Here is a 112603-nt window from a genome sequence, read left to right on the forward strand (position 1 = left end):
CGGATGTTCGCCGCGACCTGCTCCAGCGGTTGCTCCTTCGGCTTGTTGTGTTCCTTGACCCGCAGCACCACCACGGTGTCCGGATCCAGCTCGATGGCGCCACTGTTGGCCGCTTCTTCCAGCACCTCGGCGCTGAACGCGGTCTGCACGATCTGGCGGTTGGCAGCGATGCCGTCGCCCCCCGAACGTCCGAACGGCTGGCTGGTCTGGACCTTCAGGCCCATTTCCTGCGCCGGCTGGCTCAGGTCGGCGGCTTCGTAGGCGGAGCTTTCCAGGTCCTTGGTAGCCTCGACGAAGCGCTGCTCGACCATCTGTTTCTTCAGTTCGTCCTCGAGCTTCGGCTTGAGGCTTTCCAGGCTCGGTACTTCCGGCGCCTGCACGCCCAGCAGCTTGATCAGGTGGTAGCCGTACGGAGTCTTCACCGGGGCGGATACCTCACCTTGCTTCAGCGCATACAGCGCCTCCTCGAACGCGGGGTCGTACACGCCGCGACCGGCGTAGCCCAGGTCGCCGCCGGTGGCGGCCGAGCCGATATCCTGGGAGAACTCCTTGGCCAGCGCGGCGAAATCCTCGCCCTTGGCCAGGCGAGCCTTGATCTCGTCGATCTTCGCCTTGGCCTGCTCGTCGCCGACCTTGTCGTTCACCTCGATCAGGATGTGTGCGGCATCGCGCTGCTCGGAAAGGTTGGCGATTTCCTTCTGGTACAGCGCCTCGAGGTCTTCCTGCTTCACCTTGACCTGGTCGAAGAAGGAGGACTTCTTCAGCTCCACGTATTCGACGACCACCTGCTCGGGAGTCATGAACTCGCTCTTGTGGCCTTCGTAGAAGGCCTTCACCTCGTCGTCGCTCACGCTGCTCTTGGAGGCGTCGGCCTTGATCGCCAGGGTGGCGAAGTCGCGGGTCTGCTTCTCGAGGCGAGCGAAGGACTGCAATTCGTTGTCGGTGACGAAACCGGTGCCCGCCAGGCCGGCGCGAAGCTGGCCGATGAGCATTTCCTGGCCGAGCATCTGGCGGAACTGCATGCGGCTGTAGTTCATCTGGCGGATGACCTGGTCGAAGCGATCCGCGTTGAACTTGCCGTCGACCTGGAACTCGGGAGTTTGCAGGATCAACTGGTCCAGCGCCTGGTCGGAGAAGGCGAACTTGTCGTCCTTGGCGGCCTGGAGCAGCAGGGTACGCTCGATCAGCCCCTTCAGGGCCGCTTCCTTGAGCAGCTTGTCATCCAGCATGGATGGATCGAAATCCTTGCCCAGGCGTTGCAGCAGCTGGCGACGCTGCATGTCCACGGCCTGTTGGACTTCATTGAGACTGATATCATCGCCGTTGACCTTGGCGGCCACGTTGGAGTGGTCGGTGGCCCGGATGATCGCGTCGAAGCCGGTCAGCGACAGGAGAACGATGATCACGCCAATGATGGTCTTGGCGATCCAGCCCTGGGAATTATCCCTGATGTTCTGCAGCATGCAGCCCCCAAAAACTGCCACGACCAGCCGTCTTGGGCGGCGCGGCGTGGGTAAGAGATGCGGATATAAGAAAGGCGCATCCGAGGATGCGCCTTCTCGTAACTGGCGGAGCGGACGGGACTCGAACCCGCGACCCCCGGCGTGACAGGCCGGTATTCTAACCGACTGAACTACCGCTCCGCAGCCAGGCCAGCCTTGGCCGACCTGGGTAGATCGAGTCCAAAAAGACGCTTAGTTGACAGCATCCTTCAGGGCTTTACCGGCTTTGAAGCCCGGGATCTTGGCAGCGGCGATCTTGATCGGCTTGCCAGTTTGCGGGTTGCGACCGGTGCGAGCAGCGCGCTCTTTGACAGCGAAGGTGCCGAAACCAACCAGCACGACGGAGTCACCAGCCTTCAGGGCGCCAGTGACGGACTCGATCACTGCGTCCAGTGCGCGACCGGCAACAGCTTTCGGGATATCAGCAGATGCGGCAATTGCATCGATCAGTTCCGACTTGTTCACTCTAAGTCCCCTTATTTCTGTTGAGTATGTTTCTATGTGTTAGGTGTAAGGAAATTCTGCGCTGGTAGGCCAACTGACTCAGCAAGTGCCGCTTTATAACAAGGGCCCAAAAACAGTGTCAAGAATACCTACCGACTAATGCGTGCTAATTCGCTCCTTGGAATCAGGCTCGCGTTTTTCATCCTTTGCAACCATCTCCGGAGCCGCATCGGGCAAGGGCTCCGGGGCGTATTGCAGCGCAATTTGCAGGACTTCGTCAATCCATTTAACCGGTTTAATAACCAGATCACTCTTAATATTGTCCGGAATTTCCTTCAGGTCGCGAACATTTTCCTCGGGAATGATCACCGTCTTGATCCCGCCGCGGTGCGCCGCCAAAAGTTTTTCTTTCAGCCCGCCGATCGCCAGCACCTGCCCACGCAGGGTGATCTCCCCGGTCATTGCCACGTCGGCGCGCACCGGGATCTGCGTGATCGCCGAAACCAGCGCCGTGCACATGCCGATGCCTGCGCTCGGGCCATCCTTCGGCGTAGCGCCTTCCGGAACGTGGATATGGATGTCGCGCTTCTCGTGGAAGTCCGCCGCGATTCCTAGGCTCTGGGCGCGGCTGCGCACCACGGTCAACGCCGCGGTGATCGATTCCGCCATCACGTCGCCCAGCGATCCGGTCTTGGTCAACTGGCCCTTGCCGGGTACCACGGCCGCCTCGATGGTAAGCAGCTCGCCGCCGACCTGGGTCCAAGCCAGCCCGGTCACCTGGCCGATCTGGTCCTGCTGTTCGGCGAGGCCATAACGGAACTTGCGCACGCCGAGGTAGTTCTCCAGCGTCTCGCTGGACACCACCGCCTGGATACGCTTGAGCTTGGCATGCTCCTTCACCGCCTTGCGGCAGACCTTGGCGATCTGCCGCTCGAGGCTGCGCACCCCGGCTTCGCGGGTGTAGTAGCGAATGATGTCGCGCAGGGCGCCTTCCTCGAAGGTCAGCTCGCCCTTCTTCAGGCCGTTGGCCTGGACCTGCTTCGGAATCAGGTACTTGGCGGCGATATTGACCTTCTCGTCCTCGGTGTAGCCCGGCAGGCGGATGACTTCCATCCGATCCAGCAGGGGCGCCGGGATGTTCATCGAGTTCGCGGTGCAGAGGAACATCACGTCGGACAGGTCGTAGTCGACTTCCAGGTAGTGATCGTTGAAGTTGTGGTTCTGCTCCGGGTCGAGCACCTCGAGCAGCGCCGAGGCGGGATCCCCGCGCATGTCGCTGCCCATCTTGTCGATTTCGTCGAGGAGGAACAGCGGGTTGCGCACGCCGACCTTGGTCATCTTCTGGATCAGGCGGCCCGGCATGGAGCCGATATAGGTACGACGGTGACCGCGGATCTCGGCCTCGTCACGCACGCCGCCGAGCGCCATGCGCACGAACTTGCGATTGGTGGCGCGGGCGATGGATTCGGCCAGGGAGGTCTTGCCCACGCCGGGCGGTCCCACCAGGCAAAGGACCGGGCCCTTGAGCTTCTTCACCCGCTTTTGCACGGCGAGATACTCGAGAATGCGCTCCTTGACCTCTTCCAGGCCATAATGGTCGGCATCGAGGATGTCTTCCGCCTTGGCGAGATCATGGCGCACCTTGCTCTCGGCCTTCCACGGCACGTTCAGCAGCCAGTCTATGTAGGAACGCACCACGGTGGCTTCCGCCGACATCGGCGACATCTGCTTGAGCTTGTTCAGCTCGGCAGTGGCCTTGGTGTGCGCCTCCTTGGTCAGGCCGGCGGCGTCGATGCGCTTCTTCAGCTCCTCGACTTCGTTGTGCCCTTCGTCGATATCGCCGAGTTCCTTCTGAATGGCCTTCATCTGCTCATTCAGGTAGTACTCGCGCTGGCTGCGCTCCATCTGCTTCTTGACCCGGCCGCGGATACGCTTTTCCACCTGCAGCAGGTCGATCTCGGCATCCAGCAGCGCCAGGACATGCTCAACCCGCGACGACAGGTCGGTGATCTCTAGGATGTCCTGCTTCTGCTCGATCTTCAGCGCCATGTGCGCGGCCATGGTATCGACCAGCCTGCTCGGCTCGTCGATGCTGTTCAGCGAAGAAAGCACCTCGGCGGGGACTTTCTTGCCCAACTGGACGTATTGCTCGAACTGGCTCAGCAGGCTGCGAGTGAAGACCTCGGCCTCGCGCTCGCCGACATTGGCGTCATCGATGGCCTGGACCGCGGCACGAATGTGCCCTTCCTCCTCGATGAAGCGCTCGACCTGGCCGCGCTGCTCGCCTTCGACCAGCACCTTGACGGTGCCATCCGGCAGCTTGAGCAACTGCAGCACGGTAGCGACCGTACCCATGCGGTACAGGCCATCTTCGCCCGGATCATCGTCCGCGGGGTTTTTCTGCGCCAGCAGGAGGATTTGCTTGTCGCCGGTCATCGCTGCCTCCAGGGCCTCGATGGACTTTTCCCGACCGACGAACAACGGGATGACCATGTGCGGGTACACCACCACGTCACGTAGCGGCAGCAAGGGCAATTCGACGAGTGTTTTCATAATGTCGGCTCTACAGCGGCACTTGGCCACGAAACAGATAGGAAGACCTTTCAGCCTAAGATGGGGTTAGGCCCGGGAAAAAACAAGCGTGCCAGTCGGAAAAGAAAAGGGGCCCGAAGGCCCCTGCTCTTTCATGCCTCAGGCGCAGCCTTGGCTGGCTTTTCGCTGTTCTCGTAGATCATCAGGGGTTGCGACGAGCCATCGATGACACTCTCATCGATGACCACCTTGCTGACATCCTGCTGGGAGGGAATCTCGTACATGGTATCGAGAAGGATACCTTCGAGAATTGAACGCAAGCCACGTGCACCGGTCTTGCGTTCGAGGGCCTTGCGGGCAACCGCCTTGAGTGCGTCCGGACGGAATTCGAGATCGACGCCTTCCATTTCGAACAGCTTGGCGTACTGCTTGGTGAGAGCGTTCTTCGGCTCGGTCAGGATCTGCATGAGCGCAGCCTCGTCGAGCTCATCAAGAGTCGCGATCACCGGCAAACGCCCTACAAACTCGGGAATAAGACCGAACTTGACGAGATCTTCCGGTTCGACTTCCTTGAACGCCTCGCCGACCTTCTTGCCCATCTCCTGACTGCGCACTTCGGCATTGAAACCGATGCCGCCGCGCGCGGAACGGTTCTGGATGACCCGCTCCAGACCGGCGAAAGCGCCGCCGCAGATGAACAGGATGTTGCGCGTATCGACCTGCAGGAACTCCTGCTGCGGATGCTTGCGACCGCCCTGCGGCGGTACCGAGGCAACGGTACCCTCGATGAGCTTCAGCAGGGCCTGCTGCACACCCTCGCCGGAGACGTCGCGAGTGATGGAGGGGTTGTCCGATTTCCGGGAAATCTTGTCGATCTCGTCGATGTAGACGATGCCCATCTGGGCCTTCTCCACATCGTAATCGCACTTCTGCAAGAGTTTCTGGATGATGTTCTCGACATCCTCGCCCACGTAGCCCGCTTCCGTCAGCGTGGTCGCATCGGCGATGGTGAACGGCACGTTCAGTAGACGTGCGAGGGTCTCGGCCAGCAGGGTCTTGCCCGAGCCGGTTGGGCCGATCATCAGAATGTTGCTCTTGCCGAGCTCGATATCGTCCTTCTTGTCACGCTGGTTGAGGCGCTTGTAGTGGTTGTATACCGCTACCGCCAGAACCTTCTTGGCCCGCTCCTGCCCGATCACGTACTGATCGAGGATGGTGCGGATCTCTTTCGGCGCCGGAAGTTTGTGCCCACTACTTTCCGCCTGCGCTTCCTGCACCTCCTCGCGGATGATGTCATTGCACAGGTCGACACACTCGTCGCAGATAAAGACCGAGGGGCCGGCAATCAACTTGCGCACTTCGTGCTGGCTCTTGCCGCAGAAGGAGCAATACAGCAGCTTGCCGTTGTCCTCGCCGTTGCGGGTATCAGTCATTCGATCGATCCAATGGGTAGCTTCAAACACAAGATGAAGGCAATTGTGGGCATTTTCAAGCCCACGAGGCGGCCGAATGTCTCGACCGCCAGTATTGCGGAGCCTTAGACGGCCAGGTCGCGCTGGGTCATGACCTTGTCGATCAGGCCATACTTGACGGCTTCGTCACCGCTCATAAAGCGGTCACGATCGGTATCGCGGGCAATGACGTCCAGGGGCTGGCCGGTGTGGTGCGCCAGGATCTGGTTCAGACGCTCCTTGATGAAGAGGATTTCCTTGGCATGGATCTCGATATCCGAGGCCTGGCCCTGGAAACCGCCCAGCGGCTGGTGGATCATCATCCGCGAATGCGGCAGGCAGTAGCGCTTGCCGGCGGCACCGCCCGCAAGCAGCAGGGCACCCATGCTGCACGCCTGGCCGATACAGGTGGTCGAGACGTTGGGCTTGATGAACTGCATGGTGTCGTAGATGGACATCCCGGCAGTCACCGAACCACCCGGCGAGTTGATGTAGAGATGAATGTCCTTCTCGGGATTTTCAGCCTCCAGGAACAGCAACTGGGCAACCACCAGGTTGGCCATGTAGTCCTCGACCTGGCCGACCAGGAAGATGATCCGCTCCTTCAGCAGGCGCGAATAGATGTCGTAGGCGCGCTCGCCGCGGGCGGACTGCTCCACCACCATGGGCACCAGGCCACCGGCGGCCTGGATATCGGGAACGTGCGGAATAAAAGAGTTGCGAGACATGTCTTGCGATCACTCCCTAACAGATAGTGAAGCCTCAAAGACGCACAAGCCAGCACTAAGGCTGGCTTGTGGGATTCGAACGAGAGGAACGAATCAGGCCGCTTGCGGAGCTTCGGCCGGCTTGACCGCTTCTTCGTAGGATACCTGCTTATCGGTCACAGTGGCCTTTTGCAGGACAGTATCTACGACTTGTTCTTCCAGTACAACAGAACGGACTTCGTTCAGCTGGGGCTCGTTCTTGAAGTACCAGGCGACGACCTGCTCGGGCTCCTGGTAGGCCGAGGCCATTTCCTCGATCATTTTGCGAACGCGACCTTCGTCGGCCTTCAGCTCGTGCTGCTTGACCACTTCGGCGACGATCAGGCCCAGCACCACACGGCGCTTGGCCTGCTCTTCGAACAGCTCGGCCGGCAGTTGGTCAGGCTTGATGTTGCCGCCGAACTGCTGGACGGCCTGCACGCGCAGACGGTTCACTTCGTTGCCGATCAGGGCCTTGGGCACTTCGATCGGGTTGGCCTGCAGCAGACCTTCCATGACCTGGTTCTTGACCTTGGACTTGATCGCCTGGCGCAGCTCGCGCTCCATGTTCTTCTGCACTTCGGCGCGGAAGCCATCGAGACCGGTTTCCTTCACGCCGAACAGAGCGAAGAACTCTTCGTTCAGTTCCGGCAGCTTGGGCTCGGCTACGCTATTGACGGTAACGGTGAACTCGGCAGCCTTGTTGGCCAGGTCCAGGTTCTGGTAGTCCTCGGGGAAGGTCAGGTTGAGCACACGCTCTTCACCGGCCTTCGCCCCCACCAGCCCTTCTTCGAAGCCGGCGATCATGCGACCGGAGCCCAGTACCAGCAGGGTGCCCTTGGCGGAACCGCCGGCGAAGGCTTCGCCGTCGATCTTGCCGACGAAGTCGATGTTCAACTGGTCATCGTTCTGGGCGGCACGCTCGACCACTTCGAAACGGGTGTTCTGCTTGCGCAGGACATCGAGCATGTTGTCGACATCAGCATCGGAAACTTCGGCCTGCAGGCGCTCGACCTTGATGTCTTCCAGGCCGGAAACGGTAAATTCCGGGAAGACTTCGAAGGTTGCGATGTATTCCAGGTCCTTGCCTTTCTCGAAGGACTTGGGCTCTACCGACGGCGAACCGGCCGGATTCAGCTTCTGCTCGACCACGGCTTCGTAGAAGGTTTCCTGGATCAGATCGCCCATGGCTTCCTGGCGCGCGGAAGCTTCGTAGCGCTGACGAATGACACTCATCGGCACCTTGCCGGGGCGGAAACCTGGAATCTTGGCACGACGGGCGGTCTGCTGCAGACGCTTGTTGACTTCGGTCTCGATACGCTCGGCAGGCACACCAACGGTCATGCGGCGCTCAAGAGCGGAAGTGCTTTCAACAGAAACTTGCATGGATATTCCTCGTTGCACAGACGTAAGCCGGTCCTTCCGGCTCCCAGAATCAAGGGCATGCATTCTAGTAGAGGGAAAAGCAGAAGTCACCCCGCCAGGGTGCAGGCGGATCCCCGGGGTGTTTCCGGCCGCTTCCGCCGATCGCAGCCCGATCTCGAACGAGTCGCTGGAGCTTCGCCGGAAGCGGGCGCATATAATGCCAGCCGATTCCGCTCCGACCGATGAAACCCTATGGACTGCCCTACCCTCAGCAAGGTATTGCTCGTCGAAGACGACCAGAAGCTCGCCCGCCTGATCGCCAGTTTCCTTTCCCAGCATGGTTTCGAAGTGCGCCAGGTGCATCGCGGTGATGCCGCGTTCGCCGCCTTCCTCGACTTCAAACCGCAAGTGGTGGTTCTCGACCTCATGCTCCCCGGACAGAATGGTCTGCAGGTGTGCCGGGAGATCCGCCGGGTCGCGAACCTGCCGATCCTCATACTCACCGCCCAGGAGGACGATCTCGATCACATCCTCGGCCTGGAGTCCGGCGCCGACGACTACGTGATCAAGCCGATCGAGCCACCGGTGCTGCTCGCCCGCCTGCGCGCCCTGATGCGCCGGCACGCGCCCCTTCCCGCCTCCCCGGAAAGCCTGACATTCGGCAAGCTGAACATCGACCGACGGCGGCGCGAAGCGGAACTCGAAGGCCTCGGCATCGAACTGACCACGATGGAGTTCGAGCTGCTCTGGCTGCTGGCCAGCCAGGCAGGGGAAATACTCTCCCGCGACGAGATCCTCAACCAGATCCGCGGCATCGGCTTCGACGGCCTGAACCGCAGCGTCGACGTCTGCATCAGCAAGCTGCGCAATAAACTGAAGGACAATCCGCGCGAGCCGGTCCGGATCAAGACCGTCTGGGGCAAGGGCTACCTGTTCAACCCGCTGGGCTGGGAGCTCTGAATGCTGCGCCTGTTCCTGCGCCTCTACCTGCTACTGGCCCTGGGGTTCGCCGCCGCGATCTTCGTGGTCGACCATGTCATCGACGCGTTCTACGACAGCATCGTCGAGAACTATCACCGCGACGCCGTTCGCGGCCAGGCCTATTCGCTGGTGGAAAAGCTGGCCCCGCTGGACCAGGCCGGACGCCAGCGACAGCTCGAAGACTGGCGTCCCCACTACGGGCTCGAGCTGAGCCTGACGGATGCCAGGCAGGCGAAGCTGACGCAGGAAGAGCAGGCCCTCCTCGACAAGAACCTGCTGGTGGTACGCGAGGACTTCACGGAATTCATCAGCCGCATCGACGCGGGCCCGCAGCTGCTCGACATCAAACTGCCGCCGGAACCCTCGCTGACCCCACTATTCACCGTGCTGGCCTACATCCTGCTCGGCGTGCTGGTCGGCATCGCCCTGCTGGTATGGGTCCGCCCGCACTGGCGCGACCTCGAGACCCTGCGCCTGGCCGCGCAACGCTTCGGCGACGGCGACCTGTCATCGCGCACGCGCATTTTCCGACGCTCCGACATCCGCACCCTGGCCCAGCACTTCAACCAGATGGCCGACCGCATCGAAAGCCTGATCAGCAACCAGCGTGAACTGACCAACGCGGTATCCCACGAATTGCGCACGCCGATCTCCCGCCTGTCCTTCGAACTCGAGCAATTGAACAAGCAGGTCGACGCCGAAGTACGCCACGACCTGATAGAGGACATGCGCGCCGATCTCGGCGAACTGGAGGAAATGGTCTCCGAACTGCTGACCTACGCCCGCCTGGAGCACGGCAACGTCGGGAGCCACCGGGAAATCGTCGACGCCGCGAGCTGGCTGGATAGCGTCGTCGCCGACGTCGCCCTGGAAGCCGAAGCCGCCGGAGTCACCTGCGAGATCAGCGCCTGCCAGGTCGAACAGATCCGCATCGAGCCTCGCTTCATGGCGCGCGCAGTGATCAACCTGCTGCGCAACGCCATTCGCCACGCACACTCGCGCGTCGAAATCGCCCTCCTCGATCAAGGCGACAGCTGTCAGATACGGGTCAACGACGACGGCCCCGGGATACCGGCGGACGCCCGGCAGAAGATCTTCGAACCCTTTTCGCGCCTGGACGACAGCCGCGATCGCAGCACCGACGGCTTCGGCCTGGGCCTGGCGATCGTCCGCCGGGTCGCGCAATGGCACGGCGGCTATGCGGAAGCGCTGGAAACGCCGCAGGGAGGCGCCTCCTTCCGCCTGACCTGGGAGCGACCCCGTTGACAGCGGAGGCTTAACAGTCTTTCACAGATTGCTGACAAAGCCGTAAGGACTGCCAGCCAGGCCCGCCCTAGCATGGGACACCTCGCCTTTCCGCCAGGTGTTCCATGTTTCGTGCAATGCATCTTTCCCTTCTCGGCTGCCTGCTCGGCACCAGCGGCTGCCACGGACTGCCGCCCGCCCCGCCAGCGCCGAGCGCCGCCGTGGGCAACTACGGCGAGGTCATCGACTATCTGCAACGCCACATCCGCCGGGAAATGGAAAGGCAGGACGTGCCCGGCCTGGCCCTGGCATTGGTCGACGACCAGCAACTGGTCTGGGCCCGCGGTTTCGGCTATGCCGACCGACAGCACAGGATCAACGCCAGCGAGCACACCGCATTCCACGCCGGCGACCTGTCCAAGCTACTGATCGCCAGCGCGACCCTGCAACTGGCCGAACGCGGCCAACTCTCTCTCGACGCCCCGCTCCAGGACACCTTGCGCGAGTTCTACGTACGCTCACGCTTCCATGCCGACCAGAGCAAGGCGGATCGCGCGATCACTTTCCGCCGGCTGCTCAGCCACCAGTCCGGCCTTCCTGGCGAACACCTGCCGCCCCTGTTCGGCGAACGCCCGAGCTCACTCGGCCAACTGCCGGCGAAAGTATCCGGCGTCTGGCTGAGCAATCCGCCGGGAACCCAGGTCGCCTATTCCAACCTTGGCTACGAGCTGGTCGGCGCGGCTATCGAGCGCAACACCGGAAAGCACTTCGAGCAGCACATGCGGGAGCACCTGCTGGACCCTTTGCAGATGACTCGCTCCAGCTTCGCCAGGAACGCCCTGCCCCAGGCGCAACGCGCCCAAGGCTACAGCGGCGGCGGTCGCCCCAGCTCCGCCGCCGCCAGCGACCTCCCGGTCAACGACCTGTGGAGCAGCCCGGTCGACCTCAGCCGCTTCGTCCGCATGCTGTTCGCCAACGGGCGCCACAAGGAGCGCCAGCTTCTCCGGAAACACTCCGTCGAGGAGATGTTCCGCCAGCAGAACGCCGGCAATGCCCTGGACTTCGACTGCCAGGTGGGCCTGGCCTGGTTCCTCAGCCCGTGCGGCTCCGCGCCGCTGGAAGGGGGCATCCGTCACTATGAGTACGCCAGCGCCACCCCAGGATTCAGCGCCCACCTGGTTCTGCTGCCGGAACAGCGCCTCGCCGCCATTGTCATGAGCAACGCCGATGACAGCGGTTCGCTCACCGCCTCCCTGGCCCGGCAAGCGGCGTCGCTCATGCTGCAGGTCAGGCAGGGCGCTCGTCGCCCCGCCGTACAGCCCACCCCCGCGCGCGCCCCCGCACTGAAGGTGCCGAGCTCGGAGGACCGGCGACAGCTATACGGTCGCTACGCAACCCGCCAAGGCCAGGTTCGCCTGTACGAGCGCCGGGGTCGCCTGTACGCAGATTTCGGCGAACAACGCGTGGAACTGTTGCGCGACACCTCGGGCTGGCTGCAGATGAGAAAAAGACTGCTGGGATTCTGGCCCGTCGGCGTGGACAGCGCCGGACAGTTGCAACTGGACGTGGTCAGCTACGGCCAACGCCGAATCCTGGTGTCCCGCCGCCACGGCCAGGCCGCCTACCTCGGCGAGCGCATCGAGCCGACACCCCTGCCCCAGGCCTGGACCGAAGCCGTCGGCACCTACCGCGTCGCCAGCACGAGCCGGCACAGCTACCTGAACGGCCTGAGCATCAGGATCGAAGACGGCTTCCTGCTGGTGCGCGGGCAAGCCGGAGGAACCCGCTCCGGCGAGTTCATCCTGCAACCCATCGACAGCGCACACGCCGTCCTGGCCGGCAGCGGCCAGGGCCTGGGAGACACCTTCAGTCGCGACTTCGACGGTCTGAACGCGCTCGGCTACCGCTTCGCCCAGCAAGACACCAAGGCACGTCCCTGGCTGCAACGGAAGGAGTCCCCATGAGAAACCCCTCCCTGTGCCTCGCCGGCACGCTCGCCAGCCTCTGCTCCGCCGCTGTCTCCGAAGAGTGGCATGACAGCATCGGCCCGAGCGCCCTGGTGGAATACCGTTTCTGAAACACACCGAGAGAGAATACGAACATGTTCACCGCCTTCGCCTTCCGCGGCCGCCAACCTTATACCGTTCGCCGGAACACAGCCCAGGGCGCGACCTTGCGCCCGAAACTGGCGAACCGGCCGGATGCGCCGGTTTCAGCCGGGAAGTCCTGAACTGCGGAGCGTCTACGGCCTCATTGGCAACGGATCACGCCGCTGGCGATTTCGTCGTCGATGGAGCGCAGCGCATCGGCATCCTGGTGCATCTGCTCGATCACCTCGAGCAGGCGCTGCGCCAGCTTCGGATCGTTCGCCCGCTCGACGGCGCGCATGACCTCGACCGCAGCCGATTCATGATTGTTCGCCATCTGCTTGAGAGCCTTGCGCAAGCGCTGCTCGGTCCATTTCATCGACATGTCGCTTCACCCAGACTGCATATACGGACCCGCCAGGAACGACAGGCTCGCTTAAGAGCGCCGGACCCGGAACAAGTTCAACCTGCCGTCGCCCCATGAGGGCGGGTTGGGTGCCGGAAAGGCAAGCGGAGAAGAGATCGTGAAGCGCAAACGAAAACGCCAGGCACAAGGCCTGGCGCTTCGAAATATGGGGTGGACGATGGGAATCGAACCCACGACACCAGGAGCCACAATCCTGTGCTCTACCAACTGAGCTACGCCCACCATATCGTGAATCGTGCCGGACGTTCCGGCTTCAACCGCAGCGGCCGGACAAGCCGAGCCTGAAGGTGGTGCGGACGGAGAGACTCGAACTCTCACGCCTTGCGGCGCTGGAACCTAAATCCAGTGTGTCTACCAATTCCACCACGTCCGCGGGACACTGCTTGGAAATGAAAACGCCAGGCCCCGGGCCTGGCGCTTCGGAATATGGGGTGGACGATGGGAATCGAACCCACGACACCAGGAGCCACAATCCTGTGCTCTACCAACTGAGCTACGCCCACCATATTACGACTTGCGGTAAAACATCGCCTGCTTCTTGCCGATTCGCCGAATGGCGCACCCGGCAGGACTCGAACCTGCGACCATCCGCTTAGAAGGCGGATGCTCTATCCAGCTGAGCTACGGGCGCTTTATTCATCTGCATTCAATGCTGAGCGCAAACTTTAAGCTCTGGCAATCACAAAGTCAGCAACCGACTTGCTTTACCTCTTACCCTGCGTCCGGCTGTGCTCGGCAAGCGGGGCGCATGTTATACAGGGGGCGAAAGGCCGTCAACGGGTTTTTTAAAAAAATTCAGCTATATAAAGGAGTTACGGCAAATCCGCGGGTCGCCTCCTTTGCCCCGGGCGGCGTCCATGCGAAAATGCGCGTCCTTTTTCCACCCGATTCGATGGTTACCCTTCCGACATGACCGCACAACTGATCGACGGCAAAGCGATCGCCGCCAACCTTCGCCAGCAGATAGCCCAACGCGTGACCGAGCGCCGCCAGCAAGGCCTGCGCGTTCCCGGCCTGGCGGTGATCCTGGTCGGCACCGATCCGGCCTCTCAGGTCTATGTGGCGCACAAGCGCAAGGACTGCGAGGAAGTCGGCTTTCTCTCCCAGGCCTACGATCTTCCCGCCGAAACCAGCCAGGACGACCTGCTGGCCCTGATCGACCGCCTGAACGACGATCCCGCCATCGACGGCATCCTGGTCCAGCTACCCCTGCCCGCCCACCTGGACGCCTCCCTGCTGCTGGAGCGCATCCACCCGGACAAGGACGTGGACGGTTTCCATCCCTACAACATCGGCCGCCTGGCCCAGCGCATGCCCCTCCTGCGCCCCTGCACCCCGAAAGGCATCATGACCCTGCTCGCCAGCACCGGCGCCGACCTGTACGGCATGGATGCGGTCGTGGTCGGCGCCTCGAACATCGTCGGCCGCCCCATGGCTCTGGAGTTGCTGCTGGGTGGCTGCACCGTCACCGTGACCCACCGCTTCACCCGCGACCTGGCCGACCATGTGTCGCGTGCCGACCTGGTGGTGGTCGCTGCCGGCAAGCCGGGACTGGTCAAGGGCGAGTGGATCAAGGAAGGCGCCATCGTCATCGACGTCGGCATCAACCGCCAGGCCGACGGCCGCCTGGTCGGCGACGTGGAATACGAAGTGGCAGCGCAACGCGCCAGCTGGATCACCCCGGTGCCGGGCGGCGTCGGGCCGATGACCCGCGCCTGCCTGCTGGAAAATACCCTGCACGCCGCCGAACACCTGCACGACTGAGGTCGCCGGTAATGAAAAGCCCCGCGTTCGCGGGGCTTTTCATTTATCGCTGCGGGTTCAGTCGGCCAGGCGCCAGGTAGTGCCGCCCTTGCCATCCTCCAGCACGACGCCCATGGCGGTGAGCCGATCGCGAATCCGGTCGGACTCCGCCCAGTTCTTCGCCGCCCGCGCCTCCAGGCGCGCCTGGATCAGCGCCTCGACCTCGGCCGCATCGACCTTGCCCTCGGCGCCCGCCTGCAGGAAGGCTTCCGGCTCCAGTTGCAGCACCCCCAGCAGGCCAGCCAACTGCTTCAGGCGCGCGGCCAGCGCGGCCGCCGCCGACAGGTCGCTTTCGCGCAGACGATTGACCTCCCGCGCCAGCTCGAACAGCACCGCGCAGGCACCCGCGGTATTGAAGTCGTCGTCCATCGCCGCGGCGAAGCGCTCGACATACTCCGCCGCTTCCGCCGGCGCCGCCTCGGGCAGCCCCTTGAGCGCGTTGTAGAAACGGTCCAGGGCCGCCTTGGCCTCGCGCAGGTTCTCCTCCGAGTAGTTGATCGGACTGCGGTAATGGCTGGCGATCAGCAGGTAACGCACCACTTCGGGGTGATATTTCTCCAGCACTTCGCGGATGGTGAAGAAATTGCCCAGCGACTTGGACATCTTCTCGCCGTTGATGGTGATCATCCCGCAGTGCAGCCAGGACTTGGCGTAGGGCTTGCCGGTCGCGGCCTCGCTCTGGGCGATCTCGTTCTCGTGATGAGGGAACTCCAGGTCGTTGCCACCGCCATGGATGTCGAAGGAATCGCCCAGGCAGCAGGTGGACATCACCGAGCATTCGATGTGCCAGCCCGGGCGCCCCTCGCCCCAGGGCGACGACCAGCTCGGTTCGCCAGGCTTGGCGCCCTTCCAGAGCACGAAATCGAGCGGATCCTCCTTCGCTTCGCCCGGCTCGATCCGCGCACCGATGCGCAGGTCCTCGACCCGCCGCCGCGACAACTTGCCGTAGCCAGCGAACTTGCCGACCCGGTAGTACACGTCACCGTTGCCCGGCGCGTAGGCATAGCCCTTGTCGATCAGGATCTGGATCATCGCGTGCATGCCGGCGATGTGATCGGTGGCGCGTGGCTCCTGGTCCGGCTTGAGGATGTTCAGCCGGGCCTCGTCCTCGTGCATCGCCGCGATCATGCGCTCGGTCAGCACATCGAACGGCTCGCCGTTCTCGTTGGCGCGATTGATGATCTTGTCATCGATATCGGTGATGTTGCGCACGTACGTCAGGTCGTAGCCACGGTGGCGCAACCAGCGGGTGATCACGTCGAACGCCACCATGCTGCGGCCGTGGCCCAGATGGCAGTAGTCGTACACGGTCATGCCACACACGTACATGCGCACCTGGTTGCCGACCAGCGGCGTGAAGACTTCTTTGGTCTTGCTCAGCGTGTTGTAGATCTGCAGCACGGTCTTTCCTCAGCCCTGTCCCCAGGAGTCACGCAGGGTGACGGTACGGTTGAACACCGGCTTGCCCGGCCTGGAGTCCTTCAGGTCGGCGACGAAATAGCCTTCGCGCTCGAACTGGAAGCGATCCTCCGGGTTCGCCTGGCCCAGCGACGGCTCGGCGCGACAGCCGGCCAGTACCTGCAGGGAGTCGGCGTTGATGTTGTCGAGGAAGCTGCCGCCCTCTTCCGCCTTCTCCGGATTGGCCGAGCGGAACAGCCGATCGTACAGGCGCACTTCGCACTCGACGCTGCCCTCGGCCGGCACCCAGTGGATCACGCCCTTGACCTTGCGGCCTTCCGGGTTCTTGCCCAGGGTGTCCGGATCGTAGCTGCAGCGCAGTTCGACGATATTGCCGTCGGCATCCTTGATCGCTTCGTCGGCACGGATCACGTAGCTGCCGCGCAGACGCACCTCGCCACCGGGGATCAGGCGCTTGTAGCCGGCCGGCGGGACTTCCTCGAAGTCACCGGCATCGATGAACAGCTCGCGACCGAACGGCAGTACGCGCACTCCCATGTCTTCCTTCGGATGACGCGGCAACTCGAGGTTCTCCACCTGCCCTTCGGGGTAGTTGGTGATCACCACCTTGAGCGGTTTCAGCACGCACATGGCACGCGGCGCGGTGGCGTCCAGGTGGTCGCGGATGCTGAACTCGAGCATGCCGATGTCGACCACGCCGCTGGCGCGGTTCACCCCGATCATCTCGCAGAAGTTGCGGATCGACTCCGGGGTATAGCCGCGGCGGCGATAGCCGGACAGGGTCGACATCCGCGGATCGTCCCAGCCGCTGACATGGCCTTCGTCGACCAGTTGCTTGAGCTTGCGCTTGCTGGTCACGGTGTAGTTCAGGTTGAGCCGGGAGAATTCGTACTGGCGCGGTTGCGCAGGTACCGGCAGGTTGGCCAGGAACCACTCGTAGAGCGGACGATGGTCTTCGAATTCCAGGGTGCAGATCGAATGGGTGATGCCCTCGATGGCGTCCGACTGACCGTGGGTGAAGTCGTAGCTCGGGTAGATGCACCACTTGTCGCCGGTCTGGTGGTGATGCGCATGGCGGATGCGGTACAGGATCGGATCGCGCAGGTTCATGTTCGGCGAACCCATGTCGATCTTCGCCCGCAGCGAACGGGCGCCGTCGGGGAACTCACCGGCCTTCATGCGGGCGAACAGGTCGAGGTTCTCCTCCACCGAACGGTCACGGTAAGGGCTGTTGCGGCCCGGCTCGGTGAGGGTGCCGCGGTATTCGCGCATTTCCTCGGGACCGAGGTCGCAGACGAACGCCTTGCCGGCCTTGATCAGCTCGATGGCCCAGGCATGCAACTGGTCGAAATAGTTGGAGGCATAGCAGACCTCGCCGGACCACTGGAAGCCCAGCCACTTGATGTCGGCCTCGATGGCATCGATGTACTCCTGGTCTTCCTTGGCCGGGTTGGTGTCATCGAAGCGCAGATGGCAATCGCCAGCGAATTCCTGGGCCAGGCCGAAGTTCAGGCAGATCGACTTGGCGTGGCCGATGTGCAGGTAACCGTTGGGCTCCGGGGGGAAACGGGTGACGATCTTCGCGTGCTTGCCGGCATCCAGGTCGGCTTGAACGATCTGGCGCAGGAAGTTCGGGGCGGCGGTGGTCTCTGGCTTGCTCATGGGATCCTTGGTCATGCTCTCGCCCGACCAGGGTAGGCCGGGCAAATCAAAGCGCTTATCATAGCCGAAGCTGTCAACCCCCTGACAGGCCTTCGATTTTCACGACAAAGCGGATTACCCACATGATCAAGCTGCATACCAACCATGGCGTCATCACCCTGAAGCTCGATGAAGAGAAAGCCCCGGAAACCGCGGCGAACTTCAAGGAGTACGTGAAAAGCGGCCACTACGACAACACCGTCTTCCACCGCGTGATCAACAACTTCATGATCCAGGGCGGCGGTTTCGAGCCGGGCATGAAGCAGAAGCCCACTCGCGCACCGATCAAGAACGAAGCCAACAACGGCCTGACCAACAAGGTCGGCAGCATCGCCATGGCTCGTACCATGGACCCGCATTCGGCCAGCGCGCAGTTCTTCATCAACGTCGCCGACAACGATTTCCTCAACCATACCGCCCCCACCACCCAGGGCTGGGGCTATGCCGTCTTCGGCGAAGTGGTCGAGGGCATGGACGTGGTCAACAAGATCAAGGGCGTGGCCACCACCATGCGCAGCGGCCACCAGGACGTGCCGGCCGAGGACGTGATCATCGAGAAGGCCGAAATCGTCGAAGAATGAAGCGATGAGCGTCCTGTTCATCTCGGACCTGCATCTCGAAGCGGAACGCCCGGACATCACCCGGGCGTTTCTGTCTTTCCTCGATGAGCGCGCCCGTCGGGCCGAGGCCCTGTACATCCTCGGCGACTTCTTCGAAGCCTGGATCGGCGACGACGGCATGGACGCCTTCCAGCGCTCCATCGCCCAGTCCCTGCGCCAGGTGGCCGACGGCGGTACGCGCATCTACCTGATGCACGGCAATCGCGACTTCCTCATTGGCAAGGCGTTCTGCCGCGAGGCCGGATGCACGCTGCTGCCCGACCCGAGCGTTATCGACCTGTACGGCGAGCCGGTATTGCTGATGCACGGGGACAGCCTGTGCACCCGAGACGAGGCCTACATGCGCCTGCGCCGCTGGCTGCGCAACCCGCTCACGCTCTGGGTACTGCGCCACCTGCCGCTGGCCACCCGGCACAAGCTGGCACGCAAGCTGCGCAAGGAAAGCCGCGCGCAGACCCGCATGAAAGCCGTCGACATCATCGATGTCACGCCCGAAGAAGTGCCCCGGGTCATGCGCGGGCATGGCGTGCGTACCCTGATCCACGGCCACACTCATCGGCCGGCCGAACACCCGCTGGACATCGACGGCCAGCCCGCCCGGCGCATCGTGCTCGGCGACTGGGACCGCCAGGGCTGGGCCCTGGAGATCGACGCCAACGGCCATCGCCAGGCGCCCTTCCCGCTCTGACCCACCCCAGGCCCGCCATGCGGGCCTTTCAGCGAAGCATTATGCGATTCGCATTTTTTCCGCCGTCCATCTTGACGTCGCGGGCCACCTTTCAGCAGGATCGCGCTCCCCCACCCCGCATCAAGGAATGATCGTGATCATCTCGAAGGGAAACCTGATCAAGTTCGTCGCCGCCCCCCTCGGCGTGCTCGCCCTCGGCTTCGGCCTGTTCAACGGCGTATTCTTCTATAACGAAGCCGGCTTCATGACCCACGTAAGGACCATCTTCGGCGACGAGAAGATCGTCGATGACGTCGGCTACGCGACCAAGTGGTTCGGTCGCGCCACCACCTGGAAGAAGGCCATCAGCGTGCAGTCCGTGCTGGTCATGGACGATAACGACACCAATCCGGACAACGACGGCCTCGGCGCCACCATCGAGGCTTTCCCGATCGTGTTCCTCGGCAACGTCGACGCCAAGGTCGAATCTTCCGCGCGCTTTCGCCTGCCCGGCGGCGAGCCGTTCCTGAAGATGGCCCAGGAATATCGCAACCCGGACAATTTCATCCGCACCGCACTGGTGCCGGCGATCAAGGAAACCCTCCAGGCCACCGCTTCGCTGATGAGCGCCGACGACTACTACGCCGGAGCCCGCAGCGAATTCGCCGCCGAGTTCGAGAACCAGCTCAACGACGGCCTGTACCTGATCAAGCGCAAGGAAGTCCGCGGGCCGCGCGGCGCCATTCCGCACCAGACCGCGATCCTCCAGGCCGGCACCGAGCAGGGAGCGTTCGGCGACAACAACGCCAGCCAGTTCGTCACCGAGAAGGTCACCGATGCCAAGGGCATCCCGGTACGCAAGCAACAGCAGTTCCGCAAGTTCGGCGTCGAGGTGGTGGAAGCGCGGATCACCAACGTCGATCCCAACCCGCAGTACAAGCAGCGCATGGTCAAGGTCCAGCAGGCGCTCGCCGAGCTGGCGGTGGCGCGGCAGAACCGCCTGAAGGAAGAAGAGGAAAAGCTGCTGGTCACCGCCCGCGGCGAGAAGGAAGTCGAGGCCAAGCGCCAGGAAACCCTGCGCGACCAGATCGAACGCACCACCCAGGCGGAAACCGACAAGCAATTGGCGGTGATCAACGCCGAGCGCGAGAAGCAGCGCGCCGAGATCGAGAAGCAGACCGCCGAACTGCTGCGCGACAAGGCCACGGTGACCGCCCAGGCCACCAAGATCACCGCCGACGCCGAGGCTTACGCCCGCGAAGCGGTGATCAAGGCGGACGGCGCGTTGCAGCCGAAGCTCGACGCGCTGATCGCGATCAACAAGGTCTGGGCCGAAGCCGCCGCCCAGGCCCCCGTCCCCAGCGTAATGATGGGTGCCGGCGCCAACGGCGCGGCGAGCCGCCAGGACGAGATCGGCCAGCTGATGGGCGTTCTGGCGACCAAGGCCGCCCGCGACCTGGCCCTCGACCTCAAGGTCAAGGACTGATCCAGGCAGCAAAAAAAGCGCCCCGCGGGGCGCTTTCTTGTTTCCGGCTCAGGCCACCAGGTCCACCGGGAGGCCGCTATGGAAGCGGAATTCGTTGTCCGGACTGCTGATCAGCTCGGCCTCCTTGGCCCGCACCACCTCGATCGTCCGCTCCACGTCGGCCTCGTCGCCGTACTGGTAGGCCAGCTTCAGGTAGTCCTGGAAATGCCGCGACTCGGACTTCAGCAAACCGCCGTAGAATTTCGCCAGCTCCGCGTCCAGGTGCGGCACCAGGGCGGCGAAGCGCTCGCAGGAACGCGCCTCGATGAAGGCGCCGACCACCAGCGTATCGGTCAGCCGCTGCGGCTCCTGCTTGCGCACCAGGTCGCGCAGCGCCGAGGCGTAGCGGGAGGCGCTGACATTGACCACCGGGATACCGCGTTTCTTCAGGATCGCCAGCACCTGCTCGAAGTGGCGCAGCTCCTCGCGCGCCAGGCGGCTCATCTTGTTCACCAGGTCCAGGCGGCCGGAGTACTTGCCGATCAGTTGCATCGCCGTCGCCGCGGCCTTCATCTCGCAGGCCTTGTGGTCCAGCAGCATGACGTCCTGGCGCTCCAGGGCCGCCTCGACCCAGGCGGCGGGAGTGGAACAGGCAAGGAATTGGTCGATCTCGGGCAACATGGTGCAGGTCACTCATTCTGGAAAGGGCCTGCCATGACGCTGGTCGGGGCAGGAAAGGCGGAGCATTATACGGAAGCTGCGGCGGTCGGGCAGGCCGACCCGTTTGATATGCATCAAGAGCAGCGGCTGGATTGCGTCTAGAGTTGTTTCAGCGATAACCACAAGCACTCAGGGAGACGATCATGCAAGCCATTCGCAGCATCCTCGTGGTGATTGAACCGGACCAGCTGGAAGGTCTCGCCCTGAAACGGGCACAACTGATCGCCGGCGTGACCCAGTCGCACCTGCACCTGCTGGTCTGCGAGAAGCGCCGCGACCACAGCGCCGCTCTCAACGACCTGGCCCAGGAGCTGCGCGAGGAAGGCTACAGCGTCTCGACCAACCAGGCCTGGAAGGACTCCCTGCACCAGACCATCATCGCCGAGCAACAGGCCGAAGGCTGCGGGCTGATCATCAAGCAGCACTTTCCCGACAACCCGCTGAAAAAGGCCATCCTCACCCCGGACGACTGGAAGCTGCTGCGCTTCGCGCCCTGTCCGGTACTGATGACCAAGACCGCCCGGCCCTGGACGGGCGGAAAGATCCTCGCCGCGGTCGACGTCGGCAACAACGACGGCGAGCACCGCTCCCTGCACGCCGGGATCATCAGCCATGCCTACGACATCGCCGGCCTGGCCAAGGCCACGCTGCACGTGATCAGCGCCCACCCCTCGCCGATGCTCTCCTCTGCCGACCCGACCTTCCAGCTCAGCGAAACCATCGAGGCCCGCTATCGCGAGGCCTGCCGCACCTTCCAGGCCGAGTACGGTTTCAGCGACGAACAATTGCACATCGAGGAAGGTCCGGCCGACGTGCTGATCCCGCGCACCGCGCAGAAGCTCGACGCGGTGGTCACCGTGATCGGCACCGTGGCGCGCACCGGGTTGTCCGGCGCGCTGATCGGCAATACCGCGGAAGTGGTGCTGGATACCCTGGAAAGCGACGTGCTGGTGTTGAAGCCGGACGACATCATCGCCCACCTGGAGGAGCTGGCCAGCAAGGAGTGACCGCTGGTCGGACGGAAAAGCCGCCCAAGGGCGGCTTTTTTCGCTGGAGACACCGCCTATCTGTCGATCGCCTGCAGGAACGAGGGCGCGATGTAGCGCTGGTAATGCGCTTCCGACAGCAGGAAGAATTCCCGGTCGATGGCATCGCGCAGGTCCGGCAGGCTCCAGTCGCGGAATTCCGGCAACAGTGCCACGCCGTAGGCTTCGATCTGGTTGATCAGCCGGGAACCGCGGGCGATCAACTGGTAGGCCCAGCAATAGGGGGACTGCTCGGGGACGAAACGGATCTGCCGCTGCTCCAGTTGCAGGCGCAGGCGCGCGGCGTCGAAGACTTCCAGCTTGGCGGCCATCACCTGGGCCAGCAACTGCTCAAGGCGACTCCAGACAGCCCGCTTTTCCTCGGCGTCGTAGAGGTTCCAGTTGACCACCTCATGGTGGAAACGCTTGCAGCCACGGCATACCAGGTCGCCGTATACCGTGGAGCAAAGCCCTACGCAGGGGGTTTTGATTCTTTGCGAAGACATGGCCGGGACAACGAAAACAAAGCGGCATCTTAGCCCTTTGTCTAATCAAGTTCACCCCGTGGTTCCTAGGGTTTCCGACTTAACTTTGCGTCGAGTTTCCAGTAACATTGGCCCGCCTTTTTAGGCGCCAATGTCCGTTAGAAGCTGTTTTCAAAGCGTCACGAGCACAGTTTCCGGCAGGTACGCTGGCGACGGCGCCTCCCTCAAGCGTCTCGCCAGCCCCACCCCAGCCCGCCGGCGTAAAACTTTGAAAACAGCTTCTGTCTGGAACCTGCCGATGCCCTCGTAGGTTGGTGGATTACCGTCCACCTGGGCCTGACGAGCGGATCTGCGTCGGTTCCTGGATACGTGTCCCCCGGGACCACTGATGAGGGAAATACTGTGCTTGAAGCCTACCGCAAACACGTAGAAGAGCGTGCCGCCCAGGGTGTCGTGCCCCAACCGCTGAACGCCGAACAGACCGCAGGCCTGGTCGAGCTGCTGAAGAACCCGCCGGCCGGCGAAGAAGAATTCCTCCTTGACCTGATCACCAACCGCGTACCGCCGGGCGTCGACGAAGCCGCCTACGTCAAGGCCGGTTTCCTTTCCGCCATCGTCAAGGGCGAAGCCACCTCCCCCCTTATCGACAAGCAACGTGCCGCCGAGCTGCTGGGCACCATGCAGGGCGGCTACAACATCGCCACCCTGGTCGAGCTGCTGGACGACGCCGAACTGGCCAACACCGCCGCCGAACAGCTGAAGCACACCCTGCTGATGTTCGACGCCTTCCACGACGTCGCCGAGCGCGCCAAGAAGGGCAATGCCGCGGCCAAGTCCGTGCTGCAATCCTGGGCCGATGGCGAGTGGTTCAAGGCCAAGCCGGAAGTCCCGGAAAAGCTGACTCTCACCGTATTCAAGGTCCCCGGCGAAACCAACACCGACGACCTCTCCCCGGCCCCCGACGCCTGGTCGCGCCCGGACATCCCGCTGCACGCCCTGGCCATGCTGAAGATGGCCCGCGACGGCATCGAGCCGGTCCAGCCGGGTTCGGTCGGTCCGCTGAAGCAGATCGAAGCGGTCAAGGCCAAGGGCTTCCCGGTCGCCTACGTCGGCGACGTGGTCGGCACCGGTTCCTCGCGCAAATCCGCCACCAACTCGGTGCTGTGGTTCTTCGGCGACGACATTCCGTTCGTGCCGAACAAGCGTGCCGGCGGCTTCTGCTTCGGCACCAAGATCGCACCGATCTTCTACAACACCATGGAAGATGCCGGCGCCCTGCCGATCGAGTTCGACTGCACCAACCTGGCCATGGGCGACGTCATCGACGTATACCCCTATGAAGGCAAGGTCGTTCGCCACGACAGCGGCGAAGTGGTCACCACCTTCGAGCTGAAGACCCCGGTCCTGCTCGACGAAGTCCGCGCCGGCGGCCGTATCCCGCTGATCGTCGGCCGTGGCCTGACCGAGAAGGCCCGCGCCGAGCTGGGCCTGGGCGCCTCCGACCTGTTCCGCAAGCCGGAAGCACCGGCCGATAGCGGCAAGGGCTTCACCCTGGCGCAGAAAATGGTCGGCCGCGCCTGCGGTCTGCCGGAAGGCCAGGGCGTGCGCCCGGGCACCTACTGCGAACCGAAGATGACCACCGTCGGTTCCCAGGACACCACCGGCCCGATGACCCGCGACGAACTGAAGGACCTCGCCTGCCTCGGCTTCTCCGCCGACCTGGTGATGCAGTCCTTCTGCCACACCGCGGCCTATCCGAAGCCGATCGACGTCAAGACCCACCACACCCTGCCCGACTTCATCATGACCCGTGGCGGCGTGTCGCTGCGTCCGGGCGACGGCATCATCCACAGCTGGCTGAACCGCATGCTGCTGCCCGATACCGTTGGTACCGGCGGCGACTCGCACACCCGCTTCCCGATCGGCATCTCGTTCCCGGCCGGCTCCGGCCTGGTGGCCTTCGCCGCCGCCACCGGCGTGATGCCGCTGGACATGCCGGAGTCGGTGCTGGTGCGCTTCAAGGGCAAGCTGCAACCGGGCATCACCCTGCGTGACCTGGTCCATGCGATCCCTTACTACGCGATCCAGCAGGGCCTGCTGACCGTCGAGAAGAAGGGCAAGAAGAACATCTTCTCCGGCCGCATCCTCGAGATCGAAGGCCTCAACGACCTGACCGTGGAGCAGGCCTTCGAGCTGTCCGACGCCTCGGCCGAGCGTTCCGCCGCCGGCTGCACCATCAAGCTGCCGGAACAGGCGATCGCCGAGTACCTGAAGTCCAACATCACCCTGCTGCGCTGGATGATCGGCGAAGGCTACGGCGACCCGCGCACCCTGGAGCGTCGCGCCCAGGCGATGGAAGCCTGGCTGGCCAAGCCGGAGCTGCTGGAAGCCGACAAGGACGCCGAGTACGCCGCGGTGATCGAGATCGACCTGGCCGACGTCAAGGAGCCGGTGCTCTGCGCGCCGAACGATCCGGACGACGCGCGTCTGCTGTCGAGCGTACAGGGCCGCAAGATCGATGAAGTGTTCATCGGCTCCTGCATGACCAACATCGGTCACTTCCGCGCCGCCGGCAAGCTGCTGGACAAGGTCAAGGGCGGCATCCCGACCCGTCTGTGGCTGGCTCCGCCGACCAAGATGGACGCCCACCAGCTGACCGAGGAAGGCTACTACGGCATCTACGGCAAGGCTGGCGCGCGCATGGAAATGCCGGGCTGCTCGCTGTGCATGGGCAACCAGGCTCGCGTCCAGACCGGTTCCACCGTGGTCTCCACTTCGACCCGTAACTTCCCGAACCGTCTGGGCGATGCCACCGATGTGTTCCTGGCATCGGCCGAGCTGGCGGCGGTCTCCTCGATCCTCGGCAAACTGCCGACCGTGGAGGAGTACATGGCCTACGCGAAGGACATCGACAGCATGGCTGCCGACGTCTACCGCTACCTGAGCTTCGACCAGATCGCCGAGTTCCGCGAAGCGGCTGCGAACGCCAAGATCCCGGTCGTCCAGGCCTGATCCAGCGACGCGTCGAACAAGCCCCGCCCCGTGCGGGGCTTTTTCTTGCCCGGCGAAAACCCCCGCGCCGCCTGGCATAGCGCTTGCTGTGGCAGCTATGGAAAAGCGCGCCGACGACGGCGCCTGCGCACTGGAAAACGGGACGGCCCGCGCCGCCCTCCCGCACTCGAGGTGGTGATGACAGACAGAGCGATACGCAGCCAGGCCTGGGCCGGCGGTTCCGACGCACCGGAAAAGAGCGCCCTGGACATCGGTTTCATGGCGCTGACCGATTCGGCCTCGCTGATCGTGGCCGCCACCCAGGGCTTCGCCCAGCCCTACGGCCTCACGCTCAATCTCAGGCGCCAACCGTCCTGGGCCACCTTGCGCGACAAACTGCTCAGCGGCGAGCTGGATGCCGCGCAGTGCCTGTACGGGCTGGTCTACGGCGTCCAGCTCGGCCTCGGCGGCAGCGCGGCAAGCGAGATGGCGGTGCTCATGGGACTGTGCCAGAACGGCCAGGCGATCAATCTTTCCGAACCGCTGAAGCAGGCTGGCGTGACCAGTGCGGAGGCACTGCTCCGGCATCGGCGCCAGAATGGTGCACGCCTGACCCTGGCGCAGACCTTTCCCACCGGTACCCACGCGCTCTGGCTGAACTACTGGCTGGCGAGCATCGGTCTGCATCCGCTGCACGACGTGCACAGCGTGGTGGTTCCACCGGCGCAGATGGTCGGCCATCTCCAGGCCGGGCGCATCGACGGGTTCTGCGCCGGCGGACCCTGGGGCGCCCTGGCCGTGGACCAGGGCCAGGGCTTCACCATCGCCACCAGCCAGGCGATCTGGCCGGACCACCCGGAAAAGGTCCTCGGCACTACCCGCGCCTTCGTCGACGCCTACCCGAACACCGCCCGCGCGCTGGTCATGGCGGTCCTCGACGCCAGCCGCTTCATCGAACAGAACGCCGAGAACCGCCTGGGCACCGCGCAACTGATCAGCGGCCGCGACTATGTCGACGCTCCGCTCGGCGCGATCCAGCCGCGCTTCTTCGGCCGCTACCAGGACGGCCTCGGCAACGCCTGGCAGGACCCGCATCCGCTGCGTTTCTATGCCGACGGCGAAGTCAACCGGCCCTGGCTCTCGGATGGCATGTGGTTCATGACCCAATTCCGCCGCTGGGGCCTGCTGCGCGAAGACCCGGACTACCTGGGCATCGCCCGCAGGGTCCAGCAGACCGCGCTGTACCGCGATGCCGCGACGGCCCTTGGCCTGTGCCTGGACGGCGCCGACATGCGCCGCTCGACACTGATCGACGGGCGCACCTGGGACGGCAGCGACCCCGCCGGCTACGCCCGCAGCTTCCCGATCCACGCCCTGGCCGAAACCGGCCAGGGCATCGACTTCTGACCCTGGTGCGCCCGCCATGCTGCGTATCCTGCTGATCGACGACACGCCGAAGAAAGTCGGACGCCTCAGGGCCGCCCTGCTCGAGAGCGGTTTCGAAGTGGTGGACGAGTCGGGGCTGACCATCGACCTGCCGGCGCGCGTCGAAGCGCTGCGTCCCGACGTGATCCTGATCGACACGGAGTCTCCCGGCCGCGACGTGATGGAGCAGGTCTGCCTGGTCAGCCGCGACCAGCCGCGCCCGATCGTGATGTTCACCGACGAGCACGATCCGGGAGTGATGCGCCGCGCCATCCAGTCCGGGGTCAGCGCCTACATCGTCGAAGGCATCCAGGCCAGCCGCCTGCAACCGATCCTCGACGTCGCCATGGCGCGCTTCGAGAGCGACCAGGCGCTGCGCGCTCAACTGCAGGCGCGCGAGGCGCAGCTGGCCGAGCGCAAGCGCATCGAGCTGGCCAAGGGCCTGCTGATGAAGATGAAGCATTGCGGCGAGGAGGAGGCCTACACGCTGATGCGACGCCAGGCCATGAGCCGCCAGCAGAAGCTGATCCAGGTCGCCGAGCAGATCATCGCCATGCACGACATGCTCGGCGGCTGAATCCGGCTGGGCAGCTGGCGATCATATCGCCAGCCACCCTGCTGGCCCCCGGCGCAGAGCGGCGCGGCTATGCTCGTGCGCCCGGAACGGCCCTATCCGTTCTGGGAGCTACCCCCTCGCCACCCTCGACTAGCATGACCAGGGAGGCCCGCAGTGGACGCCCAGGGCTAGGAGCCGCAGGCGTCCGCCCGAACCGCACCGCCGACTCAGCGGTCAGGAGATGCTCAGCATGATCGATCTCAGCACCTGGAACCTTACCATTCCCACCGAACCCACCCCGCAGGTGATCACCACCCAGCAACTCAACAACGGCTACCAGAGCCGGTACTTCCAGCAAGGCAACGATGGCGGCCTGGTCTTCTGGGTGCCCATCGACGGCTCGCACACCGAGGACAGCACCTATCCTCGCACCGAACTGCGCGAAACCCAGGCCGACGGCAGCCTCGACAACTGGTACTACTGGCAGGCCGACAACGAACTGCGGGTGACCATGAGCGTCGAGAAGGTCCCCTCGAAGAACAAGGTGATCATCGGCCAGATCCACAGCAAGTCGCCACAGACCGACGACGGCGAACCTCTGGTGAAGCTGCAGTACTACTACAAGCCCGAGGAAGGCCTCGGCCGGGTCGAGGCGCTGGTACGCAACCACCCGGACGATTCCTATAGCCGCAACGTGTCGATCCTCGAGCAGGTACGCCTGGGCGAGCGCTTCAACTACAGCCTGCGCGTCACCTCCAGCGGCGAGTTGGCGGTGCGCGCGCGCAGCCAGGACGGCGAAGAGGACGCTTACTACCAGACCCTCGGCAGCGCCTGGAACGACCAGTTGCTCTATTTCAAGGCCGGCGCCTACGTGAACGACAACGCCGGCGACAGCGGCGAAGGCAGCCGCGTGACCATCTACCACCTGAACACCGCCCATCGCTGAACCGCCGACGGCGCACGGACGCGCCGCCCCAGCCCTGTGCAAGCCCCCGACGCCTGCCACCGCGGCGTGCACGCCCGACGCCATGGTTGTCCCTGCAACCGCTCTACGCCGCGCTTTCGACAACTTGGCAAAGAGCTTGCTACGTCCTGCCTGACGGTAGCCAACGGCGGTTACCCATCCCCGACAAAGACGTCGCGCGGCCTCTCCTTCCCGGCAGAGGCCCGTGGCGTCTTCGTCGTTTCGCCCCAGCGTCGGGGCGGGTGGGTGGTCCGCTGTCGGACGCTCACCTTGTAGCGATGCAACTTCCGCCGGGCGGCCGTTCCGCCCCGATTCCGCTGGATACGAGGTGTTCGATGAACAACAGCTTCTGGAAGGCCGGCCATGCGCCGACCCTGTTCGCGGCGTTTCTCTATTTCGACCTGAGCTTCATGGTCTGGTACGTGCTCGGCCCGCTGGGGGTGCAGATTGCCGGCGACCTGCAACTGAGCACCCAACAGCGCGCGATGATGGTCGCCACGCCGATCCTCGCCGGCGCCGTACTGCGCTTCCTGCTCGGCCTGCTGGCCGATCGCTGGTCGCCGAAGAGCGCCGGCATCCTCGCCCAGGTCATCGTCATCGCCGCCCTGGCGGCCGCCTGGCTGCTGGGCGTGAACAGCTATGCGCAGGCACTGCTGCTGGGGTTGTTCCTCGGCTTCGCCGGGGCATCCTTCGCCGTGGCCCTGCCGCTCGCATCGCAATGGTACCCGCCGCAACACCAGGGCAAGGCCATGGGCATCGCCGGCGCGGGCAACTCCGGCACCGTGCTCGCCGCCCTCTTCGCCCCCGGCCTGGCCGCCGCGTTCGGCTGGAACAATGTGTTCGGCTTCGCCCTGCTGCCGCTCGTCCTGACCCTCCTGGTGTTCGCCATGGTCGCGCGCAACGCCCCGCAGCGGCCGGCGCCCAAGGCCATGGGCGATTACCTGAAAGCCCTCGGCGACCGCGACAGCTGGTGGTTCATGTTCTTCTACAGCGTCACCTTCGGCGGCTTCCTCGGCCTGGCCAGCACCCTGCCCGGCTATTTCCACGACCAGTACGGCCTGAACCCGGTGACCGCCGGCTACTACACCGCCGCCTGCGTCTTCGCCGGCAGCCTGATGCGCCCGCTCGGTGGCGCCCTCGCCGATCGCATCGGCGGCATCCGCAGCCTGCTGATGGTGTACACCCTGGCCGCCATCTGCATCGCCGCGGTCGGTTTCCACTTGCCCAGCGCGATGGCCGCCCTCGGCCTGTTCGTGGTCGCCATGCTCAGTCTCGGTGCCGGTAATGGCGCGGTGTTCCAGTTGGTACCGCAGCGCTTCCACAAGGAAATCGGCGTGATGACCGGGCTGATCGGCATGGCCGGCGGCATCGGCGGCTTCTGCCTGACTGCCGGCCTCGGCGCGATCAAGCAAAGCACCGGCGACTACCAGCTCGGCCTGTGGCTGTTCGCCAGTCTCGGCGTGCTGGCCTGGTTCGGCCTCCACGGGGTGAAGCGGCGCTGGCGCACCACCTGGGGCTCGGCCGCGGTCACCGCCGCGCGGGTCTGAGCGTGGGGTTGCGACTGAGCATTGGCGAAGCCAGCGCCTGCGGGCCTCGCACGGAAAACCAGGACGCGCTGCGGGTGGTCACCCCGGCGCCGGCCCTGGCCGCCAGCAAGGGACACCTGCTGGCCATCGCCGACGGTGTCAGCCAGTGCGCCGATGGCGGCCTGGCGGCGCGCAGCAGCCTGCAAGCGCTGGCCCTGGATTACTATGCGACTCCGGAAACCTGGGCCATCGTGCAGTCCCTGGACCGCCTGCTGCTGGCGCAGAACCGCTGGCTACAGGCCAATGGTGGCGGCCAGCCGCTGCTCACCACCCTCACCGCCCTGGTGCTGCGCGGCACCCGCTACACCCTGGCCCACGTCGGCGATTGCCGGGCCTACCTGTGGCGCGACGGCGAGTTGCTCCGGCAGACCAGCGACCACGTCTGGGAACAGCCGCACATGCAACACGTGCTGACCCGCGCCCTGGGACTGGACCAGCATCTGGTGGTCGACTATCTGGAAGGCGATCTGGAGCCCGGCAGCCAGTGGCTACTGGTCAGCGACGGCGTCTGGGCGACGCTGGGCGACAGCGGCATCCGCAGCATCCTGCGCAACGCCGAAGAGCCGCAGCGCAGCGCCGAGGCCCTGGTTCGCGCCGCCCACCTGGCAGGCAGCCAGGACAACGCCAGCGCCCTGCTGGTGCGCGTGGAAGCCGTGCCCGCAGGCAGCCTCGGCGACGCCCTCGCGCAACTGGGCCACTGGCCACTGCCGCCACCGCTGAAGCCCGACCAGCTCTTCGAAGGCTGGCGGGTCCGGCAGTTGCTCGGCGAATCCCGCCAGTCCCTGCTCTACCGGGTCGAGGATGGCCAGGGCCAACCCTGGCTGCTGAAGACCCTTCCCGCCGCACGTGCCGACGATCCGCTGGCAACCCAGGCCCTGCTGCTCGAGGAATGGTTCCTGCGCCGCGTCCAGGGCCGGCATTTCCCCGAGCTGCACGGATTGGCGCAACGCCAGCATCTGTATTACCTGATGCGCGAGCACCCCGGAGAGACTCTCGCCGAGCGCTTGCGCAACCATGGCCCGCTGTCGCTGCCGGAGTGGCTGGGGCTGGCCAACCAGCTGCTGCGCGGGCTTGGCCAGTTGCATCGACGCAACCTGCTGCACCGCGACCTCAAGCCGGAAAATCTCCACCTCGGCCGCGACGGCGAGCTGCGCCTGCTGGATTTCGGCCTGGCCTGGTGTCCGGGATTGTCGCGCGAAGACCCCCATCTGCTACCGGGTACGCCCAGCTACCTGGCGCCGGAGTGCTTCTCCGGCACCTCGCCCTCGGTGCGCCAGGATCTCTACGCCACCGGCGTCTGCCTCTACCAGGCGCTGACCGGGCGCTATCCCTATGGCGAGATCGAAGCCTTCCAGCACCCGCGCTTCGGTCGCCCCGTCCCGCCCAGCCGCTATCGCCCCGACCTGCCGGCCTGGATCGACGACCTGCTGCTGCGCGCCGTCGCCTGCGACCCCGCACAGCGCTTCGAGACCGCCGAGGAATGGCTGCTCTCGCTGCAACAGGGAGAAGCGTTGCCGGCCGCGGCAACCCGCCCATTGCTGGAGCGCGAACCGCTGCAGACCTGGCGCGCCATCGCCCTGCTGTCCCTGGCCGCCAACCTGGCGCTACTTCTGGTCTGGCTGAAGGGCTGAGAGGCACCAGCCCGGTGCGATACGCCCCGGCACGGGGCAGAAAGACCGCGGGGAGGCCCCGCGTTATCCCTGCAAGGCCATGGAGATAGGCAACAGCGCAAGTTGGCACGGCGCCTGCTTGGGTTCTCCCGACAATCGACAACAAAGCGCCTGCCTCAACGACGAGGCGGCGTTTCCCGACCGAACGGGACCTGGACAAAGGCGTCCTGCTGGCAACAGCGGGACGCCTTTTTTGTTTGCGCCAACCTTATGCAGGAGCTACTCCGCATGAAGAAGATCAAGCTGGTGATGGTCGGCAACGGCATGGCCGGGGTCCGTACCCTGGAAGAACTGCTCAAGCTCAACTCGGACTTCTACGACATCACGGTGTTCGGCGCCGAGCCCCATCCCAACTACAACCGCATCCTGCTGTCCCCGGTGCTGGCCGGCGAGCAGACCTTCGAGGAAATCGTCCTCAACGACCTCAACTGGTATGCGGAAAACGGCATCAAGCTCCTCCTCGACCGCAAGGTGGTGCAGATCGACCGGCTTCGCCGCAGGGTGGTCGCCGCGGACGGCAGCGAGGCCGAGTACGACCGCCTGCTGCTGGCCACCGGCTCGCTCCCCTTCATCCTGCCGATACCCGGCAATCGCCTGCAGGGCGTGATCGGCTACCGCGACATCGCCGACACCCAGGCCATGATCGACTGCGCCCGGACCCACAGCCACGCGGTGGTGATCGGCGGCGGCCTGCTCGGCCTGGAGGCGGCCAACGGCCTCAAGCAACGCGGCATGGACGTGACCGTCGTGCACCTCTCCGACTGGCTGCTGGAACGCCAACTGGACCGCACCGCCGGCAAACTCCTGCAAGGCGCGCTGGAAGCCCGCGGCATCCGCTTCCGCCTGAACACCCAGACCCAGGAACTGATGGACAACGGCAGCGGCCGGGTCTGTGCCGTGCAGTTCAACGACGGCGACGTGATTCCCGCCGACCTGGTGGTAATGGCCGCCGGCATCCGCCCCAATACCGAGCTGGCCGAAAGCGCGGGCATCCCCTGCAACCGCGGCATCCTGGTCAACGACACCCTGCAGACCTACGACCCACGCATCTATGCGGTCGGCGAATGCGCCAACCACCGTGGCATCGCCTACGGCCTGGTTGCGCCGCTGTTCGAGCAGGCCAAGGTCTGCGCCAACCACCTGGCTCATCTCGGCTACGCCCGCTACCAGGGCTCGGTGACCTCGACCAAGCTCAAGGTGACCGGTATCGACCTGTTCTCCGCCGGCGACTTCATCGGCGGCGAAGGCAGCGAGACCATCACCCTTTCCGACCCCATCGGCGGCGTCTACAAGAAGCTGGTGATCAAGGACGATGTACTGGTCGGCGCCTGTCTCTACGGCGACACCGCCGACGGCGGCTGGTACTTCCGGCAGATCCGCGAGAACCACAACGTCGCGCAGATCCGCGACCACCTGATGTTCGGCGAGAACGCCCTCGGCGATGTCGGCCACCAGGGCCAGAACAGCGCCGCGAGCATGCCCGACACGGCCGAAGTATGTGGCTGCAACGGCGTCTGCAAGGGCACCATCGTCAAGGCCATACAAGAACACGGCCTGTTCAGCGTCGACGAAGTCAAGAAACACACCAAGGCCGCCAGCTCCTGCGGCTCCTGCGCGGGATTGGTGGAACAGATCCTGATCAGCACCGTCGGCGGCGCCGCCGACGTCAAGCCGAAGAGCGAGAAGGCCATCTGCGGCTGCAGCGACCTCAACCACGGGCAGATCCGCAAGGCCATTCGCGAACACCGGCTGACCAGTCTCGACGCCGCCATGCGCTTCATGGACTGGAAGACCCCGAACGGCTGTGCCACCTGCCGCCCGGCCCTGAACTACTACCTGATCTCGACCTGGCCGGGAGAAGCCAAGGACGATCCGCAGTCGCGCCTGATCAACGAACGCGCCCACGCCAACATCCAGAAGGACGGCACCTACTCGGTGGTACCGCGGATGTGGGGCGGCGTGACCAACGCCGCCGAGTTGCGGCGCATCGCCGACGTCGCCGACAAGTACCAGGTGCCGATGGTCAAGGTCACCGGTGGCCAGCGCATCGACCTGCTGGGGGTGAAGAAGGACGACCTGCCGGCCATCTGGAAAGACCTCGACATGCCCTCCGGACATGCCTACGGCAAATCCATCCGCACCGTGAAGACCTGCGTCGGCAGCGAATTCTGCCGCTTCGGTACGCAGAACTCGACGCAGCTGGGCATCGATCTGGAACACGACCTGTTCAACATGTGGTCGCCGCACAAGGTCAAGCTGGCGGTCTCCGGCTGCCCGCGCAACTGCGCCGAGGCCGGGATCAAGGACGTCGGCATCATCGGCGTGGACTCCGGCTGGGAGATGTACATCGGCGGCAACGGCGGGATCAAGACCGAGGTCGCGGAGTTCTTCGTCAAGCTCAAGACCGCCGAAGAAGTGCGCGAATACAACGGCGCCTTCCTCCAGCTCTACCGCGAGGAAGCCTTCTACCTGGAGCGCACGGTGCATTATCTGCAGCGGGTCGGCATGGAGCACATCCGCAAGGCGGTGGTCGAGGACGCGGAAAACCGCAAGGCGCTCAACGACCGCCTGCAATTCGCCCTGTCCTTCGAGCAGGACCCATGGAAGCAGCGCATCGAACAGCCGCAATTGAAGAAGGAGTTCGAACGGATTCCGCTCAAGCAACTGGAAAACGTCTGAATCCCTTGTCCGGGCCGTCCCACGGCGGCCCTCCCCCTACCGGAGTGAACCGATGAACTGGCTGGATATCTGCGCCCTCGATGAAATCAACCCGCTGGGCTCGCGCGTGGTCGCCGGCCCGAAAGGCGACATCGCCATCTTCCGCGCCGCCGACGACCAGGTCTTCGCCCTCGATGACCGCTGCCCGCACAAGGGCGGCCCGCTGTCCCAGGGCCTGATCTACGGCAAGCGAGTGGCCTGTCCGTTGCACAACTGGCAGATCGAACTGGAGAGCGGCGAAGCCGTGGCCCCGGACCAGGGCTGCGCCCATCGCCACCCGGTGCGGGTGGAGAACGGACGGGTGCTGCTCGGCCTGGACAGCGTGGCGCTGTGCGCCTGATCTCTCGCCGATAACAGGAGCCGAGCATGTCGACAGATTCCCCGCTGCGCACCACCGCTTCGACCTGCTGCTACTGCGGCGTGGGTTGTGGCGTCCTGATCGAACACGACGGCGAACGCATCCTCGGCGTGCAAGGCGACCCGCGGCACCCGGCCAACTTCGGCAGACTGTGCAGCAAAGGCGCCAGCCTGCACCTGACCGGCGACCTCCAGGCCCGCGCGCTGTACCCCCAACTGCGCCTCGGCAAGCAACTGGCGCGGGCCCGCAGCGACTGGGAGAGTGCCCTGGAACATGCCGCCGGGCGTTTCGCCGAGACCATTCGCGAACACGGGCCGGACAGCGTGGCCTTCTATATATCCGGCCAGTTGCTGACCGAGGACTACTACGCCTTCAACAAGCTGGCGCGGGCCCTGGTCGGCACCAACAACATCGACAGCAATTCGCGCCTGTGCATGTCCTCGGCGGTGGTTGGCTACAAGCGCAGCCTGGGCGCCGACGCACCGCCCTGCAGCTACGAAGACCTCGACTGCGCCGATTGCGTGCTGATCGCCGGCAGCAACATGGCCTTCGCCCACCCGGTCCTGTTCCGTCGCCTGGAAGCCGCCAAGGCCGCTCGGCCGGAGATGCGCATCGTGGTGATCGACCCGCGGCGCACCGACACCTGCGAGCTGGCCGACCTGCACCTGGCACTGCTTCCCGGTACCGACGTCGCACTGTTCCACGGCATCCTGCATATCCTGCTCTGGGAGGACTGGATCGACCGTTCGTTCATCGCCGAGCATACCGAGGGTTTCGCCGACCTGAAGGAACTGGTGCGCGACTACACCCCGGCCGCCGTCGCCGACATCTGCGGCATCGACCGCGCCGACCTGCAGCGCTGCGCCGAATGGATCGGCCGTTCGCCGCGCTTCCTTTCGCTCTGGTGCATGGGGCTCAACCAGTCCAGCGCCGGCAGCGCCAAGAACAGCGCACTGATCAACCTGCACCTGGCCACCGGCAAGATCGGCCGCGCCGGATGCGGGCCGTTTTCCCTCACCGGTCAGCCGAACGCCATGGGCGGTCGCGAGACCGGCAGCCTGGCCAACCTGCTGCCCGGCCACCGCGAAGCCGCCGATCCCGGCCATCGCGCCGAGGTGGCGCACTACTGGGGTGTGGAACAGTTGCCCACGTCCCCCGGTCTCAGCGCCATCGAGCTGTTCGATGCGGTCCACGACGGTCGGATCAAGGCGCTCTGGATCGCCTGTACCAACCCCGCGCAATCGCTGCCGGACCAGCGCAAGATCCACGAGGCCCTTGCCCGCTGTCCCTTCGTGGTGGTCCAGGAAGCCTTCGCCGGCACGGAAACCTGCCAATACGCCGACCTTTTGCTTCCAGCCGCATCCTGGGGAGAAAAGGAAGGCTCCGTGACCAATTCGGAACGGCGGATCAGTCATGTCCGTCGGGCCGTTCCGCCCCCCGGTGAAGCGCGCCAGGACTGGAACATCGTCTGCGACTTCGCGCGCCGCCTGGAAGGGCACCTGCGGCCCGCTAAACCCGGCCTGTTCGCCTTTGCCGACAGCCGCAGCCTGTTCGACGAATACAAGCTGCTCACCGCCGGGCGCGACCTCGATCTTTCCGGCCTCAGCCACGCACTGCTGGACCGCCTGGGGCCGCAGCAATGGCCATTTCCCACTGGCGCGGAGCAAGGCACCGCACGGCTCTATGCAGACGGCCGCTTCCCTACCGCCTCGGGACGCGCGCAACTGGTCGCCGAACCCTACCGCGCCGCCCAGGAAAAACGCGACGCGCGCTACCCGCTGACCCTCAATACCGGACGCTTGCGCGACCAGTGGCACGGCATGAGCCGGACCGGCACCTGCGCACGCCTGTTCGGCCATGAAGAGGAGGCCCTGGTGCACCTGCATCCCGAGGAACTGCGCCGCCGCCAACTGCGGGACGGGCAGCTCGTGCGCCTGAAGAGCCGGCGTGGCGCCCTGGTCCTGCCGGTGAGCGCAGACGACTCGGTGCGCCCCGGCCAGGCCTTCCTGCCGATGCACTGGGGCGATCGCTTCCTCAAGGGCCTGGGCTGCAATGTCCTGACCCTGCCGGCGTTCGACCCCCTGTCGAAACAACCCGAACTCAAGCACGCCGGGGTTCAGGTCGAGTCCGTCGAACTGCCCTGGCGCCTGTTCGCGCTGGTGGAAACCGATATCCAAGCGCGTTTCGAGGCCCTCCGTGCGCTGTGCGAAGTCTTCGACCACGCCAGCTTCAGTCTCGCCGGACGCGAGCGCCCCGCCCTGCTGGTCAGCGCCGCACACCATGAGGCACCTGGCGCAGACCTGCTGGAGCGGATAGATCGCCAACTCGAATTGCTCGACGGGCCGATCCTCGCCTACGACGACCCACGGCGGGCCATCGGCAAGCGCGTGCGCCTCGAAGACGGGCGCATCGTCGCCGTCCGGCTCGCCGGCGAAACCCTCGCCCGTGACTGGTTGAAAGAGCTCTGGCTTACCGGCCGGGCCGATAGCGAGCTACGCCGCTGGCTGCTCGCCCCACTCGGCGCGGCACCGGGACGACCCAGCCAGGGTGCGGGCGGCAAGACCCTGTGCAGTTGCCAGAACGTCAGCCAGCAAACGGTGCTCGGCGGCATCGCCCGCGGATTGGACCTGGACGGATTGAAGCGCGAGTTCGGCTGCGGCACCGGCTGCGGCTCCTGCGTACCGGAAATCAAGAGACTGCTGGCGGCCCCCCGGCCCATGGCAGCGAATGCCTGAGGAGAACGACGATGAGCGGTAAGGTCTGGCTGGTGGGTGCGGGTCCCGGCGATCCGGAACTGTTGACCCTGAAGGCAGTTCGCGCCCTGCAGGACGCGGATGTGGTGATGGTCGACGATCTGGTCAACCCGAGCATACTGGAGCACTGTCCGTCCGCCCGGCTGGTCCGGGTCGGCAAACGCGGCGGCTGCCGCTCCACACCGCAGGACTTCATCCAGCGCCTGATGCTGCGGCATGCCCGCCAGGGACGCAGCGTGGTGCGCCTGAAAGGCGGCGATCCATGCATCTTCGGCCGCGCCGGCGAAGAAGCCGAATGGCTGGCCCGGCACGGGATAGACAGCGAGATAGTGAACGGCATCACCGCCGGGCTGGCTGGCGCCACTGCCTGCGGCATACCGCTGACCTACCGCGGCATCAGCCGCGGCGTGACCCTGGTGACCGCGCATACCCAGGACGACAGCCCGCTCGCCTGGGAAGCCCTGGCACGCAGCGGTACCACGCTGGTGGTCTACATGGGCGTCGCCCGTCTCGCAGAGATCCAGGCCGGGCTGCTGGCTGGAGGTATGGCCGAGGATACGCCGCTGGCGATGATCGAGAACGCCACCCTGGGCAACCAGCGCGAATGCCGCAGCAACCTCGGCGAGCTACTGCGGGACGCCGGACGTTTCGCCTTGAAAAGCCCGGCGATCCTGGTGATCGGCGAAGTAACCCGCGACATCGTGTCGCAACCGATTTCCCTGAGCGCCTGACGAGCGGTCTTTTTCCAGGCAAAGAAAAACCCGGCCTGGGCCGGGTTTTTCCTTAGAGGCTCAGCCGATTACTTGGCTTCAGCTTCTACTTCGGCTTCAACGCGACGGTTGATAGCGCGGCCTTCAGCGGTGGCGTTGTCGGCAACCGGGCGGGACTCGCCGTAACCAACAGCGTTCACGCGACCACCTTCTACACCGTACTCGTTGACCAGTACGTCACGAACGGCGTTGGCACGACGCTCGGACAGCTTCTGGTTGTAAGCGTCGGTGCCGACGGAGTCGGTGTGACCTTCAACGGTGGTGGAAGTGGACGGGTACTGCTTCATGAAGTCAGCCAGGTTCTTGATGTCAGCGTAGCTGTTCTCTTTGACCTTGGACTTGTCGAAGTCGAACTTCACGTCCAGCTGTACGCGTACGACTTCGGCGACAGCCGGGCAGCCGTTGGCGTCAACGGTGACGTTGGCCGGGGTATCCGGGCACTTGTCGACGTTGTCGCAAACGCCGTCGTTGTCGGAGTCGGAGCAAACGTCGGCAACCGGTTCCGGAGCCGGAGCGGCTTTCGAACCACCGAAGTTGAAGCCGACGCCCAGGCCAGCCATCCACTCGCCCTGGTGACCGTTGTCACGCTTCTCCAGACCGTACTGGCCGTCGAGGCTGGCCTTGGCGAAGAAGTTCTCGGTGAAGTAGTACTTCAGACCAGCGCCGATGTTGGCCATGGTCATCTGCTGACGGCCTTGGCTGTCGCTGTTGATGTTGGTGATGTTCTGGTGAGCCAGACCAGCCGACACGTACGGACGCAGACCTACGCCCGGGGTACCGAAGTGGTAGATGGCGTCCAGAGAGGTCAGGTTGCCGTGGACCTTCTTGTTGCCGGTTTCGTAGGTGCCACGAACGTCATGGTACTCACCGTAGGACAGCGCCAGCTCGACGTCGTCGGTCAGGAAGTAACCGATCGAGCCGCCGTACAGGTCCGCGTTCTTCATGTTGCGAACGCTGTCGGTGAAGTAGCGCTTGCCGAAGGCTTCGATCTCTACCGAGTTCTGGCCCTGGGCAAAGGCGTTCATTGCCGAAGCGGCAACCAGCGAGCCGATGACAACGCCTAAGGTGTTCTTCAGTTTCATCCGTTAAATCCCCATCTTGATGGTCAGTTAGTTGTCCAACAATCAGCCGCACAACTTGGGTGGCAAGTTTATCAGAACTTCCCGCATAGAGAGACAATATTTACCCAACTATGTTTCGGTCGCATCTGAAAACTTTTCGCGCAGGCGGTCCAGTGCCCGCTTGTAGCGCATTTTCGTCGCACTCAGACCCATGTGCATGATATCCGCTATCTCCTGAAACTCCAGTTCCGCGACGAAGCGAAGAACCAGAATCTCCCGATCTATCGGATTGACATGGACGAGCCAACGATCCAATCCGCCCCGCTCCTCAACCTTCGGCGACTTCTCCTCGGAAGCCTCCTCCAGCGGGTCGAGGCTGAGCGCATCCATCAATCGGCGCTTGCGGCGCTCCTTGCGGTACTGCGTGATGCACTCGTTGTACGTGATGCTATATAGCCACGTTTTGAACTTCGACTTGCCCTCAAAGTTCTTCAACCCGTACAAAACTTTCAGCATCACCTCCTGGCACACGTCGTCCGCGTCGCGGTCGTTGCCCAGGTAGCGGGCACAGACGTTGAACAGCGTGCGCTGGTAACGCCGCATCAGTTCTTCATAGGCGCGCGTCACGTGGAACAGCTCCGAGTGCGCACGCTCGACCAGCTCTTCATCGGAAAGCTGGCGTGGGTCATACCGCTGTGACAGGGGGTGAGGCTTATTCAAGTGAGATCAGGCCAGTCATATCGTAAGCCGGGCCGCCCTGCAGAGCAGCCACGTCCATTATCTCTCCCGGATCAGCGGCTGGTAACTCGCTGATCGAGCAGTAGACGGTTGGCCAGCGACACAAGCTCTCCCTCTTCCGTCAGCAGGATGGTCTTGACCGTACCTATCTCTTCAATAGTGCCTTCAACGTCACCCACTTTCACCTGTTGTCCGACCTGATACAGCTCGCGGACGTAGATTCCTGCAATGATCTGCCCGGCGACCTCGCGGCTGCCCAGGCCCAGGGCCAGCGCAGCGGCCAGGCCGACGGTGATCAGGACGATGGCGATGATGTAGTTGAGCAGGTCGGTCTTGACCTCGAGCTGCCCCACCGCCACCGAGATGCTGATGATGATGACCAGCCACTGGGCGATCCGCCCCAGGCCGTTCGCGTATTCGAGGCCGACGCCGTCCGCTGCGCCGCGCACGACGCTGTTCACCAGTTGCGCCAGGAGCACGCCGACGATCAGCACCAGGGCCGCGCCGAACACCTTGGGCAGGTACAGGGCGAGGACGTCCAGCGTGGCGGATACCCGCTGCAGACCGAGCGACTCGGCGGCGGATACGAGGAAGACGAGCAGCACGAACCAGTAGACGATCTTGCCGACCAGCGTCGAGACCGGAACCTGGATACCGACCCGGGCCAGCAGCTTGGTCAGGCCGGTGCCACCCATCAGCCGGTCCAGGCCCAGCTTGGCCAGCAGCTTGGAAAGCAGCGCATCGAGCAGCTTGGCGATGACGAAGCCGAGCAGAACGACCACCAGGGCGCCGAGCAGGTTGGGAATGAAGCCTGCCAGCTTGCCCCACAGGGTGTTCATCGCGGTCAGCAAGCTCTGGGTCCAGATATCGAATTGCATGTTCACTCAGCCTTGTCAGCAGAAGATGCGTTTTTCGCGGAAATACGGGAAACCGGCGCCAGATGCGGCGAACCGTTGTTGATGCCGATCATCAGCGCCTGCAGCCAGTGCCCCATGAGGCTGAACAGGTCACCGGCGCCGACCTGGCGATTGGCGGTCTTCAGCACCCGTCCCAAACGCGCGTCGTCGTCCGGCTGGGGAGCCGAAGCCTTGAGCAGGTCCCGCAGGGACTCTTCGAACGGATCGTGCATGCGCACCTCATGTCTGTACGAGGGAGTGACGCACTCTCCTCACCCCAGGTCACGTCAGAGCCAGCGCAGCCGACGAAATACCCACCACTGGAAGGTGGCGACCCCGCCGATCAGCAGGCAGGCCAGCCAGAACCCATGCGGTGCATCCGCCCCCGGAATGCCGCCGACATTGATTCCCAGCAGGCCGGTGACGAAGCTCATCGGCAGGAAAAAGCCGGTGATTATACCAAGGAGATACATGGTGCGGTTCATCCGTTCGGTGATTCGCCGCGACTCGGCTTCCTGCAGGACGCTGATGCGCTCCCGTATCAACTCGAGCTCTTCGAGATTCCGCGTCAGCCGGTTGTTCAGCTCGTTCCAGTAATCGGCGTCGTCCTCGACGAACCAGGACAGCTTGTAGCGCGCCAGTTGCGAGTAGATGTCCCGCTGCGGCGCCAGGTAGCGCCGCAACCCCGCCGACCGGCGGCGCAGGGTACGCAACTGGTGCTGGTCGGGACTGGCGCGCTCGTCCGCCTCGACCAGTTCCTCGACAGCATCGAGCTGGTCGGCTATCCCGCTGATCAGCGTGTCGACGCGATCGGTCAGGTAGTGCGCGAGGTAGTACACGACCTCGGATGCCGTCTTCGGCCCTTTCCCCGCCTCCAGGTCCTCGAGCAGATCGGCCACCGCCTTCAGCGGCCGCAGGCGCAGCGAGATCACCCGGCGCGCGTCGGCGAATACCCGCAGCGAAACCATGTCTTCCGGCTCCGCGCCCGGATTCAGGTTCACTCCACGGAGGAACACCAGCAGGCTTTCGGCCCCGAGATCGAGCAAACGGGGGCGAGTCGCCTCCTCCAGCAGCAGATCGCAGGCGAACTCGCTGAGCCCCGCGGAATCCCGCAGCCAGGCCTGCGCTTCCGGTACGCCGCGGTCCCAGTGCAACCAAAGGCTCTCCTCCGGCAGCAGGTCGAGCACCGCTATCTGGTTGCGTCCGACACGGCGTCCGCCGCCGCGCCCGTTGAGGACGTAGCCATAGATCAAGCCGCGCTCGTCACCCGACTCGTACGCTTGCATTGCGCTTCCCTTGGTAAAACGACCATTTCGACAGTAAAAACACAAGTCCGGTACCAGTCAATTCATGGACTTGCGGCATAACCTTAAAGCCAGTCCTGAGACCCATATGCGCGCCTCGGGTTCATTCCAGCAAAAAGCCCCGGGACGCTGCCTGCGTCACCGGGGCCGGAACGGCTGTTAAAAAGCCCTATTCGGGCATCTTCAAGGCCTGCGGAGAAACGATGATGCCGTTGTTGTCGGCATACACGAACTCGCCGGGGCGGAAGGTGACGCCGCCGAAGGTCACGGCGACGTTCAGATCGCCGATGCCGCGCTTGTCGGTCTTCAGCGGATGACTGGCCAGGGCCTGGACGCCGAGGTCGGTCTGGGCGATCACGTCGACGTCACGGATGCAGCCATATACGACGATCCCTTCCCAGCCGTTCTTCGCCGCTTTCTCGGCCAGCATGTCGCCCAGCAGGGCGCGGCGCAGCGAACCACCGCCATCGACGACCAGGACCTTGCCCTTGCCGTCCTTGTCGACCTGCTCCTTGACCAGCGAATTGTCTTCGAAGCACTTGATGGTGACGATCTCGCCGCCGAAGGAGTCGCGGCCGCCGAAGTTGCTGAACATGGGTTCGACGACCTGGACCAGCTCAGGATAGGCATCGCACAGATCGGGAGTGACGTAATGCATGGGAAGCTCCTGTGGGTGAAGGGATCGGCTCGGGCAGCTCCGGAGGATCATCGGCCGCCCGCCCCGGCGGCGCCGGCGTGACCGGAGCCGCCATTTGCGTCACATGTTAGCCGCTGATTCCGGCTTCCGATACGTCTAGCGCCTCACTCCACGCGGATTCGTCGCCCGCCGGCGATCGCTGGCGCAGCCAGCGCTCCACCAAGGGCCAGACCTCTAGCTGGGCCGCCTTGCCGATCAGCATCTCGATATGCCCGTAGTCCTCGGCGTAGCCAGCCTCGCGTCCGAGCAACAGGTATTCGCGCTCGGACGAGGCGAACTGCTCGAACAACTTGCGACAGGCCCAGGACGGGTCCTGCCGGTCCCCAGCCCCGGCGACCGCCAATAGCGGTACGTCGACTGCGGCGAGCCCCTTCCACCAGTCGTTGCCCGGCTCGCCGAAGCGGCCGAACAGCCCATGCCAACGCAGGACCTCCAGCGCCAGGCCGACCGGCTCGTCTTCCGGCCCCTGCCGCCAACGGCTTCCGGACAGCGCATCGACGCGGCGCAGCAGCAGGCGCGCGAGGATGCCTGCCATGGGCAACCTCAACAGCCAGTGCGCGGTGCTGACCTGGCTACCGAACAACGCCACGGAAGCGATCCGCGCCTGGTCCAGGTAGCCCCCGCCCAGTCCCGCCGCCAGCACCACCCCACCGAGGGAGTGGCCAATCCAGTGCGCCGGCTGCCCGCACTGCTCGTGGATGAAGGAGGCCAGCGCCGGCAGGTCGTAGCGCGCGTAGTCGGCGACCCGGTTGTCCCGGTAACCATCGTTGCGAATCGACAGGCCATGGCCGCGCATTTCCGGCAGCCAGACATCGAACCCCGCCCGCGCCAGGTAAGGACCTAGTCCGAGCGCACGCGGCGAGTACCAGAAGCGGCGGTTGGAAAAACTCCCGTGCAGGAGGATCACAGGCGGTCCGCGCCGCTCGCCGGCGGCCTGCTGTCCAAGCCGGGTTACGACCAGCTCGACGCTGGCATCGGGGCTGTTGCCGGGCTTCAGGCGGTAGATGTCTTCGGTAAGGTCGGCGCGCAACTCGGCGCTGACCAGGGCGACAGGAAAGAGGCGACTACTGCTTTGCATGCTTGTCTTGTACAGGAGGCACGAAAAAGGGCGGTGTTACCCGCCCTTTCCGGATACAGCGAGGACCGATCAGGCCTGGTCTTGCCCCTCGGCAAGGAAGAACCAGGTATCCAGCACCGAGTCGGGGTTCAGCGAGACGCTCTCGATGCCCTGCTCCATCAGCCAGCGGGCCAGGTCCGGGTGGTCCGACGGACCCTGGCCGCAGATGCCGATGTACTTGCCGGCCTTGTTGCAGGCAGCGATGGCGTTGGCCAGCAGCTTCTTCACCGCCGGATTGCGCTCGTCGAACAGGTGGGCAACGATGCCGGAATCGCGATCCAGGCCCAGGGTCAGCTGGGTCAGGTCGTTGGAACCGATGGAGAAGCCATCGAAGAACTCGAGGAACTCGTCGGCCAGCAGGGCGTTCGACGGCAGTTCGCACATCATGATGACCTTCAGGCCGTTCTCGCCGCGCTTCAGGCCGTTCCCGGCCAGCAGCTCGACGACCTGGCTCGCCTCGCCCAGGGTGCGCACGAAGGGCACCATGATCTCGACGTTGGTCAGGCCCATTTCGTTGCGGACCTTCTTCAGCGCACGGCACTCCAGCTCGAAGCAGTCGCGGAACGACTCGCTGATGTAGCGCGAGGCGCCACGGAAGCCGAGCATCGGGTTCTCTTCTTCCGGCTCGTAGAGCTTGCCGCCGATCAGGTTGGCGTACTCATTGGACTTGAAGTCGGACAGGCGCACGATGACCTTCTTCGGCCAGAACGCCGCGGCCAGGGTGCTGATGCCCTCCACCAGTTTCTCGACGTAGAAGCCGACCGGATCGGGATAGCCGGCGATGCGCTTCTCCACGCTTTCCTTGATGTCCGCCGGCAGGCCGGCGAAGTTCAGCAACGCCTTGGGATGCACGCCGATCATGCGGTTGATGATGAATTCGAGGCGGGCCAGGCCCACGCCTTCGTTCGGCAACTGGGCGAAATCGAAAGCGCGATCGGGATTGCCGACGTTCATCATGATCTTGAACGGAAGGTCGGGCATGGCGTCGACCGAGTTCTTGCGCACATCGAAACCGAGTTCGCCTTCGAAGATGAAGCCGGTATCGCCTTCGGCACAGGAAACGGTCACCCCCTGGCCATCCTGCAGGATCTGGGTGGCGTTGCCGCAACCGACCACCGCCGGGATGCCCAGTTCGCGAGCGATGATCGCCGCGTGGCAGGTACGCCCGCCGCGGTTGGTGACGATGGCGCTGGCGCGCTTCATCACCGGCTCCCAGTCCGGGTCGGTCATGTCGGAGACCAGGACGTCACCCGGTTGGACCTTGTCCATTTCCGACACGTCGTTGATCACCTTGACCGGACCGGCACCGATGCGCTGGCCGATGGCACGCCCTTCCACCAGGACGGTCCCCTTCTCTTTCAGCAGGTAGCGCTCCATGACCGTGGCGCTGGCGCGGCTCTTCACGGTTTCCGGGCGTGCCTGGACGATGTACAGCTTGCCGTCGTCACCGTCCTTGGCCCATTCGATGTCCATCGGGCGGCCATAGTGCTTCTCGATGATCATGGCCTGCTTGGCCAGCTCGGTGACCTCGGCGTCGCTCAGGGCGAAGCGGGCGCGATCGGCGCGATCGACGTCCACTACCTTGACCGAGCGACCGGCCTTGGCTTCGTCGCCGTAGATCATCTTGATCGCCTTGCTACCCAGGTTGCGGCGCAGGATGGCCGGACGCCCGGCTTCCAGGGTCGGCTTGTGGACGTAGAACTCGTCGGGGTTCACCGCGCCCTGGACCACGGTCTCGCCCAGGCCGTAGGCACCGGTGATGAAGACCACGTCGCGGAAGCCGGATTCGGTGTCCAGGGTGAACATCACCCCGGCGGTGCCGGTTTCCGAGCGGACCATGCGCTGCACGCCGGCGGACAAGGCGACCAGCTTGTGATCGAAGCCCTGGTGCACGCGGTAGGCGATGGCGCGGTCGTTGAACAGGGAGGCGAAGACCTCTTTTGCTGCGCGGATCACATTGTCCACGCCGCGGATATTGAGGAAGGTTTCCTGCTGGCCGGCGAACGAGGCGTCCGGAAGGTCTTCGGCGGTAGCGGAGGAACGCACTGCCACGGCGAGGTTGTCGTTGCCGTTGGCCAGGGCGGCGAAGGCCTGGCGGATCTCGCTGTCGAGACGGGCCGGGAACTCGGCTTCCATCACCCACTGGCGGATCTGCGCGCCGGTCTTGGCCAGGGCGTTGACGTCGTCGACGTCCAGGGCGTCCAGGGCCGCGTGGATACGGTCGTTGAGGCCACTCTGCTCGAGGAAGTCACGGTAGGCCTGGGCGGTGGTGGCAAATCCGCCGGGTACGGAAACGCCGGCACCGGCCAGGTTGCTGATCATCTCGCCGAGGGATGCGTTCTTGCCCCCCACATGCTCTACATCATGGACGCCGAGCTTATCGAGGGAAACTACGTACTCTACCAAGGTGATCTCTCCACTATTGAATTGGAAAAGCTCAAGCGGGGCCAGGAGCAGCTCCGCTGGATTCTGGCCTGGCCCTTAGAAATAAGTGACAATGCTGCGACAGAAAGGCCTCTGACAACGCGCGGCCTATCATAGCCAAGAATCGTTCCTACCTTAAGGCTTTCGGTGCAAATGAAACGAACCGCATTCTTCATCTCGGACGGCACCGGTATCACCGCCGAAACCCTGGGCCAAAGCCTTCTGGCACAGTTCGAGAACATCAGCTTCGTCAAACTGACGAGACCGTACATCGATACCGAAGAAAAAGCGCGCGCCATGGTACAGCAAATCAATAATGCTGCCGAGTCGGACGGGGCCCGCCCGATCATCTTCGATACCATCGTGAACCGCGACATCCGGGCGGTCCTGGCGCAATCCAACGGTTTCATGATCGATATCTTCGCCACCTTTCTTTCGCCTCTGGAACAGGAGCTTTCGGCCGACTCGTCCTATTCGGTCGGCAAGTCCCACTCCATCGGCCACAACTCCAACTACATGGATCGCATCGAGGCGGTGAACTTCGCCCTCGACAACGACGACGGCGCCCGCACCCACTACTACGACAAGGCCGACCTGATCCTGGTCGGCGTCTCGCGCTGCGGCAAGACGCCCACCTGCCTGTACATGGCCCTGCAGTATGGCATCCGCGCCGCCAACTACCCGTTGACGGAAGAGGACATGGAGCGCCTGCAACTGCCGAACGCCCTCAAGCAGTACAAGCACAAGCTGTTCGGCCTGACCATCGACCCCGACCGCCTCACCGCGATCCGCAACGAACGCAAGCCCAACAGTCGCTACGCCAGCTTCGCCCAGTGCGAATTCGAGGTACGCGAGGTCGAAAGCCTGTTCCGCCGCGAAAACATCGCCTACATCAACTCCACGCATTTCTCGGTGGAGGAGATTTCCGCAAAGATCCTCGTCGAAAAAGGCGTGGAACGGCGCTTCAAATAACCGCTCCGGGGCCAGCGGCTCGGCACCGCCAAGGTCCCTTGCCCGCTTCCGGTAACGCTTCGAGCCCCTGGATGGAATTTCGTTTCATCCCAGGGGCAAAACCCCGACCAAGTGGTATAAGCGGCTGTCGCTGCCGAAAAACCGCGTGATAGAATGCGGCCCGCATGCGCCTGGCGGGGCGCCCGGCATGCCCGGCCTGCCGAGCGCAGGTCGATGACGCAGGGTTTTCCGTCACGGACTGGACAGCGATCGCAAGATCGACCCGCCGAACGCGACACCAACCAGGACTTATGAAACTCAAGCCCTTAGCTCCCCTGCTCTGCCTATTCATCGCCGTACCAGGCCTGAGCGTAGCCGCCGAAAAGACGGTCTACGGCCTGAACGAATACGCGCGCATCAACGACCCGGACATCCAGCTGGCCGCCAAGCTCGACACCGGCGCCAAGACCGCCTCCCTCAGCGCCCGCGACATCAAGCGTTTCAAGCGCGACGGCGAAACCTGGGTGCGCTTCTACCTGGCCACCGACAACGCCGACGACACCCCGATCGAGAAGCCCCTGGCGCGGATCAGCAAGATCAAGCGCCGCCACGGCGACTTCAACCCCGACGAGGGCAAGGCCTATACCGCCCGTCCGGTGATCGAGCTGCAGGTCTGCATGGGCAAGGCGATTCGCACCATCGAAGTGAACCTGACCGACCGAAGTGCATTCCAATACCCGCTTTTGATCGGCTCGGAGGCCTTGAAGAAATTCGACGCACTGGTCGATCCGAGTTTGAAATACTCGGCCGGGAAACCCGGCTGCAAACCTGATGCAAAACCTGCTGAGTAAACGACATGCGCTCTCTCAACCTGCATCTGAAAGTCCTGATCGCCATCCTGCTGACCCTGGGTGTGGCGATCACCGCCTATCAGATTTTCGTCCAGGGTATTCCCGTTACCGAAGCCGAAACCGATGACCTCTGGAACATCGATGCCAAGGTCGACTTCGTCGCCACGCCGAAAACCCCGGTCAAGGTGCAGATGTTCGTTCCGCCGTTGAGCCAGGACTACGTCAGCCTCAACGAAAGCTTCGTCTCCAACAATTACGGCGTCAGCATCAATCGCGCCGACGGCAATCGCAAGGTGACCTGGTCCGCCCGCCGCGCCAACGGCAAGCAGACCCTGTACTACCGCCTGGTGCTGACCAAGCGCTACACCGGCGAGAAGACCAAGGAGAAAGGCCCGATCTTCCGCGACAGCCTGCCCCTGGAAGGCCCGGAGAAGATCGCCGCAGAAGCCCTGCTGGCCCCCATTCGCCAGCACTCGGCCGACGTCGAGACCTTCGTCAGCGAAGCCATCAAGCGCGCCAACAACGGCAACGACGACAACGTCAAGCTGCTGATGGCCGGCGACACCAGCCTGGAAAAGAAAGCGCATATCGTCGAGACCCTGCTGTCCATCGCCCACGTGCCGATGGAGCGGGTCCACACCATCCGTCTGGTCGCCGACCTGCAACAGAGCCCGGAACTGTGGCTGCGCAGCTTCAACGGCGAGAACTGGCTGTATTTCAACGTGGTCACCGGCGAACAGGGCCTGCCCTCCGATCGCCTGATCTGGTGGCTTGGCGATGAGCCGCTGATGACCATCGACGGCGGCAAGAAGGCCCAGGTCAGCTTCAGCCTGAACAGCAGCGAGATGAACGCCATCCGCCTGGCCAAGCTGTCCGACGAGAACACCGAGGCGGCCTTCCTCGAGTACTCCCTGTACGGCCTGCCGCTGTCCACCCAGCAGACCTTCCAGATCATGATCATGATCCCGATCGGCGTGCTGGTGATCCTGATCCTGCGCAACCTGATCGGCCTGCAGACTCTCGGCACCTTCACCCCGGTGCTGATCGCCCTGGCCTTCCGCGAGACCGGCCTGCAATGGGGTATCGCCCTGTTCACCGTGATCACCGCCCTGGGCCTGTCGCTGCGCTCCTATCTCGAGCACCTGAAGCTGCAGATGCTGCCGCGCCTCTCGGTGGTGCTGACCTTCGTGGTGGTGATGATCGCGGTGATCAGCCTGTTCAGCCACAAGCTCGGCTTCGAGAGCGGCCTGTCGATCGCCCTGTTCCCGATGGTGATCCTGACCATGACCATCGAACGCCTGTCGATCACCTGGGAAGAGCGCGGCGGCGGCCATGCGATGAAGGTGGCCATCGGCACCCTGTTCGCGGCATCGCTGGCGCACATCCTCATGCGCATCCCGGAACTGGTGTACTTCATCTTCACCTTCCCGGCCGTGCTGCTGATCCTGGTCGCCTTCATGCTCGCCATGGGCCGCTACCGCGGCTACCGCCTGACCGAGCTGTTCCGCTTCAAGGCCCTGCTCAAGGACTGAACCATGTCGATCTGGAAGACCTGGAAAGACCTGACCGCGAAAGGCGTGATGGGCATCAACCGACGCAATGCCGATTACGTCCTGAAGTACAACAAGCGGCACCTGTATCCGGTGGTGGACGACAAGATCATCACCAAGGAACGCGCGCTCGAGGCCGGCATCCACGTGCCGGAGATGTACGGCATCATCGAGACCGAGAAAGGCATCGACAAGCTCAACGAGATCATCGGCGAGCACAACGATTTCGTCATCAAGCCGGCGCAGGGCGCCGGCGGCGACGGCATCATGGTGATCGCCGACCGCTTCGAGGGCCGCTACAAGACCGTATCGGGGAAGATCGTCAGCCACGAGGAGATCGAGCACCACATCTCGAGCATCCTCTCCGGCCTCTACTCCCTCGGCGGCCATCGCGACCGCGTACTGATCGAGTACCGGGTGACCCCCGACCAGATCTTCAAGAGCATCAGCTACGAAGGTGTGCCGGACATCCGCATCATCGTACTGATGGGCTACCCGGTGATGGCCATGCTGCGCCTGCCGACCCGGCAGTCGGGCGGCAAGGCCAACCTGCACCAGGGCGCCATCGGCGTGGGCGTCGACCTGGCCACCGGTGTCACCCTGCGCGGCACCTGGCTGAACAACAAGATCGCCAAGCACCCGGACACCACCAACGCGGTGGACGGCGTGCAACTGCCGAACTGGGACGGCTTCATGAAGCTGGCGGCCGGTTGCTACGAGTTGTCGGGCCTCGGCTACATCGGCGTGGACATGGTTCTCGACCAGGAGAAAGGCCCGCTGATCCTCGAACTCAACGCCCGCCCGGGCCTGAACATCCAGATCGCCAACGACAGCGGCCTGGTGCACCGCTGCCACGCCGTCGAGGCGCGACTGGAAGAACTCAAGGCGAAAGGCATCGAAGAGTCCGCGGAAGAGCGCGTACGCTTCTCCCAGCAGCTGTTCGGCCACGTCCAGCAGCACCAGGGCTGACGTGCTTCCGGTATGAAGAAGCCCGGCTCCGGCCGGGCTTTTTCATGTCTCGGATTTCAACGCACCACGGCCAGCTCGAAGCCGCCCTGCCGGGCGTGCTCATGCACCTGCATACCCGCCTCGTTCACCGCCAGGTCCTGCAGCGGACGCTTGAACGGCTTGTTGTCGAGGGTTTGCAGCGAGCGGTCCTCGTCGGTGGTCAGCAGCAGCACGTAGCGCTCGCCGCGATTGGCTCGCACCGGCACCGTACCCTCGATGAAAGCGTAGCGATACCAGGTTTCCGGGTTCAGCTTGTACACCGCGTCGCTGACCAGCCGGGTCGGCCGCTTGTGCTCGTCGAGGAACAGCAGCGACGGGTAGACCACCTGGCGGTTGGCGAAACTGCGGATGCGCAGGCCGTAGACACCCTGGGAGCGCGGCAGCCGGATCGCCGCGTAGAAGCTCCTGCCCATGGGAAAGTCGAAGCTCGGCGAGAAGCGGTTCAACTCCTCGTAGCGCGGTTCGTCGGCATCCAGTTCGGTGAAGTCGCTCTCGGCGATCTGCTCGCAGCAGCGCCGTTGCAGGTCCTGGTAGAGATCGTCGATGGTCATCTCGGTGCCCTTGAGCAAAGCCTTCAGCGCATCGCTCTGCTGGCCGGCGCCATCCAGCCCGGGCAACGCCGTCGGACGTTGCTTGAACTCGATCTGCCGGCCCTCGGTGAAGGCGATCTGCGACGAAGGCGCGGCCTCCCGCTTGAAGCGCGCCGCGCGCTCCTCGGGCGGGATCTGCGAGTTGTGCATGCGGCCCTTCTCGTCCACCCAGGTGTAGTAGGGACTGCCGTTCTCGCTGCGAACGAAACCCTTGCCCTCGAAGGCCTCGGCATCGATGTATTCGGCGGAGTGCTCGCCGTTGGGCAGGACGTAGTCGGCGCGCTGGCCGGCGACCTGGGCGCCGGCATAGAAGCTGTTCTGCACGTTGCCGTTGGCATCGATCCAGGTGTAGTAGCGACGCTTGCTCTCCCCTCCGCTGCTGTTCCCCGGCCACTGCGTGGCGTTGTCCGCCTTGTTCAGCACCCGCGCCTGGTCGCTCTGGCCGATGCGCTGCCGCGCCTGGCGCTGCTGGCGGTCGAACTGGCCGTCGACGAAGGTGTTGTGCACCCCGCCATTGTCGTCCACCCAGGTCAGGTAGCGCCCGCCGGAGGCCCAGCCCGGCGAAGATGCCGGCAGCGCCAGGGAGAAGACGCAAAGTACGATGGATGCGCGCATCATGCTCCAGCCCTCAGAAGGTCGTACGGTAGGTCATGGCGAAAATATAGGCCTTCACCGTGGTGTCCACGTCCAGTCCCGCGTAGGGGTTGTACACCAGGTTGTCGAGCCCGGTGCAGTTCAGGTTGCAGCTGGTATCGGCCTTGACGCTCTGCTTGGTGACGAAGTAGTTGAAACCGACATCGATCACCGTGTCCTTGTCCCACTGGTAGCCCAGCCCCAGGCCGTAGAGATTGGCATCGCCGATCGGCACCAGGATGTCCGCCTGGCCCTTGGGGATCGCCGAAGGCCGGTATTCGTAGCCGGCGCGTAGCTGCAAACGGTCGTTGACGTCGTACTGCACGCCCATGGCCCAGCTCCAGGTATCGCGGTAGCCGCGGTCGAGGGTGATGCTGTGGCTGGTGGCGTCCTTCGAGTCGAGGTACTTGGCGATGCGCAGCAGGTCAAGCTCGCGGTCGAACTCGATCTTGAACTCGTTCCAGTCGCTGTAGCCGTTCCATTTCAGGTCGAAGTTGAATTGCCACTTCTTGAACGGGCGCAGCTTCACGCCGGTGGAGAAGGCATCCGGGTAGACCATGTTCATCGTGGCGTTGCCATGCTCTTCATCGACGTTCCCGTAGGGGAACATCTGGCCGAGGATCGCACCACCGAGCGACTTGTGCACCCCGGTCCAGAAACCCTGCCAGCCTTGGCCGTAGTCGACCCGGTACTTGCCCTTGAGCCTCATCCGCGACTCGCTCTGGTAGGTCGCGCCCCAGGCGAACCAGTCGGTGGGCTCCCAGAGCACGCCGAGGTTGAAGCTGGGCGACAGCGACTGCTGCATGTCCAGGTCGATATTGGCCAGGTTCTGGAACGGACCGATGTTGCCGCCGCAGACGTTGAAGAACACCTCGAGGATCTCCTGCATTCCCGGCAGGCAACCGATCTCCTTGGTCTGCTGCAACAGCCCGAGCAACTGGTTCGGCGCCCGGAAATCCTCGTTCAACGCTACTGCCTGGTGGGAAAAACCCACCGACAGGCCGACCGACAGCTCGTCGTTGACCTGGTAGGCCAGGGTCGGCGAGAAGTAGGTGAGCCGCTGCAACGACACCTCGCGTCCCTGGTAGCGCGCCGGATCGCTATCGGAATCGCGGCTGTAGCCCAGCGCTTGCGGGGTGTAGACGTTGGTGGCGAAGGTGAACTTGGAGCCCGGCGGGTTGATCGAGATCCCGGCCAGCGGCGCCACCAGCAACGGCACGTCGGTCATGCCGCCGAGGCCGGGCAGGTACATGGTCGGGGTCAGGGTCCGGCTGTGGCTGTTGGCGACCGGGTCGTCGCGCAGGCCGAAGGTGCCTTCGCCGTAGTTCGGCGGCGCCTTGAAGCCGGCGCGGATGTCCATTACCCCGGTGAGCAGCTTCACGGTCGCCTGGCGGCCCTTCATCTTGGTCAGCGCCGCCGGGTTGTAGTGCACCGAATCGATGCCGGTCTCGTCGGCGGTCACGGCGTTGCCGAGGGCCATGGCTTTCGGGTTGCCGATGGTCAGGTCGTTGGCCATCTGCGCGCCGGCCGGCGGAATCCAGGCCAGGCACACCCCTGCCAGCGCCAGCCAGAGCGGCGCAATGCGCATCTTCATAACAGGCCTCGCTCGCGGGTTACTGGGCCTTCAGCCCTTTGATATCGAGGGGTACGGATAACCCCAGCAGTACATCCGGCGAGTCTTCCGTGAGGCCGAAACCGGCGTTGACGTTGACGATGTAGTCCGGTGACGTCCGCAAGCCGAGCGAGAAGTTCATGATGCTACTGGTCTGTTCGGACGACTCGAACGTACCGGCAGTGGTGTGGTAGCGGTTCTTCAGCGTGTAGGCCATCTGGTACGAAGTCGCCAGCGAGACGTCGTAGGACAGCGCGTAGGCCATGCCCATGTTGAAGTTGATCGTGTTGCCGGGCGAGACCTTCTCCAGCTGGGAGTTGTCGGCCAGGGTCTGGTGCACGTCGTCCACCGGCAGGTTCCAGGTGTAGCCGAGCGAGCCGTAGAGGACCACCGGGTCGATCACATAGGACATGTTCGCGCCGAAGCCCAGGCTGTAGTAGCCGTTGCCGGTGGAGATGTCCTTGTCCAGGTTGGTCTTGTAGGGACTGTCGCCGGTCGGCAGGCCGATGGTGGTATACAGCGTGGTGACCGGCCGCCCGCGCACCGCCGCCCAGGGCTGCCAGCGCAAGGTCGCGGAAACGTCGCCGAGGCTGTAGGCGTGGGTATCCATCTCGGTGTCGTACTTGGCTACCAGCGGCAGGCGGAAACTGAAGGTGAGGTTGTCCCAGATCCCGTAGTCGAAGGTGAAGGAGTTGGTGAAGGTGTGCTGGGACTGGCTCTGCCGGCCGGCGAGGCCGTAGATCTGCGTGCCGCCGCTGGTCTTGGTCAGCGGCACCAGGGTCAGCCGCTGGTCGCGCACCAGCGCGTAGTCGAAACCGTAGGTCAGGGTCCGCTCGCCCTTCTTCAGCAAGGTGTAGCTCTTCTCGGCGGCCTGGAAGACTTCCTCCAGCGCCTTGGCGCTGTCGGCATCGTCATTCTTCTTGGCCAGCGCGTCACGGGCCTGGTCGACCGAGGCTTCCTCGGCAACGGACAAACCGCTGATAGACAGCATCAGCGCCGCCGCGCATGTGTACCCCCTGATTCTCATGGCGCTATCCCCAGAGATTGTTCTTGTTTTTGGGTATCTGCTACTTGGTGCGCAGGTGTATGACGTCGCCACCAGTGCCCAGCTCACGGACCTGGTTTTCAGTGATCTTGTTGATCTGCGGAAACTCGCGGAACGCCAGCAGGCTGACGGTGCGGTCGTCCACCAGGCGCATGTCGCGATCGTTCAGCGCCAGCGCGTTGCGGGGCTCCTGCCCACTCGGGAAGATCACGAACAGGACGTTCTGGTCCCAGATTTCCTCGAAGCGCGTCCGGGTGAAGCTGATGTTGCCCAAGGCCGGATCGGCGACGAAGACGTGATCGTTGTAGACATCGCGCACCACCACGAAATGCTTGAAGCCGGCATAGTGGATGGGGACCAGCGCCGGATGCTCGAGAGCGTCCAGGTCGCTGAACTCGGCGCGAAAACCACCGCTCTTGTAGCCCAGCGCAGCGGCGTAGCGCTTCATGTCGAGCAGCGAGAAACCGCGGCGCTGCACGATCTTATCGGCCTCGCCATAGCGCAGCAGCCCTTCCATGACCTGGCGTTCCTCGAGGTTGCGCCCGAGGTAGTAGTCCAGCAGCGTGGTAAGCGCCGCCGAGCCGCAGCTGTAGTCATAGGCCTGGCGGATGACGTTGCGGAACTGCAACTGGCTCATCGGCTCCAGTTGCACCGATTCGCGGTAGGGTCCATTGGGGGTCAGAGGCTGGCTGAGGTTGACCGTGCCCTGCGGTTGCGGCTTGGTATCGACCGTCTGGGTGAACCCGAACAGTCCGATCAGACTTCCCAGCAAAATCTCGAACATCGCCCCGTCGTACCTCTTTCGGAGAAAGACCCCGCCGATGCCTCGGCGAGGTCTTCGCGTCTCGACTCGGTTCCTGGATCAGTGACCCCAGACCTTGATGGTGGAACCGGCCATGTTCAGCCCGGAGACGGTCAGCGAGCCGATGCTGGCGGCGCTGGTGTCGCCCACCTTGATGGCGCCAACGGTCACGTCGCCGGTGATGGCCGGCAGGCCGATGGCCAGTTGCTGGGTCGACTTGCCGCCGATATCGGTGGTGACGACGTCGATGGTCAGCGGCTTGGTATCGTCGATGGTCAGCGCCGGCAGGCTGATGTTCTCCAGCCGCAGGGAGCCGCCGTTGGTGTCGGTATCGGTGTAGGTCACGGCCCCGACGGAGCCCTGGAAAGTACCGGAAATGCTGATGCCTGCCTGGCCGGTCACGTCGGACAGCGCGCCATCGTCCATGGCTTTCAGGTCGGCATGCGCCAGCAAGGGAGCAGCCAGAACAGCAGTTGCAAGGAACAGGTGCTTTTTCATTGTTATTTCTCCAGTGTTCAGGTGTGGTTTGCCCCAGGGCACTGCCGTTTGCATCCTGTCCCCGGCAGATCGACCGGCATCTCGCCGGTCTCCAGGTCCGGTACTGCTTCCCTAGGTGTCCCGGACATGGATTCGGTAGAGCCTCATGCTCTCTCGTCCTGGATTCCAAGCTACTGGGCCACCCCTTCCGCCGCCAGCCCATCCAAGGGATGGAGCGATGGCGGCTGCCGCTCACGCCTCGCTCAGCAGTCCCAGGCTTTTACCCTTTAGTACGGCTTGCGTTCTGCTCTTCACACCCAGCTTGGCGAACAGGTTGTGCAGGTGCCACTTGATGGTGGCTTCCGACAGGTGCACCGCCTGCGCGATATCGCGGTTCGACAAGCCCGCCGCCACCAGCCGCAGGATTTCCCGTTCGCGATGGCTAACATCCTGATTTTCATCGAAACTTTCCGGGTCCACGGAGAGCTTCCGGCACTGCTCGCGGAGCAGGTCGGCCAGCCCCTGCCAGGCCGCGGCACGCTTGGGTTCCGCTTCCCTCCAGCTTTCCCACATCGGCAACAGCCACAACGCGTCGTCCTGGAACAGCCGGCGGTAGCCGAGATTCCAGGCTTCCTCGAGCGTGGCGAGGAACAGGCCGATGGCTTTTTCGCTGTTACCTTTCTGCCAATACGCCACAGAAAGTAACAAGGACAAACGCAGCCGCCGATCCCTCTGGTAAGCGGAAGAGTAGCCGGCCAGACAGCTTTCCAGCTTGCTCTGCGCGCGTTCCGCGTGACGCTCGGACAATGCCAGCCGAGCCTCCGCCAGGACCAGGGCGGTCTGTGCGTCGGCATGCCGCTCGCCGGAGAGCCCGGCAAGATGCCGCTCCAGTTGCAGGCAGACCCGTTCGGCTTCGTTCGGACGGCGCAGCCACAGCAGGAACTGCACCTTGCAGCTCATGGCGTGAGCATAGACACGCTCGTAGCCGGGCGAGAGCAGACCGCTCAGCCATTCGTCGAGTTGCGCCAGCCCCTGCTCGGCGGCGCCGGAGAAGAAGCGCGCCTTGGCCATGACCAACTGGCCGCGACTGAGCAGTTCCACCGGCGTCGCGACATCCCGCCAGACCGTCGCCAGCGGTAGTTCGGCGAGCACGCCGGCATGCCGGTCCTGCTCGTAGAGCAGGTCGGCATAGGCCAGCGACAAGGGTCCGCCGACCCGGCTGCGCCGGCCGAATACCTGCTCGACCCGGTTGCGCGCCGACTCGGCGATCGCCCTGCCCCGCTCCAGGTCGCCACTCTCCTTGCAGATCAGGGATTCGATCAGGCTGGTCACCACCTGCAGGTACTCGCTGTCGGCGACTTTCAGGTCCTCCCGCGCGGAACCGATGGCGCCGGCGGCCTCGGCGTAGTCGCCGAGCAGCGCATGCGCCGAAGCCTGCACGCAGAGCAGGCTGGCGCGGAACACCGGCTGGTTGCTCGGGACCATGGACAGCCAGTGACGGGCGACCTTCAGGCAGGCTTCGAGCTTGTCCTGGTAGAGCAACACCAGGGCCTTGAGCACCTGGGCGGCGGCGAGCAACTCGCCGAGCCCGAAGTGCATGACCTTGCCGCGCCCCTGCAAGAGGCGGTGGCTGACCTCCTCGATCAACGCCTCGGCCTCGGCGAAGCGTTGCTCGAACGCCAGTTGCCAGGCGTAGAAGATCTGGAACACCGGATGCTCGCGGATCACCTCGGCGGGAATGCCGTTGAGCATGCCGAGGATGCCGTACACCCGGTTACCGGCGATCAGGCGCGCGCCCTGGCGCTCCAGCAACTCGGCGGCGAACAGGTAGTCGCGGGCGCGAAGGGCGTACTTGATCGCCCGGTCGGCCAGGTCGCGCCCCTCGCACCAGCGCGCCGCCGCATGCAACAACGGGGTCGGATCGGCATGCCGGGACAGCCGCCCCTGGAGGAACTCGGCGAACAGATGGTGGTAGCGGAACCATTCGCGCTGGTCGTCCAGGGCGATGACGAACAACTGCTCGTTCTGCAGGCGCATGAGCATGTCCAGGCCGTCGCGACGCCCGGTCAGCGCATTGCACAGTTCCGCATTGAACTCATCGAGCACCGAGGTCTGGTCGAGGAACAGCTGCAGGTCGGCGGGCAGGCTGGCCAGCACGTCTTCCGCCAGGTAGTCGGCGATGTTCCGTTCGGTCCCGGAGAGCCCGCGGAGGAAACCTTCCCGGTCGGTATTGCGACTGAGGGCCAGGGCCGCCAGGTGCAACGCCGTGATCCAGCCTTCGGTGCGCTTGAACAGCAGCTTCAGCTCGCGCTCGCCCAGCTCCAGCCCCTTGAGGTCGAGGAGAAACGCATCGCTCTCCTCGCGCGAAAGTCGTAGGTCTTCCGCGCTCAGGCAGAAGGTCCAGGGCTTGAGGGTCGGCTCGTCGACCAGGAAGCGCGGGCGGAAGCGGGTCGAGGCCACCACCCGCACGTGATCGGGCAGGTTCTCGATCAGGTAGCGAACCCCATGCGGCAAGGCGGCGTGGCGGATGCGGTGGAAATCGTCGAGGAACAGGTACAAGGGGCCTTCCAGGCGACGCAAGTCGGCGAGGAAGGCATCCAGGATACCCTCCAGCGGCACCGCGACGTCGGTGCCGAGCAGATTGGCGGTATTGCCGCCGAATGCCGGGACCACTCGCTGGATGCTCGCCAGCAGGTACTGGATCAGACGCTGCGGTTCGCTGTCGGTCTCGTCGCAGGACAACCATGCCACCGCCGCGCCCTGCTCCAGCAGGCGCAGGCGCAACTGGCAGAGGATGGTGCTCTTGCCGAAGCCGGCCGGCGCGCTGAGCACCATCGCGCGTCGCCCGCGGGCCTCGTACAGGCGGTCGATCAGCGCCTGGCGGGGCAGCAGCGGCAGCCCTCCGGCGCCTGGCGGGAACAGCTTGGTCTGCAACAGCGGAATGGTGCTGGCGGGAACACCGTCGCGATGGCCCATGGTCAGAGCAGGCTCAGCTCGCGGGCTCGCCGGATCGCCTGGGTGCGATTGCGCACCTTGAGCTTTTCGTAGATGTTGTGCAGATGCCATTTGACGGTCCCCAGGGCCAGCGACAGGCGCTGGCCGATTTCTTCGTTGGATAGGCCCTGTGCGGCCAGGCAGACCACTTCGCGCTCGCGCTCCGTCAGGCCTTCCTCGAGCGCATCCTGGGGCTTGCGCACGCCCTGCCCGGGCCAGATGCCGAGCAGGCCGCGAATGAAGGTCTGTAGCGCCGGCTGGCGCTCGGTGGATTCGAGTTGCTGGAGCAACTGGCGAATGCCGTCGCCTTCCTCGATGAAGAGGCTGCGCACCCCTTCCCGTTCGGCATTGATCAGGCATTCGCCGAGCAGGCTGTTGGCCCGTTCCTGGTAGCCCAGGCGCTGATAGCTGAGCGCCGCCAGGATATCCAGGCGCAGGCGCTGCAGGCCGTGCCAGCCGGGCTGCAAGGTGCCGCGCAACTGAGTGATCTCGTGCAGCGCCTCGCTGAAATGTCCTCGCCCCTGCAACAGGCGCACGCGGCTCACACCCAGCGACCAGTTGACCGGGTTGAAGGCCATGTTGCGGTAGTGTGCCGCCATCTTGTTCCAGTCCACGCTCTTCAACCGCTGCTCGGCGCGCTTCAGGCGGTCGGGGCCGCTGTCCTGGAGGATCAGGTTGATCTCTTCGGCCATGGCCTGGGCGAAGAAGCGCCACGACTGATTGCGCGAGGCCAGGGCCTGCATCGCCGCCAGGCTGGCCAGCGCCTCCTTCGGCCGTCCCAGCAGGCGCTGGGTGCGCGCCAGGCAGATCTGTCCCTGGGCATAGAAATCGATCGGATTGATCACATCCACATGCCCGAGCGCCCAGCCCAGGCGCTCTTCCAGCCCGTCCAGCTCGATCCTGTAGTAGGCGGTCAGGGCCTCGGTGATGGTCGGCAGCGCCAGCGCGCTCCTGGACTTCTCGAACAGCGGCCGGGCGCGCTGGCGGAGCCGCTCGATGAGCAGTTGCGCCTGTTTCACCTGGCCCTGCTCGAGTGCGAGGATCACCTCGACGTTGGCCAGTTGCATGTCCAGGTAGCGCCCTTCGAGGAAATGATTGCGCTGCTGCGCCAGCCCCAGCAGGCGCCGCGCCTGGTCGCCCTGGCCACGGACCACCTGGGCCAGCGCGGCGGTGATCAACACCGCCACTTCGAGGAAGGCAGCGTTCTGCCCGAGCTGGACCTCAACCCGGCGAGCCAGGGCGATGCACAGTTCCAGATCGTCCTTCTGCAACGCCACCACCGCCTTCACCGCCAGCGCGGAGAGGTACTGGTCGCCCATCGGCCCGTCGCCGCGGCTCTCCCCCCAGCGCGCCAGCAGTTCGTCGATGATCCGATTGGCCTCGCCCAGGCTGAGGTCGCTGGCCCGCGACCAGACATCGGTAAGGACCAGGATCGGATAGCGCTCGGCGATTTCGTCCGGCACATGCTTGCGCCAACGGTAGATCAGGCTGAGCTGGCCGCGGTTGATCAATTCCAGTCCGCATCCGTCGACCAGCGCGGCGATCATCTCCGGGTCTTCCGCCGCACAGGCATGCTCGATGGCGAACGTCGGCATGTGGTGGTTGGTGAACCACAGGCTGGCGTTGAAATGCAGTTGCTTGAAACGGTCCGGATCGGAGTCGCGCAGGCGGTTGCGGAGGAAATCGGCGAACAGCAGGTGGAAGCGATACCACTGGCGTTCGCGATCCAGCGGCAGGAGGAACAATTGCATGGACTCCAGGCGCTCCAGCAGCGCCTGGCCGTCCTGGCGCCCGGTCAGGGCGTTGGCCAGGTCGCCGCTCAATTGGCTGGCAACGCCAAGGGCCAGCAGCGCTTCCTGCAGGTCGCCAGGCAAGCGTTCGAAGACCGCCGCCAGCAGATAGGCGCTGACCGCCTGCTTGTCGCCGTCGAGCAGGGCCATTTCCTGCGCCTGCGGTTGCTGGCGCAGCCACAGGCTGACGAGATGCACGCCCACCACCCAGCCTTCGGTCTGGCCATAGAGCGCCTTCAGGCAGGGCTCGTCCAGATAGAGACCGCTGCGCTCGAGGTATTCGCGGGTTTCCTCGAAGCCGAGGCGCAGCTCCTCGAGGCCGATTTCCAGCAACAGCCCCTTGGCCCGCCAGGTAGCCAGGCTCAGCGCCGGCTGCGAACGCGTGCCCAGGGCCAGGACCAGCCCGGGCGGCGCGTACTGCACCAGGCGGTTGAGGCCGGTGAAGATGTCCGGGTTGCTAACCAGGTGCAGGTCGTCGAGCACCAGCAGCAACGGCCGCGCATAGCGATCGAGATCGCCGAGCAGGCTTTCGATCACCGCCACCACCGGGACCCGCATGGTGTTCTGCAGGTAGGTCTGGGCGTCGTCGCCAAGCTGCGGCACGGCTTCGCCCAGCGCCTCGATCAGCTGCCGGCAGAAACGGGCGGGGTCGTCGTCTTCTTCGGCAAGCGAGAGCCAGGCCACCGCCTGGTCTGCTACAGTGCGCTCCCTGGCCAGGGCGGCGAGCGCGCAGGTCTTGCCGAAGCCGGCAGGTGCGGAAAACATCAGAACGCGTGAATGGGGATTGCGATCCAGCAGGTTGCGGATCGCGGGGCGAAGAGAATATTCGGCTGGCACCTGAGGCGGCACTATTCTGGAGCGCGAAAGGCTGCCGGCTGCTGGATTCTGTACTGCATCCACGGCCTGTATCCCTGTGTCATTATCATTGTGGTACGGAGCCAAATCTCCGTGGGATATTTCCATAATTAGCAGATCACCCTTCTTACGTAAACTGAAGAAATGGCTCTAGGATCGACGATTCCGGCGAACTAGAATTCCTGACTGTCCCACTACCCCCACTTTCCATGCCCAGTTGTCATGTTCACCCCCTGCCCTACCATAGCGACCCAAGCTGTCTCTTTGCCATCATCCATGAGGCGCCCGGTGCGGTGATGCTCGATTCGGGTCGCCCCATCGCTACCCGTGGACGCTATGACCTTATGAGCGCCTGGCCATTGGCAGAACTGGCGCCGCTGCCCGACGAATCGGCCAACCGCTTCTTCGCCCGCCTACGCGAAGCGGCCGGAAGCCTGGGCCCCGCGCAGCTGCCAGCGCCGTACGAACTGCCCTTCGCCGGCGGTCTGCTGGGCTATTTATCCTACGACCTGGGTCGGCGCATCGAGCGCATCGGCGAACACGCCCGCGATGACCTGGGCCTGCCGCTGGCCTCCGTCGGCCTGTATGCCTGGGCGCTGATCAGCGACCACCAGGCCGGCACCAGCCAACTGGTATTCCACCCGCGATTGGACGAGCGCGAACGCCAGCGCCTGATCGCCCTGTTCAGCGAGGAAACGCAAGGCGCGGCCGGCAACTTCAAGCTTCTGGGAAAATTCCGACGGAGCATCAGCGCATCCGACTATCGGCAGGCGATCCGCCGCATCCAGGACTACATCCAGGCAGGCGACTGCTACCAGGTGAACTATAGCCAGCGCTTCCAGGCCGCTTGCAGCGGCTCGCCGTGGCCGGCCTATCGCGCCCTGCGCGAGGCCTGCCCGACGCCGTTCTCCGGCTACCTGCGACTGGCCGACGGCGCGATCCTCAGCCTGTCGCCGGAGCGCTTCCTCAAGCTCGGCAAGGGCAAGGTGGAAACCCGGCCGATCAAGGGCACCCGCCCGCGCGGCAAGACGCCCGTGGAGGACATGGCGCTGGCGGCGTCGCTGCTGGCCAGCCCCAAGGACCGCGCGGAAAACCTGATGATCGTCGACCTGCTGCGCAACGACATCGGACGCAGTTGCCAACCTGGCAGCGTACGGGTACCGGAGCTGTTCGCCCTGGAAAGCTATCCCAACGTGCATCACCTGGTGAGCAGCGTCACCGGCGAACTGGCGCCGGGCAAGGACGCCCTCGACCTGCTGGAAGGCAGCTTCCCCGGCGGCTCGATCACCGGCGCGCCGAAGATTCGCGCCATGCAGATCATCGACGAGCTGGAACCGAGCCGACGCGGCATCTACTGCGGCAGCCTGTTCTACCTCGACGTGCGCGGCGAGATGGACAGCTCGATCGCCATCCGCACCCTGCTGGTCAGGAACGGCCAGGTCAGTTGCTGGGGCGGCGGCGGCATCGTCGCCGACTCGCACTGGGAGGACGAGTACCAGGAAACCCTGGACAAGGTCCGGGTGCTGCTGGAAACCCTGGAAGGGATGGCCGGGACAGCGTCCCCGGAATAGAAAAGAGCCCGCGTTCCGCGGGCTCTTTCATCGGCGGCGCGGCTACAGACTCAGCGAACGGCTGGAAGCCTTGAGGAACTCGCGCTTGAGGTCTTCGTAGGTATGCACCGCGGGGAACTGGGGAAACTCGCGGATCACGTTTTCCGGGGCATGGAACAGGATGCCGGCGTGGGCCTCGGAAAGCATGGTGGTGTCGTTGTAGGAGTCGCCTGCGGCGATCACCCGGTAGTAGAGGCTCTTGAAGGCGATCACCGACTGCCGCTTGGGATCCTTCTGGCGCAATTGATAGCCGACCACCCGGTCGCTGCCGTCGATCTCCAGCTTGTGGCACAACAGGGTCGGGAAGCCCAGCTGGCGCATCAGCGGCTGGGAGAACTCGTAGAAGGTGTCGGAGAGGATCACCACCTGGAAGCGCTCGCGCAGCCAGTCGACGAATTCCACCGCCCCCTCCAGCGGCTTCAGGGTGGCGATCACCTCCTGGATGTCGCCCAGCTTCAGGCCATGTTCGTCGAGGATGCGCAGGCGCTGCTTCATCAGCACGTCGTAGTCCGGAATGTCCCGGGTGGTCGCCTTCAAGGCGTCGATACCGGTTTTTTCCGCGAACGCGATCCAGATTTCCGGAACCAGCACGCCTTCCAGGTCAAGACAGGCAATTTCCACAGGACTCTCCTCGAAATTCTCTGAACGATGGGGTGACAACGGACGCGGCACTCTAGCCCCTCGCCGAGGGCAAGGCAACGCCGGCTTATTCCTGGAATCAAGGTCGACAGGGGTAAATGGTTATTTAGGGCCATATGCCGCCCTTTGCTACCATTCCCGCCACAGAGCGCAACAGCGCCGCCCAGCACCAGGACCCCAGCCCGATGAGCCAGCCTTTCGACCTTCCCGCCCTCGCTTCCAGCCTTGCCGACAAATCCCCCCAGGACATCCTGAAAGCCGCCTTCGAGCACTTCGGCGACGAGCTGTGGATCTCCTTCAGCGGCGCCGAGGACGTCGTCCTGGTAGACATGGCCTGGAAGCTCAACCGCAACGTGAAGGTGTTCAGCCTCGACACCGGTCGCCTGCACCCGGAAACCTATCGTTTCATCGACCAGGTCCGCGAACACTACGGCATCGCCATCGACGTGCTTTCCCCCGACCCGCGCCTGCTCGAACCCCTGGTGAAGGAAAAGGGCCTGTTCAGCTTCTACCGGGACGGCCACGGTGAGTGCTGCGGCATCCGCAAGATCGAACCGCTCAAGCGCAAGCTCGCCGGCGTGCGCGCCTGGGCCACCGGCCAACGCCGCGACCAGAGCCCCGGCACGCGCAGCCAGGTGGCGGTGCTGGAAATCGACGGTGCCTTTTCCACGCCGGAAAAGCCGCTGTACAAATTCAACCCGCTGTCGTCCATGACCAGCGAGGAGGTCTGGGGCTATATCCGCATGCTCGAACTGCCCTACAACAGCCTGCACGAACGCGGCTATATCAGCATCGGCTGCGAACCCTGTACCCGTCCGGTGCTGCCCAACCAGCACGAGCGCGAGGGCCGCTGGTGGTGGGAGGAAGCCACCCACAAGGAGTGCGGGCTGCACGCCGGCAACCTGATCAGCAAGGCCTGAAACCGTCGATAGAGCGTATGCAATCGGGGTAAAGTGCAGGTCGAACCCCGAGCGGAGACCCAGCATGCGCATCACCATGGTCAAGAAAGTCCTCGCCAACGGCGAGGACTGCCGCAAGTGCAAGGAAGTCCGGCAACGCCTGGAACAAGGCGGCTACCTGCCGCGCATCCATCGCACCCTGGTGGCCGACGAACGCGACCCGAACAGCGCAGGCTGGATGGTCGCCGCCCAATATGGCGTAGAGACCGCGCCGTTCTTCGTGGTTCGCCACGACGACGGGCGCGAACAGGTCTACACCGTGTTCATGAGCTTCCTCCATGAAGTCCTCGAACCGCGAGCCGAGCAGTCCGCGGACGCTGATCGCGAAGCGCTGGCCAGGCTGGCCGGTCGCGACAATCTCGACATGCTCTGAGGGCCAGCCATGAAAAAGCCCGGCACCAGGCCGGGCTTTTTCATGGGCCGAGGCGATCAGTAGACCGGCAGTTCGATGCCGTCGAACAACTCGTCCAGCTCGGCCTTGTTGTGGCATTGCACGGCCTTGGCCAGCAGCTCGCGGGTCAGGTGCGGAGCGAATTTCTCGATGAAGTCGCACATGAAGCCGCGCAGGAAGGTGCCGCGGCGGAAGCCGATCTTGGTCACGCTGGACTCGAACAGGTGGCTGGCGTCGAGGATCACCAGGTCGTTGTCGAGCTTCGGATCGACCGCCATGTGCGCCACGATGCCGACCCCCAGGCCCAACCGCACGTAGGTCTTGATCACGTCGGCATCGGCCGCGGTGAATACCACCTTGGGCACCAGGCCGCGCTGGCTGAAGGCTTCGTCGAGCTTGGAGCGGCCGGTGAAGCCGAACACGTAGGTGACGATCGGCTGCTCGGCCAGGGCTTCCAGGGTCAGTTTCGGCAGCTTGGTCAGCGGATGCCCGTGGGGCACGATGACGCAGCGATTCCAGCGGTAGCAGGGCATCATGATCAGGTCGCCGAACAACTCCAGCGCCTCGGTGGCGATGGCGAAGTCGACGGTGCCGTCGGCGGCCATTTCGGCGATCTGCATCGGCGTGCCCTGGTGCATGTGCAGGGAGACGTCCGGGTACTGCTTGATGAAGCCGCTGATCACGTTGGGCAGCGCATAGCGCGCCTGGGTGTGGGTAGTGGCGATGGACAGCGTGCCCTTCTTCTCGTTGGAGAATTCCTGGGCGATCTGCTTGATGCTCTCGACCTTGCGCAGGATCTCGCCGGCGGTATGGATGATCCGCTCCCCCGCCGGCGTCACACGGGTCAGGTGCTTGCCGCTGCGAGCGAACACCTCGACGCCCAGTTCGTCCTCCAGCAGGCGGATCTGCTTGCTGATGCCCGGCTGCGAAGTATAGAGGCTCTGCGCCGTGGCGGAGACGTTGAGGTCGTGGTGCGCAACCTCCCAGATATAGCGCAATTGCTGAAGCTTCATGGAGATTCCTCGAAAAGGTTGTCGCGACCGGCGATCAAGAACCGAAGGTATATAACCATATTAATGGTTTGAGGAATAAAATTAGACGTTTTTTTTGATTTTGCACGCTTTTTCACCAGCCGACCGCTGGCCTACAGGTCGCGACTACGGTGCTGCAACATCGGCACCAGGTACACCGGTACCTCCGCCAGTTGCACCAGACGCGCGGCAGTCCGGCCCAGCGGCGTGTCGAGTTGAGTGCCGTGGCTATGGCTGCCGGCGACGATCAGGTCCACGGCCAGCTTTTCCGCCTCATCGAGGATCATCTGCGGCGGGTCGCCCTGCACCACCCGCACGCTCTTGACCAGCGCCGCATCCTGGGGCAACTCGCCGAGTTCATCGCGAAACCCTTCCAGGACCCGCTTCTCGATGCTTTCCATGACGTTGTCCAGCCCTTGCGCCCGCAGGTCCTGGAGACGCTCGGTGTCAAGGTAGGTCTGCAGGACCGACTCGGCGAACAGCCCGAGGGGCTCCACCACATGGACGACATAGAGCTCGGCGTTGTAGGCGCGGGTCAGCGACAGGGCGTGTTGCAGGACATAGGGAGCATAGAGCCCCAGATCGGTGGCGTAGAGAATCGAACGAATCATGCGGCCTCCTCGACAGCCTGCGCGGCGGGCCTCATTAGCAGATTAGCAGCAAGCATCCATTCTCCTAGCGTTCCCTGCTGTTTCGGGCTTTTTCCGGCCCGTTGGGGTAAATCCCTTTTCTCCCTGCGAGCGCGGCGCCGGCTGGTCGCCGCGCTCGGCCCTTCAGCGCGGTTGTGCTTCGAGGAAGCGCAACGCCTGGTACAGCGCCTCGACCCTGGGCATCCGGTAGCCCGCAGCAGCAGCGCGGGCCAGGGGCGCGGCATAGATCGCCGCCAGCTCCAGTGGCCGCCCATGGGCGAAGTCGTGGTACATGCTCGGCCGATAGTCGGGCATCCGCTCGGTCGCCGCCAGCAGTTGGTCCGCATAGCCCTCAGGCAGGATGAAGCCGCAGGCGCCGGCAGCACCGATGACTTCCTCCATGATCGCCTCGATCAGCGACCGACTGTCCGCGTTGGCCATCAGCGGCGCGGTGCTGCTCTTCAGCAATACCGACAGCCCGTTGTAGGGGATGTTCCAGACCAGCTTCTGCCAGCGCGCCTGCTCCAGGTCGGGCATCGCCGTGGACTCCAGCCCGGACTCGCGGAACAGCGCGGCACCCTCCTCGACGATCTCGCGCCGGCGTCGCTCGTCGGCCGGTCCGGAATGATAGCCGAGATTCACTCCGCCGTAGGCCTGGTGCTCGATCACGCCCGGTTCGCCGCGATGCACACAGATGAAGCAGAGGCCGCCCAGCAGATGCAGGCTTTCCGGCAGCAGCGGCCGCAGCCGCTCCTCCACGCCCAGACCGTTCTGCAGCAGCAGAACCTTGGCTCCCGGCGCCGCCGCTGCGCGGATCAGGGGTGCCAGTTCGTGATTGCCGGTGGTCTTGGCGCCCACCAGCAACCAGTCGCAGGGCGGCATGTCCTGCGCCGAATGGTAGGCCTGGACCGGCGCCAGGCGCCGGAAGCCATGCACCGCACTATTCAGGCTGAGTCCGGCGCGATTGACCGCCTCGAACTCGCTGCGCAGGAGAAAATGCACGTCGTGACCGGCATGCGCCAGCATCAATCCATAGAAGCCGCCGATGGCTCCCGTACCGATGACGCCGATCCGTTGCTGCTTTGAATCCATCAGGGCAACTCCTCAGGTAAAGCGGTCGACCCCGCCAGCACCGCACCCCGCAAGGCTTCCTGGTGCAGCGGAACGTTCAGTGCGCCATGGAAGCGGCCGTCGCGGACCATGAACAGGGCCGGCAGGTGAAAGACGCCGTAGCGTTCCACCAGGCCGCCATTGCGGCCGGCGTCCACCCAGCACAGGCGCTCGATGGGCAGGTCCATCGCGGGGAGATGGCGCCGGGCCCAGCGGCACGACGCGCAGCCTTCGCTGGTGAATACCAACAGCGAAACCCCTTCCAGGGCAAGCAACTGCCGGTCGGCGTCCAGATCGGTGAGTTCCAGGGACGGCACGCTGCTGACCTCGATAGAAAGGAAGAAATGGGGCCCGACCATCATCCGTAGGCTTCGGCTCCTGCGATAGCGCTGGCGCCCTCCTCGGCCAGCGGATACGCGCAAGGCGCGCCCCTCCGCAGCACCTGCACAATATCGTCCGCGGCGGCCTCACCTGCAACTCCGCTGGCAGCCTTGGCCCGGAGCAACGAAGAAAACGTGCGCAGAGCGGGGAAAACACCGGCGAACCGCGTCCCGCCCATTGTCTAGGCCCGGCCCGACACGTTAAGGTTCGTCTCCCCGTTTGCGAACTTCATGCCTGCGCCCTTTCGCAGGGGGCCTCCCGGCGGCCGGCGCCCGTGACCTGATTGAGTACCACGATGGCTGATTTACAGATCGACGACCTTAACGTTGCCTCCAACGAGACCCTGATCACGCCGGAGCAGCTCAAGCGTGAAATTCCCCTGACCGACAAGGCCCTGCAGACCGTGGCCCATGGTCGCCAGGTGGTGCGCGACATCCTGGATGGCAAGGACCACCGTCTGTTCGTGGTGATCGGCCCCTGCTCCATCCACGACATCAAGGCCGCCCACGAATACGCCGACCGCCTCAAGGCGCTCGCGGCCGAAGTGGCGGATACGCTGTTCCTGGTGATGCGCGTGTACTTCGAGAAGCCGCGTACCACGGTGGGCTGGAAAGGCCTGATCAACGATCCGTACCTGGACGACTCGTTCAAGATCCAGGATGGCCTGCACATCGGTCGCCAACTGCTCCGCGACCTCGCCGAGAAAGGCTTGCCCACCGCCACCGAAGCGCTCGACCCGATTTCCCCGCAGTACCTGCAGGACCTGATCAGCTGGTCGGCGATCGGCGCCCGTACCACCGAATCGCAGACCCACCGCGAGATGGCCTCCGGCCTGTCTTCCGCGGTCGGCTTCAAGAACGGCACCGATGGCAGCCTGACCGTGGCGATCAATGCCCTGCAGTCGGTCTCCAGCCCGCATCGCTTCCTCGGCATCAACCAGCAGGGCGGCGTATCCATCGTCACCACCAAGGGCAACCGCTATGGTCACGTGGTGTTGCGCGGCGGCAACGGCAAGCCGAACTACGATTCGGTCAGCGTCGCGCTCTGCGAGCAGGACCTGAACAAGGCGAAAATCCCGCTGAACATCATGGTCGACTGCAGCCACGCCAACTCCAACAAGGACCCGGCCCTGCAACCGCTGGTGATGGACAACGTCAGCAACCAGATCGTCGAAGGCAACAACTCGATCGTCGGCCTGATGGTGGAAAGCCACCTGGGCTGGGGCAGCCAGCCGATTCCGAAGGATCTCGACCAACTTCAGTACGGCGTCTCCATCACCGATGCATGCATCGACTGGGCGACCACCGAGAAGAGCATCCGCAGCATGCACGCCAAGCTCAAGGACGTGCTGCCGAAACGCCAGCGCGGCTGAGCGAGGCGGAAACGAAAACGCCGGGCTGATGCCCGGCGTTTTTCATTGCGCGCCTGCTCAGGCGGCCGGATCGGCCTGACGCTGGCGACGCTCGATGTAACGCTCCACGTAGGAGCAGGACGGGATCACGCTGTAGCCCATGCGGTCGGCGTACTGCAGGGCGTGTTCGGTCAGCGCGGCAGCGATACCGCGACCCCGCAGCGAATCCGGTACGAAGGTCCGGTAGATGTCCAGCGTCTGCTTGCCCAGGTCCATATACGCCAGATAGGCACGATGGCCATCCACCGTCGTCTCGAACTGATGGCCGCCCACGTCATGATGGATGGACAGGGACTCGCTCACTTTGGATCTCCTCAACGGGTTCGTAACCCGACCCGCGCCTGATTGATAGGGTTCCTCGCGAGGATGCCCCCGCGTACCGGCCTTCAGCAGGCCGCCGGATAACTTCGTCCGTTCTCGTCCCGGCGGCTGAGCGCGCCTGGCGGACATCCTCGAAACGGGTGACCTGCACCGCATGCAAGGCCGGACTAACGATAGGGCCCATATTGCTGTCTTCCCCGGCCAGACTCAACCGTTTCTTCTGCCAGGAACGCGCAGGCGTCACTGGAGCCCTGCTCGGGAGGCCCGCGCAAGCACAATCGCGCATGACCCGCGGGTCAGCCAAAGCGCTTTACGCCGACGACGCCCATCAGTAAGGTCTGCGCCACTCCACCAAAAGGAATCCTGCCATGAGCGAGTTGATCAGCTACCAGTTCGAAGACGGCATCGCCACCCTGACCCTCAACAACGGCAAGGTGAACGCCATCTCCCCGGCGGTGATCGACGCCTTCAACCAGGCTCTCGACCAGGCCCTGCAGGACAAGGCCGTGGTCATCGTCACCGGCCAGCCGGGCATCCTCTCCGGTGGCTACGACCTGAAGGTCATGACCTCCGGCCCGGAGAATGCCGTCAACCTGGTCGCCGCCGGCTCGACCCTGGCTCGCCGCCTGCTCTCCCATCCCTATCCGGTGATCGTCGCCTGCCCCGGGCACGCGGTAGCCAAGGGCGCCTTCCTGCTGCTCTCGGCCGACTACCGGATCGGCGTCGACGGGCCGTTCCAGATCGGCCTGAACGAAGTCGCCATCGGCATGACCATGCACCATGTCGGCATCGAACTGGCCCGCGATCGCCTGCGCAAGTCGGCGTTCACCCGCTCGGTCATCAATGCCGAGATGTTCAGTCCGGCCGCTGCGGTGGATGCCGGCTTCCTCGACACCCTGGTCAGCGCCGACCAGTTGCAGGAAAGCGCGCGTGCAGCGGCCCAGCAGTTGAAGAAACTCAACATGACCGCGCATCGCAATACCAAGCTCAAGGTGCGCAAGGCACTGCTGGAAACCCTCGACCAGGCGATCGAGCTGGACAAGAAGCACCTGGGCTAAGGCCCGCGCCAGCGAAAGCCCGGTTGGTACCGGGCTTTTTTGCGCCCAATAATTACTTATTACGCAAAGGTAACTCTCCCTAACTGCTATTTTTAAAAAATTATTACGGATTATCCTGGTGACATTCCCAAGGAAAACCGGAGGTCATCATGAAACGCAACGTCTTCGCCGCCATTCTCCTCGGCATGGCTACCACCCTCGCAGTGCAAGCCAGCTTCGCCGACGAATCCAGCCTGATGGAAAACCGCATGGTCCAACTGAACCAGCACGCCATCGAGCAGGCCCAGCAGCAACAGGCCACGGCGCCAACCGCGAGCGACACCGATGCGCAGGGTTGAACGCCGCCTGCCAGGAACGTTTTTCTTTTCCCCGCAACCCTGAAAAGCCCGGCTCACGCCGGGCTTCTCGTTCAGGCCAGCTTTTCCTCGGCCGCCACGCCCTTGCGATAGACCTCGTAGAGAATCACCGGGATCTCCAGGTCGCCCAGGTGGCGAACCACCAGCGGCTTGACCTCGGACCAGTCCAGCCCGCCCACTCCCGTCGCCACGCAGGGCAGAGCCAGGCTGCTCACCCCTTCGCTGCGCACATAGCGGGCCAGCTCGCGCAGGGCATGGCCGACATCCTCCAGGCTCGCCTTGCCCGGCTTGGCGCTGCGACCGCTGTGCAGCATGCCCTGGGTGATCAGGTTGACGATGCACTGGGTCTTGCCCTGCTCGTCGACCCCGGCCCAGACCCAGATGCCGCCCGGCTCGGGCGCCCTGGCATGGGCGGCATGCCGGTAGTCGCGAACCATCGACGGCCAGCGTTCGCGCAAGGCGAGGGCCAGGCCGCTGTCGAAATGGTCCTGGGGCGCGATGCCGTGGGCGATCACCTGGGCCCCGGAAAGCAGAATGTCACCTTCAACTTCACGAATCATGAGCGTTTCCTTCTTGGCTTCGGGACAGGCGCTTCGTGCGCCGCCCTGCATCTTTCACCGTACGCCTTGCCCGCCGGCGCCAGTTGATGCGTATCAAAGACGGCCGGTCCCATCCGCTACGGGCCGACTAGACTGCATGCGAGGGAACCTTGGAGGCGCCTCGCCTCTCCATTGGATTCCAGCCTCGTGCCGTCTCATCCATGACAAGGAAACAACCGCCATGCCGAAATGGATTGCACTTTGCCTGATCCCGCTGTTGGCAAGCTGCGCCACCTGCCGCCAGGACAGCGACAGGGAAAAACTGCTGTACGAGAACGACATGCTTCAGGCGAAACTGATCATCGTCGCCAACGACCGCGATCGCCTGCCGCTGGCCCAGGCCCTGCTGGAGCGCGCGGCGCGCGACGACCGCAGCGGCGAGGCGGACTTCTACCAGGCCGTGCTGATCGCTCGCCGCGACGGCCAGGCCAGCGATTGCGAGCGCATCACCCGCCTCCTCGAACGTTCCGCCGAGCGACGCTACCCGCTGGCCAACGCAATGCTCTACAAGATCTACGCCGAGCCCTTCCTGTTGCCGCGCGCCGACATTCCCAAGGCCGAGACCTATCGCCAGGCCTACGCCGAGCTGCCGGTCGCGCGCAGCGGCTACCCCTCCTTCGAGCGAGCCCGGCAGGTGGTCGATCGCCTGCTCGCGCCGACTTCGTCCTGATCCATCGGGCCCGAACCCAGGCCCCGCAACCCGTACCGGTCGTTCGGCCAAAGCATCATTTCTGTCGATAGTTAATAGCGCGAAAATTCGTTATCCAATCGAATTCTTCTCCGCGATCCTATGCTCATCCGAGGTATCGATCACGGAAGCCGCCATGAAACGTCGCAGCCCACGCCATTACGCCCGCAACACCGCCCTGGCCACCCTGGGTCTGTACGCCATCCTCATGCTGGTCGTGCTGAGCCTCGTCGCCGGCGCCGAAAGCGCCAGGAACGCCACACCGGACAACGACACCGCCACGACCTTCTCCAACCAGATCGGCCAGGCCCTGCCAGGCCTGCTCTCGGGGTTGAACAGTCGACGCGCCGGTTGAACGCCGGCTTCTTTCCCGGGAAACAGCATGAGAAGGCAAACACGGAAATTCTGGATCGTCGCCGCCCTGGCGATATTGACCAATGGCTACTCGCTACTCGGCCTCGCCCAAGGCTCGGCAGGCGCACTGGCGCGCACCATCGAATGCAACCAGGCGATGGTCCGCGCGCTGGCGGCCAACCTGGCGCTGAAGCTGCAGAGCGGCACCCCGCCGGCACGCCCGCAGCGCTGGATCCCGGAGCGCTTCATCCTCGACTGCCCGGCCTGAAACGAAAACGCCGCCAACCCCGGGAGGCTGGCGGCGCTCGCATGGCGCGGAGCCGGCTCAGGCGCCGGTCGGCTGGCGCGCGACGAAACGCATCATCCATTCGGCGACGACGGTGCCCTGGTGGTCCCCCGCCAGGCTATCGACCCCCTTGCGATAGAGTTCCTCGCCCAGGTGCTGCTGGCGCAGTTCGAGCAGTTCGCGGGAGTAGTCGTGGACGAACTCGGGATGCCCCTGGAAGCACAGCACCTGGTCGCCGATGGCGTAGGCGGCATAGGGACAGAAGTCGCTGGAAGCGATCACCCGCGCGTTTTCCGGCAGCCGGGTGACCTGGTCCTGGTGGCTGATCAACAGGGTCAGGTCCGGCAGCGCCGGGCTCATCCAGTCGGCCCGTTCGTTCAACTGGTACTGGTGGATGCCCATGCCCCAGCCCTGGCTGGCGCGCTCGGCCTTGCCACCGAGCAGCAGGGCCAGCAACTGGTGGCCGAAACACACGCCGAGGAGCTTGTCGCCGCGCTCGTAGCGGTCCAGGAGGAAGGTCTTCAGGGTCTGGATCCACGGGTCGGGACCGAAGGAGTCGGCCTTGCTGCCGGTCACCAGGTAGGCGTCGAAGCGCTCGTCGTCCGCCGGATAGCGCCCCTCCACCACGTTGTAGATGACGAATTCGGCGGCGATCGGTTGCTTGGCGAACAGTTGCTGGAACATCCGGCCGTAGCCTTCGTAGCGCTCGATCAGCTCGGGACGAAGGATATCGGTTTCCAGGATACAGATGCGGAGCGACATAAAGACTCTCTGAAGAAGTGGGGTTATTGTCGTTTTCGTTTGATTTAATTAACACAGGAGCGCGGGCAAGGGAACCGTCGCCCTGGCCTCGAAAGGAATATCCGGACGATTCGCCAAAAAACAAGCAGCCGGCAGAAAGATTCCCGAGACGCCCAGCCGTAAAGAAATCTGCACAGGAGACGGAAGGACTCCCCATGCCCGGAACCGCCACGTAAACTGGCGGTTTTCCCGCGAGGCACACGCCATGTTGCTCAAGGCAGTACGTAACGGACTGGGTCAGGCGATTATCCTCGCCGACTTCGTCAGCCGCCCCCGCAAGCTGCAGCGCAGCGCCGAGGCCCAGGCCGAGGTCGAGCGGGCGCTGCGGAACCTGTCGCTCTACCAGTTCCGCGCCTGTCCGTTCTGCGTGAAGACACGCCGCGCCATGCACCGGCTGAACCTGCCGATGCAACTCAAGGACGCCATGAACGATCCGCAGGCCCGCCAGGCTTTGCTGGAAGGCGGCGGGAAGGTCAAGGTGCCGTGCCTGCGCATCGAGGAAAACGGCCAGGTGCGCTGGATGTACGAATCCAGCGAGATCATCGCCTATCTGGAAGGTCGTTTCGCCAACGCCTGAGCGGCCGATCAACGGCCCCCGGCCGCGTCCAGGGGCAGCCGGTGGATCAGGAAACGCGCCGGCACCTCGCCCTCGCGCCCCGGCAACAGGCGGTGGCGAATGCGGGACTCGCTGACATAGGCGCAACCCTGTCCGGTGACGGTCAGGTTGACCGGCGACTCCAGGCCCTCGCGTATCACTTCGATGCCGCGCCGCCCTGGAGCGAGCGGCTCGGCGATCCGCAGCACCTTGCCGGCGCCGCTGCGGATGGCGTTCTCCAGCACGATCAGCGAGCCGTCCGGAGCCAGCGCCATGCCGTCCGGATTCTCCAGCGTTCGGGGCAGCTCCATCTCGCGCAGCCGCGGACGCGTGGCGACCCCTTCGACGACATGGATCGCCCCGCTACCGAAGTTGCCGACCAGCAGGGTGTCGTCGTCCACCCGGACGATGCCCGCCGCGCCCAGGCCGCCGGGGCCGGCCAGGCGGCTGTCGCGCAGCAACACCTGGAACGCCGGTTCCCCGGGCCGCAGCCGCATCAGGCTGCCATCCCGGGTTTCGCTCAGGTAGACCGTTCCGTCCGGCGCCACCGCGAGATCGTTGCCCATCCCGTCGCCGGGCAGGGTCAGATATCGGCGCACGGCACCGGTCGCGAGATCCAGGGCGAACACCCCATGCGGCCGGCGCCGGCCAGCGGGTAGGAAGTCCGGCGAATTGCCCCAGAGCAGGCCACGCGGCTCGTCCAGCCGCAGCGCGGTGGCAGCGAAGATCGCCGGGCTGCCGGCGAAGAAGGTTTCCCACTCGCCCCCGGGAGGCTTGCGCAGGATGCGCCCGCTGGTGACCAGACCGATGTACAGCGTTCCATCGGCGGCATGGGCGATGCCGTTGGGATACCGGGCCCCCGCTGGCAGGACGATGCTCGTCGCGGCGCAGGACGGCTCGCGCTCGCCCGGCGCACGGGCGAAAACCGGCAAGACGGTCGCCGATACCATGGATACCAGCAGCAACACGGAAGCCTGTCGTCTCATCATGCTTTCTCCGTCGATGTGCGCCCTACCAGCGCGGGGTCCGGGCGCGCACCGTGAGCGGCGCCTCCAGCGTGGCGCACTCCTCTTCGGCGAGGTCCAGCGTCAGCGCCGCGAGGGCATCCTCGAGGTGATGCGGCCTGGACAGGCCGACGATCGGCGCGGCGACACCGTTCCGGCCAAGCAGCCAGGCCAGGGCGAGTTGCGCCGGTGGAAGCCCGCGGGCAGCGGCGAGTTTCTCCAACGCGCCGAGGGTCGACTCGACTTCCTCCCTGCCGCCGTACCAGCGCGGGGCCTGTTCGTCCGTCCGGGTCCGCAGCGTGCCGGCGCTTCGCGCTCCGGCCAGCAGCCCACGCGCCAGCGGCGACCAGGGCGTCAACGCGATCCCCTCTTCCCGGCACAGCGGCACGAGGTCCTCCTCGTCCTCGCGAACGATCAGGTTGTACTGGCTCTGCATCGAGATGAATTGCGCCAGGCCGTGGTGGCGCTGGAAGGCGAGCATCTTCATGAAGCGCCAGGCCGGCATCGACGAGGCGCCGAGGTAACGGACCTTGCCGGCACGCACCAGGCTGTCGAGGGTTTCGCAGGTTTCCTCGATCGGGGTTTCCGGATCGAAGCGATGGATCACGAAGAGATCCAGGTAGTCCGTACCCAACCGCCGCAGCGAGGCATCCACGCTGGCAAGCAGATGCTTGCGCGACAAGCCGCAGGCGTTGGGCCTGTCGCTCATGGGAAAGAACGCCTTGGTGGCGATTACCAGGTCCTCGCGTTGCGCGAAGTCCCTGAGCGCGCGTCCGAGGATCCGCTCACTCTCGCCGGTGGAATAGATATCGGCACTGTCGAAGAAGTCGATCCCGGCTTCCAGCGCCTCGCGAATGAACGGACGCGCCCGTTCCTCGTCCAGCACCCATGGACGCCACGCCGGATCGCCATAGGTCATGCACCCCAGGCAGAGTCGGGAGACTTTCAGGCCGCTGTTGCCAAGACGGACATGCTGCATCGTACGACCTCGTCGGAGGGCTCTGAAAAGAGCGGTTTCCCCGGCCCCACCCTGTTCATGAGCCAGGTTTCCCGACGATGCTATATTGCTGCCGAATAGCTAACTATCCTGGAAAAATCTCTTTCATTGATCGAGTTATTTTAATAATCCAATGAAGAAGCCCGATCTCGCCGGTCTCGCCGCCTTCGTCGCCATCGCTCGCGAACGCAGTTTCCGCCGCGCCGCCGCCACCCTCGGCGTGACCCCGCCGACGCTCAGCCACACCCTGCGCGAACTGGAAACCCAGCTCGGCATCCGCCTGCTCAACCGCACCACTCGCAACGTCTCGCCGACCGAGGCCGGCGAGCACCTGCTGGCACACCTGGACCCGGCGTTCGAAGACATCGCCGCCGCGCTGGACAGCCTTAACCGCTTTCGCGAAACGCCTCACGGCCTGGTACGAATCAACGCACCGCGAAACGCCATCGGTCTCGTCCTCGCGCCACGTTTCGGCGAACTGGCCCGCGACTATCCCGGCATCACCCTGGAAGTGGTGGCGGACGAGGGTTTCGCCAATATCGTCGAAGCCGGTTTCGACGCCGGCATCCGCCTCGGCGAAGACCTCCAGCACGGCATGCGCGCCGTGCGGGTCGGCCCGGACCTGCGCTTGGCCATCGTCGCGACCCCGGCCTACTTCCGACGGCAAGGCAGGCCGGGTAGCCCGGAGGAATTGCTCGGCCACCGTTGCATCGGCTGGCGCAAGGTGTCTTCCGGAGAGCTTTACAAATGGCAATTCAGCAAGGGCACGAAAGCGCTTTCGGTGGCCGTGAGCGGACCGCTGGTCCTCGACGACCCGCGCCTGATGCTACAGGCGGCGCTGGCCGATGTCGGGATTGCCTTCGCCATCGAGGAGGAAGTCGCCGAGCACCTCGCCGCCGGCCGCCTGGAACGGGTCCTGGCGGATTGGTGCGCCCCCTTTCCCGGTTTCCATCTCTATTATCCGAACCGCCGCAACCACCCGGCGGCGTTGAGCGCCGTGATCGACCTGCTGCGCTACCCCGGCGAGGAACACCCAGGTCCCGCGTAGGCACATCGGCGGAAGCGCCCGTGGCGGCCTGGAGGCAAGCATGGAGGCTGGCCTGTATCGACGCACGGCGTAGGGCGGATAACCGCATCGCGGTTATCCGCCGAACCTCGGCATATCGGCGGATAGCGCCCATGGCGCTATTCGCCCTACCCGTGGCGGCCTGGCTGGCAAGAACCAGGGGATACCGGGGTGGCGTCATCCGCCGCGGTACGCAACCACGAGAAAGCCGGCCCGAAGGCCGGCTCTCCATGCGACGCCAGGACTCAGAACAGCTCGCCCTTCGCCGCCTTCTCCAGCAACAGCGCCGGTGGCTCGAAGCGCTCGCCGTACTGTTCGACCAGGTATTGGGCGCGGGCGATGAAGTCCTTCAGGCCGTACTGGTTGATGAACTGCAAGGCGCCCCCGCTCCAGGCGGCGAAACCGATACCGAAGATCGAGCCGATGTTCGCGTCGGCGGTGGAGTGCAATACCCCCTCCTCCACGCAACGCACGGTCTCGATGGCCTGGATGAACAGCAGGCGGTCGCGTACGTCCTCGGCGGATATTTGCGCATAAGGCTTCTCGAAGCGGCTCTTGAGTTCCGCCCAGAGATGTTTCCTGCCGTTCGCCGGGTAGTCGTAGAAGCCGGCGCCGGCCGCCTTGCCCGGGCGCTTGTACTCATTGACCATCAGGTCGATCACGGCGAACGCGGGGTGCGTCGGCAGAGCCTTGCCCTCGGCCTCGAGGTCGCGGGCGGTCTGGTTGCGGATGTGGGTCATCAGGCTCAGCGAGACTTCGTCGGAAATCGCCAGCGGCCCCACCGGCATACCGGCCTGGCGCGCCTGGTTGTCGATCATCGCGGCGCTCACGCCTTCGCCGAGCATGGCGATGCCTTCGTTAGTGAAGGTGCCGAATACCCGCGAGGTGAAGAAGCCGCGGCTGTCGTTGACCACGATCGGCGTTTTCTTGATCTGCAGCACGTAGTCGAAACCGCGTGCCAGGGTTTCGTCGCTGGTCTTTTCGCCGCGGATGATCTCCACCAGCGGCATCTTGTCCACCGGGCTGAAGAAGTGCAGGCCGATGAACTTCTCCGGCCGCGCCACCGCCTGGGCCAGACCGGTGATCGGCAGGGTCGAGGTATTGGACGCCACCACCGCATCGGCCAGGGCATGCTTCTCGGCCTCGGCGGTGACCTTGCCTTTCAGCGCGCGGTCCTCGAAGACCGCCTCGATGATCAGGTCGCAGCCTTCGAAGTCGGCTTCGCTGACGCTCGGCACGATCCGCGCGAGGAAGGCGTCGCGCTTCTCGGCGGACAGGTGCCCGCGCGCAACTTTCTTGTCCAGCAGCCTGGCCGAATAAGCCTTGCCCTTCTCCGCCGCTTCCAGCGAGACGTCCTTGAGCACCACCTCGATGCCGGCCGCCGCCGATACGTAGGCGATGCCCGCGCCCATCATCCCGGCGCCGAGCACGCCGACCTTTTTCGTCGCCCGCACCGGATACCCCTGCGGCCGCGACTTGCCGGCGTTGATCTCGTTGAGCTGGAACCAGAAGGTGCCGATCATGTTCTTCGCCACCTGGCCGGTGGTCAGCTCGGTGAAATAGCGCGCCTCGATCAGTTGCGCGGTGTCGAAATCGACCTGGGCGCCCTCCACCGCCGCGCACATGATCTTCTCGGGCGCCGGGAAGCAACCCTTGGTCTTGTCGCGCAGCACCGACGGTGCGATGGCCAGCATCTGCGCCACGTTGGGACTGGCAGGCGTACCGCCGGGAATCTTGTAGCCGGCGCTGTCCCAGGGCTGCTTCGCCGCCGGGTTGGCGAGGATCCAGGCGCGAGCCTTCTCCAGCATTTCCTCGGTGCTGTCGGCCAGTTCGTGGATCAGCCCGGCCTTGAGCGCTTCCGCCGGACGCACCTTCTTGCCTTCGGCGAGGTACGGCAGGGCTTTCTCCAGGCCAAGCAGGCGCACCATACGTACCACCCCGCCGCCGCCCGGCAACAGGCCGAGAGTCACCTCCGGCAGGCCGAGCTGCACGCCGGGATTGTCCAGGGCGATGCGGTGGTGGCAGGCCAGGCAGATCTCCCAGCCGCCGCCCAGCGCAGCGCCGTTGATCGCGGCGACCACCGGCTTGCCGAGGGTCTCCAGGCGCCGCAGTTGGCCCTTGAGTTCGAGGATGCCCTGGTAGAAGGCCGGGGCGTCAGCCTTGGTGACCTTGATCAGCTCGTTGAGATCGCCGCCGGCGAAGAAGGTCTTCTTCGCCGAGGTCAGCACCACGCCGGCGATCCCCTCTTTCTCCGCCTCCAGCCGCGCGATGGTCTTCGCCATCGCCTCGCGGTAGACACCGTTCATGGTGTTGGCGCTCTGCCCGGGCATGTCCATGGTCAGGACGACGACGTTGTCCTGGCCTTTTTCGTAACGGATAGCGTCAGTCATTCCGGTTCTCCCTTCACACGCGCTCGATGATGGTGGCGATGCCCATGCCGCCGCCTACGCAGAGGGTGGCCAGGCCGTAGCGCAGGTTGCGCCGCTCCAGTTCGTCGAGCAGCGTGCCGAGGATGATGCAGCCGGTGGCGCCGAGCGGGTGGCCCATGGCGATGGCGCCGCCGTTGACGTTGACCTTGCTTTCCGCCACGCCCATGTCCTTCATGAACTTCATCACCACCGAAGCGAACGCCTCGTTGACTTCGAACAGGTCGATGTCTTCCACCTTCAGGCCGGCCTTGGCCAGGGCCTTGCGGGTCGCCGGCGCGGGGCCGGTAAGCATGATGGTGGGGTCGGTGGAGGTCACCGCGGTAGCGACGATCCGCGCCCGCGCCTTCAGGCCCAGTTCGCGGCCCTTGGCCTCGGAGCCGATGAGCATGGCGCTGGCGCCGTCGACGATCCCCGAGCTGTTGCCCGGCGTATGCACGTGCTCGATGCGCTCGACCTGGCTGTACTTGCGCAGCGCGGTGGCGTCGAAGCCCATCTGCCCCATCATCTCGAAACTCGGTTTGAGCGCGGCGAGCCCTTCCAGGGTAGAGTCGGCGCGAATGAACTCATCGTGGTCGAGCAGGACGATGCCGTTCTGGTCGGCGACCGGCACCAGCGACTTGCCGAACAGCCCTTCGGCGCGGGCCTTGGCGGCCTTCTGCTGGGAGCGCAGGGCGAAGGCATCGACATCGGCGCGACTGAAGCCTTCCAGGGTGGCGATCAGGTCGGCGCCGATCCCTTGCGGGACGAAGCTGGTGTGCAGGTTGGTTTCCGGATCCAGTGCCCAGGCGCCGCCGTCGGAGCCCATCGGCACGCGTGACATGGACTCGACGCCGCCGACCAGGACCAGGTCCTCGAAACCGGAGCGTACCTTCATCGCCCCCAGGTTCACCGCCTCCAGGCCGGAGGCGCAGAAACGGTTGATCTGCACGCCGGCAACCTGTTCGTCCCAATCGGCCACCAGCGCCGCGGTCTTGGCGATATCGGCGCCCTGGTCGCCCACCGGCGTCACGCAGCCGAGCACGATATCGTCGACCTGGGCGGTATCCAGGTCGTTGCGCCGCTGGACCGCGCGCAACAGCCCGGCCATCAGGTTCACCGGCTTGACGCTGTGCAGCGCGCCATCCTTCTTGCCCTTGCCGCGGGGAGTACGCACGGCGTCGTAAATGAATGCGTCGGTCATGGCGGTCTCTCTTATCCTGTTCTCGTCCGGCCGAGCGGGCCTCCGCCTACCTTAAACAGGCTCGCCGGCGGGACAATGACCGAACCGCTCAGGCTGATTGACCGCCCAGCTCAGCCTGCAACGCCGGGAAGATAGCACCATGCCATCTTTCGACCGGAAACCCGGACACCGGACGAACGGTCGAGACGCACACCAGAGCCGTCACCACGCTGTCATATAGAGGGAATATGTCTAGACCGGAGCAGCTTGTATCCAAGTGGTCTAAGCCCGCGCAGGCCGGGGCTTAGACTGATTCATGCAAGCGTTCGAAAGGGAGGTCGACGCCGGGGATGCCGGGCCGACCGAAGAGTACGCCACTGCGTGGCAAGCCGTTCCGCCGGGCCGTAGCGCGGAGCAGGCAGCCACCCGACAACAAGAAAGGCAGACAGGCCATGTTGAACGAGCAGCCAAAAAGATGGCGGCAAGCGAGCCTCATCGTCTTCGCCACCACAGTCATCCTGATCCTTCCCAACCTTAACAGTCTGATCCGCTAGGGCACCTGCTGCCTGCACGCTGCGCACCGCCTCGCGGTCAGCGCAGCGCAGGCAGCCACCAGGTCAGCAGCAGTGGAATGAAGGCGAACGATAGCAGGGTCGAACACAGCACCAGGCTGGCGACCTGATCCGGCGAACGATTGCCGCGCAAGGCGTAGAGATAGTTGAACACCGCCACCGGCATCGACGATTGCACCACCAGCACCCCCTGCGCCAGCGGCGGCAATTGCAACGCCAGCGCCACCGACCAGCCCACCAGCGCCCCCAGCAGAAGACGCAGGCCGCCATAGAAGAAGCCATTGCCCAGTTGCCGCGGACGGATGCTGGCCAGGGACACGCCGAGGGTGATCAGCATCAGCGGAATGGTCAGCCCGGCCATCAGGTCGACGGTATTCGCCATCCAGCGCGGCAGTTGCAGGTCGAGCCCCATCAACAACAAGGCCAGCAGCACGCTGAGCAGGATCGGATTGCCCAGCAGCGAGCGCCAGGAGCGCTCGCCGCTCATCCAGAACACGCCGAGGCTGAAGTTGCCGATCGACATGATCAGGTAGAACGCCACCGCCAGGGTCATCCCCGCCTCGCCGAACGCATACAGGCACACCGGCAGGCCCATGTTGCCGACATTCGGGAAGCTGTAGGCCGGCACCAGCACCTGCCACTCCTGGCGCCCGAGGCGCGCCGCCGCCCAGCCCAGCGCAGCCATGCAGACGCAGATCAGCGCGCTGGCCAGGGCCATCCGGCCGAAGCTATGCAGGTCCACCCGGGTATGCGCCAGGGTGGCGAGGATCAGGCATGGCGAACCGATGTTGAACACGATGCGCGAAACGAACTCGGTCGGATAGGCGTGTCCGAGACGGACCCAGACATAACCGACACCGGCGCCGAACAGCACGGGCGCCATCACGGCGAACAACTCGGCGAGCACGGGAACCCCTTGGTTAGCCAGCTATGCAATGGCCCGCATGCTACCGCGAGGCCCCCGTTCCGTGCCAATCTCTCGCTCCATGTCATAACCGGCGGATGCACGAGGAACCCGCATGCCTGTCACTCTCCCGCGCCTGGCGTTGCTAGGTGCCCTGCTCTTCCCTGTGGCTGCCGCCTGGGCCGCCGAGCTCCGCCTGGAACTGCCGGGGGGCACGCAGACCTGGAGCAGCGAAGAACTGCTCAGGCATCCGCAGGCCCGCGACCTGGACATCCCGGCCGACGTCGCCTACCGCCGGAACATGCGCTACCGCGCCGTGCCACTGGCGGCCTTGTTGAAAGGCGTGCATCCCGGAGACCATTTGCAGGCCGTGGCCAGCGATGGCTTCGCCGCCGAGTTGCCGGCCGCCCCGCTGCTCGCCGAACAGGGCTCGCAAGCCTGGCTGGCGATAGAGGATCCGCAGCGCCCCTGGCCGCCGTTGGGCGCCGGCAAGCCGTCCGCCGGGCCGTTCTATCTGGTCTGGAGCAAACCCGAGGAAAAACGCATCGGTCCGGAGCAATGGCCCTTCCAGGTCGTCCGCATCCGCTATCAGCCCCCTCTGGCCGAACGCTTCCCGGCCCTGCTGCCGGCCGCCGACGCCAGCGCGGAAGTGCGCGCCGGCTTCGCCGTGTTCCAGAAGAACTGCCTGGCCTGCCACCGTCTCAACGGTGCCGGCGACGCCCAGTTCGGCCCGGACCTGAACCTGCCGTACAACCCCACCGAGTACTTCCAGCCGCAATTCCTCGCCCGCTACATCCGCGACCCGCAGGCGCTGCGGCAATGGCCACAGGCGAAGATGCCGGCGTTCCCGGAACGGGTGATCGACGACCAGGAGTTGCGCCAGCTGATCGGCTACCTGCGCCACATGGCCGGCCGCAAAGCGGGCGCGGCCGGCTGAAGCGGCGTCAGATGTTGTACGCCGAGGGCGGCGACGGCAGGCGCTCCAGCAAGTCGTGCAGGCCGGCGCTCCACTGGCGGCGGATGGCGCTGAAATAGGCGTCGTCCTCGGTGACCCGGTAGCCCTCCGGCAGGATCAGGCTGTCGCGGTGGTAGACCAGCAGGTCCAGCGGCATGCCCACCGAGAGGTTGCTGCGGATGGTCGAGTCGAACGACACCAGCGCGCAGCGCAGGGCCTGCTCCAGCGGCGTGTCGAAAGTCAGATTGCGGTCGAGGATCGGCTTGCCGTACTTGCTTTCGCCCAGTTGCAGGAAAGGCGTGTCCGGCGTGGCCTGGATGAAGTTGCCCTGGGGGTAGATGCTGTACAGCGCCGGCGGTCCGCCGGCGATCTGCCCGCCGACCAGGAAGGAACAGCTCAGGTCGGTATTGCCGGCCAGATTGCCGCCGTCGCGGGCCATCACCTCGCGGGTGGTCTCGGCGATCAGCGCCGTGGCGTCGTAGACCGAGGGCACGTTGAGCAGGCTGGCGCCGTCCCGGCGGATGCGCTGCTGCAGCAGGTTGATCACCGATTGCGAGGTCGCCAGGTTGCCGGCCGTCTGCACCACCAGCAGGCGCTCGCCGGGCGTGCCGAAGGTGAACAGCTTGCGGAAGGTGGCGATATGGTCGATCCCGGCGTTGGTCCGCGAATCGGAGGCGAACACCAAGCCGTCGGCCAGGTGCATCGCGACACAGTAGGTCATCTCGAATCTTCCTTATTCCGTCCGTCCCCGCCCCTCAAGCGTAAAGGCAATCGCCGATAACGCCAGGCGCGCAATGGATCGTCACTGTTGCTGCACCTGCAGCAGCGGCGCGCTGACCAGCACCCGCGCATGCATCTGCTCGCAACCGCCGCCACGGCGCAAGCCGCGCACCGGGCAGGCATCCAGGTAGTCGAGGCCGACGGCCAGCTTGAGATGGCGCTCCGGACGGCCGAGCCGGTTGGTCACGTCGAAGCTGTACCAGCCGTCGCCGAGCCAGGCCTCGGCCCAGGCATGGCTGGCCAGGTGCGTGTCGTCCTCGGTGTAGAGGTAGCCGGAGACATAGCGCCCCGGCACACCCTGGCTGCGGATGCAGGCGAGGAAGGCATGGGCATGGTCCTGGCAGACCCCGGCGCGTGCGCCGAAGGCCTCGATGGCGGTGCTGTCGACGCGGGTCGCCCCCGGCTGGTAGAGGATATGCTCGTGCAGCGCATGCATCAGGTCGAGCAGGCCGCCGCGATCCTTGCGGCCGCCCATGGCGCGTTCGGCGAAGGCGCGCATCTCGGCATCGGCGCCGGTCAGGCGGGTGCTGCGCAGGAACGGCAACGGCGACTGGCGATCGTGCTCCACCTCGCGCTCCTCGTCGATCTCGACCAGGCCGTGGGCGGCGATCAGGACCGACTCATGCGGTTCGTCCAGGGTCAGGACGTGCAGGATGTTGCCGTACGGATCGCGCAGCGGCCGCGCCGGGCGCGGCAGGTCCAGGCGCCAATCGACCACGTGCTGGCGCTCGCTGTCCTGCGGGGTCAGGCGCAGGTACTGGATGCTGGCGCGCACCCGGTCTTCGTAGCGATAGGTGGTGTCGTGGGTGATCGAGAGTCTCATGCGGCCTCCAGGTAGGAGCTGTGAATGGCGTTGGCCAACTGGCGAACCAGCAGGATGTAGTCGGTGATCCAGGTATGCAGGCCCTGCTCCAGCACCTCGTCGATGCCGGTGTAGCGCACCCGCGCCTCCAGCTCGGCGGCCAGGCGCTGCGCCGGCCGGCCGTTGACACCGGGCAGGCCGGAAAGGATCTCGCTCAGTTCCTCGATGCAGGACAGCAGCGAACGCGGCACGTCCTCGCGCAACAGCAGCAATTCGGCGATGTTGCGCGCGTTGGGCGAGGCGCGGTACAGCTCGGTGTAGTCCTCGAAGGCGGATAGCGCCCGCAGCAGCGCGCTCCACTGGTAGTAGCCGCGCGCGGTGCCCTCGTCCGCCCCGGCGAGCGCCGCTTCGCCCTGGGTCTGGTAGCGCGCATCGAGCAGGCGCAAGGTATTGTCGGCGCGTTCGATGAAGGTTCCGAGACGGATGAAGCGGAACGCATCGTTGCGCATGCTGGTGGCGAAGGTCGCGCCGCGGAACAGGTGCGAGCGGTCCTTCACCCATTCGCAGAAACGACTGATGCCATAGCGCAGGATGCCCTCGGCGGCGATGCCGCGCATTTCCAGCCAGGTGGCGTTGATGTTCTCCCACATGTCCAGGGTGATCCGCCCGCGTACCGCATGGGCACTGGCGCGCGCTGCAGCCAGGCAGCTGTAGATGCTCGCCGGGTTGTCCGGGTCGAGGGCGAAGAAACTCAGCAGGCGCTCGGCGGCCAGTTCGCCGTGGCGCTCCAGGTAGGCGTCGAGGGTGCCGGTGATCAGCAGCGGCATGGCCAGTTCGTCCAGGCCGCCGCCGTTGCGGTCCTGCGGCAACAGCGACAGCGAGTAGCTGACGTCGAGCATGCGGGCGAGGTTCTCCGCGCGTTCCAGGTAGCGCGACATCCAGTACAGGTCGGAAGCGGTCCGGCTGAGCATGCTTATTCCTCCACCACCCAGGTGTCCTTGGTGCCGCCGCCCTGGGACGAGTTGACCACCAGCGAGCCTTCGCGCAACGCCACCCGGGTCAGCCCGCCAGGCACCAGGCGAACCCGATCCGGCGCCGACAGGACGAACGGCCGCAGGTCGATATGGCGTGGCGCGACGCCGCTCTCGACGAAGGTCGGACAGGTCGACAGGGACAGCGTCGGTTGCGCGATATAGGCCTCCGGGCGAGCCTTCAGGCGCTCGCGGAACAGCTCGATTTCCTCCCGGCTGGCCGCCGGTCCGACCAGCATGCCGTAGCCGCCGGAACCCTGGGTCTCCTTCACCACCAGCTCCGGCAGGTGCGCCAGGACGTGCGCCAGTTCCTTCGGCTTGCGACATTGCCAGGTCGGCACGTTGTGCAGTAGCGGGTCTTCGCCGAGGTAGAAGCGGATCATGTCCGGCACGTAGGGGTAGATCGACTTGTCGTCGGCCACCCCGGTACCGATCGCGTTGGCCAGCACCAGGTTGCCGGCCCGGTAGGCGGCCAGCAGGCCGGGCACGCCGAGCAGCGAATCCGGGTTGAACGCCAGCGGGTCGAGGAAGGCGTCGTCGATCCTTCGGTAGATCACGTCCACCGGTTGCGGTCCGGCCGTCGTGCGCATGTAGACCCGCTCGTCGCGGACGAACAGATCGGCGCCTTCGACCAGTTCCACGCCCATCTCGCGGGCGAGGAAGGCGTGTTCGAAGTAGGCGCTGTTGAAACGTCCCGGCGTCAATACCACCACGCTCGGCGATTCGACGTCACTGGCCCGCTTTAGGGTGTCGAGCAGCAGGTCCGGGTAGTGGTCGATCGGCGCCACGCGCTGGCGGACGAACAGCTCGGGGAACAGGCGCATCATCATCTTGCGGTTTTCCAGCATGTAGGAAACACCGCTGGGCGTGCGCAGGTTGTCCTCCAGCACGTAATAGTTGCCGCTGCCGTCGCGGACCAGGTCGACCCCGGCAATGTGCGCGTAGACGTTGCCCGGCAGGTCCAGTCCCTGCATCGCCAGTTGGTACTGGTCGTTGGCCAGGACCTGCTCGGCAGGAATCACCCCGGCCTTGAGGATGCGCTGTTCGTGGTAGAGGTCGGCGAGGAACAGGTTCAGCGCCTGGACGCGCTGGATGCAGCCGGCCTCGATGTGCGCCCACTCCGCCGCGGGAATGCTGCGCGGGATGGTGTCGAAGGGGATCAGGCGCTCGGTGCCCTGCTCGTCGCCGTACAGGGTGAAGGTGATGCCGGCGCGGTGGAACAGCAGGTCGGCTTCACGCCGGCGTTGCAGCAGTTGCTCTTCAGGGGTGTCGGCCAGCCAGCGAGCGAATTCCCGATAATGCGAGCGGCATTCGCCGCCAGCATCGTGCATCTCGTCGTAAAACATGCGTGCCATGCCGGACTCCTTGTCGTCACGAACGATGGGGAACTCGCAAAGCCCGTGCCAGCGCGCGGATCACGGCTCGTCGGCGATTCGCAGGGTCGGCGCGGCGGGTTCGCCCCAGTCTGGTGCATCCTGCCCACAGGGAGAGGAAGGGCGCCCCGTTCGACGGCATGCGCGCCCCGCGGCCACGGACCGGCATCGACCTGCCGATCGCGAAGCGACCTGTGGGACCGATAAGTCTAGAACAGACCCGGAAGGGAGACGGCTTCTCCCCTCCCTTCCATGCAGACAGCCGCCTCGCTCGAACGAGCGATAAAGCGGACCGGCGGTAGTGCCAGGGGGGCGCCCGCGGCCGGGAAGGTCAATCGATCAGCGACAGCCAATGACGGTAGAAACCCTCGGCCACCCGATTCAGCCCGGCAATCCTGGCAGGCAACCCGGCCAGCATGTCCTCGGCGGATTGCTGGCTGGGCTGGGAGGGATCGAGCAGGTGCGGCCAGCCGGCGATCCAGCGCCGTACCAGTTCCTCGGTCATTTCCGGATGGCCTTGCAGGCCGAGTACGTGACCACCCCAGGAAAACCCCTGGTTCTCGCACCAGGGGCTGGACAGCAGGCGCTCGGCGCCCTGCGGCAGGTCGAAGGCATCGCCGTGCCACTGGAAGATCGAGAAGCGCTCCGGCAGCCCGGCCAGCCATGGACTGTCGCGGCTTTCCCGCTGCATGGGCTGCCAGCCCATTTCGGTGTAGGGCTGTTGCCGCACCGTCGCGCCCAGGGCGCGGGCCAGCAACTGGCCGCCGAGGCAATGGCCGATCAGCGGGATGCGCCGCTCGATGAAGCGACGCAGCAGCGCCAGTTCGTCGCGCAACCAGGGCAGGTCGTCGTTGACGCTCATCGGCCCACCCATGATCGCCACCGCTCGCGGGCGTTCGGCGTCGAGACCGGCGAGTTCGCCGAGATCGGCGCGGATCACGCGGAAGTCCAGGCCGCGCTCCGCCAGCACGGCACCCAGATGGCCTGGCGGACAGAACTCGGCATGGGTCAGGATCAGAATATCGCTCATGGCTTACCTCCTTCCCCAGTCTGAAGGAAAGCCTTCGAGGAAGGAAAGCCCGACGCAGGAGCCCCGGCCCGGGATCGCGGCCGGGGTCCCGCCGCCGTCACGGACGCAGCGAAGTGACCTCCTGGGTCACGCCCCACCCGTCCAGCACGCCGCCCAGCGGCACCACGACTTCCTCCAGGTCGTGTTCGAAGGCACCGATGGCGGCATGGGTGGCGTACATCACCTTGCTGACCTGCAGGTTCCAGGAGCCATCGTCGCGAGCGACGACCTGGGCCCTGAGCGACTCGCCGCGAAACTGGCCCGCGGCCTGGCGGGCCTCCCGCTCACTGGGAAAGATGGCGAAGAAGTCGATGGGATGGATGCGCGCGAAGTCGAAGCCGCCTTCTTTCATGCGACGCAGGACATTCACGCTGACATCATCCGAGAAGGGCTTTTCCATGAGACGCACCTCCTGTCGAGACATTCAGAAAGTTCACCGATTCCCCATTCAGCTGAAGCCATCGTCGGCGATCATGAGAGTTTTTTGATCAAGCCAGAGGAAGATCGGACGACCATGGCTTCTTTCAGGGTAGCGTCAACCTGCCAGCGCTGCCGAGCTTTCCGCCGCCTGCCCCGGCAGGCGGCGACCGGCGGCAGACAAAGCGCTGTACAAAAGGCCCGGCCGTTGAGCAAGATTCCGCCTGCGCCGGCGTCCGTTGGTCCTGCCCGATGGCATTGGCGAAAGCGACTCGTGCAATAATATCAGGTTGATATCAACCACTTCTCTCCCGCTATCCCGTTCGGACGCTTTCATGCTTATCAGCAGCTACAACCAGGTTCTTGTCGCCTTTTCCCTGATTGTGGCCATCCTGGCGTCCTACACCGCTCTCGACATGGCCGGCCGGGTGACCCTGGCGAAAGGCCGCGAGGCGCTCTCCTGGCTGATCGGCGGCGCTTTCGCCATGGGCTTCGGCATCTGGTCGATGCATTTCGTCGGCATGCTCGCCTTCAGCCTGCCGATCCCGCTCGGCTACGACCTGGGCCTGACCCTGCTGTCGCTGCTACTGGCCGTCGGCAGTTCGGCCTTCGCCCTCTGGCTGGTGTGCCAGGCGGAACTCCCCTGGCAACGCCTGGCGCTGGGCGCCCTGCTGATGGGCAGCGGCATCGCCGCCATGCACTACACCGGGATGGCCGCCCTGCTGATGATGCCGGGGATCGTCTACGACCCGCTGTGGCTCGGCCTCTCCATCCTGATCGCGGTGATCGCCTCCGGCGCCGCGCTGTGGATCGCCTTCCGCCTGCGCCATGGCAGCCGGCGCATCGTCCTGGTCCGCGCCGGCGCCGCCCTGGTGATGGGCTGCGCCATCGTCGGCATGCACTACACCGGGATGGCCGCCGCGCAGTTCCCCCTGGGCAGCTTCTGCGGCGCCGTCGGCCGAGGCATCGACAACGGCTGGCTGGCGGTGCTGGTCATCGTGATCACCCTGGCGGTGATCGCCATCGCCCTGATCGTCTCGGTGCTGGACTCGCGCCTGGAGGCACGTACCTCGGTGCTCGCCACCTCCCTCGCGCGAGCCAACCGCGAGCTGATCCAGTTGGCCCTGCACGACAACCTGACCAAGCTGCCCAACCGCATGCTCCTCGACGACCGCCTGGAGCAGGCGATCCAGCAGGCGATCCGCGACGATCGCCGGTTCGCCGTGCTGTTCATGGACCTGGACGGCTTCAAGGCGGTCAACGATGCCTACGGCCATCACCTCGGCGACCTGTTGCTGATCGAAGTCGCCGAGCGTATCCGCGCCAACGTCCGCGCCCAGGACACCATCGCCCGCCTCGGCGGCGACGAGTTCGTCCTGCTGATCGAGGCCCGCGAGCCCGCCGACGCCGCGACCCTGGCCGAGAAGCTGGTGAAGCGGCTCAGCCAGCCGTACCAGATATCCCGCCACGAGGTGCGGATCTCGGCGAGCATCGGCATCGCGCTCTACCCCGGCGACGGGCAGACCCGCCACGAGCTGATGATCAATGCCGACGCGGCGATGTATCACGCCAAGGACCAGGGACGGAACGGCTACTGCTTCTTCGAGAGTTCGATGAACGCCAACGCCCAGGAACAGTTGCAACTACTGCATGACCTGCGCCAGGCCCTGGAGCGCCGGCAACTGGTCTTGCACTACCAGCCCAAGGTACTGGCGCCGAACGGACCGATGATCGGCGTGGAAGCGCTGCTGCGCTGGGAGCATCCGCAACACGGGCTGATCACCCCCGGCCAGTTCCTGCCGCTGGCGGAAAAGACCGGCCTGATCGTGCAGATCGGCGAGTGGGTGCTCGACGAAGCCTGTCGGCAGATGCGCCTCTGGCTGGACGGCGGACATGCGGACTGGAACATCGCGGTGAACCTTTCGGCCCTGCAGTTCGCCCATGCCGGCCTGGTCGACTCGGTACGCAACGCACTCCTGCGCCACAGCCTGGAGCCCAGCCACCTGATCCTCGAGGTGACCGAATCGACCGCCATGCGCGATGCCGATGCCAGCCTGGTGATCCTCGAGCAGTTGTCGGCGATGGGCGTCGGCATCTCCATCGACGACTTCGGCACCGGCTACTCCAGCCTGCTGTATCTCAAACGCCTGCCGGCGAGCGAACTGAAGATCGACCGTGGCTTCATCAACGAGCTGGCCCACGACAGCGACGACGCCGCGATCGTCTCGGCGATCGTCGCCCTCGGCCGCACGCTGAACCTGAAGATCGTCGCCGAGGGCGTGGAAACCGAGGCCCAGCAGGAGTTCCTGACCCGCCTCGGCTGCAATTCGCTGCAAGGCTTCCTGCTCGGCAGGCCGATGCCGGCCGAGCAGTTGCTCGCCAGCGTCGCCTGAGCGCCGCCAGCGGCGCGCCACGGGACCTGTCAGAACCGGCAGATTCGCCCATCGCCGTCTCGTTGACTTCCGCCCGCGCTGCGAACACCTTATGTCGCGCCCGCCGGGCGGCATGCCGCGACATGTCACGCCGCCACGACGAGCGTCTATCCAATAACGAGAAAACATGCATGAACAGGCTGTGTGTACTGGGGCTTCTCATCGGGCTGAGCGGGAGCCCGGCACTGGCGGCTGGCCAGGGCGAATCCGGCAATCCGCCGGCCACCGACAAGGAGCGTTTCATCGCCAGCCTGATGGCTCGCATGAGCAACGCGGAAAAGATCGGCCAGCTACGCCTGGTCAGCGTCGGCGCCGACCATCCCAAGGAAGCGCTGATGGCGGATATCCGCGCCGGCAAGGTCGGCGCCATATTCAATACCGTGACCCGCCCGGACATTCGCGCCATGCAGGACCAGGTCCGCCATAGCCGCCTGAAGATCCCGCTGTTCCATGCCTACGACGTGGCCCACGGGCACCGCACCATCTTTCCCATCAGCCTCGGCCTGGCCGCCAGCTGGGACCCCGAGGTGGTCGCCCGCAGCGCGCGGATCTCCGCCCTGGAAGCCAGCGCCGACGGGCTCGACATGAGCTTCTCGCCGATGGTCGACATCACCCGCGACGCGCGCTGGGGGCGGGTCTCGGAAGGCTTCGGCGAAGACACCTACCTGACCTCGCTGCTGTCCGGCGTGATGGTCCGTGCCTACCAGGGCTCCAACCTGGCCGCCCCGGACAGCATCATGGCGGCGGTCAAGCACTTCGCCCTGTACGGCGCGGCCGAAGGCGGCCGCGACTACAACACCGTGGACATGAGCCTGCCGCGCATGTTCCAGGACTACCTGCCGCCCTACAAGGCCGCGGTGGACGCCGGCGCCGGCGCGGTGATGGTCTCGCTGAACACCATCAACGGCGTGCCCGCCACCGCCAACCGCTGGCTGCTGACCGACCTGTTGCGCCAGCAGTGGGGCTTCAAGGGGCTGACCATCAGTGACCACGGCGCGGTGAAGGAACTGATCAAGCACGGCCTCGCCGGCAACGAGCGGGACGCCACGCGCCTGGCGATCCAGGCTGGTGTCGACATGAACATGAACGACGATCTCTACTCGACCTGGCTACCGAAGCTGCTGGCGGCCGGCGAGATCGACCAGGCCGACATCGATCGCGCCTGCCGCGACGTGCTGGCGGCGAAGTACGACCTCGGCCTGTTCGCCGATCCCTACCGGCGCCTGGGCAAGCCGGACGACCCGCCGTTCGACACCAACGCCGAGAGCCGCCTGCACCGCCAGGCCGCCCGCGAGGTGGCTCGCGAAGGACTGGTCCTGCTGAAGAACCGCGACGGTCTGCTGCCGCTGAAGAAACAGGGGCGGATCGCCGTGATCGGCCCCCTGGCCAAGAGCCAGCGCGACGTCATCGGCAGTTGGTCGGCAGCCGGCGTGCCACGCCAGGCGGTAACCGTCTACCAGGGCCTGGCCAATGCCGTCGGCGAGCGTGCCACCCTGCTCTACGCCAAGGGTGCCAACGTCAGTGGCGACCAGGCGATCCTCGACTACCTGAACAGCTACAACCCGGAAGTCGAGGTCGATCCGCGCTCCGCCGAGGCGATGCTCGAGGAGGCCTTGCGCACCGCGCGCGACGCCGACCTGGTGGTCGCCGTGGTCGGCGAATCGCAGGGCATGGCCCACGAGGCCTCCAGTCGCACCGACCTGCGCATCCCGGCCAGCCAGCGGCGGCTGCTGAAGGCACTGAAGGCCACCGGCAAGCCGCTGGTGCTGGTGCTGATGAACGGCCGACCGCTGTCGCTGGGCTGGGAGCAGGAAAACGCCGACGCGATCCTGGAAACCTGGTTCAGTGGCACCGAAGGCGGCAACGCCATCGCCGACGTGCTGTTCGGCGAGCACAACCCCAGCGGCAAGCTGACCATGTCCTTCCCGCGCTCGGTGGGCCAGGTTCCGGTCTACTACAACCACCTGAACACCGGCCGGCCGATGGACCACGACAACCCCGGCAAATACACCTCGCGCTATTTCGACGAAGCCAACGGCCCGCTCTACCCGTTCGGCTACGGCCTCAGCTACACCGAGTTCAGTCTCTCGCCCCTGCGCCTGTCCAGCGAACGGCTGGCCCGCGGCGCTACCCTGGAAGCGCGGGTCACGCTCAGCAACAGCGGCAAGCGCGCCGGCGCCACGGTGGTCCAGCTTTATCTGCAGGACCCGGTCGCCAGCCTCAGCCGTCCGGTGAAGGAACTGCGCGGGTTCCGCAAGGTGATGCTGGAGCCCGGCGAATCGCGGGAGATCGTCTTCCGCCTCGGCGAGGCAGACCTGAAGTTCTACGACAGCCAGCTCAGGCACACGGCCGAGCCGGGCGAGTTCAAGGTCTTCGTCGGCCTGGATTCGGCGCAAACCGAAAGCCGCAGCTTCACCCTGCTCTGAAGGCGCCGACCGCACCGCCAGCGTCGCCGCCGCGGGCGAACGGCAGCGTCTCAGCCCTCGGCCCGGAGCCAACGCCCGGGCCGAGGGCGGCGCCTGGTTCCCTCAACCGGCGTCCCCTTCCTCCTCGCCGCTCCGCGCCACGCTCTCCGTCAATGCGGCCTGCAACGCCGCCAACTGGCTGTCGAGCGAAGCGTCGATGATCCCGATCTCGGTTTCCAGGATGCAACCGCCCTGGTCCAACCGGGCATCGCCGACCACTTCCAGGTAGCCCACCTCGGGGAAATCCTTGAGCACCCGGGCGACCTGCTCGCGCACCGCGGCCAGTTGTTCCGGCTGGACGTGCAGGATCACCTGCTTCTGGTTGCTCACCAATGCCAGTGCCTCGCGCGTGGCCGCCAGGGTCAGCTCGACAGCGTCGTAGTGGCGCAACACCTTGCGCACCGCCTGCAGCACCACCTCGCCAAGCTGGCGATCGACCTGCCGGTAGTAGCGATTGCAGCGCAGTAGCGTTGCCTGGATCAGCCCGGCCTGGCGCAGACGCGCCTCCTCCTGTCCGGCCTCCCAGCCCAGGCGCTTCTGCTCCTGGTAAACCTCGTGGGCCTCGCGCTCGATTTCGGCGGCACGCTCGCGGGCCGCTTCCACCAGGCGGTTGGCGCTGAGGTAGTCCTGGTAGTCGCGGGCGCGCAACAGGGCCTGCCCGGGGGCCAGCCGTACGCGACTGGCGTCTAGTTCAACAAATGGAAGCATTCATCGCTCGCTTGTCGGGCGACCTTCAGGCACAGGGTCCGCGCCAGGGATCGCCGTTGTTCGTCGAAGGTCCAGTCCGCCGGGGCCGGCATGGCCTCCAGGCGCAGGTGCAGGCGCCGCGAGAAACCGCAGTCGGCATCGCTACAGGCGGCCAGCCAGAAAGCCAGGCCGCAGCGCCGGAAATAGCCTTCTTCCGGGTTTTCCGGCAAGGCCCGCTGCCAGCCGGGCGGCCAGCGACCGATGAGCAGGTCGAGCTGCTCCAGGCAGAAACGCTGGCCCTGTTCGCCGATCTGCGCGCGGATGCGCCGTACCCGCGCACCGTCCAGCACCTGCCGCAAGGCCTGGCCGTGCAGCAGCGCGCCGAGCCAGCCCAGGGTCCGTTCCAGCGCCGCCTGCGGGTAAAGGGCCAGCCCGCCCAGTTGCGCGGGCATGCGGAACGCGCAGTCCAATTCCAGTTGCTCCAGCAGCCAGGCGTTGAGAACGCTCTGTCGCCGCCAGTCCGGCAGCGCCGGCAGCAACCGCAGCAATACCGCGGGCAGGTGCGACTCGTGGATGTAGCGGGCCGGGCAGAAGCGCAACTGGTAGGCCGTCAATGGCATCGCGCCGCTCAGCCCCGTTGCCGGTGCCAGAAGAACTGCGCCAGGTTGCTCGCCAGCAGCAACGCCAGCAGCAGGCCGAACAGGCCGAGCAGGCGTCCGCGCGAGTGCTCCGCCACCTGGATCGAGAAGACACTCTCGAAGCGTGGCGCCAGCGGGACCTGGCGGACCCCGGCCGACGGCACCAGCACCACGCTGATGCGGTCGTAGCTGAGTCCTTCGATGCCGTTGTTCACCAGTTGCTTGATCTGCGGCACGTAGGCATCCAGTTGCACGTCGGCGGCGTGCTTGATGAACACCGAGGCCGATGCCGGCGAGGACTTCCTGCCCAGTCCGTCGCGCTCCTCGGGCAGCACCACATGGACCCGCGCCACCAGCACGCCATCGATCTCGGAAAGGGTATGGGAAATCTCCTGGGCCTTGGCGTAGTTGAGCCGCGCGCGCTCTTCGATGGGCGAGGAAATCAGCCCGTCCTTGGGAAACACATCCTTCAGCGTGGAGAAGTTCTCCCGCGGATAGCCCTTGCGCTTGAGCACCTCCACCGCCTCGGCGATATCCGATTCCTCCACCAGCAGGCGCACGGTGCCATCCTTGTCCGCCTGCTTGTCCGCGGAAACGCCCTCCGAACGCAACAGCGCCAGCATCTCGTTGCCTTCCTTCTGGCTGATCCCGGTATAGAGTTCGACCTTGCACCCGCCCAACGCCAGGACCAGCGCCAGGAGCGCCATGCGCGACAGATCTTTCACCGTTCGCCTCATTGGGTCTTCATCAGGGTTTCGACGTTCTGGCTCATGCGCCCGACGGTCTTGGCGATCAGCTCTTCCTGCATGGTGATGCGCATCAGCGACCACTGCATCTGCATCAGGCTGTTGGGATCGTCGCCGGGCGTCGACAGCTCCACCTGCAACTCCTGCTTGGCCTGGCTGAAACGCTCCCTGATCTGCCCCAGTTCGCTGAGCAGGTCGCCGCCCAGGCTGCCGGCACCGCCCATCGCCCGTTCGAACTCGGCGACGTGGGCCGCGCCGGCCGGGCCGCCGGAGAGTTCTTCGAGAGTGGTGATCTGCGCCTGGGCGCCCATCCGAGAGATATCCATCATGACTCCAGGTCGAGTTTGTGGCTGTTGCGCACGAGGTTGTCGAGCATGCCGTTGAGCGGGATCAGCACCTGCAATTCGCGACGCGCCAGTTGCGCCAGGTATTCGCCGCCCGGCGCATGCTCGACTGCACCGAGCAACTGGAGGAGAAAGGTTTGCTGCTGGCGCCCCAGCGGCAGTTCCGCACGGAGCATCGCCTTCAGCTCCAGGCGGTCCGCCTCCAACCCTTGCAGCGGCTGGGCAAAGCGCTGCAGCAGGCGCTCGCTGAGAGCGCCGTTCTCCAACCCGGCCAGGCGGCGTCCGGCCGCCGGCGGCTCGCCGCCGAGGGCCTGCTCGAAAGCCAGCACCTGATCGACAGCCGGCAGGTTCGCCGCCTTTGGACTGGCCGACGGATAGACGGCGAATCCCGGCGGCGTGTCGATGCGGCTCATGTCCGCACCTGGGCGCGCATGCCGGCGGCGAAGTCGGCCAGGGCAGGATCGCTGCTGCCGCCCAGCCCGGCCAGCCTGCGGTCCAGCGCGGCGCCCAGCCCCAGGTGCCACTCGCACAAGGCGAACCAGGGCTCCAGCGCCGGCCAGGGATTGCCATGGGCGAAGGCCAGGGCTTCCTGATAGCACCCCTGGTTGGCCAGGCTGGAAATCCGGATCAGCCGCGCCGCTTCGTCCTGTCCGAGGCGCTCCAGCCACTCGGCGATGCACAGCGCCTCTTCGTGGCAGTGCTGCCCGCTGCCGGCCAGCGCCAGTTCCGCCAATTCGCGTATCAGTGAAGTGTCCATGTTCAGATCTTCTGCAGGATGCCTTGCATCAGGTCGCGCAGCGCACGGGTCACCGTCGAGTTGATGTTGTAGATGACCGACCACTTGTTGATCTTGTGTTGCAGCTCGGCCAGCAGCGCCGGGTTGTCGGCATTGTCGGTCCCCTGCAAGGCCTTGATCGCGTCGTTGACGTCCTTGTTCGCTGCGTTGGCCTGCTCCTTCAGGGCATTGGCCACGGTATCGAGGGTATTCCCCGGGTTGGGGTTGAATATCTGCGCCATGCTTAGTCCTCTGTGAGCTGCGAAAGAATGCCGAGACCGCCTTCGAGGGCCCGGGCCTGCTGTTGCAGGAACTGGAAGCGCTCCGGGCCGGCGCCTCTGGCCAGTTCCCGGCGACACTCCGCCAGCGCCGCCTGCAGACGCTGCCGGAGCGCTGCGGCATGCGTGCCGTCAGCGACCGACAGTCGCGTTTCCAAGGCTGTCATCATGGAGCACCTCCCCTTTGAGATTGATGATGAAACGCTGCTTGCCGCGGGCCACCAGGATCGACTCCGGCTCGATGGCGAGGATTCGCACACCGCGGGATGTCGAGGCGCCCACCGGGTATTTCTGGCCGTCGCCGAGCACTACATAGGGCACCCGCCCCAGCGACACCGAGCGAATCGTGAACTCCAGTTCGTCGCCGCTGGCGCGCTTGCCGCGACTGAGCAGCTCCAGGCTCGGGCGGTTGCCGAATTCCTGCTGGAACTCGCGCTGCAGGCGGTAGAAGGCGCTGAGCTGGACCTCGTCGAGCGTGCCGCTCAACTCGATGCGCTCGCCGCGCTCGCGGAAACTCAGTTGCCGGTCGAGGCCGGCGTCCGCCAGCAGGCGCTCGAGGCGGCGCAGGTGCGAGCCGGCCACCCGGACCTGGTTTTCCACCCCGAGCAGGCCCGGCACCTCGGACTCCAGCAATGCGTCGATCCGCGCCCAGCGTTCGTCCTGTTCCGCCAGTTCGCCGTTGAGCCGGACCCAGCCAGGCTTGTCCGCGTTGCTGCTGAGGATCTGCCGATAGCCGAATTTCTGCAGGATGAAATCCACGCCCTGGCGAATGTCTTCCATGCTCCGTGCTTCCAGTCGGTAGTCCACGCCGCTGCCATCGAGGTAGCGCTGTAGCGCCAGGCGCCGGGCGTTGTCCTCCAGGTAGCCGCCGAGCAGGAGACTGTCGCCCTGGCGCTGCACATCCACCTCGCTCATGCCCTGCTCGCGCAGGTAGGCGCGCACCTTCGCCAGGGGCTCCTCGCCGGCCATGCCGTGCTGGCGGGCCGACCAGGGTTCGACGAGCATGCCCAGCAGACACAGCGCCAGCGCCAGGCTGACGCCGAGCAGCCAGGCCCCGCCGGCACGGGCGGACGACTTGCGGCGCACTGGCGCGGTCTGCACCTCGGCTTCGGGGAAACGCTCGGGAAAACTCCGCTGCGGGTCGCAGAATGCCCAGCGCAGCGGGCCGCAGGTCTGCCCGGCAAGCGCCTGCAGGATCGCTCCGGCGACTTGCGCCTGGCCGTCCTGGCGAGGCTCGCAGCCCTCCGCCCACTCCAGCAGGCGCACGCCCTGGGCATCGACCTCGAGCACCAGGTGGACTGCCGCGATGCCCTCGTCGAGCAACACCAGGTCGGCCTGCAACGGATCGCTGCCAAGCGCCACCCGGCCCTCTCCGAGCGAGACTTCGGCGCCCTGGTTCAGCCCGCTGTAGAAGCGGATCTTCCAGGCCATGCTAATTCCCGCGCTCCGCGCCGACGCACCAGGCGCCGTCCTTGGGACAGGCGCCGTCGGTCACCCGCCAGCCCTCCTGCGCACCCATCCGGCAGGGCGTGAGGAACGATCCCTGGCCGGCCTGGCGCAAGCGCTCCTGTTCGGCCCTGGCCGGCGCCAGCGCCTGGCAGCGGGCGCTACCGAGCAGCTTGCGCAACGACAGGCTCTGGTTCGACAACTCGTCGATTTCAAGCAGGCCGCCGCGCAGGTCGCGACGGTTGTTCAGCGCCAGGTAATGGCCGACGCCATCGTCGATCAGCCGCGGCTCGATGAGGAACAGCCGCACCGAGCGGCGCACGGTGTCCGCGGTAGTGCGGAACAGCGCGCCGAGATAGGGAATGTCGCCGAGCCAGGGTACCTTGCGCTGGCTCTGGCTCAGTTCGTCGCGGTAGATGCCGCCGATCAGCAGGCTCTGGCCATGGCCCACGCGGGCGATGGTATCGATCACCGTGCGGTTGATCGTGGGGATCTTGTCCAGGCCGGCGCTATTGGGTTTCTGGCTGCCGTCCTCGATGTGCAGGCTGAGGCTGATCTCCGGCGTATCGCCGAGAGTCACCACTCGCGGCGTCATTTTCAGCATGGTGCCGTAGGTGATCGCCTTCAGCTCGGCCACCCGCTCGCCCGTGACCCGCACATAGTAGGTTTCGCTCTGGTCGAGCACCGCCTGGGTATTCTCCTGGGTCAGCAGGGTCGGCCGGGATCCGATCTGCGCCTGCCCCTGGCTCTGCAACAGGGTGACCTTGGCCAGCAGGAAATCCAGCCCGCGACTGTCCACCAGGCTGCCGACCGCCCCGTTACCGGCGCCGCCGCCCTCCTCGCTATCCTGGCCGGTGGTGCGGATCTGGATCGACTTGTTGTTGCCCAGGCGAATCCCGGCGCTCCAGTCGACGCCCAGCTGGGCGAGGTTCTCGGCATTGATGTCGATGATCGACAAGCCGACCTCGATCCGCGCCGAGGGCCGGTCGAGGGCTTCGATCAGGCGGCGATACATGGGCAACCGGTCCTTGTGGTCGCGCACCACCACCGCATTCAGCGACGGTTCCGCCTGGACCACCGCATGGCTCGATTGCGGTCCCGGGCGCAGCTTGCCCGGCTCGTCGCCCACCGCAACCACGTTGGCATCGCTGAGCACCCGCGAGAGGATGCTGGCGATGCCCGGCGCCTCGATCTCGTCGTCGCGGTACTCGATCTTGCGGTCCTCGGCGACCGCATAGCGCAGCGGGAAGATCTCCACGCTGAGGTCGCCGGTCTTTTCGCTGCGCAGGGTGTATTGCTGCTCCAGCACCTGGGCGGTCTGCTCGACCAGTTCGAGATAGCGCCCCGGACCGGACACGTGCACCAGCCGCCCGGAAGGGTCGGCACGCCAGCCGAAGCGCGGCTCCCAGATGCCGGCGGCGGTCAGCGCGCGCTTCAGCTCGGCCTCGCCGACCTGCTCCAGCCTCACCAGCCGCGATTGCATCTCGGTGGTCTTGAATACGTACAGCACGGTGCCGTCGTAGTACCAGCCGAGGTTGTAGAGGGAGGCCATCAACTGCAGGAAGGCCTGCGGGCTTTCCAGGTCGAAGCGACCGCTGACCTGGTCGTTGACCTTGTCGCTGACGATCACCGAGGCATCGTAGTTGGCGCCGAAGTTGGCCAGCACGTCGCGCAGGCTTTCGCCCTGCGCCACATAGTCGTAAGGCAGGCTGGGCCAGTCCAGCGGCTGCGCGCGCAAGACCGCGCCAGGCAGCAGCGCCAGCAGTCCGCCGATCAGCAGGCGGCGCATCAGGGACGCCACACCGGAGCCTGCGGCGGCAACCCGCGGGGCAGCGGTTCCAGCTCCGGCGCCAGCGCCTCGAGCAGCCCCACCTGGGCGGCCAGGGCCCGTTCGAGTCGCTCGGGATCGAGGCCGTCGAGGCCCAGCCGCGCCTGCAACAGCAGGCGCCCGTCCGCGTCCAGGACGATGGCCTGGGGATAGCGCCGGCTCCAACTGGCGACCCGCGACAACAGCGCCCGCAGCAACCCCAGCTGGTCGCGCTGCGGATCCAGGGGGGCGTGCTCCAGCGGGCTTTCCAGCAGCAGGTCGTCGCCCTGGCGCAGCAACAGGACGCTCTGTCCGTCGATGCGCAGGTGGTACGAACCCGTCCGATCGGCAACAAAGGGCCCTTGGCCCAGGCGAGTGGCCAATCCGCTCAACAGATGATCCATGATTCCTCGGTAGGGCCGGCTTTCGCCGGCCGCTCAGCTCTGCCAGTAGAAGTGATCCTGTGCCTGGCACAGGTTGCGTTCGTGCAGCCAGGCCTGGACGGCGTCCGCCGCGCCGACGTCGTCGTCCAGCCGGCAGAGAGGTTGCCAGAGGCATTCGAGGACCTCGGGGATCGGCTCGAAGCCGGCCAGCCCGCCGCTGGCGAGCAGCGTCGCCATGCCCCGCTGCCAGTTCGGCCAGGCGCTCTTCGCCAGTGCCGAAGCCGTCTCCAGCTTGCCGGCCAGTTCGGCCACCTGTTCCTGGGTGCGCGCCTGGCACTTGGCGACCCTGGCCAGTTCCTCGCGGGCCTGCTCCGGCTCCAGCTCGGCCACGCGGGACCAGAATTCGGACTTGACTCGCAGTTGCCGGGACTGGGTCTCCAGCTCCACCAGCGACAGGCGCCAGCCGGGGATCGCCTGGTCGAGCAGGCTTTCCCACCAGCCATAGACCGGCAGCAGGACCCAGTCGATCATCGACTGCGGCACGGCGAGGTTGACCCGGTCGCCCAGTTCGGCGCACCAGCCGTCGTCGTCCTGCGCCGCGCAGAGGAGAATCTGCCGCACCTCTTCGCGCCCCAGCGCCAGGCCGCGCGCCAGGCGCTGCTGCAACCACTCGCAGCGGAACAGTTGCTCCAGCCGCAGGCGCGGCAGCATCCGCTGCAGCAACGCCAGTTGCCGCGCACTGATGATTCCGGACTCACGATACAAACTGCTCGATGCGTAACCCGGCACCCGACCCCGCGAGCGGGCGTCCGAGCCCACCACGGATACCCGCCTGCCAGCGAACACCGCTTCTCGGGAGTACTGCTTATCGTCTTCCTGCTCCATTCTCTGCCTTGGCTTCCTCACTACATTGCGCGCTCGTCAGAGCCTGCAATTTGGGCCGATTCTACTCATGCAGCCGCTACCGGGCTTTCAAAAAACGTCAGTTATTTTTAGCCCGGCATTCGTCCTTCCCCTGCCGCGAGCGGCTCGGTGTGCAGCCGAAACGGCGGCGATAGCTCTGGGTGAAATAGGACTGACTGGAAAAGCCCGCCTCCATGGCGATGTCGACGATGCTCATGTCGCTGTTGAGCAGCAACTGATGGGCATAGAGGATTCTCCGCTCGCTGATCCAGGCGCGCGGCGAAACCCCATAGACACTGCCGAACAGCTCCTTGAAGGTGGTCAGCCCCATGCCGAACTCGCGGGAGAAGTCGGACAGCTTCCACTCGTTGAGGTAGTGCTTCTCCATGAATAGCTGCAGACGCTCGACATGCCGGTTGCTCAGTTGCCGCAGGACCGACATCAGCAGCGCCCCCTGCGGACTGAACGCGAAGAGCATCAGCAACTCCTCGATCTTCAGGCAGGCGAGCATCGGCGGATGCTCATGCACAAGCAATTCCTTCAACCCCTTGACGCAACCGGCCAGCAGAGGCGTGGCAGCGAACGCGATGATGCCCGGCACGGGCTCGTCGCAACGCTCGACTTCACTCAACAGCGCGCCGAAGCGCTGGACGAAGCCTTGTAGAAACTGGGCAGATAATGGAATCCAGAGTATTCGGCTGTCCTTTCCCTTGGTACTTACGACATAGCTTCCGCGGCGGACGAAAAGCAACTCGCCAGGCGCCAGGCAAAAAGTGGAATCGATGTCCTGGACGGTCAGTTCGCCCTCGAGCAGAACATATACGCCCTCTTCCTTGTTTACCCTGTATTCGAAAGTTGGAATGTTCCAATGACAAGACGTTATCTGCTTTCGGCCAAGAGATTTGGCTCCTTGCATATTATAAGAACCCCAACACTTCCCGTCGTACCTTGAATGCCCCGCCTAGCGGAGAGGCATGAATACGCTCCGTTTTATTGATTTTTAAAGCCATGAGCACGGAGTCGATTTTATAATAATCAGGATTATCCGACGTGCGCTGATTCGCAGAGCGAGTCGGCTTCCGCCAATTAATCCAGCTTTCTTTAGAAGCGGAACAAAAGTACCAGTTTTATTATTCGAGGCCTTCCCTGACAACGAACGAGACTTGCACTTCTTTAATCTCCATACGCACTTTCCGAAACAGCAGGCAATGTATCAATCGTTGCCAGATCTTTCTTCCGGGCGAGCGGCCGTACAATTCGGAAAACAGTCGCGCCGAACCAGCCGGACCCGCTCATCGACGCCCGCCGCCACCCGCTGCCAGGCGCTCGCCTGGACCGCCGCGACGCCCACCCAGGAAAGCTCGGTGCGTAGGTACAATGCCTCGCCCTCCAACCTGTCGACCTCCAGATCGAACGCATAGCGCAACGGCAACCCGGACACCCGGTAGCGCCGCTCGGCAATCGTTTGCATCCTTCCCTGAACGACGGCATACAGGCGCAGCCTGAGTTGCGCCTGGCGCGCCTGCAGGGAAACGCCGCCCACCGAACCACCCACCGTCACCTTCGGCGACATCGGCGCGGGCTGGCTGACGCAACCGCCGAGCAGCAACGCCAGCGGCAACAGCATCCAGCACCTCACCTGCGCCGGACCGTGCGCGCCTCCAGCGGCGTGCCGTCACCGTCGGCGAGGCGCTGCAAGGCCTGCTCACTACGCGGATCGCCAGCCACGTTGCGCGCCAGCCAGCGCGCCAGCCCGGCCACGCTGGAACGGTCCTCGCCGCGAACGGCCGCGCGGGTCACCGAACGCCCCTCGAAATGCCCCACCGCCTCAGCTCCAGCGTCTTGGGACGGCTGCACCGGCGAAATCGATTCGATTTTCATGGGGCCGCTCAAACCCTCATGCCGACCGCAGCGACCGCCTCGCGATCACTGTCGCACGGCAGCAGGCGCTGCCAGAACTCGGCGTGATCGAGCAGGTTGGCCAAGGTCGCCTCAAAGCATTCGAGGGTCAGTTGCGCTGCGAGAATCTGCGCATACAACTGGACCTTGCCGGTCAGCTCGTCGAAGCCGAAATGCAGATCGAAACGGTGCCAATGGCGGTTGAAGCTGGCGAGCTGGCGAAAGATCCCCTCGCCCAGCACATCGATGCCCACCACATCGGCCTCCAGCAACAGACGCTCGCGCTCGGCGAGCAGCAACAGGGTGACGCCCACCTGTTCGTCGAACAGGAGGCTCGCCATGCCCTCCTCGTCGAGGGACAGGGAAGGCAAACCGATACGGCCTGCGAACTCGGCAAGCAGTCGGTTGACCTTGCTCGTTAAATCCATGGGGGCGCCTCCTAAAGCTCAGCGCATGCTAGCACCGGGCTATGCATCGCTTTTGTCACTGAGAGACTTTTCTTTTAAGAAAAAAGCCACATCGCTGTGGCCTTTTCCTCCCGCGCGGAGACGGCTCAGACCACTCCGGCCGCCGCACGCCAGGCCTGGTTATGGCTCTGGGTGTACTGCTGGATGAGCTGCAGGACGTCCTTCATGAAGCCGGCATCGAAGCTCATCTGGTCCTCGACCTTCTGCTTCTGGCTCTGCCCGATGGTGGCGTTGACCTCTCCTTCCCGGGCGCTCGCCTGCGATTCGCCCTGGCGCACCTGGACCGAGGCGTTGGCCATCTGGACGAAGGACTGGATCACCGTGTTGGCCACCTGTAGGGCGCCGTTGCGGCTCTCGAAGGCACGGCCCGCCGCACGCAACGCCACACTGTCCTGCACCTGGTCCGCCGCCCAGACCTTGCCGACGATCTTGCGATCCTCGTCGGAGGTCTTGCCAAGCGCCTGCATCTTCGCGTCGATCAGTTCGTTGCGCCCATCGATGTTCTTCTGCAGGGTCTTCTCCTGACTGATGGCCTTGCCGTTCTTCAACGCGCCGAGGCTGCCGACCACCGCCGAGGCCAATGCGCCGACGCCAGCGATCACCGCCATGGCGATCATCAGCGTGGCGCCGCTGCGCATCTCGTCCACCTGCGCCTTCTGCGCGTGGATGATCGACTGGTTCTCGTTGTCGCGCTGGAGCACGCCCAGCTCGCGCGCTTTCTGCGCGATGCGGAAGAGAATCAGCAGAAGCTCGACGCTGCTGTCCAGCTCGCTGCCGGCCGCTTCCATGCGCACCGGGTCGAGCACCTGGCGCGGAGCGTTCAGTTCGACCCGGTCGGCCCGCGCGGCCGGCACCTGCGGCAGGTCCGCAGCCGCTTGCGGCGTGCCAACGGAACGCCCGGCGGCGCCGGGAGCGATCGGCTCGGAGGGGATCGCGGCCTGGGTAGCCGCCAGGGAATATTGCGTGTCGATCATGTGACGTCTCCTCAGATCGCTGCCGGTCGGCTGGACAGGTTGTGCAGGGTTTCACCCTTGGCCTGGAGCATGGCGAAGATCCGCTCCATGATTTCCTGGAATGCTTCCAGCATGCGGCTCAGCTCTTCCTTCAGGCGCTCGATCACGCCCTGCAGGGTGGTCAGGTCGGCACGCGATTCCTGCACGTCGGCCTGGCGGTTCGCGGCCTTCGCCTGGAATCCCGAATGAGTGGCCTGGGCCGCGCCGTTGGCGACGTCCAGGGTCAGGTCGGAAACCTGCACGCCGAGTTTCAGCGAGTGCGACAGCGATTGGCCGGCCAAACTGCCGAACTTGCCGCCCAGGTCGGCGACCTTGCTCGCCAGGCTGGCGGTCATCTCGGCCGCCTTGCCGCCGATCTTCGCGCCCAGTCTGGCCAGCCCGCCGACCGCTGAGCCGCCGAAGCTGACCACCGCCGCCAGCAGCGCGACGGCGATCTCGATACCCATCAGTGCCGGGCCGAGCTTTTCCATCACTTCCTTGCTGATCAATCCGTCCGCGGCTGCCTGCTGTACCGACTGGGAGACCACTCCCATGACACCGCCCGCGATCATCAGTGCACCCGCGGCCGCGCCGACGCCGGTTGCCACCATGATTGCGCCGACGATGATCGAAGCTATTGCACTGATCCAACCAAAGATTTTGGCTGCCAGACCGGACTTCTGGGCTTCTTTCGCGGCTTCTTCCGATTCCCTGATCTTCTGCTGGTTGTCCTCCATCTTCTGCAGGTTCTGCTTTCGCGCCTGCTCGATTTCGGTCAGCTTGAGTTTCTTCTGCTGGTTCTCGACTTCGCCGGTGATTTTCGCCAGCTCGATCTCGAACGCCTGCGGCGACATCAGGCCGGCGGACAACAGCGTCGAAGCGCCGGCCAGCACAACCTGCCGCGCCAGTCCGACATCCTCGCCCACTGCTTGCACCAGGCTGGCGATCTCCGCACGATTGGCGACCTCCAGGCGCTGCTGGCTGGCTGCGGACGGCGGCGTCAGCGCCACCCCCGTGCCGCTCGCGGAAGCCGCAGCCGGCGCCGCCAGGCGCTCCACCCGCAGACTCTCGACATCCCTCGCGACCGGCCTGCCGAGCGCCGGGATATCCCCGGCGTCGGCCACCCCGTAGGGCAGTCCGGCGCGTTCAAGCGTTATCGGATTCATATGCTCGATCCTTTCTCGCGGTTACGGCTTCCAACATGGCGCCGGCACGCGCGGCCAGGGCCTCGTGCGCCGGCTGTGCCGCGGCCAGGGCCCGGGCCGAGTAGAAGCCACTCTCGGCTCCGTCGAGATCACCCAGTTGCAGGTGGCACTCGGCGGCATGGAAGGGAAAGCGCGGCTCGTTGATGTCCATCAGCGCGCCGTAGCTGTAGCTCTGCAGGGCCTGCTCATAGAGACCGAGGGACTGGCGGCAGGCGCCCAGACCGAGAAAGTAGCGGGCGTCGTAGTGGTCGAGCATGCACAGTGCCTGGAAGATCTTCTGCGCGTCGTCCCACTTGCCCGCCTGGTACTGGTTGAAGCCCAGCGCATAGAGCTGCTCCAGGGTGTCCTCGCTGAGTCCGCGAAGCATCGCCAGGGTGCCGCCGTCGCGCAGGAAGGCCTCCAGCGCCTGTTGCTGGTCGGTGTCGGAAGGGGTCGCTTGCTGGTTCATGGATACCTCTAGATCGCGCTGAGAATGTCGCGCAGGACGCTGTCGTATTTCTGGATGAAGCGGTTGAGCGCCTCGACCGCCGAGTTGTAGCGGGAGCTGGTGTCGTTGAGCAGGGTGGTCTTCTCGTTGACCTTGTCGTTCAGCGGACGCGAGCGGTCGCTCACCGTGGTGGCGAAATTGCCGACCGGGTTGTTGTCCTTCTCGAAGGGGTACTCATCCCTGAGGCCCTTGAGTTCCCCGCTCTGCTTCGGCGAGCCGCTGAGAAAATCCTTGATCGACAGCTTGCCGCTGAAGGTATCCAGATTGCTCAGCAGCGCATACTCGGGGCTGTCCTTCCACCTGGGATCGCCGACGGCATAGCCATAGAGCGTGGGGTCGACCAGATCGATACCGCCAGCGTCGATCCTGATGCCCTGCTTGGCCGACAGCGCGGCGTTGATCTGCGACTGGATCACGCTGTAGACCTTCAACTCCGCGGTCAGCGCCTTGAGCTCGTCGAGCAGCGCCTTGCGCTTGCCGTCCTGGGTCTGCAGGACATCCTTGTAGACACCGATGACATCCTCGTCGAGACGCCCGTGCAGGCTGAAATAGGCCGACACCAGGAACTCGCGCAGATCCCACTGCGCACCGGGCTGCCGACGTGCCTGCAGGACTTCGCGGAGTACCTCGAGGCCCTGCCCCGGAGGCGCGGACGGATTGGCCGCGAGCAACCAGGCGAGCGCCTTGAGCACTTGCGCCTCGCTCAGCGGCTGGCCGGCGTGGGCCAGCACGATCCGCTCGCTGCGCAACAGGGCCAGCAGTTCCTCCTGCTCGGCACTGGCAGGCGCCGCCGACGCGGCCAGGAGCTCGTCCAGGAACAGCTCGCGAGCGGCATTAAGGTTTCTGACTTCCATCGTGATTCCTCAGATCAACAAGCCACGCATCGGCGTCGGACGCCGCGGCCGGGTACCCTGCTCGCCCTGCGTCGGCTGGGAACTGCGCATGCGCCGCAGTTCGGCCAGCAGCTCCTCTTCGGCGGCTCGCGCCAGCTCTCGCTCCGGCGCCTGGAACAGCAGCTCGCCGGCGTCCGCGGCAAGCCCCAGGCCTTGCCACATTTCCGCCAGCAGGCGGCCGCGTTCCTCGCTGTCGCGAATCGCCAGTTCGGCGGCCTGGACGGTCGCCCGCAGGGTGTCTTCGGTGTATTCGTTCATGTCGCCCATGGTAGGGATCGACGTTGCCGGAGCCTGTCAGGCACGGTCGGGTTTTTGTCGTTTTCGCAGGCTTCGCTGCGTCACCACCCGCCCGGCCTCCAGCTCGAACCAGCCGTCGGCGGGCTCGGCGGCGCCGGTCCAGCGGCGATAGAAGCGCGCCATGCGCTCGCCAGGCAGTGGGCTGCCGGCCAGCGCCAGGACCTTGCCGTAGAGACGCTGGCGCGGCCCCAGCGTATCGAGCGTGGCCTCCGCCAGCAGGTACAGCGCGGCGAATGGATTGGCCAATCCGCTGCGCGCCTGCCGCCGACGCAACATCACGATCCAGACCCGCTCGCCGTCGCAGCGCCAGGCCAGTTCGCAGCCATGGGCCAGGACCTGCCAGCCGAGCGCGATCGAGGTGTCGCGCAGGCAATGCGGACGCACCGCCAGGCCGCGGGCGAGAAACCAGGGAATCAGCGGATCGGCGCTCACAACACGATCCTGCCAAGCGGCTGGATGTTGATCTGCTGGGTCAGCTCCTGGTAGGACAGCACCGGCAGCCCGGCATAGTCGCTCTCCACCAGCTTGCGCACGTAGCGGCGGATATCCATGGAAACGATCAGCACCGGCCGGTTCTGCATCTGCGCGAGATCGCCGACGGTCTGCCGCACGCGCTCGAGGAAGGCCTGGGTTATCGCCGGGTCGAGGGCCAGGTAGCTGCCGGCGCTGGTCTGGCGGATGCCACCGCGGATCTGCTCCTCCACCGCCTGGTCCAGCAGATAGGCGGGAAGGATATTGTTGCCGCTGGAGTACTTGTAGCAGATGTAGCGCTTGAGGCTGCTGCGGATGTACTCGGTGAGCTGCACCACGTCCTTCTCCTTCTGCCCCCACTCCACCATCGCCTCGAGGATCGCCCGCATGTTGCGGATCGAGATGTCCTCGCCGACCAGGCGCTGGAGAATCTCGGTCATCCGCTGCAGGGGAACGATCCGCTGCGCCTCCTTCACCAGCTCGCCGTAACCCTGCTCCATCTGCTCCAGCAGGTAGCGCGTCTCCTGGATGCCGATGAAATCCTCGGCGTACTCCCGCAGCACATGGGACAGGTGCCAGGTGAGCACCTGCTCCAGGCCCAGGCAGGCACAGCCGGAACGCTCCAGGCGATCCTGATGCGCCTGCTCCACCCAGCTCGCCTCTTCTCCCGGCACCTGCAGCTCTGCCGGCTCGTGGGGGACCGCGAGCAGTTCCAGCTGCGCGGCGCGTTCGCGCACCAGCAACCAGCCCGGCCGCAGGCATCCGCGCGCGACCGGGACCTCCTGTAGCTGCACCAGGTATTCGCCATCGCCCATCGCTTCGTTGAAGCGCAAGTGGATACCCGGGAACGGCACGCCGAAATCCAGGTACAGCGCGCGTCGTACCCGCACCAGCTCCTCGTTCAGCGACATCGCCTCGAGACGTTCCTGGAGGCTGGCATCGACGTCGATCAGCAACGGCACGGTGAGGGCGAATTCTTCCTGCTCGGCGAGACGCCCGGCCTTCGGCTTGCCGCCGCCAGCCTTGCCACGCGCCTTGGCCGATGGCGCTCCGGCGCCCTGCGCGAGCAGCGCCGGCAGGTCGCGGGAACCGGCGCTGGCCTGGGCCCGCTGGCGCCAGAGCATGAAGTAGCCGCCGCCGCCGACCAGCAGCGCGAGAGCCAGGAAGGTCAGGGTCGGGAAACCGGGAATCAGGCCGAACAGCACCAGCAACAGGCCGCCGATCAGCAGCGCCTTGGGCTGCGCCACCACCTGTTCGCCGATGTCGCTGCCGAGGTCCGCCGATTCGTCGGAAGACACCCGGGTGACGATGATCCCGGCGGTGATGGCGATCAGCAACGCCGGCACCTGCGAGACCATGCCATCGCCGACGGTCAGCACCGCGTACAGTTGCAGCGCGTCGGCGGTGCTCAGGCCCTTCTGCGTGACGCCGATGGCGATGCCGCCGAGGATGTTGACGACGATGATGATCAGCCCGGCGATGGCGTCGCCCTTGACGAACTTCATCGCGCCGTCCATGGAGCCGAACATCTGGCTTTCCTTTTCGATCACCGCGCGCCGCGCCCGCGCCTCGTTGACATCGATCACGCCAGCACGCATGTCGCCGTCGATGCTCATCTGCTTGCCCGGCATGGCATCCAGGGAAAAGCGCGCGCTGACCTCGGCGACCCGCTCGGCACCCTTGGTGATCACCAGGAACTGCACGATGGTGATGATCAGGAAGATGATGATGCCCACCACCAGGTTGCCGCCGACCACGAAGCTGCCGAAGGTGTTGACGATCTGCCCCGCGTCGGCCTGCAGCAGGATCATCCGTGTGGTGCTCACCGACAGCGCCAGGCGGAACAGCGTGGTGATCAGCAGCACCGCCGGGAACACCGAGAACTGCAACGGCGAGCCGATGTACACCGACATCATCAGCAGGACCACGGAGATGGTGATGTTGACGGCGATGAGGATGTCCAGCAGCAGCGGTGGCAGCGGCAGCACCATCATGAACACCACCGCCAGCAGCAACACCACCAGCAGGATGTCCTTGCGCTCGCCGACCCGGCCGAGAAGCCCGCTCAGGTCGTTCATTCCCGCGCCTCCAGCTCCAGCGCCCGGGCGTGCGCGGCACGCGCCGCGTCGAGACGCCCGGCGAGCTGTTCGGCACGGCTCAGGCAACGCCACAGACCGGGCTCCTCCTCGCCATCCTCCTGCAACTGCCGGCACAGGCGCACGGCGGGCTCGCCGAGGCCTTGCTGGAGCAACGCCAGGAGCAAGGCACGGCGCCCGTCGCGGCGCTCCGGCGCAACGCTCAGCAAGGCCTCCAGCAACACCTGGGCGCGTCGCGGCTGGCCGCATTGCAGGTGCAACCAGCCCAGCATCAGCAACAGGCGCTGTTGCGTCGGTTTCAACGTCATCGATTCATACCTTGTGCAACAGGTTCAGGGCCATTTGCAGCAGTCGCTCGTCTTCATCGCGCTCGCCGAGCAGGCAGGCCGCGGCCTGCAGGGCCGGCTGGCGGGGCAGCGTGAGGGCCAGGCGGAGATCGCGCAGCGCCCGGCGGAAGTCGCCGGGGCGCAGCAGGCCGTGCAACTCCAGCTGTGGCCGGGCGTAGTCGAACAGGCGCTGTTGCGCCTGCTGCGCGGGATACAGGCTGGCGACGTGGGTCTCCACCGGCCGGCCGTCGGGCGCCAGCAGATGGCGCTCCGGCAGGGGCGGTGCGAACGGCTCGGCATGCGCCAGGTCGAGCCGTTCGATGCCGATGTGCCAGGCACCGACCCGGCTCATGCGGCGAGCACTTCGCTGCGCGCCGAGCGCAGCGCCTGCAAGGCCTGGTGCAGCGTCGGCATGCCGACCTGCCGGGCTTCCAGGGTGATGCACAGCAGCAGGCGCGATTCGCCGCTCCAGGCGCAACGCAGCGGCAGGCTCCCGGCCGCGCGCGCATGGCACAGGCGCAACGCCCGCAGGGTGCCGCGATAGGCCTGGTGCCAGGCCAGGTCACAGGCCAGCCAGAGCGACAACTGTTCGCCATGGCGTTCCAGCTGCAAGGTGCCGCTGTCCTCGAAATCCAGTTGCACCACGCGCGCCAACGGCGCCGGTACGCTCACCCGCAGGTCCTGGCAGAACTGCGCGACGGCCAGCTCAACCCAGTCCATGCTGCTGCTCCTCTTCGCGCTCGATCGCCAGGTCGAGTGCCATCTGGCAGGCATTCAAAAGATTCTGGCGCTGCTCGTCGTCGCCGAACACTTCGACCGGCAACAGGCGGTAGAGACGCTTCAGTTCGCGGAAGAAATGGATCTGCCGGGCGACGTCGGCCAGCGGCAACGGCTCGAGCAACGCCTGCACCTCGGCGA

At 65.1% G+C, this 112603-nt stretch carries 108 protein-coding genes and 5 tRNA genes (2 of these 113 only partly in view); 36 read left to right on the forward strand and 77 right to left on the reverse strand.

The window, feature by feature from the left end; all coding sequences use genetic code 11:
- The 7 genes from HMPREF3014_RS07965 to tig all read right to left on the reverse strand — a co-directional run.
- A protein-coding gene (locus HMPREF3014_RS07965) for a SurA N-terminal domain-containing protein (protein ID WP_023087575.1) crosses the window boundary here: on the reverse strand, positions 1–1463 show its 5' portion. The gene continues 403 nt to the left of window position 1, outside the view; 1463 of the gene's 1866 nt are visible here — the first part of the coding sequence; it begins with the start codon at positions 1461–1463; the stop codon falls past the left edge of the window.
- A gap of 103 nt (positions 1464–1566) precedes the next feature.
- Positions 1567–1643 (reverse strand) — tRNA-Asp (locus HMPREF3014_RS07970).
- 51 nt (positions 1644–1694) lie between these two features.
- Positions 1695–1967: a nucleoid-associated protein HU-beta gene (gene hupB / locus HMPREF3014_RS07975; RefSeq protein ID WP_003087931.1), complete on the reverse strand. Its 273-nt coding sequence runs from the start codon at positions 1965–1967 to the stop codon at positions 1695–1697.
- Between the two features lie 135 nt (positions 1968–2102).
- Positions 2103–4499: an endopeptidase La gene (gene lon, locus HMPREF3014_RS07980; RefSeq protein WP_003087926.1), complete on the reverse strand. Its 2397-nt coding sequence runs from the start codon at positions 4497–4499 to the stop codon at positions 2103–2105.
- Between the two features lie 131 nt (positions 4500–4630).
- Entirely contained in the window at positions 4631–5911 is a 1281-nt protein-coding gene (gene clpX / locus HMPREF3014_RS07985) for an ATP-dependent Clp protease ATP-binding subunit ClpX (protein ID WP_003087924.1), read from the reverse strand.
- A 104-nt stretch (positions 5912–6015) separates the two neighbouring features.
- The gene (gene clpP, locus HMPREF3014_RS07990) at positions 6016–6657 is read right to left on the reverse strand and encodes an ATP-dependent Clp endopeptidase proteolytic subunit ClpP (protein ID WP_003098129.1); all 642 of its coding nucleotides are present in this window, start codon (positions 6655–6657) and stop codon (positions 6016–6018) included.
- 93 nt (positions 6658–6750) lie between these two features.
- Positions 6751–8061: a trigger factor gene (gene tig, locus HMPREF3014_RS07995; protein WP_070734434.1), complete on the reverse strand. Its 1311-nt coding sequence runs from the start codon at positions 8059–8061 to the stop codon at positions 6751–6753.
- 231 nt (positions 8062–8292) lie between these two features.
- On the opposite strand from tig, the gene parR reads away from it, so the two are divergent.
- The 3 genes from parR (at position 8293) to HMPREF3014_RS08010 (ending at position 12230) form a co-directional block, all read left to right on the forward strand.
- Positions 8293–9000, forward strand: a complete 708-nt coding sequence (gene parR / locus HMPREF3014_RS08000) for a response regulator transcription factor ParR (protein ID WP_003098126.1) — start codon at positions 8293–8295, stop codon at positions 8998–9000.
- Positions 9001–10287 carry a sensor histidine kinase ParS gene (gene parS / locus HMPREF3014_RS08005; protein ID WP_058132745.1) on the forward strand — a complete coding sequence of 429 codons (1287 nt, stop codon included), beginning with the start codon at positions 9001–9003 and terminating at the stop codon, positions 10285–10287. It abuts the gene before it with no gap.
- 104 nt (positions 10288–10391) lie between these two features.
- Complete coding sequence (locus HMPREF3014_RS08010; protein ID WP_023087576.1) at positions 10392–12230, forward strand: serine hydrolase domain-containing protein; 1839 nt, start codon at positions 10392–10394, stop codon at positions 12228–12230.
- 286 nt (positions 12231–12516) lie between these two features.
- Here HMPREF3014_RS08010 and HMPREF3014_RS08015 read toward each other — a convergent pair whose 3' ends face one another.
- From HMPREF3014_RS08015 to HMPREF3014_RS08035, 5 genes are all read right to left on the reverse strand, one after another.
- Complete coding sequence (locus HMPREF3014_RS08015; protein ID WP_003087901.1) at positions 12517–12738, reverse strand: hypothetical protein; 222 nt, start codon at positions 12736–12738, stop codon at positions 12517–12519.
- Between the two features lie 188 nt (positions 12739–12926).
- A tRNA-His gene (locus tag HMPREF3014_RS08020) sits at positions 12927–13002 on the reverse strand.
- 66 nt (positions 13003–13068) lie between these two features.
- Positions 13069–13153 (reverse strand) — tRNA-Leu (locus tag HMPREF3014_RS08025).
- A gap of 54 nt (positions 13154–13207) precedes the next feature.
- Positions 13208–13283: transfer RNA gene (locus HMPREF3014_RS08030), tRNA-His, on the reverse strand.
- Positions 13284–13334: 51 nt separating this feature from the next.
- Positions 13335–13411, reverse strand: a tRNA-Arg gene (locus HMPREF3014_RS08035).
- 278 nt (positions 13412–13689) lie between these two features.
- Between HMPREF3014_RS08035 and folD the strand changes: the two genes are divergently transcribed.
- The gene (folD, locus tag HMPREF3014_RS08040) at positions 13690–14544 is read left to right on the forward strand and encodes a bifunctional methylenetetrahydrofolate dehydrogenase/methenyltetrahydrofolate cyclohydrolase FolD (RefSeq protein WP_003087898.1); all 855 of its coding nucleotides are present in this window, start codon (positions 13690–13692) and stop codon (positions 14542–14544) included.
- Positions 14545–14601: 57 nt separating this feature from the next.
- On the opposite strand, the gene cysS is transcribed toward folD, so the two are convergent.
- Positions 14602–15984 carry a cysteine--tRNA ligase gene (gene cysS / locus HMPREF3014_RS08045; protein WP_023087578.1) on the reverse strand — a complete coding sequence of 461 codons (1383 nt, stop codon included), beginning with the start codon at positions 15982–15984 and terminating at the stop codon, positions 14602–14604.
- A 9-nt stretch (positions 15985–15993) separates the two neighbouring features.
- Positions 15994–17664 carry a glutamine--tRNA ligase/YqeY domain fusion protein gene (locus HMPREF3014_RS08050; RefSeq protein ID WP_003098032.1) on the reverse strand — a complete coding sequence of 557 codons (1671 nt, stop codon included), beginning with the start codon at positions 17662–17664 and terminating at the stop codon, positions 15994–15996.
- A 122-nt stretch (positions 17665–17786) separates the two neighbouring features.
- Between HMPREF3014_RS08050 and HMPREF3014_RS08055 the strand changes: the two genes are divergently transcribed.
- From HMPREF3014_RS08055 to HMPREF3014_RS08065, 3 genes are all read left to right on the forward strand, one after another.
- The gene (locus tag HMPREF3014_RS08055) at positions 17787–18284 is read left to right on the forward strand and encodes a peptidylprolyl isomerase (RefSeq protein ID WP_003087890.1); all 498 of its coding nucleotides are present in this window, start codon (positions 17787–17789) and stop codon (positions 18282–18284) included.
- A 4-nt stretch (positions 18285–18288) separates the two neighbouring features.
- Entirely contained in the window at positions 18289–19011 is a 723-nt protein-coding gene (gene lpxH / locus HMPREF3014_RS08060) for a UDP-2,3-diacylglucosamine diphosphatase (RefSeq protein ID WP_003113585.1), read from the forward strand.
- 133 nt (positions 19012–19144) lie between these two features.
- Positions 19145–20476: an SPFH domain-containing protein gene (locus HMPREF3014_RS08065; RefSeq protein WP_003087885.1), complete on the forward strand. Its 1332-nt coding sequence runs from the start codon at positions 19145–19147 to the stop codon at positions 20474–20476.
- Positions 20477–20524: 48 nt separating this feature from the next.
- Here the strand turns inward: HMPREF3014_RS08065 and HMPREF3014_RS08070 are convergent, their stop codons facing one another.
- The gene (locus tag HMPREF3014_RS08070; protein ID WP_004342965.1) at positions 20525–21148 is read right to left on the reverse strand and encodes a tRNA isopentenyl-2-thiomethyl-A-37 hydroxylase MiaE; all 624 of its coding nucleotides are present in this window, start codon (positions 21146–21148) and stop codon (positions 20525–20527) included.
- A gap of 170 nt (positions 21149–21318) precedes the next feature.
- On the opposite strand from HMPREF3014_RS08070, the gene HMPREF3014_RS08075 reads away from it, so the two are divergent.
- Complete coding sequence (locus tag HMPREF3014_RS08075) at positions 21319–22182, forward strand: universal stress protein (protein WP_003087881.1); 864 nt, start codon at positions 21319–21321, stop codon at positions 22180–22182.
- Positions 22183–22238: 56 nt separating this feature from the next.
- Here HMPREF3014_RS08075 and HMPREF3014_RS08080 read toward each other — a convergent pair whose 3' ends face one another.
- Positions 22239–22706: a DUF1289 domain-containing protein gene (locus HMPREF3014_RS08080; RefSeq protein ID WP_003098041.1), complete on the reverse strand. Its 468-nt coding sequence runs from the start codon at positions 22704–22706 to the stop codon at positions 22239–22241.
- A 381-nt stretch (positions 22707–23087) separates the two neighbouring features.
- Between HMPREF3014_RS08080 and acnB the strand changes: the two genes are divergently transcribed.
- From acnB to cobA, 10 genes are all read left to right on the forward strand, one after another.
- Positions 23088–25697 (forward strand): bifunctional aconitate hydratase 2/2-methylisocitrate dehydratase, encoded by a 2610-nt coding sequence (acnB, locus tag HMPREF3014_RS08085; RefSeq protein WP_003087875.1) that lies wholly within the window; start codon positions 23088–23090, stop codon positions 25695–25697.
- Between the two features lie 177 nt (positions 25698–25874).
- Positions 25875–27083: a CmpA/NrtA family ABC transporter substrate-binding protein gene (locus tag HMPREF3014_RS08090; RefSeq protein WP_023087579.1), complete on the forward strand. Its 1209-nt coding sequence runs from the start codon at positions 25875–25877 to the stop codon at positions 27081–27083.
- 16 nt (positions 27084–27099) lie between these two features.
- The gene (locus HMPREF3014_RS08095; protein WP_003087868.1) at positions 27100–27678 is read left to right on the forward strand and encodes an ANTAR domain-containing response regulator; all 579 of its coding nucleotides are present in this window, start codon (positions 27100–27102) and stop codon (positions 27676–27678) included.
- Positions 27679–27907: 229 nt separating this feature from the next.
- On the forward strand, positions 27908–28603 hold the full coding sequence (locus HMPREF3014_RS08100) for a polysaccharide lyase family 7 protein (protein WP_003087865.1): 696 nt from the start codon (positions 27908–27910) through the stop codon (positions 28601–28603).
- A 353-nt stretch (positions 28604–28956) separates the two neighbouring features.
- Entirely contained in the window at positions 28957–30168 is a 1212-nt protein-coding gene (locus tag HMPREF3014_RS08105) for a NarK family nitrate/nitrite MFS transporter (RefSeq protein ID WP_003087861.1), read from the forward strand.
- A gap of 74 nt (positions 30169–30242) precedes the next feature.
- Entirely contained in the window at positions 30243–31838 is a 1596-nt protein-coding gene (locus HMPREF3014_RS08110) for a bifunctional protein-serine/threonine kinase/phosphatase (RefSeq protein WP_004342954.1), read from the forward strand.
- Positions 31839–32105: 267 nt separating this feature from the next.
- Entirely contained in the window at positions 32106–34556 is a 2451-nt protein-coding gene (gene nirB, locus HMPREF3014_RS08115) for a nitrite reductase large subunit NirB (protein ID WP_010794038.1), read from the forward strand.
- A 52-nt stretch (positions 34557–34608) separates the two neighbouring features.
- Positions 34609–34935, forward strand: a complete 327-nt coding sequence (gene nirD, locus HMPREF3014_RS08120) for a nitrite reductase small subunit NirD (protein WP_003098054.1) — start codon at positions 34609–34611, stop codon at positions 34933–34935.
- 26 nt (positions 34936–34961) lie between these two features.
- Positions 34962–37688 carry a nitrate reductase gene (locus HMPREF3014_RS08125; protein ID WP_023087580.1) on the forward strand — a complete coding sequence of 909 codons (2727 nt, stop codon included), beginning with the start codon at positions 34962–34964 and terminating at the stop codon, positions 37686–37688.
- A gap of 11 nt (positions 37689–37699) precedes the next feature.
- The gene (gene cobA / locus HMPREF3014_RS08130; RefSeq protein WP_003087845.1) at positions 37700–38437 is read left to right on the forward strand and encodes a uroporphyrinogen-III C-methyltransferase; all 738 of its coding nucleotides are present in this window, start codon (positions 37700–37702) and stop codon (positions 38435–38437) included.
- Positions 38438–38505: 68 nt separating this feature from the next.
- Here cobA and oprF read toward each other — a convergent pair whose 3' ends face one another.
- The 8 genes from oprF to ppsA all read right to left on the reverse strand — a co-directional run bounded on the left by oprF (position 38506) and on the right by ppsA (position 46695).
- Positions 38506–39558: an outer membrane porin OprF gene (gene oprF, locus HMPREF3014_RS08135; RefSeq protein ID WP_003087843.1), complete on the reverse strand. Its 1053-nt coding sequence runs from the start codon at positions 39556–39558 to the stop codon at positions 38506–38508.
- A 108-nt stretch (positions 39559–39666) separates the two neighbouring features.
- Complete coding sequence (gene sigX, locus HMPREF3014_RS08140; protein WP_003098059.1) at positions 39667–40257, reverse strand: RNA polymerase sigma factor SigX; 591 nt, start codon at positions 40255–40257, stop codon at positions 39667–39669.
- A gap of 71 nt (positions 40258–40328) precedes the next feature.
- Positions 40329–41153 (reverse strand): mechanosensitive ion channel family protein, encoded by an 825-nt coding sequence (locus tag HMPREF3014_RS08145; RefSeq protein WP_003087830.1) that lies wholly within the window; start codon positions 41151–41153, stop codon positions 40329–40331.
- A 2-nt stretch (positions 41154–41155) separates the two neighbouring features.
- Positions 41156–41410, reverse strand: coding sequence for a hypothetical protein (locus tag HMPREF3014_RS08150; protein ID WP_003120308.1), 255 nt, complete (start codon positions 41408–41410; stop codon positions 41156–41158).
- A 48-nt stretch (positions 41411–41458) separates the two neighbouring features.
- On the reverse strand, positions 41459–42457 hold the full coding sequence (locus HMPREF3014_RS08155) for a zinc transporter ZntB (protein ID WP_003098062.1): 999 nt from the start codon (positions 42455–42457) through the stop codon (positions 41459–41461).
- Positions 42458–42644: 187 nt separating this feature from the next.
- Entirely contained in the window at positions 42645–43133 is a 489-nt protein-coding gene (rraA, locus tag HMPREF3014_RS08160) for a ribonuclease E activity regulator RraA (protein WP_003087823.1), read from the reverse strand.
- A 106-nt stretch (positions 43134–43239) separates the two neighbouring features.
- Positions 43240–44250: an alpha/beta fold hydrolase gene (locus tag HMPREF3014_RS08165; protein ID WP_023087581.1), complete on the reverse strand. Its 1011-nt coding sequence runs from the start codon at positions 44248–44250 to the stop codon at positions 43240–43242.
- 69 nt (positions 44251–44319) lie between these two features.
- On the reverse strand, positions 44320–46695 hold the full coding sequence (gene ppsA, locus HMPREF3014_RS08170; protein ID WP_003098065.1) for a phosphoenolpyruvate synthase: 2376 nt from the start codon (positions 46693–46695) through the stop codon (positions 44320–44322).
- A 171-nt stretch (positions 46696–46866) separates the two neighbouring features.
- On the opposite strand from ppsA, the gene HMPREF3014_RS08180 reads away from it, so the two are divergent.
- From HMPREF3014_RS08180 to HMPREF3014_RS08195, 4 genes are all read left to right on the forward strand, one after another.
- Positions 46867–47685 carry a posphoenolpyruvate synthetase regulatory kinase/phosphorylase PpsR gene (locus HMPREF3014_RS08180; RefSeq protein WP_003087813.1) on the forward strand — a complete coding sequence of 273 codons (819 nt, stop codon included), beginning with the start codon at positions 46867–46869 and terminating at the stop codon, positions 47683–47685.
- A gap of 290 nt (positions 47686–47975) precedes the next feature.
- A complete protein-coding gene (locus tag HMPREF3014_RS08185; RefSeq protein ID WP_003087811.1) occupies positions 47976–48515 on the forward strand; it encodes a retropepsin-like aspartic peptidase RloA in 540 nt (179 codons plus the stop codon).
- 5 nt (positions 48516–48520) lie between these two features.
- The gene (locus HMPREF3014_RS08190; protein WP_003087809.1) at positions 48521–50047 is read left to right on the forward strand and encodes an osmotic stress tolerance membrane protein RloB; all 1527 of its coding nucleotides are present in this window, start codon (positions 48521–48523) and stop codon (positions 50045–50047) included.
- Between the two features lie 3 nt (positions 50048–50050).
- On the forward strand, positions 50051–51034 hold the full coding sequence (locus HMPREF3014_RS08195; protein ID WP_003087807.1) for an alpha-L-glutamate ligase-like protein: 984 nt from the start codon (positions 50051–50053) through the stop codon (positions 51032–51034).
- 56 nt (positions 51035–51090) lie between these two features.
- On the opposite strand, the gene HMPREF3014_RS08200 is transcribed toward HMPREF3014_RS08195, so the two are convergent.
- The 7 genes from HMPREF3014_RS08200 to HMPREF3014_RS08230 all read right to left on the reverse strand — a co-directional run bounded on the left by HMPREF3014_RS08200 (position 51091) and on the right by HMPREF3014_RS08230 (position 61916).
- A complete protein-coding gene (locus tag HMPREF3014_RS08200; RefSeq protein ID WP_003087803.1) occupies positions 51091–52278 on the reverse strand; it encodes a MalM family protein in 1188 nt (395 codons plus the stop codon).
- 13 nt (positions 52279–52291) lie between these two features.
- On the reverse strand, positions 52292–53890 hold the full coding sequence (locus HMPREF3014_RS08205; RefSeq protein WP_003132834.1) for an outer membrane protein transport protein: 1599 nt from the start codon (positions 53888–53890) through the stop codon (positions 52292–52294).
- 19 nt (positions 53891–53909) lie between these two features.
- Positions 53910–54935 carry a transporter gene (locus HMPREF3014_RS08210; protein ID WP_003120313.1) on the reverse strand — a complete coding sequence of 342 codons (1026 nt, stop codon included), beginning with the start codon at positions 54933–54935 and terminating at the stop codon, positions 53910–53912.
- A 40-nt stretch (positions 54936–54975) separates the two neighbouring features.
- Positions 54976–55737: a C39 family peptidase gene (locus HMPREF3014_RS08215; protein WP_003098072.1), complete on the reverse strand. Its 762-nt coding sequence runs from the start codon at positions 55735–55737 to the stop codon at positions 54976–54978.
- Between the two features lie 78 nt (positions 55738–55815).
- Positions 55816–56253, reverse strand: a complete 438-nt coding sequence (locus tag HMPREF3014_RS08220; RefSeq protein ID WP_003098074.1) for a DUF6160 family protein — start codon at positions 56251–56253, stop codon at positions 55816–55818.
- A gap of 231 nt (positions 56254–56484) precedes the next feature.
- The gene (locus tag HMPREF3014_RS08225) at positions 56485–59208 is read right to left on the reverse strand and encodes a winged helix-turn-helix domain-containing protein (RefSeq protein ID WP_003087788.1); all 2724 of its coding nucleotides are present in this window, start codon (positions 59206–59208) and stop codon (positions 56485–56487) included.
- Between the two features lie 2 nt (positions 59209–59210).
- The gene (locus tag HMPREF3014_RS08230; protein ID WP_017148928.1) at positions 59211–61916 is read right to left on the reverse strand and encodes a winged helix-turn-helix domain-containing protein; all 2706 of its coding nucleotides are present in this window, start codon (positions 61914–61916) and stop codon (positions 59211–59213) included.
- A gap of 164 nt (positions 61917–62080) precedes the next feature.
- Here HMPREF3014_RS08230 and pabB point away from each other — a divergent pair, with 164 nt between their 5' ends.
- Positions 62081–63442, forward strand: a complete 1362-nt coding sequence (gene pabB / locus HMPREF3014_RS08235) for an aminodeoxychorismate synthase component I (RefSeq protein WP_023087582.1) — start codon at positions 62081–62083, stop codon at positions 63440–63442.
- A gap of 42 nt (positions 63443–63484) precedes the next feature.
- Here pabB and thrH read toward each other — a convergent pair whose 3' ends face one another.
- The gene (gene thrH, locus HMPREF3014_RS08240) at positions 63485–64102 is read right to left on the reverse strand and encodes a bifunctional phosphoserine phosphatase/homoserine phosphotransferase ThrH (protein WP_003120316.1); all 618 of its coding nucleotides are present in this window, start codon (positions 64100–64102) and stop codon (positions 63485–63487) included.
- Positions 64103–64236: 134 nt separating this feature from the next.
- On the opposite strand from thrH, the gene HMPREF3014_RS08245 reads away from it, so the two are divergent.
- Both HMPREF3014_RS08245 and HMPREF3014_RS08250 read left to right on the forward strand, forming a co-directional pair.
- Positions 64237–65040, forward strand: a complete 804-nt coding sequence (locus tag HMPREF3014_RS08245) for a phosphoadenylyl-sulfate reductase (RefSeq protein WP_003120317.1) — start codon at positions 64237–64239, stop codon at positions 65038–65040.
- A gap of 64 nt (positions 65041–65104) precedes the next feature.
- On the forward strand, positions 65105–65452 hold the full coding sequence (locus HMPREF3014_RS08250) for a hypothetical protein (protein WP_003098081.1): 348 nt from the start codon (positions 65105–65107) through the stop codon (positions 65450–65452).
- Positions 65453–65508: 56 nt separating this feature from the next.
- Here the strand turns inward: HMPREF3014_RS08250 and cysB are convergent, their stop codons facing one another.
- The 4 genes from cysB to HMPREF3014_RS08270 all read right to left on the reverse strand — a co-directional run bounded on the left by cysB (position 65509) and on the right by HMPREF3014_RS08270 (position 68599).
- Positions 65509–66483 carry an HTH-type transcriptional regulator CysB gene (gene cysB / locus HMPREF3014_RS08255; protein ID WP_003087775.1) on the reverse strand — a complete coding sequence of 325 codons (975 nt, stop codon included), beginning with the start codon at positions 66481–66483 and terminating at the stop codon, positions 65509–65511.
- A 131-nt stretch (positions 66484–66614) separates the two neighbouring features.
- Positions 66615–67112, reverse strand: coding sequence for a universal stress protein (locus HMPREF3014_RS08260; RefSeq protein WP_003087770.1), 498 nt, complete (start codon positions 67110–67112; stop codon positions 66615–66617).
- Between the two features lie 162 nt (positions 67113–67274).
- Complete coding sequence (locus HMPREF3014_RS08265) at positions 67275–68222, reverse strand: putative 2-dehydropantoate 2-reductase (RefSeq protein ID WP_003117707.1); 948 nt, start codon at positions 68220–68222, stop codon at positions 67275–67277.
- The gene (locus HMPREF3014_RS08270) at positions 68222–68599 is read right to left on the reverse strand and encodes a thioredoxin family protein (RefSeq protein WP_003120319.1); all 378 of its coding nucleotides are present in this window, start codon (positions 68597–68599) and stop codon (positions 68222–68224) included. The genes HMPREF3014_RS08265 and HMPREF3014_RS08270 overlap by 1 nt, the downstream gene beginning before the upstream one ends.
- 317 nt (positions 68600–68916) lie before the next feature.
- On the opposite strand from HMPREF3014_RS08270, the gene HMPREF3014_RS08280 reads away from it, so the two are divergent.
- Positions 68917–69993, forward strand: coding sequence for a 3-deoxy-7-phosphoheptulonate synthase (locus HMPREF3014_RS08280; RefSeq protein ID WP_003087765.1), 1077 nt, complete (start codon positions 68917–68919; stop codon positions 69991–69993).
- Positions 69994–70050: 57 nt separating this feature from the next.
- Here HMPREF3014_RS08280 and HMPREF3014_RS08285 read toward each other — a convergent pair whose 3' ends face one another.
- Positions 70051–70335 carry a GNAT family N-acetyltransferase gene (locus HMPREF3014_RS08285; RefSeq protein WP_003087762.1) on the reverse strand — a complete coding sequence of 95 codons (285 nt, stop codon included), beginning with the start codon at positions 70333–70335 and terminating at the stop codon, positions 70051–70053.
- Positions 70336–70721: 386 nt separating this feature from the next.
- Between HMPREF3014_RS08285 and HMPREF3014_RS08290 the strand changes: the two genes are divergently transcribed.
- On the forward strand, positions 70722–71411 hold the full coding sequence (locus HMPREF3014_RS08290; RefSeq protein WP_003087759.1) for a crotonase/enoyl-CoA hydratase family protein: 690 nt from the start codon (positions 70722–70724) through the stop codon (positions 71409–71411).
- 149 nt (positions 71412–71560) lie between these two features.
- Positions 71561–71749, forward strand: coding sequence for a hypothetical protein (locus tag HMPREF3014_RS08295; protein WP_003087758.1), 189 nt, complete (start codon positions 71561–71563; stop codon positions 71747–71749).
- Positions 71750–71820: 71 nt separating this feature from the next.
- On the opposite strand, the gene HMPREF3014_RS08300 is transcribed toward HMPREF3014_RS08295, so the two are convergent.
- Positions 71821–72327, reverse strand: a complete 507-nt coding sequence (locus HMPREF3014_RS08300) for a macro domain-containing protein (RefSeq protein ID WP_003087757.1) — start codon at positions 72325–72327, stop codon at positions 71821–71823.
- A 220-nt stretch (positions 72328–72547) separates the two neighbouring features.
- Between HMPREF3014_RS08300 and HMPREF3014_RS08305 the strand changes: the two genes are divergently transcribed.
- From HMPREF3014_RS08305 to HMPREF3014_RS08315, 3 genes are all read left to right on the forward strand, one after another.
- The gene (locus HMPREF3014_RS08305; RefSeq protein WP_003087756.1) at positions 72548–73036 is read left to right on the forward strand and encodes a hypothetical protein; all 489 of its coding nucleotides are present in this window, start codon (positions 72548–72550) and stop codon (positions 73034–73036) included.
- 154 nt (positions 73037–73190) lie between these two features.
- Positions 73191–73409, forward strand: coding sequence for a hypothetical protein (locus HMPREF3014_RS08310; RefSeq protein WP_003098091.1), 219 nt, complete (start codon positions 73191–73193; stop codon positions 73407–73409).
- 27 nt (positions 73410–73436) lie between these two features.
- Positions 73437–73676, forward strand: coding sequence for a hypothetical protein (locus tag HMPREF3014_RS08315; RefSeq protein ID WP_003087754.1), 240 nt, complete (start codon positions 73437–73439; stop codon positions 73674–73676).
- A 57-nt stretch (positions 73677–73733) separates the two neighbouring features.
- Here the strand turns inward: HMPREF3014_RS08315 and HMPREF3014_RS08320 are convergent, their stop codons facing one another.
- On the reverse strand, positions 73734–74456 hold the full coding sequence (locus HMPREF3014_RS08320) for an amidotransferase (protein ID WP_003098093.1): 723 nt from the start codon (positions 74454–74456) through the stop codon (positions 73734–73736).
- 244 nt (positions 74457–74700) lie between these two features.
- Here HMPREF3014_RS08320 and HMPREF3014_RS08325 point away from each other — a divergent pair, with 244 nt between their 5' ends.
- Positions 74701–75072 carry a glutaredoxin family protein gene (locus tag HMPREF3014_RS08325; RefSeq protein ID WP_003087752.1) on the forward strand — a complete coding sequence of 124 codons (372 nt, stop codon included), beginning with the start codon at positions 74701–74703 and terminating at the stop codon, positions 75070–75072.
- An 8-nt stretch (positions 75073–75080) separates the two neighbouring features.
- Here HMPREF3014_RS08325 and HMPREF3014_RS08330 read toward each other — a convergent pair whose 3' ends face one another.
- The gene (locus HMPREF3014_RS08330; protein WP_003160038.1) at positions 75081–76079 is read right to left on the reverse strand and encodes a Vgb family protein; all 999 of its coding nucleotides are present in this window, start codon (positions 76077–76079) and stop codon (positions 75081–75083) included.
- A 22-nt stretch (positions 76080–76101) separates the two neighbouring features.
- Entirely contained in the window at positions 76102–77073 is a 972-nt protein-coding gene (locus tag HMPREF3014_RS08335) for an aldo/keto reductase (RefSeq protein ID WP_003117709.1), read from the reverse strand.
- Between the two features lie 151 nt (positions 77074–77224).
- Between HMPREF3014_RS08335 and HMPREF3014_RS08340 the strand changes: the two genes are divergently transcribed.
- Complete coding sequence (locus HMPREF3014_RS08340) at positions 77225–78139, forward strand: LysR family transcriptional regulator (RefSeq protein WP_003087749.1); 915 nt, start codon at positions 77225–77227, stop codon at positions 78137–78139.
- Positions 78140–78402: 263 nt separating this feature from the next.
- On the opposite strand, the gene HMPREF3014_RS08345 is transcribed toward HMPREF3014_RS08340, so the two are convergent.
- The 3 genes from HMPREF3014_RS08345 to HMPREF3014_RS08360 all read right to left on the reverse strand — a co-directional run bounded on the left by HMPREF3014_RS08345 (position 78403) and on the right by HMPREF3014_RS08360 (position 83224).
- Positions 78403–80547 (reverse strand): 3-hydroxyacyl-CoA dehydrogenase NAD-binding domain-containing protein, encoded by a 2145-nt coding sequence (locus HMPREF3014_RS08345; RefSeq protein ID WP_017148926.1) that lies wholly within the window; start codon positions 80545–80547, stop codon positions 78403–78405.
- Between the two features lie 13 nt (positions 80548–80560).
- On the reverse strand, positions 80561–81766 hold the full coding sequence (locus HMPREF3014_RS08350) for an acetyl-CoA C-acetyltransferase (RefSeq protein ID WP_003087747.1): 1206 nt from the start codon (positions 81764–81766) through the stop codon (positions 80561–80563).
- Between the two features lie 570 nt (positions 81767–82336).
- Positions 82337–83224, reverse strand: a complete 888-nt coding sequence (locus HMPREF3014_RS08360; protein WP_003087746.1) for an AEC family transporter — start codon at positions 83222–83224, stop codon at positions 82337–82339.
- A 112-nt stretch (positions 83225–83336) separates the two neighbouring features.
- On the opposite strand from HMPREF3014_RS08360, the gene HMPREF3014_RS08365 reads away from it, so the two are divergent.
- Entirely contained in the window at positions 83337–84158 is an 822-nt protein-coding gene (locus HMPREF3014_RS08365) for a cytochrome c (protein ID WP_017148925.1), read from the forward strand.
- Between the two features lie 7 nt (positions 84159–84165).
- Here the strand turns inward: HMPREF3014_RS08365 and HMPREF3014_RS08370 are convergent, their stop codons facing one another.
- From HMPREF3014_RS08370 to HMPREF3014_RS08395, 6 genes are all read right to left on the reverse strand, one after another.
- Positions 84166–84897 carry a proteasome-type protease gene (locus tag HMPREF3014_RS08370; protein ID WP_003100716.1) on the reverse strand — a complete coding sequence of 244 codons (732 nt, stop codon included), beginning with the start codon at positions 84895–84897 and terminating at the stop codon, positions 84166–84168.
- A gap of 81 nt (positions 84898–84978) precedes the next feature.
- Positions 84979–85779, reverse strand: a complete 801-nt coding sequence (locus HMPREF3014_RS08375; protein WP_003087743.1) for a transglutaminase family protein — start codon at positions 85777–85779, stop codon at positions 84979–84981.
- Positions 85776–86729, reverse strand: coding sequence for an alpha-E domain-containing protein (locus HMPREF3014_RS08380; protein ID WP_034016911.1), 954 nt, complete (start codon positions 86727–86729; stop codon positions 85776–85778). The genes HMPREF3014_RS08375 and HMPREF3014_RS08380 overlap by 4 nt, the downstream gene beginning before the upstream one ends.
- Positions 86730–86731: 2 nt before the next feature.
- Positions 86732–88144, reverse strand: a complete 1413-nt coding sequence (locus HMPREF3014_RS08385; protein ID WP_003087741.1) for a circularly permuted type 2 ATP-grasp protein — start codon at positions 88142–88144, stop codon at positions 86732–86734.
- A 349-nt stretch (positions 88145–88493) separates the two neighbouring features.
- On the reverse strand, positions 88494–89192 hold the full coding sequence (locus HMPREF3014_RS08390) for a type 1 glutamine amidotransferase (protein WP_003100718.1): 699 nt from the start codon (positions 89190–89192) through the stop codon (positions 88494–88496).
- A 97-nt stretch (positions 89193–89289) separates the two neighbouring features.
- Complete coding sequence (locus HMPREF3014_RS08395) at positions 89290–89631, reverse strand: ribonuclease E inhibitor RraB (RefSeq protein WP_003087738.1); 342 nt, start codon at positions 89629–89631, stop codon at positions 89290–89292.
- Between the two features lie 352 nt (positions 89632–89983).
- Between HMPREF3014_RS08395 and HMPREF3014_RS08400 the strand changes: the two genes are divergently transcribed.
- Both HMPREF3014_RS08400 and bglX read left to right on the forward strand, forming a co-directional pair.
- Positions 89984–92041 (forward strand): putative bifunctional diguanylate cyclase/phosphodiesterase, encoded by a 2058-nt coding sequence (locus HMPREF3014_RS08400; protein WP_023087583.1) that lies wholly within the window; start codon positions 89984–89986, stop codon positions 92039–92041.
- 170 nt (positions 92042–92211) lie between these two features.
- The gene (gene bglX / locus HMPREF3014_RS08405; RefSeq protein ID WP_003113557.1) at positions 92212–94506 is read left to right on the forward strand and encodes a beta-glucosidase BglX; all 2295 of its coding nucleotides are present in this window, start codon (positions 92212–92214) and stop codon (positions 94504–94506) included.
- A gap of 102 nt (positions 94507–94608) precedes the next feature.
- Here bglX and pscL read toward each other — a convergent pair whose 3' ends face one another.
- The 27 genes from pscL to pcr1 all read right to left on the reverse strand — a co-directional run.
- Positions 94609–95253 carry a SctL family type III secretion system stator protein PscL gene (gene pscL, locus HMPREF3014_RS08410; RefSeq protein WP_023087584.1) on the reverse strand — a complete coding sequence of 215 codons (645 nt, stop codon included), beginning with the start codon at positions 95251–95253 and terminating at the stop codon, positions 94609–94611.
- A complete protein-coding gene (pscK, locus tag HMPREF3014_RS08415; protein WP_023087585.1) occupies positions 95232–95852 on the reverse strand; it encodes a SctK family type III secretion system sorting platform protein PscK in 621 nt (206 codons plus the stop codon). The genes pscL and pscK overlap by 22 nt, the downstream gene beginning before the upstream one ends.
- An 8-nt stretch (positions 95853–95860) precedes the next feature.
- On the reverse strand, positions 95861–96607 hold the full coding sequence (gene pscJ, locus HMPREF3014_RS08420) for a SctJ family type III secretion inner membrane ring lipoprotein Psc (RefSeq protein ID WP_004342903.1): 747 nt from the start codon (positions 96605–96607) through the stop codon (positions 95861–95863).
- Positions 96604–96942 carry a SctI family type III secretion system inner rod subunit PscI gene (gene pscI, locus HMPREF3014_RS08425; RefSeq protein WP_023087586.1) on the reverse strand — a complete coding sequence of 113 codons (339 nt, stop codon included), beginning with the start codon at positions 96940–96942 and terminating at the stop codon, positions 96604–96606. Before pscI ends, pscJ begins: the two co-directional genes overlap by 4 nt.
- Positions 96942–97373, reverse strand: coding sequence for a YopR family T3SS polymerization control protein PscH (pscH, locus tag HMPREF3014_RS08430; protein WP_003122856.1), 432 nt, complete (start codon positions 97371–97373; stop codon positions 96942–96944). The genes pscI and pscH overlap by 1 nt, the downstream gene beginning before the upstream one ends.
- Entirely contained in the window at positions 97370–97717 is a 348-nt protein-coding gene (gene pscG, locus HMPREF3014_RS08435; protein ID WP_004349107.1) for a YscG family type III secretion system chaperone PscG, read from the reverse strand. The genes pscH and pscG overlap by 4 nt, the downstream gene beginning before the upstream one ends.
- Before the next feature lie 2 nt (positions 97718–97719).
- Positions 97720–97977 carry a type III secretion system needle filament protein PscF gene (gene pscF, locus HMPREF3014_RS08440; RefSeq protein WP_003087729.1) on the reverse strand — a complete coding sequence of 86 codons (258 nt, stop codon included), beginning with the start codon at positions 97975–97977 and terminating at the stop codon, positions 97720–97722.
- 2 nt (positions 97978–97979) lie between these two features.
- Entirely contained in the window at positions 97980–98183 is a 204-nt protein-coding gene (gene pscE / locus HMPREF3014_RS08445; protein ID WP_003100751.1) for a YscE family type III secretion system co-chaperone PscE, read from the reverse strand.
- Complete coding sequence (gene pscD / locus HMPREF3014_RS08450) at positions 98146–99444, reverse strand: SctD family type III secretion system inner membrane ring subunit PscD (RefSeq protein ID WP_003100752.1); 1299 nt, start codon at positions 99442–99444, stop codon at positions 98146–98148. The genes pscE and pscD overlap by 38 nt, the downstream gene beginning before the upstream one ends.
- A gap of 1 nt (position 99445) precedes the next feature.
- Positions 99446–101248, reverse strand: a complete 1803-nt coding sequence (pscC, locus tag HMPREF3014_RS08455) for a SctC family type III secretion system outer membrane ring subunit PscC (RefSeq protein ID WP_003109511.1) — start codon at positions 101246–101248, stop codon at positions 99446–99448.
- A complete protein-coding gene (gene pscB, locus HMPREF3014_RS08460; RefSeq protein ID WP_003100754.1) occupies positions 101248–101670 on the reverse strand; it encodes a YscB family type III secretion system chaperone PscB in 423 nt (140 codons plus the stop codon). Before pscB ends, pscC begins: the two co-directional genes overlap by 1 nt.
- Before the next feature lie 33 nt (positions 101671–101703).
- Positions 101704–102534, reverse strand: coding sequence for a T3SS regulon anti-activator ExsD (gene exsD / locus HMPREF3014_RS08465; RefSeq protein WP_003124833.1), 831 nt, complete (start codon positions 102532–102534; stop codon positions 101704–101706).
- Between the two features lie 97 nt (positions 102535–102631).
- Positions 102632–103468, reverse strand: coding sequence for a T3SS regulon transcriptional activator ExsA (gene exsA, locus HMPREF3014_RS08470; protein WP_023087587.1), 837 nt, complete (start codon positions 103466–103468; stop codon positions 102632–102634).
- A 297-nt stretch (positions 103469–103765) separates the two neighbouring features.
- Positions 103766–104179, reverse strand: coding sequence for a YscW family type III secretion system pilotin ExsB (gene exsB, locus HMPREF3014_RS08475; RefSeq protein WP_003087711.1), 414 nt, complete (start codon positions 104177–104179; stop codon positions 103766–103768).
- An 8-nt stretch (positions 104180–104187) separates the two neighbouring features.
- Entirely contained in the window at positions 104188–104433 is a 246-nt protein-coding gene (exsE, locus tag HMPREF3014_RS08480) for a T3SS regulon translocated regulator ExsE (protein WP_003100766.1), read from the reverse strand.
- An 8-nt stretch (positions 104434–104441) separates the two neighbouring features.
- Positions 104442–104879: a type III secretion system regulatory chaperone ExsC gene (gene exsC, locus HMPREF3014_RS08485; RefSeq protein WP_009876222.1), complete on the reverse strand. Its 438-nt coding sequence runs from the start codon at positions 104877–104879 to the stop codon at positions 104442–104444.
- A 125-nt stretch (positions 104880–105004) separates the two neighbouring features.
- Positions 105005–105892, reverse strand: coding sequence for a type III secretion system translocon subunit PopD (popD, locus tag HMPREF3014_RS08490; protein WP_003113550.1), 888 nt, complete (start codon positions 105890–105892; stop codon positions 105005–105007).
- 11 nt (positions 105893–105903) lie between these two features.
- The gene (gene popB, locus HMPREF3014_RS08495) at positions 105904–107076 is read right to left on the reverse strand and encodes a type III secretion system translocon subunit PopB (RefSeq protein WP_004342870.1); all 1173 of its coding nucleotides are present in this window, start codon (positions 107074–107076) and stop codon (positions 105904–105906) included.
- Complete coding sequence (gene pcrH, locus HMPREF3014_RS08500; protein ID WP_003100779.1) at positions 107057–107563, reverse strand: SycD/LcrH family type III secretion system chaperone PcrH; 507 nt, start codon at positions 107561–107563, stop codon at positions 107057–107059. The genes popB and pcrH overlap by 20 nt, the downstream gene beginning before the upstream one ends.
- An 8-nt stretch (positions 107564–107571) precedes the next feature.
- Positions 107572–108456, reverse strand: coding sequence for a type III secretion system needle tip protein PcrV (gene pcrV, locus HMPREF3014_RS08505; protein WP_003120338.1), 885 nt, complete (start codon positions 108454–108456; stop codon positions 107572–107574).
- Positions 108457–108465: 9 nt separating this feature from the next.
- On the reverse strand, positions 108466–108762 hold the full coding sequence (gene pcrG / locus HMPREF3014_RS08510) for an LcrG family type III secretion system chaperone PcrG (RefSeq protein WP_003100790.1): 297 nt from the start codon (positions 108760–108762) through the stop codon (positions 108466–108468).
- A gap of 27 nt (positions 108763–108789) precedes the next feature.
- Positions 108790–109224, reverse strand: a complete 435-nt coding sequence (pcrR, locus tag HMPREF3014_RS08515; protein WP_003100791.1) for an LcrR family type III secretion system chaperone PcrR — start codon at positions 109222–109224, stop codon at positions 108790–108792.
- Positions 109221–111341: a SctV family type III secretion system export apparatus subunit PcrD gene (gene pcrD, locus HMPREF3014_RS08520; protein ID WP_003100792.1), complete on the reverse strand. Its 2121-nt coding sequence runs from the start codon at positions 111339–111341 to the stop codon at positions 109221–109223. Before pcrD ends, pcrR begins: the two co-directional genes overlap by 4 nt.
- A complete protein-coding gene (pscY, locus tag HMPREF3014_RS08525) occupies positions 111338–111667 on the reverse strand; it encodes a type III secretion system chaperone PscY (protein WP_003113547.1) in 330 nt (109 codons plus the stop codon). The genes pcrD and pscY overlap by 4 nt, the downstream gene beginning before the upstream one ends.
- Before the next feature lie 4 nt (positions 111668–111671).
- The gene (gene pscX, locus HMPREF3014_RS08530) at positions 111672–112037 is read right to left on the reverse strand and encodes a type III secretion system protein PscX (protein WP_023085089.1); all 366 of its coding nucleotides are present in this window, start codon (positions 112035–112037) and stop codon (positions 111672–111674) included.
- Complete coding sequence (gene sycN / locus HMPREF3014_RS08535; RefSeq protein ID WP_003113546.1) at positions 112034–112405, reverse strand: type III secretion chaperone SycN; 372 nt, start codon at positions 112403–112405, stop codon at positions 112034–112036. Before sycN ends, pscX begins: the two co-directional genes overlap by 4 nt.
- A protein-coding gene (gene pcr1, locus HMPREF3014_RS08540) for an Acr1 family type III secretion system gatekeeper subunit Pcr1 (RefSeq protein WP_003087693.1) crosses the window boundary here: on the reverse strand, positions 112392–112603 show its 3' portion. 67 nt of this gene lie beyond the right edge of the window; 212 of the gene's 279 nt are visible here — the last part of the coding sequence; its start codon lies beyond the right edge, outside the window; its stop codon occupies positions 112392–112394. The genes sycN and pcr1 overlap by 14 nt, the downstream gene beginning before the upstream one ends.

Source organism: Pseudomonas sp. HMSC065H01 (genome assembly GCF_001815235.1).
GTDB lineage: Bacteria > Pseudomonadota > Gammaproteobacteria > Pseudomonadales > Pseudomonadaceae > Pseudomonas > Pseudomonas aeruginosa.

Coding starts and splice junctions, on each gene's coding strand:
- HMPREF3014_RS08265 (WP_003117707.1), bottom strand. CDS start 68,222: ATGGATTCAAAGCAGCAACGGATCGGCGTCATCGGTACGGGAGCCATC.
- pscY (WP_003113547.1), bottom strand. CDS start 111,667: ATGACGTTGAAACCGACGCAACAGCGCCTGTTGCTGATGCTGGGCTGG.
- HMPREF3014_RS08225 (WP_003087788.1), bottom strand. CDS start 59,208: ATGGGCCATCGCGACGGTGTTCCCGCCAGCACCATTCCGCTGTTGCAG.
- HMPREF3014_RS08320 (WP_003098093.1), bottom strand. CDS start 74,456: ATGTCGCTCCGCATCTGTATCCTGGAAACCGATATCCTTCGTCCCGAG.
- HMPREF3014_RS08400 (WP_023087583.1), top strand. CDS start 89,984: ATGCTTATCAGCAGCTACAACCAGGTTCTTGTCGCCTTTTCCCTGATT.
- HMPREF3014_RS08395 (WP_003087738.1), bottom strand. CDS start 89,631: ATGGAAAAGCCCTTCTCGGATGATGTCAGCGTGAATGTCCTGCGTCGC.
- HMPREF3014_RS08315 (WP_003087754.1), top strand. CDS start 73,437: ATGAGAAGGCAAACACGGAAATTCTGGATCGTCGCCGCCCTGGCGATA.
- HMPREF3014_RS08380 (WP_034016911.1), bottom strand. CDS start 86,729: ATGCTCAGCCGGACCGCTTCCGACCTGTACTGGATGTCGCGCTACCTG.
- HMPREF3014_RS08305 (WP_003087756.1), top strand. CDS start 72,548: ATGCCGAAATGGATTGCACTTTGCCTGATCCCGCTGTTGGCAAGCTGC.
- HMPREF3014_RS08180 (WP_003087813.1), top strand. CDS start 46,867: ATGAAACGAACCGCATTCTTCATCTCGGACGGCACCGGTATCACCGCC.
- HMPREF3014_RS08075 (WP_003087881.1), top strand. CDS start 21,319: ATGCAAGCCATTCGCAGCATCCTCGTGGTGATTGAACCGGACCAGCTG.
- pscH (WP_003122856.1), bottom strand. CDS start 97,373: ATGAGCCGCATCGACACGCCGCCGGGATTCGCCGTCTATCCGTCGGCC.
- pcrV (WP_003120338.1), bottom strand. CDS start 108,456: ATGGAAGTCAGAAACCTTAATGCCGCTCGCGAGCTGTTCCTGGACGAG.
- HMPREF3014_RS08145 (WP_003087830.1), bottom strand. CDS start 41,153: ATGCAATTCGATATCTGGACCCAGAGCTTGCTGACCGCGATGAACACC.
- HMPREF3014_RS08105 (WP_003087861.1), top strand. CDS start 28,957: ATGAACAACAGCTTCTGGAAGGCCGGCCATGCGCCGACCCTGTTCGCG.
- HMPREF3014_RS08345 (WP_017148926.1), bottom strand. CDS start 80,547: ATGACTGACGCTATCCGTTACGAAAAAGGCCAGGACAACGTCGTCGTC.
- HMPREF3014_RS08090 (WP_023087579.1), top strand. CDS start 25,875: ATGACAGACAGAGCGATACGCAGCCAGGCCTGGGCCGGCGGTTCCGAC.
- parR (WP_003098126.1), top strand. CDS start 8,293: ATGGACTGCCCTACCCTCAGCAAGGTATTGCTCGTCGAAGACGACCAG.
- exsC (WP_009876222.1), bottom strand. CDS start 104,879: ATGGATTTAACGAGCAAGGTCAACCGACTGCTTGCCGAGTTCGCAGGC.
- pscE (WP_003100751.1), bottom strand. CDS start 98,183: ATGATGACAGCCTTGGAAACGCGACTGTCGGTCGCTGACGGCACGCAT.
- pabB (WP_023087582.1), top strand. CDS start 62,081: ATGCCCAGTTGTCATGTTCACCCCCTGCCCTACCATAGCGACCCAAGC.
- HMPREF3014_RS08340 (WP_003087749.1), top strand. CDS start 77,225: ATGAAGAAGCCCGATCTCGCCGGTCTCGCCGCCTTCGTCGCCATCGCT.
- pscJ (WP_004342903.1), bottom strand. CDS start 96,607: ATGAGGCGAACGGTGAAAGATCTGTCGCGCATGGCGCTCCTGGCGCTG.
- pscL (WP_023087584.1), bottom strand. CDS start 95,253: ATGCTTCCATTTGTTGAACTAGACGCCAGTCGCGTACGGCTGGCCCCC.
- HMPREF3014_RS08385 (WP_003087741.1), bottom strand. CDS start 88,144: ATGGCACGCATGTTTTACGACGAGATGCACGATGCTGGCGGCGAATGC.
- HMPREF3014_RS08100 (WP_003087865.1), top strand. CDS start 27,908: ATGATCGATCTCAGCACCTGGAACCTTACCATTCCCACCGAACCCACC.
- HMPREF3014_RS08165 (WP_023087581.1), bottom strand. CDS start 44,250: ATGCAAAGCAGTAGTCGCCTCTTTCCTGTCGCCCTGGTCAGCGCCGAG.
- nirD (WP_003098054.1), top strand. CDS start 34,609: ATGAACTGGCTGGATATCTGCGCCCTCGATGAAATCAACCCGCTGGGC.
- popB (WP_004342870.1), bottom strand. CDS start 107,076: ATGAATCCGATAACGCTTGAACGCGCCGGACTGCCCTACGGGGTGGCC.
- pscI (WP_023087586.1), bottom strand. CDS start 96,942: ATGGATATCTCTCGGATGGGCGCCCAGGCGCAGATCACCACTCTCGAA.
- oprF (WP_003087843.1), bottom strand. CDS start 39,558: ATGAAACTGAAGAACACCTTAGGCGTTGTCATCGGCTCGCTGGTTGCC.
- exsB (WP_003087711.1), bottom strand. CDS start 104,179: ATGCTGTTGCCGCTGGCGTTGCTGCTCGGCGGTTGCGTCAGCCAGCCC.
- HMPREF3014_RS08290 (WP_003087759.1), top strand. CDS start 70,722: ATGAGCGAGTTGATCAGCTACCAGTTCGAAGACGGCATCGCCACCCTG.
- HMPREF3014_RS08245 (WP_003120317.1), top strand. CDS start 64,237: ATGCCGCCCTTTGCTACCATTCCCGCCACAGAGCGCAACAGCGCCGCC.
- pscC (WP_003109511.1), bottom strand. CDS start 101,248: ATGCGCCGCCTGCTGATCGGCGGACTGCTGGCGCTGCTGCCTGGCGCG.
- HMPREF3014_RS08200 (WP_003087803.1), bottom strand. CDS start 52,278: ATGCGCGCATCCATCGTACTTTGCGTCTTCTCCCTGGCGCTGCCGGCA.
- HMPREF3014_RS08050 (WP_003098032.1), bottom strand. CDS start 17,664: ATGAGCAAGCCAGAGACCACCGCCGCCCCGAACTTCCTGCGCCAGATC.
- pscX (WP_023085089.1), bottom strand. CDS start 112,037: ATGAGCCGGGTCGGTGCCTGGCACATCGGCATCGAACGGCTCGACCTG.
- HMPREF3014_RS08390 (WP_003100718.1), bottom strand. CDS start 89,192: ATGAGCGATATTCTGATCCTGACCCATGCCGAGTTCTGTCCGCCAGGC.
- nirB (WP_010794038.1), top strand. CDS start 32,106: ATGAAGAAGATCAAGCTGGTGATGGTCGGCAACGGCATGGCCGGGGTC.
- pscK (WP_023087585.1), bottom strand. CDS start 95,852: ATGCCATTGACGGCCTACCAGTTGCGCTTCTGCCCGGCCCGCTACATC.
- popD (WP_003113550.1), bottom strand. CDS start 105,892: ATGATCGACACGCAATATTCCCTGGCGGCTACCCAGGCCGCGATCCCC.
- pscF (WP_003087729.1), bottom strand. CDS start 97,977: ATGGCGCAGATATTCAACCCCAACCCGGGGAATACCCTCGATACCGTG.
- HMPREF3014_RS08370 (WP_003100716.1), bottom strand. CDS start 84,897: ATGACCTACTGTGTCGCGATGCACCTGGCCGACGGCTTGGTGTTCGCC.
- HMPREF3014_RS08310 (WP_003098091.1), top strand. CDS start 73,191: ATGAAACGTCGCAGCCCACGCCATTACGCCCGCAACACCGCCCTGGCC.
- exsE (WP_003100766.1), bottom strand. CDS start 104,433: ATGAAAATCGAATCGATTTCGCCGGTGCAGCCGTCCCAAGACGCTGGA.
- parS (WP_058132745.1), top strand. CDS start 9,001: ATGCTGCGCCTGTTCCTGCGCCTCTACCTGCTACTGGCCCTGGGGTTC.
- cobA (WP_003087845.1), top strand. CDS start 37,700: ATGAGCGGTAAGGTCTGGCTGGTGGGTGCGGGTCCCGGCGATCCGGAA.
- HMPREF3014_RS08250 (WP_003098081.1), top strand. CDS start 65,105: ATGCGCATCACCATGGTCAAGAAAGTCCTCGCCAACGGCGAGGACTGC.
- bglX (WP_003113557.1), top strand. CDS start 92,212: ATGAACAGGCTGTGTGTACTGGGGCTTCTCATCGGGCTGAGCGGGAGC.
- HMPREF3014_RS08270 (WP_003120319.1), bottom strand. CDS start 68,599: ATGGTCGGGCCCCATTTCTTCCTTTCTATCGAGGTCAGCAGCGTGCCG.
- cysB (WP_003087775.1), bottom strand. CDS start 66,483: ATGAAGCTTCAGCAATTGCGCTATATCTGGGAGGTTGCGCACCACGAC.
- HMPREF3014_RS08210 (WP_003120313.1), bottom strand. CDS start 54,935: ATGAGAATCAGGGGGTACACATGCGCGGCGGCGCTGATGCTGTCTATC.
- HMPREF3014_RS08095 (WP_003087868.1), top strand. CDS start 27,100: ATGCTGCGTATCCTGCTGATCGACGACACGCCGAAGAAAGTCGGACGC.
- HMPREF3014_RS08375 (WP_003087743.1), bottom strand. CDS start 85,779: ATGAGACTCTCGATCACCCACGACACCACCTATCGCTACGAAGACCGG.
- lon (WP_003087926.1), bottom strand. CDS start 4,499: ATGAAAACACTCGTCGAATTGCCCTTGCTGCCGCTACGTGACGTGGTG.
- HMPREF3014_RS08350 (WP_003087747.1), bottom strand. CDS start 81,766: ATGACCGACGCATTCATTTACGACGCCGTGCGTACTCCCCGCGGCAAG.
- HMPREF3014_RS08260 (WP_003087770.1), bottom strand. CDS start 67,112: ATGATTCGTTCGATTCTCTACGCCACCGATCTGGGGCTCTATGCTCCC.
- HMPREF3014_RS08295 (WP_003087758.1), top strand. CDS start 71,561: ATGAAACGCAACGTCTTCGCCGCCATTCTCCTCGGCATGGCTACCACC.
- HMPREF3014_RS08215 (WP_003098072.1), bottom strand. CDS start 55,737: ATGTTCGAGATTTTGCTGGGAAGTCTGATCGGACTGTTCGGGTTCACC.
- HMPREF3014_RS08195 (WP_003087807.1), top strand. CDS start 50,051: ATGTCGATCTGGAAGACCTGGAAAGACCTGACCGCGAAAGGCGTGATG.
- HMPREF3014_RS08220 (WP_003098074.1), bottom strand. CDS start 56,253: ATGAAAAAGCACCTGTTCCTTGCAACTGCTGTTCTGGCTGCTCCCTTG.
- pcrH (WP_003100779.1), bottom strand. CDS start 107,563: ATGAACCAGCAAGCGACCCCTTCCGACACCGACCAGCAACAGGCGCTG.
- folD (WP_003087898.1), top strand. CDS start 13,690: ATGACCGCACAACTGATCGACGGCAAAGCGATCGCCGCCAACCTTCGC.
- HMPREF3014_RS08155 (WP_003098062.1), bottom strand. CDS start 42,457: ATGCAAGCGTACGAGTCGGGTGACGAGCGCGGCTTGATCTATGGCTAC.
- HMPREF3014_RS08365 (WP_017148925.1), top strand. CDS start 83,337: ATGCCTGTCACTCTCCCGCGCCTGGCGTTGCTAGGTGCCCTGCTCTTC.
- HMPREF3014_RS08335 (WP_003117709.1), bottom strand. CDS start 77,073: ATGCAGCATGTCCGTCTTGGCAACAGCGGCCTGAAAGTCTCCCGACTC.
- HMPREF3014_RS08055 (WP_003087890.1), top strand. CDS start 17,787: ATGATCAAGCTGCATACCAACCATGGCGTCATCACCCTGAAGCTCGAT.
- HMPREF3014_RS08080 (WP_003098041.1), bottom strand. CDS start 22,706: ATGTCTTCGCAAAGAATCAAAACCCCCTGCGTAGGGCTTTGCTCCACG.
- pcrD (WP_003100792.1), bottom strand. CDS start 111,341: ATGAACGACCTGAGCGGGCTTCTCGGCCGGGTCGGCGAGCGCAAGGAC.
- exsA (WP_023087587.1), bottom strand. CDS start 103,468: ATGCAAGGAGCCAAATCTCTTGGCCGAAAGCAGATAACGTCTTGTCAT.
- tig (WP_070734434.1), bottom strand. CDS start 8,061: ATGCAAGTTTCTGTTGAAAGCACTTCCGCTCTTGAGCGCCGCATGACC.
- HMPREF3014_RS08185 (WP_003087811.1), top strand. CDS start 47,976: ATGAAACTCAAGCCCTTAGCTCCCCTGCTCTGCCTATTCATCGCCGTA.
- clpP (WP_003098129.1), bottom strand. CDS start 6,657: ATGTCTCGCAACTCTTTTATTCCGCACGTTCCCGATATCCAGGCCGCC.
- HMPREF3014_RS08010 (WP_023087576.1), top strand. CDS start 10,392: ATGTTTCGTGCAATGCATCTTTCCCTTCTCGGCTGCCTGCTCGGCACC.
- HMPREF3014_RS08125 (WP_023087580.1), top strand. CDS start 34,962: ATGTCGACAGATTCCCCGCTGCGCACCACCGCTTCGACCTGCTGCTAC.
- clpX (WP_003087924.1), bottom strand. CDS start 5,911: ATGACTGATACCCGCAACGGCGAGGACAACGGCAAGCTGCTGTATTGC.
- pscB (WP_003100754.1), bottom strand. CDS start 101,670: ATGGATCATCTGTTGAGCGGATTGGCCACTCGCCTGGGCCAAGGGCCC.
- lpxH (WP_003113585.1), top strand. CDS start 18,289: ATGAGCGTCCTGTTCATCTCGGACCTGCATCTCGAAGCGGAACGCCCG.
- pscG (WP_004349107.1), bottom strand. CDS start 97,717: ATGGACACTTCACTGATACGCGAATTGGCGGAACTGGCGCTGGCCGGC.
- HMPREF3014_RS08205 (WP_003132834.1), bottom strand. CDS start 53,890: ATGAAGATGCGCATTGCGCCGCTCTGGCTGGCGCTGGCAGGGGTGTGC.
- HMPREF3014_RS08300 (WP_003087757.1), bottom strand. CDS start 72,327: ATGATTCGTGAAGTTGAAGGTGACATTCTGCTTTCCGGGGCCCAGGTG.
- pcrG (WP_003100790.1), bottom strand. CDS start 108,762: ATGGGCGACATGAACGAATACACCGAAGACACCCTGCGGGCGACCGTC.
- rraA (WP_003087823.1), bottom strand. CDS start 43,133: ATGCATTACGTCACTCCCGATCTGTGCGATGCCTATCCTGAGCTGGTC.
- HMPREF3014_RS08330 (WP_003160038.1), bottom strand. CDS start 76,079: ATGATGAGACGACAGGCTTCCGTGTTGCTGCTGGTATCCATGGTATCG.
- HMPREF3014_RS08325 (WP_003087752.1), top strand. CDS start 74,701: ATGTTGCTCAAGGCAGTACGTAACGGACTGGGTCAGGCGATTATCCTC.
- exsD (WP_003124833.1), bottom strand. CDS start 102,534: ATGGAGCAGGAAGACGATAAGCAGTACTCCCGAGAAGCGGTGTTCGCT.
- HMPREF3014_RS08280 (WP_003087765.1), top strand. CDS start 68,917: ATGGCTGATTTACAGATCGACGACCTTAACGTTGCCTCCAACGAGACC.
- HMPREF3014_RS08190 (WP_003087809.1), top strand. CDS start 48,521: ATGCGCTCTCTCAACCTGCATCTGAAAGTCCTGATCGCCATCCTGCTG.
- sycN (WP_003113546.1), bottom strand. CDS start 112,405: ATGGACTGGGTTGAGCTGGCCGTCGCGCAGTTCTGCCAGGACCTGCGG.
- pscD (WP_003100752.1), bottom strand. CDS start 99,444: ATGGCCTGGAAGATCCGCTTCTACAGCGGGCTGAACCAGGGCGCCGAA.
- HMPREF3014_RS08015 (WP_003087901.1), bottom strand. CDS start 12,738: ATGTCGATGAAATGGACCGAGCAGCGCTTGCGCAAGGCTCTCAAGCAG.